At 65.5% G+C, this 114576-nt stretch carries 91 protein-coding genes and 1 pseudogene (2 of these 92 cut by a window edge); 50 read left to right on the forward strand and 42 right to left on the reverse strand.

The genetic code is table 11. From position 1 onward, the window contains the following. Nucleotides 1-49, reverse strand: the start of a protein-coding gene (locus tag AC2T4A_RS21645) for an NIPSNAP family protein (protein ID WP_416751078.1). Its footprint begins 260 nt before the window's first position; only the first 49 of its 309 coding nucleotides appear in the window; it begins with the start codon at nucleotides 47-49; its stop codon lies beyond the left edge, outside the window. Nucleotides 50-352: 303 nt separating this feature from the next. On the opposite strand from AC2T4A_RS21645, the gene AC2T4A_RS21650 reads away from it, so the two are divergent. Further along, entirely contained in the window at nucleotides 353-1045 is a 693-nt protein-coding gene (locus AC2T4A_RS21650) for an MgtC/SapB family protein (RefSeq protein ID WP_024765777.1), read from the forward strand. Between the two features lie 54 nt (nucleotides 1046-1099). On the opposite strand, the gene AC2T4A_RS21655 is transcribed toward AC2T4A_RS21650, so the two are convergent. Further along, the gene (locus AC2T4A_RS21655; protein WP_253449831.1) at nucleotides 1100-1444 is read right to left on the reverse strand and encodes a cupin domain-containing protein; all 345 of its coding nucleotides are present in this window, start codon (nucleotides 1442-1444) and stop codon (nucleotides 1100-1102) included. A gap of 243 nt (nucleotides 1445-1687) precedes the next feature. Here AC2T4A_RS21655 and AC2T4A_RS21660 point away from each other — a divergent pair, with 243 nt between their 5' ends. Next, on the forward strand, nucleotides 1688-3025 hold the full coding sequence (locus AC2T4A_RS21660; protein ID WP_486741753.1) for an OprD family porin: 1338 nt from the start codon (nucleotides 1688-1690) through the stop codon (nucleotides 3023-3025). Between the two features lie 1140 nt (nucleotides 3026-4165). On the opposite strand, the gene AC2T4A_RS21665 is transcribed toward AC2T4A_RS21660, so the two are convergent. The 3 genes from AC2T4A_RS21665 to AC2T4A_RS21675 all read right to left on the reverse strand — a co-directional run bounded on the left by AC2T4A_RS21665 (nucleotide 4166) and on the right by AC2T4A_RS21675 (nucleotide 9997). Then, the gene (locus AC2T4A_RS21665; RefSeq protein ID WP_486741754.1) at nucleotides 4166-7315 is read right to left on the reverse strand and encodes a CusA/CzcA family heavy metal efflux RND transporter; all 3150 of its coding nucleotides are present in this window, start codon (nucleotides 7313-7315) and stop codon (nucleotides 4166-4168) included. 12 nt (nucleotides 7316-7327) lie between these two features. Then, nucleotides 7328-8578, reverse strand: a complete 1251-nt coding sequence (locus AC2T4A_RS21670; RefSeq protein ID WP_486741755.1) for an efflux RND transporter periplasmic adaptor subunit — start codon at nucleotides 8576-8578, stop codon at nucleotides 7328-7330. A gap of 171 nt (nucleotides 8579-8749) precedes the next feature. After that, the gene (locus AC2T4A_RS21675; RefSeq protein WP_486741756.1) at nucleotides 8750-9997 is read right to left on the reverse strand and encodes a TolC family protein; all 1248 of its coding nucleotides are present in this window, start codon (nucleotides 9995-9997) and stop codon (nucleotides 8750-8752) included. Between the two features lie 401 nt (nucleotides 9998-10398). Here AC2T4A_RS21675 and AC2T4A_RS21680 point away from each other — a divergent pair, with 401 nt between their 5' ends. Together AC2T4A_RS21680 and AC2T4A_RS21685 are read left to right on the forward strand one after the other, a co-directional pair. After that, the gene (locus tag AC2T4A_RS21680) at nucleotides 10399-11073 is read left to right on the forward strand and encodes a heavy metal response regulator transcription factor (RefSeq protein WP_486741757.1); all 675 of its coding nucleotides are present in this window, start codon (nucleotides 10399-10401) and stop codon (nucleotides 11071-11073) included. Then, the gene (locus tag AC2T4A_RS21685; protein ID WP_486741758.1) at nucleotides 11070-12455 is read left to right on the forward strand and encodes a heavy metal sensor histidine kinase; all 1386 of its coding nucleotides are present in this window, start codon (nucleotides 11070-11072) and stop codon (nucleotides 12453-12455) included. Before AC2T4A_RS21680 ends, AC2T4A_RS21685 begins: the two co-directional genes overlap by 4 nt. Before the next feature lies 1 nt (nucleotide 12456). Here the strand turns inward: AC2T4A_RS21685 and AC2T4A_RS21690 are convergent, their stop codons facing one another. Then, nucleotides 12457-12792: a DUF2790 domain-containing protein gene (locus AC2T4A_RS21690; protein ID WP_416747284.1), complete on the reverse strand. Its 336-nt coding sequence runs from the start codon at nucleotides 12790-12792 to the stop codon at nucleotides 12457-12459. 316 nt (nucleotides 12793-13108) lie between these two features. Between AC2T4A_RS21690 and AC2T4A_RS21695 the strand changes: the two genes are divergently transcribed. After that, nucleotides 13109-13777, forward strand: coding sequence for a TIGR04211 family SH3 domain-containing protein (locus AC2T4A_RS21695; RefSeq protein ID WP_486741759.1), 669 nt, complete (start codon nucleotides 13109-13111; stop codon nucleotides 13775-13777). 98 nt (nucleotides 13778-13875) lie between these two features. On the opposite strand, the gene panB is transcribed toward AC2T4A_RS21695, so the two are convergent. Then, on the reverse strand, nucleotides 13876-14703 hold the full coding sequence (gene panB, locus AC2T4A_RS21700) for a 3-methyl-2-oxobutanoate hydroxymethyltransferase (protein WP_486741760.1): 828 nt from the start codon (nucleotides 14701-14703) through the stop codon (nucleotides 13876-13878). Between the two features lie 87 nt (nucleotides 14704-14790). On the opposite strand from panB, the gene AC2T4A_RS21705 reads away from it, so the two are divergent. The 3 genes from AC2T4A_RS21705 (at nucleotide 14791) to cobF (ending at nucleotide 19176) form a co-directional block, all read left to right on the forward strand. Then, the gene (locus AC2T4A_RS21705; RefSeq protein ID WP_416747278.1) at nucleotides 14791-15588 is read left to right on the forward strand and encodes an AraC family transcriptional regulator; all 798 of its coding nucleotides are present in this window, start codon (nucleotides 14791-14793) and stop codon (nucleotides 15586-15588) included. A gap of 283 nt (nucleotides 15589-15871) precedes the next feature. Beyond that, the gene (gene metE / locus AC2T4A_RS21710; RefSeq protein ID WP_486741761.1) at nucleotides 15872-18169 is read left to right on the forward strand and encodes a 5-methyltetrahydropteroyltriglutamate--homocysteine S-methyltransferase; all 2298 of its coding nucleotides are present in this window, start codon (nucleotides 15872-15874) and stop codon (nucleotides 18167-18169) included. A gap of 242 nt (nucleotides 18170-18411) precedes the next feature. After that, nucleotides 18412-19176, forward strand: a complete 765-nt coding sequence (gene cobF / locus AC2T4A_RS21715) for a precorrin-6A synthase (deacetylating) (RefSeq protein ID WP_486741762.1) — start codon at nucleotides 18412-18414, stop codon at nucleotides 19174-19176. Between the two features lie 9 nt (nucleotides 19177-19185). Here cobF and AC2T4A_RS21720 read toward each other — a convergent pair whose 3' ends face one another. Both AC2T4A_RS21720 and AC2T4A_RS21725 read right to left on the reverse strand, forming a co-directional pair. Next, nucleotides 19186-21549: a fimbria/pilus outer membrane usher protein gene (locus AC2T4A_RS21720; RefSeq protein ID WP_486741763.1), complete on the reverse strand. Its 2364-nt coding sequence runs from the start codon at nucleotides 21547-21549 to the stop codon at nucleotides 19186-19188. Nucleotides 21550-21624: 75 nt separating this feature from the next. Next, nucleotides 21625-22059: a DUF1090 domain-containing protein gene (locus AC2T4A_RS21725; RefSeq protein ID WP_486741764.1), complete on the reverse strand. Its 435-nt coding sequence runs from the start codon at nucleotides 22057-22059 to the stop codon at nucleotides 21625-21627. A 418-nt stretch (nucleotides 22060-22477) separates the two neighbouring features. Between AC2T4A_RS21725 and AC2T4A_RS21730 the strand changes: the two genes are divergently transcribed. From AC2T4A_RS21730 to AC2T4A_RS21740, 3 genes are all read left to right on the forward strand, one after another. Continuing rightward, on the forward strand, nucleotides 22478-23044 hold the full coding sequence (locus AC2T4A_RS21730) for a cysteine dioxygenase family protein (protein WP_486741765.1): 567 nt from the start codon (nucleotides 22478-22480) through the stop codon (nucleotides 23042-23044). Between the two features lie 118 nt (nucleotides 23045-23162). After that, nucleotides 23163-24305 carry an HD domain-containing phosphohydrolase gene (locus AC2T4A_RS21735; protein WP_478378055.1) on the forward strand — a complete coding sequence of 381 codons (1143 nt, stop codon included), beginning with the start codon at nucleotides 23163-23165 and terminating at the stop codon, nucleotides 24303-24305. A gap of 42 nt (nucleotides 24306-24347) precedes the next feature. Continuing rightward, nucleotides 24348-28313 (forward strand): response regulator, encoded by a 3966-nt coding sequence (locus AC2T4A_RS21740; RefSeq protein WP_486741766.1) that lies wholly within the window; start codon nucleotides 24348-24350, stop codon nucleotides 28311-28313. A gap of 214 nt (nucleotides 28314-28527) precedes the next feature. On the opposite strand, the gene AC2T4A_RS21745 is transcribed toward AC2T4A_RS21740, so the two are convergent. The 4 genes and pseudogenes from AC2T4A_RS21745 to AC2T4A_RS21760 form a co-directional block, all read right to left on the reverse strand. After that, nucleotides 28528-33522, reverse strand: a complete 4995-nt coding sequence (locus tag AC2T4A_RS21745) for a beta strand repeat-containing protein (RefSeq protein WP_486743709.1) — start codon at nucleotides 33520-33522, stop codon at nucleotides 28528-28530. 15 nt (nucleotides 33523-33537) lie between these two features. Beyond that, nucleotides 33538-34296 (reverse strand): annotated as a pseudogene (locus AC2T4A_RS21750) (ESPR-type extended signal peptide-containing protein); the annotation flags it as partial. A gap of 423 nt (nucleotides 34297-34719) precedes the next feature. After that, on the reverse strand, nucleotides 34720-35667 hold the full coding sequence (locus AC2T4A_RS21755) for a hypothetical protein (protein WP_486741767.1): 948 nt from the start codon (nucleotides 35665-35667) through the stop codon (nucleotides 34720-34722). A 251-nt stretch (nucleotides 35668-35918) separates the two neighbouring features. After that, nucleotides 35919-36695, reverse strand: a complete 777-nt coding sequence (locus AC2T4A_RS21760) for an IclR family transcriptional regulator (protein ID WP_416747258.1) — start codon at nucleotides 36693-36695, stop codon at nucleotides 35919-35921. A 177-nt stretch (nucleotides 36696-36872) separates the two neighbouring features. On the opposite strand from AC2T4A_RS21760, the gene AC2T4A_RS21765 reads away from it, so the two are divergent. The 4 genes from AC2T4A_RS21765 to AC2T4A_RS21780 all read left to right on the forward strand — a co-directional run bounded on the left by AC2T4A_RS21765 (nucleotide 36873) and on the right by AC2T4A_RS21780 (nucleotide 40419). Beyond that, nucleotides 36873-37631 (forward strand): ABC transporter substrate-binding protein, encoded by a 759-nt coding sequence (locus AC2T4A_RS21765; RefSeq protein WP_486741768.1) that lies wholly within the window; start codon nucleotides 36873-36875, stop codon nucleotides 37629-37631. 108 nt (nucleotides 37632-37739) lie between these two features. After that, complete coding sequence (locus tag AC2T4A_RS21770; RefSeq protein ID WP_138520933.1) at nucleotides 37740-38396, forward strand: amino acid ABC transporter permease; 657 nt, start codon at nucleotides 37740-37742, stop codon at nucleotides 38394-38396. After that, nucleotides 38393-39136 (forward strand): amino acid ABC transporter ATP-binding protein, encoded by a 744-nt coding sequence (locus AC2T4A_RS21775; RefSeq protein ID WP_416747255.1) that lies wholly within the window; start codon nucleotides 38393-38395, stop codon nucleotides 39134-39136. The genes AC2T4A_RS21770 and AC2T4A_RS21775 overlap by 4 nt, the downstream gene beginning before the upstream one ends. Continuing rightward, entirely contained in the window at nucleotides 39133-40419 is a 1287-nt protein-coding gene (locus AC2T4A_RS21780; RefSeq protein ID WP_486741769.1) for an NAD(P)/FAD-dependent oxidoreductase, read from the forward strand. The genes AC2T4A_RS21775 and AC2T4A_RS21780 overlap by 4 nt, the downstream gene beginning before the upstream one ends. A gap of 17 nt (nucleotides 40420-40436) precedes the next feature. On the opposite strand, the gene AC2T4A_RS21785 is transcribed toward AC2T4A_RS21780, so the two are convergent. Beyond that, nucleotides 40437-41210 (reverse strand): AraC family transcriptional regulator, encoded by a 774-nt coding sequence (locus AC2T4A_RS21785; protein ID WP_416747251.1) that lies wholly within the window; start codon nucleotides 41208-41210, stop codon nucleotides 40437-40439. A 221-nt stretch (nucleotides 41211-41431) separates the two neighbouring features. Here AC2T4A_RS21785 and AC2T4A_RS21790 point away from each other — a divergent pair, with 221 nt between their 5' ends. The 7 genes from AC2T4A_RS21790 to AC2T4A_RS21820 all read left to right on the forward strand — a co-directional run bounded on the left by AC2T4A_RS21790 (nucleotide 41432) and on the right by AC2T4A_RS21820 (nucleotide 51923). Beyond that, complete coding sequence (locus AC2T4A_RS21790; RefSeq protein WP_416747249.1) at nucleotides 41432-42526, forward strand: polyamine ABC transporter substrate-binding protein; 1095 nt, start codon at nucleotides 41432-41434, stop codon at nucleotides 42524-42526. Between the two features lie 209 nt (nucleotides 42527-42735). Further along, entirely contained in the window at nucleotides 42736-44094 is a 1359-nt protein-coding gene (locus AC2T4A_RS21795; RefSeq protein ID WP_045214542.1) for a glutamine synthetase family protein, read from the forward strand. Nucleotides 44095-44135: 41 nt separating this feature from the next. Further along, a complete protein-coding gene (locus AC2T4A_RS21800) occupies nucleotides 44136-45221 on the forward strand; it encodes a polyamine ABC transporter substrate-binding protein (protein WP_416747245.1) in 1086 nt (361 codons plus the stop codon). Between the two features lie 14 nt (nucleotides 45222-45235). Next, a complete protein-coding gene (locus tag AC2T4A_RS21805; protein ID WP_416747243.1) occupies nucleotides 45236-46531 on the forward strand; it encodes an NAD(P)/FAD-dependent oxidoreductase in 1296 nt (431 codons plus the stop codon). 271 nt (nucleotides 46532-46802) lie between these two features. Next, nucleotides 46803-47417, forward strand: coding sequence for a translesion DNA synthesis-associated protein ImuA (gene imuA / locus AC2T4A_RS21810; protein ID WP_416747241.1), 615 nt, complete (start codon nucleotides 46803-46805; stop codon nucleotides 47415-47417). Between the two features lie 7 nt (nucleotides 47418-47424). Then, nucleotides 47425-48834 carry a Y-family DNA polymerase gene (locus AC2T4A_RS21815; RefSeq protein WP_486741771.1) on the forward strand — a complete coding sequence of 470 codons (1410 nt, stop codon included), beginning with the start codon at nucleotides 47425-47427 and terminating at the stop codon, nucleotides 48832-48834. After that, the gene (locus tag AC2T4A_RS21820) at nucleotides 48831-51923 is read left to right on the forward strand and encodes an error-prone DNA polymerase (protein ID WP_486741772.1); all 3093 of its coding nucleotides are present in this window, start codon (nucleotides 48831-48833) and stop codon (nucleotides 51921-51923) included. The genes AC2T4A_RS21815 and AC2T4A_RS21820 overlap by 4 nt, the downstream gene beginning before the upstream one ends. Nucleotides 51924-52040: 117 nt before the next feature. On the opposite strand, the gene AC2T4A_RS21825 is transcribed toward AC2T4A_RS21820, so the two are convergent. Next, the gene (locus tag AC2T4A_RS21825) at nucleotides 52041-52415 is read right to left on the reverse strand and encodes a hypothetical protein (RefSeq protein ID WP_486741773.1); all 375 of its coding nucleotides are present in this window, start codon (nucleotides 52413-52415) and stop codon (nucleotides 52041-52043) included. Nucleotides 52416-52526: 111 nt separating this feature from the next. On the opposite strand from AC2T4A_RS21825, the gene AC2T4A_RS21830 reads away from it, so the two are divergent. Together AC2T4A_RS21830 and lysA are read left to right on the forward strand one after the other, a co-directional pair. Then, entirely contained in the window at nucleotides 52527-53462 is a 936-nt protein-coding gene (locus AC2T4A_RS21830) for a LysR family transcriptional regulator (protein ID WP_478379043.1), read from the forward strand. 79 nt (nucleotides 53463-53541) lie between these two features. Beyond that, nucleotides 53542-54786 carry a diaminopimelate decarboxylase gene (gene lysA / locus AC2T4A_RS21835; protein WP_486741774.1) on the forward strand — a complete coding sequence of 415 codons (1245 nt, stop codon included), beginning with the start codon at nucleotides 53542-53544 and terminating at the stop codon, nucleotides 54784-54786. Nucleotides 54787-54967: 181 nt separating this feature from the next. Here lysA and AC2T4A_RS21840 read toward each other — a convergent pair whose 3' ends face one another. After that, the gene (locus AC2T4A_RS21840; RefSeq protein ID WP_197698111.1) at nucleotides 54968-55405 is read right to left on the reverse strand and encodes an Lrp/AsnC family transcriptional regulator; all 438 of its coding nucleotides are present in this window, start codon (nucleotides 55403-55405) and stop codon (nucleotides 54968-54970) included. A gap of 227 nt (nucleotides 55406-55632) precedes the next feature. On the opposite strand from AC2T4A_RS21840, the gene AC2T4A_RS21845 reads away from it, so the two are divergent. Together AC2T4A_RS21845 and AC2T4A_RS21850 are read left to right on the forward strand one after the other, a co-directional pair. Beyond that, the gene (locus tag AC2T4A_RS21845) at nucleotides 55633-57315 is read left to right on the forward strand and encodes a flavin monoamine oxidase family protein (protein WP_486741775.1); all 1683 of its coding nucleotides are present in this window, start codon (nucleotides 55633-55635) and stop codon (nucleotides 57313-57315) included. Between the two features lie 92 nt (nucleotides 57316-57407). Then, a complete protein-coding gene (locus AC2T4A_RS21850) occupies nucleotides 57408-58193 on the forward strand; it encodes a carbon-nitrogen hydrolase family protein (protein ID WP_416747226.1) in 786 nt (261 codons plus the stop codon). Nucleotides 58194-58301: 108 nt separating this feature from the next. On the opposite strand, the gene AC2T4A_RS21855 is transcribed toward AC2T4A_RS21850, so the two are convergent. The 10 genes from AC2T4A_RS21855 to AC2T4A_RS21900 form a co-directional block, all read right to left on the reverse strand. After that, nucleotides 58302-58574, reverse strand: coding sequence for a cytochrome c3 family protein (locus AC2T4A_RS21855; protein ID WP_416747224.1), 273 nt, complete (start codon nucleotides 58572-58574; stop codon nucleotides 58302-58304). 95 nt (nucleotides 58575-58669) lie between these two features. Then, nucleotides 58670-59374, reverse strand: a complete 705-nt coding sequence (locus tag AC2T4A_RS21860; protein WP_416747222.1) for a ferric reductase-like transmembrane domain-containing protein — start codon at nucleotides 59372-59374, stop codon at nucleotides 58670-58672. Nucleotides 59375-59672: 298 nt separating this feature from the next. Continuing rightward, nucleotides 59673-60623, reverse strand: a complete 951-nt coding sequence (locus tag AC2T4A_RS21865) for a PDR/VanB family oxidoreductase (RefSeq protein WP_478379047.1) — start codon at nucleotides 60621-60623, stop codon at nucleotides 59673-59675. Between the two features lie 711 nt (nucleotides 60624-61334). After that, nucleotides 61335-62075 (reverse strand): SDR family NAD(P)-dependent oxidoreductase, encoded by a 741-nt coding sequence (locus AC2T4A_RS21870; protein ID WP_486741776.1) that lies wholly within the window; start codon nucleotides 62073-62075, stop codon nucleotides 61335-61337. A 10-nt stretch (nucleotides 62076-62085) separates the two neighbouring features. Further along, the gene (locus AC2T4A_RS21875; RefSeq protein WP_478379049.1) at nucleotides 62086-62583 is read right to left on the reverse strand and encodes an aromatic-ring-hydroxylating dioxygenase subunit beta; all 498 of its coding nucleotides are present in this window, start codon (nucleotides 62581-62583) and stop codon (nucleotides 62086-62088) included. Continuing rightward, nucleotides 62580-63863, reverse strand: a complete 1284-nt coding sequence (locus tag AC2T4A_RS21880) for an aromatic ring-hydroxylating oxygenase subunit alpha (RefSeq protein WP_486741777.1) — start codon at nucleotides 63861-63863, stop codon at nucleotides 62580-62582. Before AC2T4A_RS21880 ends, AC2T4A_RS21875 begins: the two co-directional genes overlap by 4 nt. A 10-nt stretch (nucleotides 63864-63873) precedes the next feature. After that, nucleotides 63874-65025 carry an amidase gene (locus AC2T4A_RS21885; protein WP_486741778.1) on the reverse strand — a complete coding sequence of 384 codons (1152 nt, stop codon included), beginning with the start codon at nucleotides 65023-65025 and terminating at the stop codon, nucleotides 63874-63876. Further along, entirely contained in the window at nucleotides 65022-65522 is a 501-nt protein-coding gene (locus tag AC2T4A_RS21890) for a nuclear transport factor 2 family protein (RefSeq protein WP_416747215.1), read from the reverse strand. The genes AC2T4A_RS21885 and AC2T4A_RS21890 overlap by 4 nt, the downstream gene beginning before the upstream one ends. A 3-nt stretch (nucleotides 65523-65525) precedes the next feature. Beyond that, nucleotides 65526-65897, reverse strand: a complete 372-nt coding sequence (locus AC2T4A_RS21895; RefSeq protein ID WP_017516776.1) for a hypothetical protein — start codon at nucleotides 65895-65897, stop codon at nucleotides 65526-65528. 37 nt (nucleotides 65898-65934) lie between these two features. Continuing rightward, entirely contained in the window at nucleotides 65935-67086 is a 1152-nt protein-coding gene (locus tag AC2T4A_RS21900) for an acyl-CoA dehydrogenase family protein (protein ID WP_486741779.1), read from the reverse strand. 227 nt (nucleotides 67087-67313) lie between these two features. Between AC2T4A_RS21900 and AC2T4A_RS21905 the strand changes: the two genes are divergently transcribed. Continuing rightward, on the forward strand, nucleotides 67314-68789 hold the full coding sequence (locus tag AC2T4A_RS21905; RefSeq protein ID WP_486741780.1) for a PAS domain-containing sensor histidine kinase: 1476 nt from the start codon (nucleotides 67314-67316) through the stop codon (nucleotides 68787-68789). 302 nt (nucleotides 68790-69091) lie between these two features. Here the strand turns inward: AC2T4A_RS21905 and fusA are convergent, their stop codons facing one another. Then, nucleotides 69092-71200, reverse strand: coding sequence for an elongation factor G (gene fusA, locus AC2T4A_RS21910; RefSeq protein ID WP_416747208.1), 2109 nt, complete (start codon nucleotides 71198-71200; stop codon nucleotides 69092-69094). A gap of 258 nt (nucleotides 71201-71458) precedes the next feature. On the opposite strand from fusA, the gene AC2T4A_RS21915 reads away from it, so the two are divergent. The 4 genes from AC2T4A_RS21915 to AC2T4A_RS21930 all read left to right on the forward strand — a co-directional run bounded on the left by AC2T4A_RS21915 (nucleotide 71459) and on the right by AC2T4A_RS21930 (nucleotide 76588). Continuing rightward, nucleotides 71459-71962, forward strand: a complete 504-nt coding sequence (locus AC2T4A_RS21915; protein ID WP_486741781.1) for a sigma-70 family RNA polymerase sigma factor — start codon at nucleotides 71459-71461, stop codon at nucleotides 71960-71962. Next, nucleotides 71962-72897, forward strand: coding sequence for a FecR domain-containing protein (locus tag AC2T4A_RS21920; RefSeq protein WP_486741783.1), 936 nt, complete (start codon nucleotides 71962-71964; stop codon nucleotides 72895-72897). The genes AC2T4A_RS21915 and AC2T4A_RS21920 overlap by 1 nt, the downstream gene beginning before the upstream one ends. Nucleotides 72898-73344: 447 nt before the next feature. Next, nucleotides 73345-75756, forward strand: a complete 2412-nt coding sequence (locus AC2T4A_RS21925; protein WP_486741784.1) for a TonB-dependent siderophore receptor — start codon at nucleotides 73345-73347, stop codon at nucleotides 75754-75756. Between the two features lie 172 nt (nucleotides 75757-75928). Further along, entirely contained in the window at nucleotides 75929-76588 is a 660-nt protein-coding gene (locus AC2T4A_RS21930) for a DsbA family oxidoreductase (RefSeq protein ID WP_416747200.1), read from the forward strand. Between the two features lie 541 nt (nucleotides 76589-77129). On the opposite strand, the gene AC2T4A_RS21935 is transcribed toward AC2T4A_RS21930, so the two are convergent. Continuing rightward, nucleotides 77130-77465 (reverse strand): ribonuclease E inhibitor RraB, encoded by a 336-nt coding sequence (locus tag AC2T4A_RS21935; protein ID WP_024762270.1) that lies wholly within the window; start codon nucleotides 77463-77465, stop codon nucleotides 77130-77132. 209 nt (nucleotides 77466-77674) lie between these two features. Between AC2T4A_RS21935 and ptrC the strand changes: the two genes are divergently transcribed. Continuing rightward, nucleotides 77675-77872, forward strand: coding sequence for a type III secretion system co-regulatory protein PtrC (gene ptrC / locus AC2T4A_RS21940; RefSeq protein WP_416747198.1), 198 nt, complete (start codon nucleotides 77675-77677; stop codon nucleotides 77870-77872). Between the two features lie 71 nt (nucleotides 77873-77943). On the opposite strand, the gene AC2T4A_RS21945 is transcribed toward ptrC, so the two are convergent. The 3 genes from AC2T4A_RS21945 to AC2T4A_RS21955 all read right to left on the reverse strand — a co-directional run bounded on the left by AC2T4A_RS21945 (nucleotide 77944) and on the right by AC2T4A_RS21955 (nucleotide 82141). Then, the gene (locus tag AC2T4A_RS21945; RefSeq protein ID WP_486741785.1) at nucleotides 77944-80187 is read right to left on the reverse strand and encodes a xanthine dehydrogenase family protein molybdopterin-binding subunit; all 2244 of its coding nucleotides are present in this window, start codon (nucleotides 80185-80187) and stop codon (nucleotides 77944-77946) included. A 12-nt stretch (nucleotides 80188-80199) separates the two neighbouring features. Then, nucleotides 80200-80658 carry a (2Fe-2S)-binding protein gene (locus AC2T4A_RS21950; RefSeq protein ID WP_236200031.1) on the reverse strand — a complete coding sequence of 153 codons (459 nt, stop codon included), beginning with the start codon at nucleotides 80656-80658 and terminating at the stop codon, nucleotides 80200-80202. 463 nt (nucleotides 80659-81121) lie between these two features. Then, a complete protein-coding gene (locus tag AC2T4A_RS21955) occupies nucleotides 81122-82141 on the reverse strand; it encodes a zinc-dependent alcohol dehydrogenase family protein (RefSeq protein WP_478379055.1) in 1020 nt (339 codons plus the stop codon). Between the two features lie 313 nt (nucleotides 82142-82454). Here AC2T4A_RS21955 and AC2T4A_RS21960 point away from each other — a divergent pair, with 313 nt between their 5' ends. From AC2T4A_RS21960 to AC2T4A_RS21980, 5 genes are all read left to right on the forward strand, one after another. Further along, nucleotides 82455-83369 (forward strand): LysR family transcriptional regulator, encoded by a 915-nt coding sequence (locus AC2T4A_RS21960; RefSeq protein WP_486741786.1) that lies wholly within the window; start codon nucleotides 82455-82457, stop codon nucleotides 83367-83369. Between the two features lie 342 nt (nucleotides 83370-83711). Then, complete coding sequence (mexE, locus tag AC2T4A_RS21965) at nucleotides 83712-84947, forward strand: multidrug efflux RND transporter periplasmic adaptor subunit MexE (protein ID WP_478379056.1); 1236 nt, start codon at nucleotides 83712-83714, stop codon at nucleotides 84945-84947. Nucleotides 84948-85071: 124 nt separating this feature from the next. Further along, on the forward strand, nucleotides 85072-88275 hold the full coding sequence (locus tag AC2T4A_RS21970; RefSeq protein WP_416747189.1) for an efflux RND transporter permease subunit: 3204 nt from the start codon (nucleotides 85072-85074) through the stop codon (nucleotides 88273-88275). A 5-nt stretch (nucleotides 88276-88280) separates the two neighbouring features. Beyond that, nucleotides 88281-89708, forward strand: a complete 1428-nt coding sequence (locus tag AC2T4A_RS21975) for an efflux transporter outer membrane subunit (protein ID WP_486743710.1) — start codon at nucleotides 88281-88283, stop codon at nucleotides 89706-89708. Between the two features lie 326 nt (nucleotides 89709-90034). Beyond that, a complete protein-coding gene (locus tag AC2T4A_RS21980) occupies nucleotides 90035-90235 on the forward strand; it encodes a hypothetical protein (protein WP_416747187.1) in 201 nt (66 codons plus the stop codon). 113 nt (nucleotides 90236-90348) lie between these two features. Here AC2T4A_RS21980 and AC2T4A_RS21985 read toward each other — a convergent pair whose 3' ends face one another. The 3 genes from AC2T4A_RS21985 to AC2T4A_RS21995 are packed head-to-tail and all read right to left on the reverse strand — an operon-like array spanning nucleotide 90349 to nucleotide 92670. Next, the gene (locus AC2T4A_RS21985; RefSeq protein WP_486743711.1) at nucleotides 90349-91545 is read right to left on the reverse strand and encodes a CynX/NimT family MFS transporter; all 1197 of its coding nucleotides are present in this window, start codon (nucleotides 91543-91545) and stop codon (nucleotides 90349-90351) included. 8 nt (nucleotides 91546-91553) lie between these two features. Then, on the reverse strand, nucleotides 91554-92009 hold the full coding sequence (locus tag AC2T4A_RS21990) for a nucleoside deaminase (protein WP_416747183.1): 456 nt from the start codon (nucleotides 92007-92009) through the stop codon (nucleotides 91554-91556). Nucleotides 92010-92034: 25 nt separating this feature from the next. After that, a complete protein-coding gene (locus AC2T4A_RS21995; protein WP_486741787.1) occupies nucleotides 92035-92670 on the reverse strand; it encodes an ankyrin repeat domain-containing protein in 636 nt (211 codons plus the stop codon). A gap of 123 nt (nucleotides 92671-92793) precedes the next feature. Between AC2T4A_RS21995 and AC2T4A_RS22000 the strand changes: the two genes are divergently transcribed. After that, nucleotides 92794-93657, forward strand: coding sequence for a LysR family transcriptional regulator (locus AC2T4A_RS22000; protein ID WP_486741788.1), 864 nt, complete (start codon nucleotides 92794-92796; stop codon nucleotides 93655-93657). Here AC2T4A_RS22000 and AC2T4A_RS22005 read toward each other — a convergent pair. Both AC2T4A_RS22005 and AC2T4A_RS22010 read right to left on the reverse strand, forming a co-directional pair. Then, complete coding sequence (locus AC2T4A_RS22005) at nucleotides 93644-95707, reverse strand: putative bifunctional diguanylate cyclase/phosphodiesterase (protein WP_416747177.1); 2064 nt, start codon at nucleotides 95705-95707, stop codon at nucleotides 93644-93646. The genes AC2T4A_RS22000 and AC2T4A_RS22005 overlap by 14 nt on opposite strands. A 75-nt stretch (nucleotides 95708-95782) precedes the next feature. Next, a complete protein-coding gene (locus tag AC2T4A_RS22010; protein WP_486741789.1) occupies nucleotides 95783-96856 on the reverse strand; it encodes a metallophosphoesterase in 1074 nt (357 codons plus the stop codon). A 117-nt stretch (nucleotides 96857-96973) separates the two neighbouring features. Here AC2T4A_RS22010 and AC2T4A_RS22015 point away from each other — a divergent pair, with 117 nt between their 5' ends. Both AC2T4A_RS22015 and AC2T4A_RS22020 read left to right on the forward strand, forming a co-directional pair. Beyond that, nucleotides 96974-98401, forward strand: coding sequence for an ArnT family glycosyltransferase (locus tag AC2T4A_RS22015; protein ID WP_486741790.1), 1428 nt, complete (start codon nucleotides 96974-96976; stop codon nucleotides 98399-98401). An 86-nt stretch (nucleotides 98402-98487) separates the two neighbouring features. Then, the gene (locus AC2T4A_RS22020; protein WP_478379062.1) at nucleotides 98488-99576 is read left to right on the forward strand and encodes an FUSC family protein; all 1089 of its coding nucleotides are present in this window, start codon (nucleotides 98488-98490) and stop codon (nucleotides 99574-99576) included. Between the two features lie 31 nt (nucleotides 99577-99607). On the opposite strand, the gene AC2T4A_RS22025 is transcribed toward AC2T4A_RS22020, so the two are convergent. Continuing rightward, nucleotides 99608-100381: a 3-oxoacyl-ACP reductase family protein gene (locus AC2T4A_RS22025; protein ID WP_416747168.1), complete on the reverse strand. Its 774-nt coding sequence runs from the start codon at nucleotides 100379-100381 to the stop codon at nucleotides 99608-99610. A 123-nt stretch (nucleotides 100382-100504) separates the two neighbouring features. Here AC2T4A_RS22025 and AC2T4A_RS22030 point away from each other — a divergent pair, with 123 nt between their 5' ends. Both AC2T4A_RS22030 and AC2T4A_RS22035 read left to right on the forward strand, forming a co-directional pair. Next, entirely contained in the window at nucleotides 100505-101428 is a 924-nt protein-coding gene (locus AC2T4A_RS22030; RefSeq protein WP_416747167.1) for a LysR family transcriptional regulator, read from the forward strand. 142 nt (nucleotides 101429-101570) lie between these two features. After that, on the forward strand, nucleotides 101571-101828 hold the full coding sequence (locus AC2T4A_RS22035) for a hypothetical protein (RefSeq protein ID WP_416747165.1): 258 nt from the start codon (nucleotides 101571-101573) through the stop codon (nucleotides 101826-101828). A gap of 62 nt (nucleotides 101829-101890) precedes the next feature. Here the strand turns inward: AC2T4A_RS22035 and AC2T4A_RS22040 are convergent, their stop codons facing one another. Continuing rightward, nucleotides 101891-102217 (reverse strand): I78 family peptidase inhibitor, encoded by a 327-nt coding sequence (locus AC2T4A_RS22040; RefSeq protein WP_486741791.1) that lies wholly within the window; start codon nucleotides 102215-102217, stop codon nucleotides 101891-101893. 227 nt (nucleotides 102218-102444) lie between these two features. Here AC2T4A_RS22040 and AC2T4A_RS22045 point away from each other — a divergent pair, with 227 nt between their 5' ends. Next, complete coding sequence (locus AC2T4A_RS22045) at nucleotides 102445-102831, forward strand: hypothetical protein (RefSeq protein WP_045207832.1); 387 nt, start codon at nucleotides 102445-102447, stop codon at nucleotides 102829-102831. 46 nt (nucleotides 102832-102877) lie between these two features. On the opposite strand, the gene AC2T4A_RS22050 is transcribed toward AC2T4A_RS22045, so the two are convergent. Beyond that, the gene (locus AC2T4A_RS22050; protein ID WP_486741792.1) at nucleotides 102878-103750 is read right to left on the reverse strand and encodes a LysR family transcriptional regulator; all 873 of its coding nucleotides are present in this window, start codon (nucleotides 103748-103750) and stop codon (nucleotides 102878-102880) included. A 108-nt stretch (nucleotides 103751-103858) separates the two neighbouring features. On the opposite strand from AC2T4A_RS22050, the gene AC2T4A_RS22055 reads away from it, so the two are divergent. The 7 genes from AC2T4A_RS22055 (at nucleotide 103859) to AC2T4A_RS22085 (ending at nucleotide 107763) form a co-directional block, all read left to right on the forward strand. Beyond that, nucleotides 103859-104617 (forward strand): CTP synthase C-terminal region-related (seleno)protein, encoded by a 759-nt coding sequence (locus tag AC2T4A_RS22055; RefSeq protein WP_486741793.1) that lies wholly within the window; start codon nucleotides 103859-103861, stop codon nucleotides 104615-104617. Beyond that, complete coding sequence (locus AC2T4A_RS22060) at nucleotides 104614-104937, forward strand: antibiotic biosynthesis monooxygenase family protein (protein WP_138522940.1); 324 nt, start codon at nucleotides 104614-104616, stop codon at nucleotides 104935-104937. The genes AC2T4A_RS22055 and AC2T4A_RS22060 overlap by 4 nt, the downstream gene beginning before the upstream one ends. A gap of 93 nt (nucleotides 104938-105030) precedes the next feature. After that, nucleotides 105031-105492 carry a hypothetical protein gene (locus AC2T4A_RS22065; protein WP_486741794.1) on the forward strand — a complete coding sequence of 154 codons (462 nt, stop codon included), beginning with the start codon at nucleotides 105031-105033 and terminating at the stop codon, nucleotides 105490-105492. A 19-nt stretch (nucleotides 105493-105511) separates the two neighbouring features. After that, nucleotides 105512-105937, forward strand: coding sequence for a VOC family protein (locus AC2T4A_RS22070; protein WP_416747156.1), 426 nt, complete (start codon nucleotides 105512-105514; stop codon nucleotides 105935-105937). Between the two features lie 366 nt (nucleotides 105938-106303). Then, a complete protein-coding gene (locus AC2T4A_RS22075) occupies nucleotides 106304-106732 on the forward strand; it encodes a C40 family peptidase (protein ID WP_486743712.1) in 429 nt (142 codons plus the stop codon). A 112-nt stretch (nucleotides 106733-106844) separates the two neighbouring features. Then, nucleotides 106845-107438, forward strand: coding sequence for a C40 family peptidase (locus AC2T4A_RS22080; protein WP_486741795.1), 594 nt, complete (start codon nucleotides 106845-106847; stop codon nucleotides 107436-107438). A gap of 31 nt (nucleotides 107439-107469) precedes the next feature. Continuing rightward, nucleotides 107470-107763, forward strand: coding sequence for a hypothetical protein (locus tag AC2T4A_RS22085; protein WP_416747152.1), 294 nt, complete (start codon nucleotides 107470-107472; stop codon nucleotides 107761-107763). Between the two features lie 6 nt (nucleotides 107764-107769). Here the strand turns inward: AC2T4A_RS22085 and AC2T4A_RS22090 are convergent, their stop codons facing one another. The 3 genes in view from AC2T4A_RS22090 to AC2T4A_RS22100 are tightly spaced (at most 26 nt apart) and all read right to left on the reverse strand, a layout consistent with a single transcriptional unit that may run on beyond the window. Continuing rightward, complete coding sequence (locus AC2T4A_RS22090; protein WP_416747334.1) at nucleotides 107770-109227, reverse strand: efflux transporter outer membrane subunit; 1458 nt, start codon at nucleotides 109225-109227, stop codon at nucleotides 107770-107772. Nucleotides 109228-109253: 26 nt separating this feature from the next. Beyond that, the gene (locus AC2T4A_RS22095; RefSeq protein ID WP_416747150.1) at nucleotides 109254-112370 is read right to left on the reverse strand and encodes a multidrug efflux RND transporter permease subunit; all 3117 of its coding nucleotides are present in this window, start codon (nucleotides 112368-112370) and stop codon (nucleotides 109254-109256) included. Beyond that, nucleotides 112370-114576 carry the 3' portion of an MdtB/MuxB family multidrug efflux RND transporter permease subunit gene (locus AC2T4A_RS22100; protein ID WP_486741796.1) on the reverse strand. It continues 916 nt past the right edge of the window, so 2207 of the gene's 3123 nt are visible here — the last part of the coding sequence; the start codon falls outside the window, past its right edge; the stop codon is at nucleotides 112370-112372. Before AC2T4A_RS22100 ends, AC2T4A_RS22095 begins: the two co-directional genes overlap by 1 nt.

The raw sequence follows: 114576 nt of genomic DNA on the forward strand, positions 1-114576 counted from the left end.
CCTTGAGCTTGTAGGGGTCCAGCACGTAGCGCAGGTAACAGGTGACCATCTTGCCAACTCTCTTCCGTTGAATGGGACGGCCACTCTACCTAGTCCTCGCGGGAACACCTACACGGCCTCCCCGGCATATGGCTCTTCGTAGGAGCGAGCTTGCTCGCGCAACAGACCTCCCGGCGACCTCATAGTCAAGCGGTTCGCGAGCAAGCTCGCTGCTACAGGTCACAGCCCACCTGTGACCTGTCAGCCCGTATCGCCCGCCAGCCCATTAGACTGGACGCACCTCCCTATTCACCAGGGGCACGATGCCCCTTTCCACGGGCGTCGGCACAAGACCGGCGCGGAGCACAACGGCATGTACTTCGACATCATTCTCGACCTTTTCGCGGCGCTCTGCTTCGGCGCGCTGATCGGCATGGAGCGCCAATGGCGCCAACGCTTTACGGGCGTGGCCACCCATGGGCTGGTGTCCCTCGGTGCGGCCACCTTCGCCACCCTGCCCTTCCTCATGGGCGCGGAGGACCAGGTGGTGCGCATGTCGGCCCAGGTGGTCACCGGCATCGGCTTCCTCGGCGCCGGTGTGATCATGCGCGACGGCCTCAGCGTGCGCGGCCTGAGCACCGCAGCCACGGTCTGGTGCACTGGCGCGGTGGGCGTGCTGGCAGGCAGTGGCTTCCTCGCGGCAGCGCTGGTCGCCACCCTGCTGATCGTGCTGTGCAACCTGACACTGCCCTCGGTGACACGCTGGATCCAGCGTCACGCGCCGATAGAGCCGAGCAGCGAGCGCTACTACACGGTCGAGGCCGTCACCGAGGCGCACCAGGAAGCCTTGGTGCGCTCAACCCTGCTGCGTCGCCTGAGCGCCAACGGCCTGGCCCTGCAAAGCCTGGAAAGCCACGCACGCAAGACCGGCGGTGAAGTGGAAGTGGCCGCGCTGGTCCTTGCGCCCAGCGACAAGGACAGCCTGCTGGAAGCCCTGGTCGGCGAGCTGGCATTGGCGCCCTACGTGTCGGCAGCCAGTTGGTCGGTCAGCGACGGGCCACAATGAACGCCACGCCATGAAAAAGGGAGCCCTCCGGCTCCCTTTTTCATGGCGCACACATCAGGCGAAAACGAAGTACTTGCGCACCGTCTCCACCACTTCCCAGGTGCCCTTCATGCCCGGCTCGATGACGAACACGTCGCCGGCGCGCAGGTGGATCGGCTGCTCGCCCTCGGGGGTGATGACGCAGTAGCCGTCGAGGAAGTGGCAGTACTCCCACTTCTCGTAATTCACCTCGAACTTGCCGGGGGTGCAGATCCACGTGCCCATGATCTTGCTGCCGTCCGCCGACAGGTAGGCGTTGAGGTTGACGGTGTGCGGGTCCCCGCCGATGCGCTGCCACTTGGTGGCGTCCAGCACGGGGGTCGGGCAGGTGTCGCGCAGGACGGTGATGAAGTCGGACATGTCAGCTCCAGGTCGTTTCAATGAGGTTTCGCCACCCTAGGCATCGGCCGGCCGCAGCGATTGCCTGGTTCCGACATCGGTTTGCCTGCCAGCGCTACCCCGCCACTGCCTGACAGATTTGTCATCCACCGCTCACCTCGTCGTTATCCGCGCTCCCACACGATGCCCGTGGCCCTCGCCACGCCTGGGCGAAAACAACAACAGCAGGCGGTAACCAGACCATCCTGCCCTTAGGAGCACATCATGTACCGACACACGTTCCCGCTGGCAGCTTCGCTGCTGGTACTGGGGGTCGCTTCGACGACCGTCCTCGCCGAAGGCAAGTCCGAAGAGAAGCAAGAAGGCTTCCTCGAAGGCGCCAGCCTGGAAATCCTCAACCGCAACCTCTACTTCAACCGCGACGCCCGCCACGGCCAGTCGATGCCACCGCGCGGCAACGGCTACTCGGAAGTCTGGGCCCACGGGATCATCGGCAAGTTCGAGTCCGGCTTCACCCAGGGTACGGTCGGCGTGGGCGTTGACGCCTTCGCCATGGTCGGCTTCCAGCTCGACACCGGCGACGGGCGCAACGGCGCCGGCAGTTCGGTGGACGTATTGCCCACCGACAGCGACGGCCGTACCGAGAGTGACTACGCCAAGGCCGGCGGCGCCGCCAAGGTGCGCCTGTGGGACACGGTGCTGAAGGTCGGCGACGTATTCCCGGAGACCCCTGTGGTGCACTACGGCGACTCGCGCCTGCTGCCGGAATCCTTCCGTGGCTTCACTCTGCAGAACACCAGCCTGGAAGGCCTGACGCTGCAAGGCGGCCGCCTGCACTCCATGAGCCAGCCGCAGTCACGCCAGATGGACGACGGTTTTGCCACCTTCTACGCAGGCCCGGTGGACTCGGCCTGGCTCGCCTATGGCGGCGGCGACTACAGCATCAACGACAACGCCAGCGTCAGTCTCTACAGCAGCCGCCTGAAGGACGCCTGGAACCAGTACTACTTCGGCACCGCACTGAACGTCCCGCTCAGCGAGGCCGTGGAGCTGTTCGGCGGCTTCAACTACTACAAGTCGCAGGATGAAGGGCGCGAGCTGCTCGGCGAGTTCAACACCAACATCTGGAGCGCCAGCGCCGGCGTGCACGTCGGCGCCCATCGCATCGCAGTCAGCCACCAGCGCAACAACGGCAACAACGACTTCGACTACCTGCGCCAGGCTGACTCGATCTATCTCGACAACTCCATCCAGTACAGCGACTTCAACTCACCGAAAGAGCGTTCCTGGATGGTCCGCTACGACCTCGACATGGCCACCTACGGCGTACCCGGCCTGAGCTTCATGACCCGTTACGCCCGCGGCTCCGACGCCGACTACTCCAACGCCAATGCCGTGTACATGCGCCGCGACGACAACGGCGACCCGCTCACTGACCAGAAGCGCTGGGAGCGCGATATCGAGGCCAAGTACGTGTTCCAGGAAGGCCAGCTCAAGGACCTGTCCCTGCGCGTACGCCAGGCGACGACCCGCGCCACCGCCTTCGAATCGGACCTGGACGAAGTGCGGCTGATCATCGAATACCCGCTGGCCGTGCTCTAAGGCCGGCGCCTGGGGGGATGACGAAATTGTCAGCTACGCCTCAGCCTCCCGTTAGGCGCCCCTGCGTATAACGGAAGGCATCACCGCCCCCAAGGCTACTGGTGATGATTTCCCCCGCAAGACTGCTCCGCTTCCTGGCGCTCCACGTGCCCCTTTGGAGGAAGAGGAACCCTCGGCGCCCGCAAGGGCGCCTTTTTTTGCGCGTCGAAAACTGGCCCTGGGACGGAACTGTAGGAGCGAGCTTGCTCGCGAACCGCACGCTACCGTCCTACCCGACGAGCACACCCGTTAGATGGCATGGTTTCAATGCGGCTGGCGACTCTGATCGCGGACGTAGTCCGCACCTGCGGGGCAGGCATCGGCGCCAGGCGATTCGCGAGCAAGCTCGCTCCTACGAAAAGCACGCGGGATTTCAAGCCGAACTGTAGGAGCGAGCTTGCTCGCGAACCGCACGCTACCGCCCTACCCGGCGAGCACACCTGTGGGATGGCGTGGTTTCAATGCGGCTGGCGGCTCTGATCGCGGACGTAGTCCGCACCTGCGGGGCAGGCACCGGCGCCGGGCGATTCGCGAGCAAGCTCGCTCCTACGAAAAGCACGCGGGATTTCAAGCCGAACTGTAGGAGCGAGCTTGCTCGCGAACCTAACGCTACCGTCCTACCCGACGAGCACACCCGTTAGATGGCATGGTTTCAATACGGCTCGCGGCTCTGATCGCGGACGTAGTCCGCACCTGCGGGGTAGGCACCGGCGCCGGGCGATTCGCGAGTAAGCTCGCTCCTACGAAAAGCACGCGGGATTTCAAGCCAGACTGTAGGAGCGAGCTTGCTCGCGAACCGCACGCTACCGTCCTACCCGACGAGCACACCCGTTAGATGGCATGGTTTCAATGCGGCTCGCGGCTCTGATCGCGGACGTAGTCCGCACCTGCGGGGCAGGCACCGGCGCCGGGCGATTCGCGAGCAAGCTCGCTCCTACTAGAAGCATTCGGCCGGCACCCACTCTTGAAGACTTCCCGTTCGTAGAGCGTATAACGCGCCAGCGTTATCCGCCGCAAAGCAATCGGCGGATAACCCGTTCCGGGTTATCCGCCTACATATCGGTTCTGTGGGTTGTGCTCTCGCCGGAGCGCCCCCAAGAGCTAGGCGCCCTGCCCCTCCTCATCCCGTCGATGCATCCACCGATACAACGCCGGCAGCACCAGCAGCGTCAGTGTGGTCGATGAGAGGATGCCGCCGATCACCACGGTCGCCAGCGGCCGCTGCACTTCCGCGCCAGTGCCGGTAGCCAGCGCCATGGGCACGAAGCCCAGCGAGGCCACCAGCGCGGTCATCAGTACCGGGCGCAAGCGGGTCAGCGCCCCCTCGCGGATCGCCTCGTCGAGGCCACGCCCCTCCTCCCGCAAGCTGCGGATGAACGAGATCATCACCAGGCCGTTGAGCACCGCCACCCCCGACAGCGCAATGAAACCGACGCCCGCGGAGATCGACAACGGGATATCGCGCAACCACAGCGCGACCACGCCGCCCGTGAGGGCGAAGGGAATCCCGGTGAACACCACCAGCCCATCGCGGACGTTGTTGAACATCATCAGCAGCAGGGTGAACACCAGCAGCAACGCCACCGGCACCACGACCTGCAAACGCTGGGCCGCCGACTGCAACTGCTCGAACTGGCCGCCCCAGGTGGTCCAGTAGCCGGCCTGCAGCTTCACCTGCTGCTCCATGCTGCCGCTGGCTTCGGATACGAACGAGCCGATATCCCGTCCGCGTACGTTCGCGCTCACCACCACCAGGCGCTTGCCGTTCTCGCGGCTGACCTGGTTCGGCCCCTGCACCAGCTCCAGGCGCGCCACCTCGCCCAGGGTGATGAAGCCGATGCGCGAGTCGGTGGCATTGGCCGGGGCCGGCACCGGGATCAGCATGCGCGACAGGGCGTCGATATCGCTGCGCAGGTTTTCCGGCAGGCGCACGATCAGGTCGAAGCGGCGGTCACCCTCGAACAGCGTGCCCGCCTCGCGGCCACCGATGGCCACGGCGACGTTGTCCTGGATGTCGCCGACATTCAGCCCGTAGCGCGCCGCGCGCTGGCGGTCGATGTTGACGGTGAGCACCGGCAGGCCGCTGGTCTGCTCGACCTTCACCTCGGACGAGCCCTGCACCTGGCGCAGCACGCCGGCGATCTGCTCGGCAGTCTGGTTGAGGACTTCCATGTCATCGCCGAAGACCTTCACCGCCACGTCACTGCGCACCCCGGAAATCAGCTCGTTGAAGCGCAGCTGGATCGGTTGCGACAGCTCGTAGGCGCTGCCCGGCACGCCATTGGCGGCCTCCTGGATTTCCGCTTCCAGCTGCGCGCGGCTCTTCTTCGGGTCGGGCCACTGGTCCTTGGGCTTGAGCATCACGTAGGCGTCGGAAATATTCGGCGGCATCGGATCGGAGGCGATCTCCGCGGTGCCGGTGCGGCTGAACATGCGCTGCACCTCGGGCACCTTCGCCAGTACCTGGCGCTCGAGCTTTTCCTGCATGGCCACCGATTGCGACAGGCTGGTCCCCGGCGTGCGCAGCGATTGCAGGGCGAAATCGCCCTCACCCAGGCTGGGCACGAACTCGCTGCCCATGCCCCTGGCAAGCACCCCCGAAAGCACTACCAGCACCGCAGCGCCGGCGAACACCAACGCGCGGCGCGCCATCACCCAATCCAGCACGGGCTCGTAGGCGCGGCGCGCACTGCGCATCAGCAGGTTCTCCTCTTCCTTGACCTTGCCGGTGATGAACAACGCAATGGCCGCCGGCACGAAGGTCACCGAGAGGATCATCGCCCCCAGCAGCGCCAGCACCACGGTGAAGGCCATGGGATGGAACATTTTCCCCTCGACGCCGGTGAGGGCGAAGATCGGCAGGTACACCACCATGATGATCAGTTGCCCGTAGATCAGCGCGCGGCGCGCTTCCTTCGAGGCGGCGAAGACCTCGTGCAGGCGTTCGCTGCGGGTCAGCATGCGACCATGGTGCTGCTGCGCATGGGCCAGGCGGCGGATGGCGTTTTCGACGATCACCACGGCGCCGTCGACGATGATGCCGAAGTCCAGCGCGCCGAGGCTCATCAGGTTGGCGCTGATGCGGTTGCTGAACATGCCGGTGAAGGTGAACAACATGGCCAGCGGGATCACCATGGCGGTGATCAGCGCCGCGCGGATGTTGCCCAGGAACAGGAAGAGCACCGCGATCACCAGGATCGCGCCCTCGGTAAGGTTGCGCTTGACCGTGGCGATGGCCTTGTCCACCAGTTGCGTGCGGTCGTAGACGGTCACCGCCTTGACCCCGGCCGGCAACGTGCGGTTGATCTCCGCCAGCTTCTCGGCGGCGGCCTTGGCGACGGTGCGACTGTTCTCGCCGATCAGCATGAACACCGTGCCGAGCACCACTTCGCGGCCATCCTCGGTGGCGGCGCCGGTGCGCAACTCACGACCGAGATCGACCTCAGCGACGTTGCGCAGGCGGATCGGCGTGCCGCCAATGTTGGCCACGACGATATTGGCGATGTCCTCCAGGCTGCCCACCTGCCCCGGCGCGCGCACCAGCAACTGTTCGCCATTGCGTTCGATGTAACCGGCGCCAACGTTGGCGTTGTTGCGCTCCAGCGCGGCGATCACATCGGCCAGCGTCAGCCGATAAGCCGCAAGACGACGGGTGTCCGGGGCCACCTGGAACTGCTTGGCGAAGCCGCCGATGGTGTTGACCTCCGCCACGCCGGGCACGTTGCGCAACTGCGGTTTGATCACCCAGTCCTGGATCACGCGCAGGTCGGTCGGCGTGTACTCGCTGCCGTCCTCCTTGCGCGCGCCCTGCTCGGCCTCGATGGTCCACAGGAAGATTTCTCCCAGCCCCGTGGAAATCGGCCCCATGGCCGACTCGACGCCCTCCGGCAATTGCTCACGGGCCTGCTGCAGGCGTTCGTTGACCAGTTGGCGAGCGAAGAACAGATCGGTGCCATCCTTGAAGATCACCGTCACCTGGGACAGCCCCGAGCGCGAGATCGAGCGAGTCTGCTGCAGGCCCGGCAAGCCTGCCATGGCGGTCTCCACCGGGTAGGTGATGCGCTGCTCGGTCTCCAGCGGGGTGAAGCCCGGTGCCGAGGTGTTCACCTGTACCTGCACGTTGGTGATGTCGGGCACCGCGTCGATGGGCAGTTTCTGGTAGCTGGCGATGCCCAGGCCGGCCATGCCGAGAACGGCGAGCAACACGAGATAGCGTTGCTCGATGGCGAAACGAATGATGCGTTCGAACATGCTCTCGCTCCGTCAGTGCGCGTGGGACGCCGAGCTCTTGCCCAGCTCCGACTTAAGGACGAAGCTGCCTTCGGCCGCCACCTGGTCGCCGACGGCGAGCCCCGCCAGCACCTCGACCTGACCTGCGCTGCGCGCGCCGAGATCGACTGGACGCGGGTCGAATCCTTCGGCGCTGCGCACGAAGACGCTGGGCTTGCCTTCCACCTCCTGGATCGCCTGCTCCGGCACCGCGACGGCCACCTGGCGAGAGGCGCTGCTCACCCGCACATTGACGAATAGACCAGGGCGCCAGGCGCCATCGGGGTTGGCCAGGGTGACGCGAGCCACCGCGCTACGGGTCTGCTCGCCGAGCAGGTTGCCGACATAGCTGACGCGGCCGTCGACCTGCATGCCGAGGTCCGCCGCCTCCACCCGCGCTGGCTTGCCCACCTGCACCCGCGCCAGGTCCTGCGGCGCCACGCTGAAACTGGCCCAGACCCGCGACAGGTCGGACAGCGTGAAGGCCGCCGTGGTCTCGCTGACCACCTCGCCGGGTACCAGGTGCTTCTCCACCACCACGCCGTCGAAGGGTGCGCGCAGCTCGTATCGATTGCCGCCAGCGCTGGCCGACACACCGCTGAGCGCGTTGGTTTTCTGCTGTGCGTTGGCCAGGGCGATGCGCGCTTCCTCCAGGTCCTGGCGCGCCTGCAGGTAGTCCTGTTCGGCGGAAATCTTCTCCTGCCACAGCTCCCGCTCGCGTTCGAAAGTCTTGCTCGCCAGGCTCACCCGGCGCTGGGCAGCGGCCAGCTCGCTGCGCAGTTCGGAGACCTGCTGGCTGGCGATCACCGCCAACAACTGGCCCTTCTTCACGCTCTGCCCGAGTTCCACCGCCACTGACTCCACCACGCCGGGCGTGCGCGGCACGACGTGCGCGGTGCGGTCCTGATCGAAGCCGATCTCGCCAGGCAGGCTGAAGGCTTCGTCCAGCGCCTGCGGGCCGGCGGTGGCCAGCCGGATGCCGGCGGCCTCGATCTGCGCAGGGCTCAGGTGCAGGCCTGCCTCCTCGGCTTCCGCATCCGTGGCGGCGTGATGTTCGTTGTCGGCATGGCTGGCGGCTTCGACGTGGCGCGTCGGCGCAGCGCCATTGTGGTGCTCACCGTCGGCATGGGTCGCGTCGTCGAGGTGACGGCCGCCAGCCTGTTCGCTGCCCATCCAGGCGTAGGCGCTGACGCCTAGAGCTGAGGCCAGCAGCACGGCGGCAGCGAGAGGGGTTTTCTTGATCATGGAAGCTCCAGGGAAGATCCGGCGATGCCGCGCCGAGGCGTGGGCAGCGCAAGGTGATGGAGGGTGCTGAAGAGGTCGTGGACGCACCAGTGCGTGGGCAGGCTCACGGTTGGCGCAGCGGCGGATGGCGTCAGGCTCACCAGCAGCAGGCCGAGCCAGGCGCGGCGGCGGTTAGCGGGCCGCGCCGACATCGCCGTAGACCCGCTCGATCCGCCCCCAAGCGTCGCTGACCTGGGCCAACGCCCGCAGGTACTGGTCGCGCGCGGTGATCAGGGTGCGCTGGGCGTCGAGCACTTCGAGGAAGCCGAACTTGCCCATCTCGAAGCCGCGCGTGGCGCTTTCCACGGCGGTCTGGGCGCTTGGCAGGATGGTCTGGCGGAAGGCATTCACCTCGCCCTGGGCAGTGCTCCACTGCTGCAGCGCCTGCTGGGTTTCCTGGCGCAGGCGCAGCTCGGTGGCGTTGCGCAGGTCGCGGGCCTGATCGGCGCGGCGCGACTCAGCGAGGATGTTGCCCTGATTGCGATCGAACAGCGGCAGCGGCAGGCTGAAACCGATCACCGCGATGCGGTCGCGATTGCCCTCCTCGATGGATTCCTGGCTGCCGAGGCTGACGTCGAGGTCGGGAATGCGCTGGGTTTTCGCCAGTCGCAGGGCGGCTTCGCCTTCCTCGATGCGGCTCTGCGCCAGGCGCATTTCCGCACTATCGCCGAGGCGGCTCAGCAGCTCATCGGGGCTGGGCAGCCCAGGCAACGGCTTGGCGCTGTCGCTACGCACGCCACTGAAGTCCGCTGACGCCAGCCCCATCAGCGTGGCCAGAGCCTGATTGGCGTCGGCCCGCTCGCGGCTAGCCCGATCCTGTTCCAGGCGTACCTCGGCCAGTTGCACCTGTGCGCGGTTGGCCTCCAGTGGCGCAGCCTTGCCGGCGCGCACGCGCCCCTCGGCGGCGACTACACCCCGTTGCGCCAGCTCGACCGACTGTTGAGCCAGACGCTCACGTTCCTGGGCGCGCAAGGCGCTGTAGAAAACCGCAATCACCTCACCGCGCAACTGGTTGCGCCGGGCTTCCAGGCTCAGTGCCGCCACGTCCTGGCCACGCTCGGCCAGCTCTACCCGCGCGCCGCGCTTGCCGCCCAGCTCCAGCGGCTGGCTGATGCCGAACGTGGTGGTGCGATTACGCGACTCGGTGCCCTCCTGCTCCCAGGACAGCGTCGGGTTGCGCAAGAGGCCAGCCTGTTCACGCAGGCCCTGGGCGATGCCGATTTCCCGGCCGCTGGCGGCCAGTTCGGGGTTACCGCTGGCGGCGGCCTGCAGGGCATCCTCGATGCCGATCTCGCGGGCCTGCGCCCCGCTTGGGAATTGCCAGAGCAGCAGCGCCAGCAGCGTTGCCGGGGCGGCGAAACCTGAACGTCTTGAAAGCACGGCGAACCTCGCACGGTGGAGTCAACTTCGACGGCATCCCGTCATTTCCACCGGCGAATCTAGAAGTGCCTCTCTAGCGACAAGGTGACCGGATAATTACAAACATGTAATTGGCCAATTGCCTGTTTCCCGTTGTATGTATTTAAAAAGGCCTCGCGCGTCTTCCAGGTAACTTCAGGAAACAATTAACGCTACCCAAGCGAACCTTCTGATTATCTGAAAACCCATTAAGACCAAGCATCTACGTAACTTCCCGATATTTTAACGGGGCCCCGGATGCGACATCACCAGCATTGACCCTGAAGTCGCTACAGCTTCTAGACTGCGCGCGTTTTTCGCAGGCCGCTGAACTTTCCCGCGCCTGCGGCACCACTCTTCACGTAATTACCGGGTAACTATCCATGAAAATCCTGCTCATCGAGGACGACCACAAGACGGCCGACTATCTGCAACAGGGGCTGAGCGAAAGCGGCTATGTCGTCGACCGCGCCGACAACGGCGTCGATGGCCTGCACCTGGCCCGGCAGTACGCCTATGACCTGGTCATTCTCGATGTGAACCTGCCGCAGATGGATGGCTGGGACGTGCTCGCCAGCCTGCGCCAGCACAGCGACATCCGCGTGATGATGCTCACCGCCCGCGGCCGCCTCACCGAGCGTGTGAAAGGCTTCGACCTGGGCGCCGACGACTACCTGCTCAAGCCCTTCGAGTTCCCCGAACTGCTGGCCCGCGTGCGCTCGCTGATGCGCCGCAGCGAACGCATCGACCAGCCCCGGGTGCTGGAAATCGGCGGGCTGGAACTGGACCCCGGCCGCCACCGCGCCTACCGCGACAGCCGGCGCATCGACCTGACCAGCAAGGAGTTCGCCCTGCTGCACCTGCTGATGAGCCGCAGCGGCGAAGTGCTCTCGCGCACGCAGATCATCTCGCTGGTCTGGGACATGAACTTCGACTGCGACACCAACGTCGTGGAAGTCACCGTTCGCCGATTGCGCGCCAAGATCGACGACCCCTTCGCCGACAAGCTGATCCACACCCTGCGCGGAGTCGGCTACGTGCTGGAGTCCCGCGCATGAAGCCGGCCAGCCTGTCACTGCGCGTCGGCCTGTGGGTCGGCGTGCTCGGTTCGGTGCTGACGCTCCTGCTGCTGACCCTCGCGTATCTCGCCCTCGATCACCAACTGGACCAGCGCGCCCACCGCGAGCTGGAGGACAAGCTCGGGCAACTGCGCCACGCGCTGGATGCCGACCCCGGCCTCGCCGCCTTGCCCCTGCGCGGCCATGCCCTGCAGGACCAGTTGATGGGCCACGATAATCTCAGCGCCGCGCTGCTCGATGAACAGCGCGGGCGCCCGGCGCTGTTCAGCAGCGGGCCGCATGCCGATCTGCCGATACTCGATGAGTTCGCCGGCAGCGGCCGCGCCTTCGGCTGGACCGCGCCGGACGGTCGTCGGCTGCTCACCGAGCGCAACCTGATCCGCCTGCGCGACGGCAATACCCTGCGAGTATTCCTGACGCTGGATCGCCGCGACGACGACGCACTGCTCGACGCCTTCCTGCGTTCGGCCTGGCTGGCGGTACCGCCGCTACTCTTGCTCATCGCCCTGGGCGCACGCCTGGTGGCCAAGCGCGGCCTGCTGCCCTTGCGGCAGTTCGGCCAGGTGGCCTCGCTGGTCACCACCCAGGACCTCAGCCATCGCATTCCACTGCAGGACCTGCCACGGGAACTGGGCAAGGCGGCACGGGCACTGAACCTGATGCTGCACCGGCTGGACGGCGGCGTGCAGCAGCTCACGCAGTTCTCCGACGACATCGCCCACGAACTGCGCTCGCCCATCGGCAACCTGCTGGGCAAGGCGCAGGTAACGCTGTCGCGGCCAAGGGAAAAGGAAGAGTACGAAGCGGTGCTGGCGGCGAGCACCGAAGAGCTGGAACGGGTCGGCCGGATCGTCAGCGACATGCTCTTTCTCGCCCAGGTCAGCCATCCACGCGCGCTGCTGCCGCAAGAGCCGGTGCGCCTGGAGGAAGAAGCGGCGAAGGTCGCCGAGCTGTTCGATTTCAGCGCCGAGGAGAAGGCACTGCGTATCGTCATCGAGGGGCATGGGCTGGTGGTGGGCGACCGTCTGATGGTCCAGCGCGCCATCTCCAACCTGCTGTCCAACGCCATCCGCCATACGCCCGAAGGCCAGTCCATCAAGGTGAGGATTCAGGACGACGGGGATGCAGTGACATTACAGGTGGAGAACCCCGGCGCCGGAATTGCCGCGGAGCACCTGCCGCACCTGTTCGAGCGTTTCTACCGGGTGGACAAGGGCCGCTCGCGAGCGCAGGGCGGCACGGGCCTGGGGCTGGCCATCGTGCGTTCGATCATGGAGTTGCACCTGGGCGCCGCCAGTGCGCAGAGCTCGGAGGAAGGGCCGACGCGCTTCCTCCTGAAGTTTCCAGCCTCGTCCGACTGAATCAGCGGGTCGTACGGCAGGCGACGCGCTCGGTGCGGTACTCGATGGCCTGCTCCTCGCCGAAGGAGTCCTTGTAGCGCAGCTGCACCGGCACCACACCGCAGTCGGCGCTCATCGGCGTCACCGCCACGACTTCGGCGATATCCAGGTTCATGCCATAGGTGTACTGCTTCGCCTCGGCGATCTGTGTCGGCGTGGGCGCGCTCTGGCGGGCCTGCATGACCTGCTGGCGGGCCTGCTCCATGCGGGCGAAGGTGATGTCGCCGCCACCGTCGGCCAGCGCCAGGGAGGATACGCCGGTCAGAACAGCGATCAGGAAGAAGCGGGAGAGTTTCATGGCAGTCACCTCTTGGGTGGTTGGAAGTAACCCCACCTTATGTGGCCGCCGCTAACGGGAAGCTGAGGCACGGATGACGATTCAGTTATCCGCACGAGCGCCATAGCCAGACTTTTCCCACCACTCATCCGTGCAATTTCCCACCGGTGAACTCTCGGCATCCGACAACTGTCTGTGTGCTGTCGGCCCACCGGGTGGGATTCCTGGCCATTGGCCACCCGGATAGTTCTGAACCCGTCGTTCCAAAGCAAGTCACCCGGCCGGCGATTTCGCTCCCGCAATGCGGGTCTCGTTTCAAGTCACGTGAAGATTGCCCATGTCCCTATCGCGTCGTATCCCCGCACGAGTTTCTCCCGCCCAGACCCGCGCTCTCGGTGCCTGCCTCTTCGCCGGCCTGCTGGCAGCCGGCGCCCCGGCCCAGGCCGAGGAGCCCGCCAGCAACGCGCGCTGGGTGAACGACAGTCTGAGCACCTACGTGCGCAGCGGCCCCACTGACGGTTACCGCATCGTCGGTACCCTCACCTCCGGGCAGAAGGTGCAGCTGATCAGCACCTCCGGCGACTACAGCCAGGTGCGCAGCGACAGCGGCAACAGCGTATGGATCGCCAGCAAGGACCTGCAGGACAAGCCCGGCCAGGCCGAACGCCTGCCGTCGCTGGAGCAGAAGGTCACCGAGCTGACCACCCAGTTGCAGACCATTGATGATTCCTGGAAGAACCGCGTGCAAGGCATGCAGGAAACCCTGGACGCGCGCAAGAAGCTCATCGATGAACTGCAGGCCGCCCGCAGCGCCCTGGACTCCGAGCTGAACCAGGCGCGCTCGCAACTGCGCGACACCCAGGCGCAATTGGGCGACGAGAACAAACAGGTACTGATGCGTTATATGGCCTACGGCGGCAGCATCGCCGGCGCCGGCCTGCTGGCCGGGCTGATCCTGCCGACCATGCTGCGCGTGCGGCGCAAGCGCAGCACCGAGTGGGTCTGACCTCGGCCGCCCGATCGCGGACAGAGTCCGCTCCTACACCTGGGCCAGCTTTCGTAGGAGCGGATTTCGTCCGCGGTGATCCAATCGCTGCGCCCCTCTCAACGGGTTAAATCCATCCCGAAGCAGTGCCGCGCCTGCGGAAACTCGCGCCCACGCACCTCGCTGGCAAAGCGTTCGGCCGCTGCCGAGATCAGCTCGTCCACCCGCACATATTGCTCGGCAAAACGCGGAATCTGCTCGCCGGAAAGCCCCAGCATGTCCTCGGTCACCAGCACCTGCCCGGCGCAGGCTGGCGAAGCGCCGATGCCGATCACCGGGATCTCCAGGCGCTCGCACACCTGGCGCGCCAGCGGCTCCAGCACGCCTTCGAGCACCACGCTGAAGGCACCAGCGGCTGCCACCGCATCGGCATCGCGCAGCACCTGGGCGATGCCGGCTTCCTCCTTGCCCTGCACCTTGAAGCCGCCGAGGGCGTTGACCTTCTGCGGCATCAGGCCGATATGCGCCATCACCGGAATGCCGCGCTCGACCAGGAAGGCGATGGTCTCGGCCATCTCCGCGCCACCTTCCAGCTTTACCGCCTGTGCGCCGCTTTCGGCGAGCACCCGCGCGGCGGCGAGGAACGCCTGCTGCGGCGCAGCCTGGTAGCTGGCGAAGGGCATGTCCACCACCACGCACGCCCGCTGCGAGCCACGAACCACCGCAGCGCCGTGGGCGATCATGGTGTCCAGGCTCACGGCCAGGGTATGCGGCATGCCGTAGAGCACCATGCCCAGTGAATCGCCAACCAGCAGTACATCCACGTGCGGGTCCAGCAGGCGCGCCATGGGCGCAGAATAGGCAGTCAGCACGACGAGGCTGCCGGCTTCCCGGCGTTGGCGGATGTCGAGGATGGACAGGCGTTGCTGCTGGCGATGGCTGCTCATGGGGTTCTCCTTTTCACGGGCTGCTATTGACCAGGGAAGACGCTACCATCGGCGCTTCGTGGCCCACTTCCGTGAGAGAGACAAGCTATGCCGTTGACGGGACAGGATCCTTTGGCACTTCCCGGCTTCGCCACACTTCCCCGGCCGGTCTGGCTGCGCGCTTTCGACATGCCATCCGGCCACAGCGTGGCGCCGCATACCCACCCCTGGGGGCAGCTGATGTATGCCGCCAGCGGAGTGCTGGAAGCCAGCACCGAACAACACGCCTGCCTCATCCCGCCGCGCCGCGCCATGTGGCTGCCTCCCGGGGTGTCCCACAGCGTGCGAGCGCGGACTGCCGTGGTGTTCCGCAGTTTCTACCTGGCCGCGGATATCGCTGCGGGACTCGGCCCTTGCCGTGTCGTGGAAGTCTCGTCACTGCTGGACAACCTCATCCAGCGCGCCAGCGAGTTCGCCAGCGACTATCCCGACGAAGGACCGGAAGCACGCTTGATGCAGGTGCTGGTGGATGAACTGCACAATGCGCCGAATTCCGGCCTTGACCTGCCACTGCCCCGTGATGCCCGGCTGCGGCGCGTCACCGACCATCTCCAGGAGCACCCCGGCGAACGATTGGGCATCGAGGACTGGGCACAGCGCGTCGGGGCCTCGCGGCGCACCCTGGCGCGGCTGTTTCGCGACGAGACCGGCCTGTCGTTCCGCGAGTGGCGCGAACGGGTTCGCCTGCTGGCGGCGCTGCCAAGGCTGGAGCGCGGCGAGTCGGTGACGTTGATCGCCGGCGAGCTGGGGTATGAATCGACCTCGGCGTTCATCGAGTTGTTTCAGCGCCAGCTGAAGACTTCCCCCGGAGCCCTGGCCCGGCAGATGCGGGCCGGCGGTGCGTAGCACCGACCTGCGTTCAGCCGCTAGCGCTGCGGTGGTCCGGGTTCGCGAGCAAGCTCGCTCCTACAGGTTTCGCCGTGCGCCGTTTCGCCAGCGTACAAGGGCAATGGGCCTTGATTAGCGGCATTTCTCGTAGGGCGCATAACGCGCCAGCGTATCCGCCGCTCGCCCTGAATCGCGGCATCAACATGAACATTTCTTATGTTCATCACAAGAACATTGAGTTTGTCTCATGAAGGCAACGCCGGGAGAATTTATCCATTGTTGATTCACTGGAGAGATTCACATGGCGCTGGCACACAACCTCGGCTTTCCCCGCATCGGCCGCGACCGCGAGCTGAAGAAGGCCCAGGAGGCCTTCTGGAAGGGTGAGTTGGACGAAGCCGGCCTGCGCGCCGTTGGCCGCGAGCTGCGCGCCGCCCATTGGCAGGTGCAGAAGAACGCCGGCATCGAGCTGCTGCCGGTCGGTGACTTCGCCTGGTACGACCAGGTGCTGACCCACTCGCTGACCTTCGGCGTGATTCCCGAGCGCTTCCGTATCCACGGCGACGCCAAACCGACCCTGCAGACCCTGTTCGCCATGGCGCGAGGCGTGAGTGCGGGTTGCTGCGGCGCTCATGCCCAAGAGATGACGAAGTGGTTTGACACCAACTACCACTACCTCGTCCCCGAGTTCAGCGCTGACCAGCAGTTCGAGCTGAGCTGGGAGCAACTGTTCGAGGAAGTGGAAGAGGCGCACGCGCTGGGTCACGCGGTAAAACCGGTAGTGATCGGCCCGCTGACGTACCTCTGGCTGGGCAAGACCAAAGGCAACGACTTCGACAAGCTCGACCTCGTGGAACGCCTGCTGCCGTTATACGGCCAGATATTCCGCCGCCTCGCCGCGCAGGGTGTGGAGTGGGTGCAGATCGACGAACCGATCCTTGCCCTCGACCTGCCGCAGGACTGGAAGAACGCCTTCGAGCGCACCTACAACCTGTTGCAGAGCGAGCCGTTGAAGAAGCTGGTGGCCACCTATTTTGGCGGCCTGGATGACAACCTGGGGCTGGCTGCCGGCCTGCCGGTAGACGGCCTGCACCTCGACCTGGTGCGCGCGCCGGAGCAGTTCCCGACTATCCTCGACCGCCTGCCGGCCTACAAGATTCTCTCCCTTGGCGTGGTCAACGGCCGCAACGTCTGGCGCTGCGACCTGGAGAAGAGCCTGGAAGTGCTGCGCCACGCCCATGACCGCGTGGGGGATCGTCTGTGGGTCGCGCCGTCCTGCTCGCTGCTGCATAGCCCGGTGGACCTGGAGCGCGAGGACCAGTTGGATGCCGAGTTGAAAAGCTGGCTGGCCTTCGCTGTGCAGAAGTGCGCCGAAGTCGCCCTGCTCACCCGCGCCGTCAACCAGCCCGAAGCCCCGGAAGTCCTGGCCGCACTGCAGCGCAGCCGCGCCGTGCAGGCCAGCCGCGCCGCCTCGCCGCGTATTCACAAACCGGAGGTGAAAGCCCGCCTGGCCGCCGTCAAGGCGCAGGACAGCCAGCGACATTCGCCCTTTGCCGCGCGTATCGTCAAACAGCGCGCCGGCCTGAACCTGCCGGACTTCCCCACCACCACCATCGGCTCCTTCCCGCAGACCTCCGCCATCCGTCTCGCACGGCAGGCGTTCAAGCAGGGCAAGCTCAACGTCGCTGATTACACCGAGGCCATGCACAGCGAAATCCGCCACGCCGTGGAGATCCAGGAGCATCTGGGCCTGGACGTACTGGTGCACGGCGAGGCCGAACGTAACGACATGGTTGAGTACTTCGCCGAGCAACTCGACGGCTACCTCTTCACCCGCTTTGGCTGGGTGCAGAGCTATGGCTCGCGCTGTGTGAAGCCAGCGGTGATCTTTGGCGACCTGAGCCGTCCGCAACCGATGACCGTGGACTGGATAAGGTACGCCCAGAGCCTTACCGCGAAGGTGATGAAGGGCATGCTGACCGGCCCGGTGACCATGCTGATGTGGTCCTTCCCGCGCGAGGACGTCTCCCGCGAGGTGCAGGCACGCCAACTGGCCCTGGCGATCCGCGACGAAGTGGTGGACCTGGAAGCCGCCGGCATCCGCATCGTGCAGATTGACGAAGCCGCCTTCCGCGAGGGCTTGCCGCTGCGCCGCAGCGACTGGGGCCGCTACCTGGACTGGGCCACCGAGGCCTTCCGACTGTGCGCCTCCGGCGTGCGCGACGAAACCCAGATTCATACCCACATGTGCTACAGCGAGTTCAACGACGTGATCGAATCCATCGCGGCGATGGACGCCGACGTCATCACCATCGAGACCTCGCGCTCGGACATGGAACTGCTGGAGGCCTTCGAGAAGTTCGAGTACCCCAACGAGATCGGCCCGGGCGTCTATGACATCCACTCGCCGCGCGTGCCGGGCAAGGACGAGATGGTCAAGCTGCTGCGCAAGGCGGCGCAGCGTATTCCCGCCGAGCGCCTGTGGGTCAACCCTGACTGTGGCTTGAAAACCCGCGCCTGGCCGGAGACGGAAGCAGCGCTGATAAACATGGTCGCGGCGGCCCGCGAGCTGCGCAAGGACGCGGCGTTGCTGGGCTGACCGGCGGGTTCCGCCGCGCCGAAGGTGAGCGATGCAAACCTCGTTGCGGCGATGAAACATCGCGGACAGAGGCCGCTCCTACGAATCCGATTTCGCGCGTAGGAGCGGACTCTGTCCACGATCGGCCTCAGCCCGCAGCGGACCATCGGCAATCTCCCGCAACGGCGCGTCGATCCGGCCGATGAGCGCGTCGCCGGACAGGCGTAGTCTTGAAGCCCAACGAACCGGATGCAGGACCAGACATGAAGCAGCTGCTCATCATCGGCATCGGCGCTGGCGACCCCGACTACCTCACCGTGCAGGCGATCAACGCGATGAACCGCGCGGATGTGTTCTTCCTCATGGACAAGGGCGCGAGCAAGGACAAGCTGCTCCAACTGCGCCGGGACATTCTCGAGCGCTACGTCACCCGTGGTGATTACCGCATCGTTGAAGCCGACAGCCCCGAACGCATCCGCGAAGGTGACTACGCCGGGCAGGTGCGTGACCTCAACCAGGCCAAGCAGCAGGTGCTCGAACGCCTGATCGCCGACGAACTGCAGGAGGGCCAGTGCGGCGCCTTCCTCGTCTGGGGCGACCCGTCGCTCTACGACAGTACCCTGCGCATCCTCGACGCCATCCTGAGCGAGGGCCGGGTGAACTTCGATCATCAGGTGATCCCTGGCATCACCAGCGTGCAGGCCCTCGCTGCGCGCCACCGGGTGCCGCTAAACGCCATCGGCCAGTCGGTGCTGATCACCACCGGTCGGCGTCTGGCTGAAGGTTTCCCGGATAACGCCGAGAGCGTCGTGGTGATGCTCGACGCCGAGGACACCTACCGCCAGCTGGACGACCCGGAGCTGGAAATCTACTGGGGCGCCTACGTCGGCACGCCGGACGAAATCCTGCGCAGCGGGCGGCTCACCGAGGTTGGCGAAGACATCCAACGCACCCGCCAGGCAGCCCGCGAGGCCAACGGCTGGGTCATGGATACCTACCTGCTGCGTCGCCCCGCTGCCGAGCACTGATGGCGCTGTTCAGCGCGAGCTGGAGAAGCTCCGGGTGGCCGTCGCGGCATTGACTGGGTGGGATGGCAAGCGGGTGAATACCAGGTCGCCCTTCACGGCATCCGACTGGGCCATCGATGTGCGCACAGAGCTATTCGCAGAGCTGTCGGCTGCGGGCAGCGGCAACGCCTGCGGAGCTGGCGCCGCCTCGCGCACAATTTCCGGCGCGGTAGTCGCCAGCATGCCGTCGCCGCGGCGGGCGGCCGGAAACCGAGTGAACACGATGGCGCCGGCGGTGGGCACCACTTCAGCCTCTGATTCGGCCAGGTGCGTATCGTCCGGCAGGCTGAAGGTACCCAGCGTCAGCCGATTGAGACGATAAGGCGTGAGGGTGGTGACGATCGCGTTGCCCCAGCGGTCGGTGGTGACTCCGTACTGGTTGTCGACCCCGATACCTGGGGAGTCCGCCACGTTGACGATCGCCACTGTCTCCCCCAGGCTCTGGCCCAGGGTGATACCGCCCGAATGCGCCACGACGCTCCCGGAAAGCTCACCGGTCTGCATGCGATACCCGTCCCCCCGCGAGTAACCGACGCGCAGTTCTCCCGCGTTGTATTGGTAATCCAGGCTCACGTCCTGGCCCTCCCCTGAGCGCTGGCTCTGGCTGGCACTGGCGTCATAGCTGAGGCTGAAGTCGGAAAACAGGATCCCGCTGACGCCAGCGCGACGGCTGCTGGAGTCGTTATGTGCCAGTGTCTCGTCGAGATTGAGCTTCATCCGCGGCACGCCCAACGCACCCAGGGGAATGCTGAAGGAGACGCCGAGCTGGCTCTGCGCCTGGTTGAACAGGCTGTCTGTGTATTCGGCATAAAGCGAAACATCCACGTCACCCCAGGTTGCGCTGTAGCCGAACTCGAGGGACGTCTCGCCCTTGTCCTTTCCTCGCATCGCCTCGCGCACCACCGTCAGGTAGAGGCTGTCCGATTCCGAGAAGTACTGGTTGTAGCTGGCCTCCAATCGGTACTTCTTCTCTGCATCGAACACTCCAATGAAGACACCCTCCTCCCAGTCCCACCAGTAGGTCTGCTGTTGCGACACCGTCTGGCCGAATGTGCGATAGCGCTGGTCGGGGTAATACTGCGCCAGCACATTCAGGGAGGATTCCAGGGTCGGGAATGCCTTGGCATAGCGCAGCCGTGCCATGCCGCCACGATCGTTTTCGGTTCGTCGCGGGTCCTCGGCGCTGGAGATGCTGTAGTCCACGGATAGCGTGCCCCACTCCCCCAAACTCCTGCCAATGCCCAGCGCAGCGCTGCGGTAGATGTCCGCCGCCAGGAAGCCGCCAAAGAGCGTGAGATTGCTCGGCAGGCCATACCCCACGCCGATCTGGTAGAAGGTCGGTTCCACCTGGTCGATGCCGTGGTAAGGACGAACCTTCCCCGCCGTCACGTCGTACTTCCATTGGCGGTCGTGCACCAGGTTCGGCATGACCGAATAAGGCACCCTGCGCACGCTCTCGGTGCCGTCGCTCTCCTTGATCGTGGTTTCAATGTCGCCGCTGGGATCGGGGGGATAGACATCCTTGAGCACAAAGGCTCCCGGTGAAACGAAGGTCTGATAGATCACCTCGCCGTTCTGGCGAACCTTCACTTCGGCATTGCTGTGCGCGTACCCCCTGATCCAGGGGAATGTGCCGCGCAATCTGTTCGGCAGCATGCGCTCATCCGAAGCCAGGCTGGCGCCGCGAAAGCGGATGCTGTTGAACAGCGTCGAGGCCGTCGCACCGTCGCCGATCGAGAGCTGGCTGCGCCAGTCGGGAATGTCCCGGTACGCCAACGCCCGTTCGGTGTACCACTGCGCCTTACCCCAGGTTTCCTGCTGATAGACCGGCTCATACCGCAAGCGCCAAGCGTCCAGGTTGACCCCCGTGTTCAAGTCGGCATACAGGCTTGCCTGCCGATCCGCGTCGGCATACTGGCTACCGCCATAACGGGCGTAGTTGAGGCGATAGTCAACGAATCCCGCCGTGACCCCGTTGTCCCAGCGACGCGTATCAGGCTCATTATCCCCATCTTCCACCTGCGAACCTGGCAGCGTTATCCTCAATAACTGCGTACTCTCGTCGTAGGACTTCCTTATATTGCGCCGCTGTAACGCCGGCGCCGTCAGGCAGCCGCCTTCGGTTAACTCCGCGCTTTTGGCACTTGCGTGCCTTACCTTCAACTGCCGCAATAAGTGCGGTGAAATACAGGCTTCCAGATCATTATCGAACTCGATATCCAGACGCCCCTTGTAAGTATCATTAACCATCACATGGGGCGCCTTCATATCGGCCCAGCACGAGCCGGACAAGCATGAAACAATGAATAACGATAACCGCGTGAAGTAATTCATTCACCAGTAACTTCACATCAAAGTCCAAGGAAAGAAAAAGGCGCCGAAGCGCCTTCTTCCCTATTGCAGGGCTGATTAACCGCGCAGTGCGGCCAACTCCGCCTGAGCCTGACGCAGCTCAGCGGTGATTTCCTTCACTTCAGCCTGTTTCTCCTGCAGCTTGCTCTGGTACTTGGCGACTTTCTTGGCGTCGCCCTTGGCCTGGGCCTCACGCAGGTCAGCCTGTACTTCGCGAACGTCGTCCTGCTTCTCGCGCAACTTGCTCTCGAGCTTGGAGACTTTCTTCTCGGCATCCTTGGCAACGCTGGCGTCGGTGCAGTGAGCATTCACTTCACTGAGCGCTCTTTTCAGGCCAGCAAGTTGGTTGGCATTGCCATACTTCTGTGCTTGCTGAATCTGATTTTCGATAGAAGCGCGTTTGGCTGAACAATCTGCCGATGCCACCGTGGTGAAACCTGCGCCCAGGGCGAGCACAAGCGGCAATGCAGCGAATTTAATCTTGTTCATCATGAATTCCTTTTATCAATCCTTAATTGAGCGGAAGTGGCCACTCCCACGAATATGTTAGGGACCTGGAATTTTATTGGTACCGCCCGAAAGCCAAATGCCTTATGGAAACACCCGTGGCACCCGTGGGAATTATCTCCATATCATCTTGTTACAAAGCTTCGCCTAATAATCCGCACTCCTTGCAACTTTCACTAAAACCATCTATCAAATTGCCCCCAAAATAAAAGGCCATTGGCCATCCAACCGGCAGAAGAACAATCAATTAATCGGTATTTCCCGCCAATACGGATTGGCCTGCGGGGCCTCAACCGGGAGACCTACCCGCTGCGGCGCGCGCCGAAGAACGCCTGAGCAGCCGGCGCAAAAGCGGCTAGAGTGATTTCGTTGTGTCGACAACACCCGCCGGAGCGCTCCGCTCATGCCCAACGCCACCCTCACCCGCTTCATCGAACACGCCACCCAGCTCAGCCGGCAGGAATCCGAACCTTGCCAGTGCGTGGCCTCGCTGGCGCCCTTCATGATGGAGCTGCTGACCCATGCCGGCGACTTCCTCGAAGCACAGCACTACCAGAGCGACCCGTTCCACTATGCGCGCAACCTGATCTACCAGGCGCCGGACGACAACCTGTCGCTCTACGCCCTGGTCTGGTCGCCGGGCCAGTGGACGCCGGTACACGACCACGGCAGCTGGGGCGTGGTGGGCATAGTCGAGGGCGTGCTGGAGGAACGCAGCTACGTGTGCCTGTCCGCCGACCGCAACCGCGACGAAGGCATCGAGCTGGTCAAGGGCGGCATGATCCTGCTGCCACCCGGCGCGGTCACCAGCTTCGTCCCCAATCCCGACCACATCCACGTCACCGGCGTCCCCGCCGACCGCCCGCGCGCGGTCAGCCTGCATCTCTATGGACGGATGATGAACAACTACCACATCTATGACTTCGAGGCCGGCACACGGCACTTCGTCGAGGTGGAGCACAACGGCTGAATTGCCGCCCGAGCCGGCCCCCCGAATGCTCCCAGGGGCTCGCTCGGCGCGGTCTATACTGGTTCCGGCGCGTGCGAAGGAAGTGCTGTGGCGCGCCCCCATCGGCGGAGGAAGGTCAATGAATGCACCTGGTCCCGTTGTTCGCCCGACGATTCTGATCGTCGACGATGCCCCCGAGAACCTGACGCTCCTCTCGGAGCTGCTCAAGCTGCTGTACCGCGTCAAGGCCGCACGCACCGGCGAAAAGGCATTGCAGATCGCCCAGTCCGATGAGCCGCCGGACCTCATCCTGCTGGACGTGATGATGCCCGGCATGGACGGCTTCGAGGTCTGCCGGCGCCTGCGCGGCGAGGCCCGTACGCGCCATATCCCGGTGATCTTCATCACCGCCCAGGGCGCGGCCGACGACGAGATTCGCGGCCTGGAACTGGGCGCAGTGGACTACCTGACCAAGCCGATCAACCCGCCGACCGTGCTGATGCGCGTGGACAACCAGTTGCGCATCAAGGCCGCCGCCGATTTCCTGCGCGACCAGAACGACTTCCTCGAACAGGAAGTGCAGCGCCGCACCCGCGAGCTGGCAGCCATCCAGGACGTCACCATCATCGCCATGGCCTCCCTGGCCGAAACCCGCGACAACGAAACCGGCAACCACATTCGCCGGACCCAGCACTATGTCCGCACCCTCGCCGAGCACCTGCAGCAGCACCCGCGTTTCGCCGCTGATCTTGATGAGGAAACCCGGCAACTGCTGTTCAAGTCCGCCCCGCTGCACGACATCGGCAAGGTCGGTATCCCGGACCATATCCTGCTCAAGCCGGGCCGGCTCACCACCGATGAATTCGAAGTCATGAAGACGCACACCACGCTCGGGCTCGATGCCCTGGAGAAGGCCGAAGAACGCCTTGGCATGGACGTGCCCTTCCTGCGTCTGGCCAAGCAGATCGCATACGGTCACCACGAAAAATGGGATGGTTCCGGCTACCCCCAGGGCCTGGCCGGCGACGCGATCCCGCTGTCGGCCCGGCTGATGGCGGTGGCCGATGTCTATGACGCGCTGATCAGCCGGCGTATCTACAAGAACGCCATGCCCCACGAGGCCGCCGTCGAGCACATTCGCAGCCAGCGCGGCCTGCATTTCGATCCGGACGTGGTGGATGCCTTCCTCACATTGCAGGACGAATTCCGTCGCATTGCCGAGCAGTTCGGTGACAAGGAAGCATCAGCGGACGCCGCCGTCATGCCGGGCCGACAGGCGTAAACTTCTCACAGCAGCAAGGCAGGTTCGCCAGGAGGCCGCTTGATGGTGACTCCACTCGGCTTTCTACAGCGACTGAAGCTCAGGACCCGGTTGGTGCTCGGGTTTGGCGGCATACTGCTGCTTGCCCTGTTCATGGGCTTGTACAGCCTGTACGTCCAGCGAGAGCAGACTCAGCGGATCACCCAGATCTATGAAAAGGAGATGCTCGGCCTCGCCCATATCGATGCCGCCCGGGTCGCGCTGGCCAGCCTCGGCAGAAGCGTTCGCCAGGCGGTACTCGCGGCGGACCCCGGCGCCAGGGAACAGGCATTGGAGCAACTCAAGGAAACCCAGGCGATTTTACGTGAGGAGATCGAACAGGCGCGCCCGCTCATCTATCGCACCCGCGCGCAGCAGGAGCTGATACGTTTCGAGGTCGCCTACGAGGAATACCAGGGCCAGATCGACCGGGTGCTGCAACTCAACGACCAACCTGCCAGCGCGGGCCGCTCCTCGGACCTGGCGGCGATTGCCCTGCTGTCGTCCACTGAGCTCCAGCGCCCTGCCGAGGTCGCCAACCTGGCCCTTTCCGAGGTCGGGCAAATCAAGCGCGCAGGCGCGGACCTGGAGGTCAATCGCGCCTCCGAGCACTTTCTACGCAGTGTCGAGCTGACCTTCTGGCTTCTTGCGCTATGCGTAGGCGGCGGGTTCCTCTTCGGCATTCTCATCAGCCTGTCCATTCGCCGCCCCGCGGAGAAGCTCAGGCACTCGGTCGACACGCTGAGCAAGGGCGAGCTGAACGTGATGGTGCCCTTCCAGGATTACCCCAATGAAATCGGCGAGATGGCGCGCGCGATCACCGCACTGCAGTCCGAAGCCCGCCAGATGGCGGACCAGCGCTGGGTAAAAACGCAGGTAGCAACACTCAGCACCGCCATGCAATCCGTCGCTGGATCCAGCGAGCTGGGCAACCGCACCCTGGAGACGCTCGCCCCGCCCCTGGCGCTGCGACGCGCCACCCTGCATGTTCACGATGAGAAGAGCGCCGAGCTGGTGTTGCTGGGCAACTACGCGCCGGGCCCGGACTCACCGGCGCGAGTGCCTATCGGCCAGGGTCTGATCGGTCAGTGCGCGAAGCAGCGTACGGCGATCCACCTGCTGTTGCCCGAACCTCAGGTGGAAGGCGAATGCTCCCCGCCGCGGGTGCTCGACCTGCAGCCGCTGATCCATGGCGACCGCCTGGTCGGCGTGCTGGCACTGGAGAGCTTGCAGGAATTCGGCTCGAGCCAGCTCGCCCTGCTCGATGAATTCGTCCCGCTGCTGGCCATGAACCTGGAAATCCTCGAACGCACGTCGCGCACCGAACAACTGCTCAAGGAAACCCGCACGCAGGCCGAACAGATGGAATGCCAGGCCTCGGCCCTGCTGGAAAGTGAAAGGCAGCTGCAATACATCCTCGATTGCAGTCCGGTCAGCGTCGCCATCTCCACGCACGGTCACCTGCACCTGGTCAACCCGGCGTTCGCCACCAGCTTCGGCCTCAGGGCCGGCGACGAGGCTGCCGGGCTGTACGTCGACGAGACGGAGCGAGATACCATCTGGAACGAGCTGGCAGCCGGCGCTCGAATGCTCGAGCGCGAGGTTCGCCTGTATGACAGCCAGGGCAACGTGCGCGACATTCTCGCCACGTACCTGCCGATGATCCACCAGGGCGAGCCCGCCATGCTTGCCTGGCTGTACGACATCACTGAACGCAAGCTGGTCGAGCAAGAGATGCGTCGCGCCAAAGAGCTGGCCGAGGAAGCGACCCGCGCCAAGAGCGAGTTCCTCGCCAACATGAGCCACGAGATTCGCACGCCGATGAACGTGATCATCGGCATGAGCAGCCTGGCCCTCAGAAGCGGGCTGGACGCGCGGCAGCACAACTACGTGCAGAAGGTGAACCGTTCCGCCGAGGGTTTGCTGGGCATCATCAACGATATCCTCGACTTCTCGAAGATCGAGGCCGGCATGATGAGCGTGGAGCATGTCGAGTTCCGCCTGGAAGACGTGCTCGAACAGTTTTCCGCGATGGTCGGGTTCAAGGCCGAGGAGCGATCCCTGGAACTGCTCTTCCAGCTCAGCCAGGACCTGCCGACCTCCCTGGTCGGCGACCCGTTGCGCCTGGGGCAGATCCTGCTGAACCTGGGCAACAACGCAGTGAAGTTCACCGAGCACGGGGAAATCGTCCTCGGTATCGAGCCGGTGACGCTCGGCTCTCAGGAAGCGGAGCTGCACTTCTGGCTGCGCGACACCGGCATCGGCATGACCGCCGAGCAGTGCGGACGCATGTTCCAGTCCTTCATCCAGGCTGATTCCTCCACTTCGCGCCGTTACGGCGGCACGGGGTTGGGGCTGTCGATCTCCAAGAGTCTGGTGGAGCTCATGGGCGGAAAGATCTGGGTGGACAGCGAACCGGGCAAGGGTTCGGTATTCCACTTCCACGCGCGCTTCGGCATCCCCTCCTCCGCTACCCCGCGGCGCATGCTGCGAGCGGACGAACTGCTCGACGTGCGCGCCCTGGTGGTTGACGACAACGCTTCGGCCCGCGAGATTCTCTCGGGCATGGCGCTGAGCTACGGGCTGGAAGTCGATGTCGCGCGCAATGGCGACGAAGCCCTCGAATGGATCAGCGAAGCCGAGCAGCGGCAGTTGCCATACCAGTTGATTCTGGTGGACTGGCAGATGCCGGGCATGGACGGCATCGAGGTAGTCGCGCGGCTCCACGACGGCCACTGCAAGGACGTGCCGGCGGTGATCATGGTCACCGCCTTCGGACGCGATGAGGCGCTGGATGCCGCCCAGCAGCGCGGCGTTGAGCTGGGCACGGTGCTGACCAAGCCGGTGACGCCCTCCACCCTGCTGGAGTCGATCAACATCGCCCTGGGCAAGGTGAGCGCCGTTGAGCCGCGTAGCCGCGAACGCCAGAGCGCCACCGACGAGGCCGTGGCCCGCATCGCCGGCAGCCGGGTGTTGCTGGTGGAAGACAACGAGCTGAACCAGGAGCTGGCGATGGAGCTGCTGGGCGACGTTGGCATCGAAATCGTGCTGGCCGGCAACGGCCAGGAAGCACTGGACCGGCTGGCCGTCGACAGGTGTTTCGACTGCGTGCTGATGGACTGCCAGATGCCCGTGCTCGACGGTTACGCGGCCACCCAGGCGCTGCGCCTGCGCCCGGAACTGACGCAGTTGCCGATCATCGCCATGACCGCCAACAACATGGCCGGGGACCGCGAACTGGCGCTGGCCGCCGGCATGAACGATCACATCGCCAAGCCCATCGACCCGCCCGCCATGTTCCTCACCCTGTCACGCTGGATCGAACCACGGCAGCGCCCGGCCACTGCAAGCGCGCCGCCGGCGGCAGCGGCTGCCAGCCAGTTCGACCTGCCTGGTATCGACAGCCGCGCCGGGCTGGCCACCTGTGCCGGCAAGGCGGCACTCTACGAACGACTACTGCAGCGTTTTCGCACCGGCTACCAGGACTTCATTGACCAGTTCCGCGTCGCGGCCCTGGCAGATGATCCGACAGCCCGCCAGCGCTTGGCGCACACCCTGCGGGGAGCAGCTGCCAACATCGGCGCCCTGGATCTGGCCGAGGCTGCCGCGGCGCTGGAAGACGCTTGCCGGAACTCCGCCTCGGAGGAAGTGATCTCGAATCTGCTACTCGACCTGCAAGTGCGGCTGGAGACCGTTCAAACAGGTCTGACATCGCTCTGCGCGGTGCAGCCGGTACCATCGGCCGCGGCCGACATGACGCAAGAACAGGCCGCCGCCGCTCTTCGGCAGCTACAGACCTTACTGGAAGCAAACGACACCAGTGCCGGCGACCTGATCAGCAAATTGCTCGGCTTCCATCAGGATCAGCCCTGCGCGGGCGCTCTGAGGGATATCGCCGCGGCCATTGATGGCTTCGACTACGAACTGGCTCTGGCGCGGTTGCATCGGCTCATCGACGAGGCGCCCGAACAACTGCAAACGAACGCGTGATCGGCCTCGCAAGGTTCCGATTGCCCGCACACGCGACGGCCGCCGGCGCCGGGCGGCAGCCTCGTGGCAACCAAAGGCGGGATCATGGACATTCACCTGTTCAAACGTCACCCACCCGCCAACAGCAGAAAGCCCCGCCGTCGGAGCCGACGGCGGGGCTTTCATTTGCGTACAGTCCAGACCACCGGTTGACGGTGGCCCAGTCTGCTCTGCGTTACCAGTTGTAGCCCAGGCCTGCACCTACCGAGAAGGAGTTCTGCGTATCGACGCTGCCCCCAAGCTTGGCGGTCCATTTGCCGTCGTTGGTGGTGTGCGAAACGCCGACCGACACCGCCGACTGGCCATTGAAGTTACCGATGCCCACCGACGTAGTGCTGCCACCGTTGACCATCGGTTGCGGCAAGCTGGCGATGGCGATGGCACCCGCGATACCGGCGCTCAGGCGATCGTCCTGCTCGTGCAGGTCTTTGCGCAGGGCGTTGTAGCGCGAGTCGGACTGGCTGGCGAAGTCGCTCAGGGCGTCGTTCATCTGACCCAGGTTCACTGCATCGGTGCGCTCGGTACCGGCGGCCACACTGGTGATCTGCCGCTCATTACCGGCGCTGCCCACTGCCACGGAGTTGTCGCGCGTAGCCACGGAGTCGGTTCCAATAGCCACCGAGTTCTTGCCTTTGGCGCGAGCACCGTTGCCCAGGGCCGTGCTGCTGGCGCCGGAGGACTCGGCGCCAGCACCGACCGCCACCGAGTCGGTGCCGGTCACCTTGGGCTTGCCGCGATGGGAGGTGTCGTTCACCTGCGCCATGCCGTCCGTGCCGTTCTGCAGGTTAGTCACGTTGTTCTCGACCGTGGTGACACGGGTCTTGACCTCGTTGACGTCGCCCGCCACGTTGCTGACGCTGCCGGCCAGGCCATCGACCTTGCCATCGGTATAAGACTTGGACTCGGCCACTGCGCCATCGAGCTGGCGCAGGTTGACTGCATCGTTGTCCGCCACGCCATCGGCCACGTTGCTGATGGTGCGCGTTTCACCGGTGGCTGCGTTGCCCACGGAAACGGTGCCCACGACATTGTCGTTGTTCGCGCCGGAGTATTTGCCGACATAGGGCGTTTCCGCACCACGCCCGGCATCGCTGGCGTTCTGGCCAAGCGCCACGTTGCCGTTGCCGGTCGCCTGCGCGTTGTCACCCAGCGCCACGGAACCACTGCCGCCCGCCTGGGCGCCGCCGCCAATGGCGACCGCATCCGCACCACTGGCCACCGAGTCGGCCTTGCCGGAGCTGGTGTGGAAGTACTTGATGCCACCGCCATTGACGATGTTGGTCACGCTGCCTTCCAGGTTGGTCACACGGCCATCGATGATCGACACCTGGTTGTTGGTGGCGAACAGTTGTGCGCCGGTCACGGCATCGGTGCTGTCCGCAGTCAGGGCGCCAGCCTTGACGTTGGTCAGTTGCACCGGAGTGCCGGCGTTGCCGAAGGTCACCTTGTCGTGGGCCGCCGAGTCGTACATCACCGCATCACCCATCACGCCGGTCATGCTGGTGATGGCGGTATTGATGGAGTTGATGTCAGTGGTGTTCTGAGTGGTGCGGCCATCCAGGTTGCTGATCGCATCACCGATGTTGCTGACGGTGGTGGTCGAACCATCCAGGTTGGTCACGGCGTAGCTCGGTGCGGAAATCGAGCCGTCGCTGTTGACGGTCGAACCGCCGCCCATGGCAGTGGCTACCGACTGGCTCACGCCGAACAACTGGCCGCCGTTGACCGCGTCTTTGCTACCGCTGGCCACGGTACCGTCGGCGACATTGATCAGCTTGCGCGCACCGGCGGTGCCGGCGAAGTCCACCGCCGCGCCATCGGTGTCCTTGCCCACGGTCAGGTTGGCGCCCGCGCCCGCCTGCTGGACCAGACCGACCGAGCCGTTGTTGATGTTGTTGGTGAGGCTGTTGATATCGGTGGTGTTCTGGCCAACCTGCTGGTTGGTCGCAAACAGCTGCGAGCCATTGACCGCATCGCTGCTGTCGGCACTCAGCGCGCCAGCCTTGACGTTGGTCAGTTGCACCGGCGTGCCGGCGTTGCCGAAGGTCACCTTGTCGTGGGCGGACGAGTCATAGGTCACCGCATCGGCCAACGTGCTGCCCATGTTGGTAACGGTGGTGTTCAAGCTGTTGATGTCGGTCGTGTTCTGAGTGGTACGGCCATCCAGGTTGCTGATCGCATCGCCCACGTTGTTGACGGTGGTGGTCGAGCCATCCAGGTTGGTCACGGCGTAGCTCGGTGCGGAGATCGAGCCATCGCTGTTGACGGTCGAACCGCCGCCCATGGCAGTGGCTACCGACTGGCTGACACCGAACAGTTGGCCACCGTTGACGGCGTCCTTGCTGCCGCTGGCGACGGTGCCGTCGGCGACATTGATCAGCTTGCGCGCACCGGCGGTGCCGGCGAAGTCCACCGCCGCGCCATCGGTGTCCTTGCCTACGGTCAGGTTTTCGCCCGCAGCGGACTGCTGGACCAGGCCGACCGAACCGTTGTTGATGTTGTTGGTGAGGCTGTTGATGTCGGTGGTGTTCTGGGAGGTGCGACCATCCAGGTTGCTGATCGCATCGCCCACGTTGTTGACGGTGCTGGTCGAGCCATCCAGGTTGGTCACGGCGTAGCTCGGTGCGGAGATCGAGCCATCGCTGTTGACGGTCGAACCGCCGCCCATGGCAGTGGCTACCGACTGGCTGACACCGAACAGTTGGCCACCGTTGACGGCGTCCTTGCTGCCGCTGGCGACAGTGCCGTCGGCGACATTGATCAGCTTGCGCGCACCGGCGGTGCCGGCGAAGTCCACCGCCGCGCCATCGGTGTCCTTGCCCACGGTCAGGTTGGCGCCTGCACCCGCCTGTTGCACCAGGCCCACGGTGCCGTTGTTGATGTTGGTGGTGAGGCTGCTGACGTCGCCTTCGACGTTGGTCACACGGCCGTCGAGATTGCTGATGTCACCTTCATTGGTGGTCACGCGCGAATCCAGCGAGCTGATATCGGCAGTGTTCTGCCCCACCTGCTGGTTGGTCGCGAACAGCTGCGAGCCATTGACCGCGTCGCTGCTGGCGGCACTCAGTTCACCCGCCTTGACGTTGGTCAGCTGAACCGGAGTACCGGCGTTGCCGAAGGTCACCTTGTCGTGGACGGACGAGTCGTAGGTCACCGCATCGGCCATCACACCACTCATGTTGCTGACGGTGGTGTTCAGGCTGTTGATGTCGGTGGTGTTCTGGGTAGTACGGCCATCCAGGTTGCCGATCGCATCGCCTACGTTGTTGGCGGTGCTGGTGGAGCCATCCAGGTTGGTCACGGCGTAGCTCGGCGCGGAGATCGAGCCGTCGCTGTTGACGGTCGAACCGCCGCCCATGGCAGTGGCCACCGACTGGCTGACACCGAACAGTTGGCCACCGTTGACGGCGTCCTTGCTGCCGCTGGCGACGGTGCCGTCGGCGACATTGATCAGCTTGCGCGCACCGGCGGTGCCGGCGAAGTCCACCGCCGCACCATCGGTGCTCTTGCCCACAGTCAGGTTGGCGCCCGCGCCAGCCTGTTGCACCAGGCCCACGCTGCCGTTGTTGATGTTGGTGGTGAGGTTGGTGATATCCGTGGTGTTCTGTACGGTGTGACCATCCAGCTTGGTGATTGCATCCCCGACGTTGTTGACGGTAGAGGTCGAGCCATCGGCATTGGTAACAGCGTAGGACGGCGCGCTGATCTGCCCGGTCGAAGCATCGAAGCTGGAGCCACCACCCAAGCTGCTGGCGGTGCTGCTGCCAACCTGGTTGACCTTGGCGTCCTCGGACTGCAACTGGCTCACGTTCACCGCGTCGGTCGCCGCAGAGCCGGCCGCAAGATTGGTCAGACGGCGTTCATTGTTCGCCGAGCCGATGGAGACTTCGCCCTTGGAAGCAGATGCGGTCCCCGACAAGGTGCCGCTACCCGGGTTGTAGCCTGCCGCAGCCAGGTTGGCGGTGGTGGTCGAGTTGGCACCCAGTGCGACCGAGTTCGAAGCCGATGCATTGGCGGAGTCCCCCAAGGCAACCGAGGAAGAGCCTGAGGTAGTCGCTTTCAAGCCAATCGCCGCGGAGTTGAATCCGGTGGAAGTGGCACCTTGTCCGACAGCCATCGTGTTGCGTGCGCCGCCACTGGTATCGGCAAACTCACCAATGGCGATGTTGGTGAAGTTGGCCTTGGCGCCCACACCAACTGCCAACGCTCCGGCACCAGAGGCCGCAGAATCCGAACCAATTGCAACGGAATCTACAACGCCTGATCCGTCCGGATTCAAGAAACTGTTGTATTGCGAGGCAACAGCCGCTGCCCTGGACCGCGCGCCGATTGCAATCGGGCCTGCAGTCGAATCACCGTTAGAGATGGCGGTCGCCCCGGCACCGACGGCAATACCTTTGCCAGTGGCAGCGGCATCGTCGGTGCCGTCATTCAGACCACCTGCCTTGAAGTAACGATTGGTGGTGGTGGCAAGATTGCTGACGGCGAACAACTGACCTCCGTTGACGGCGTCCTTGCTGCCGCTGGCAACAGTGCCATCAGCGACATTGATCAGCTTGCGCGCACCGGCGGTGCCGGCGAAGTCCACCGCTGCGCCATCGGTGCTCTTGCCGACGGTCAGGTTGGCGCCCACGCCAGCCTGCTGGACCAGACCGACAGACCCGTTGTTGATGCTGGTGGAGAGGTTGTTGATGTCCGTCGTGTTTTGAACAGTGCGACCGTCCAGCTTGGTAATCGCATCCCCCACGTTATTGACTGTGGAAGTCGAGCCGTCAGCATTGGTAACGCTATAGCTGGGTGAACCGACTTGCCCTGTCGAGGCATTGTAGGTAGAGCCACCGCCCAGAGCGCTGGCTGTGTCGTTACCGATCTGGTTGACCTTGGCATCTTCAGACTGCAGTTGGCTGACGTTGACCGCGTCGGTGGCCGCCGAGCCGGCAGCCAGGTTGGTCAGACGACGTTCGGCGCCAGCAGAGCCGATAGAGACTTCGCCATTGTTCGTTGACGCGGTCCCTGCCAGGGTGCCGCTGCCAGGGTTGTAGCCATCCGTTGTCAGGTCAGCCGTAGTCGTCGAATTGGCACCAAGGGCTACCGAATTCCTGGCGGTAGCTTTGGCGCCGGCACCTAGCGCCGAGGACGAGGTGACGCTAACGATTGCACCAGTGCCCAACGCTATAGTGTTTGCCCCGGAAGTATTTGCACCGCCGCCAATCGCAACTGAGTTGCTATTGTAGGTAGCGGCATTTTCCCCCAGGGTGATGGATTGCGTACCGAAGGTCTTCGCACCATAGCCAATGGCAATGGCACCCTCTGCGGTAATGGAAGGAGTACCGCCATTGTCCTGGACCGTGGCGTTCTTGCCGATCGCAATGGTTCCGTCGCCAATGTTCTGACTTTGAGCGTTGTTGCCGATGGCAATTGCACCATCGGTGGTCGTGCCTCTGGTGGTTTTGGCTCCGTTGCCAATGGCAATACCATTAGCACCCTGCGCGAGGGCAGCTGGGCCGACGGCGACACTGTCCGTTCCGGATGCAGTGGCGTCAGCCAGGATGGAGTTCACATAGAAGTACTTGCTACCGACTACAGCCTGAAGACCGGCACCCAGCAGGCGTGTTCCGGGCACTGCCCCGCCGCTGCCAGCCGTGCCATCGCTGACTGCCGAGCCCTGACCACTCACTGGTTCTCCAGCGGTACTCGCTGAGGGAGTCTCTGTCGGCGCACAGTTTCCGGAATTGCTTATGACTCCAGCTTCCGAGGCGTCGCAGTTGATCACCGTATCGGCGAACGCCGACTCGCTAGCAAGCCCGCCCGTGGCCCCCAGCAAAGCCGCGATAACCAGGCCCTTGATTGAGCGCGCCGATTTGACCCGGCCCTTGGCGTTTTCGGATGCAGCCACATAGGTGCCCGTCTTCTCACACCAGACGCTGCGATATACGAAATTCATGAAATGTCTCCAGTTAGCAGTTGGTAGCCGCTGTCAACCGAGACATCGCGAGCGTCTGGTGGGCGGGTGCGCAGATGCTAAGGAGCGAGGGACTTCAGAGAACTCAGGACCCCCTGAAGGCGGCGTAGGGTATTTCCTAATCCCGGAAAGCCCTGTCATCACCGATTTCGAACAATTGCTACCGGTGGGGATACGCGGCTGCTCTGTCTCCGGCGTGCGCGAGCGACATCTGCCAGAGCGCCGTCGCGAACGGAAAAAGATTGCATGAGCAGGCACGCAAACCGCGGGCTGGAGGAAGCGGGTGTGGGTATCGGTTGAAACGACGACAACTGGAGCGCCGCTCAGCTGGCAAGGCAGATAAATCGTACGCGTGGCGCTCGGGGAAGCGACGAAGCGGGCGGGGCGCGCGCCCGCCCGGGGACGTCAATGCGTGCTCTGGGGGCCAGCGGCTCCAGGGACGATGTAGGTCGCCTGGACCCGATAATCAGTCCCCTGGATCAGGCCACGGCCGAGCCAGAGCTGCCCGTCCTGCTCCAGCGTCATACCACCGAAGCTCGCCGCGCTGTAGCGGGCACCCTCGTCGCTATCGAAGCTCAGGTGGTAGGCATCCAGTTGGTTCAGGCGCATCGTCGCGCTGGCGGCCGGCAGATGCTGTTGCACCAGTCGGAGGTAGGACGGCGCCAGGGTAGCGAACAGCCGGCGGGCCTGGTCGCCATACTGCGCCACGCTCAGCCCCGGTTGTTCCGCCAGCCGCTGGGCTATATAGGCGAAGATATCCGCATCCGCGCGCGCCTGGGCCATGCGCAACGGCAGCAGGCGATTCAGCGCCTGGGGATCGAGCTCCCGCTCGTGCTCGGCCCTGGCGACGGCAGGGCTCTCGGCCTCACCCTTCTGCGTATGCTCCTTTGAGGTGTGCGCCTTGTCTTCCGCCGTCGAAGGGGTGGCCGCCTTGGGCTTGGTCACCACATCACGCATCAGCTCCTGGGGATTCACCGGCACCAGCGCGGCACTCGCCTGGTAGGCGGCGCAGGCGGTTGCCTGGGCTGCCCGGTCGCCATTCACCAGCAGGGCAAGGCCATCACCGCCCTGGCGCGGCATCTGTTCCGGAACGAAGCCCATCGAGGCGAGTTGGGCGCGGTTCTGTTCAGCACTCACCTGCCCCGCCGCCAGTAAACAAAGCTGGTTGACCAGCACCGGAACACGTTTGCCATTGAAGGTCGGCGACAGCGAACGGACCGCCTCCTTGATAATCGGCAGCGCGGGGGTGGAAACCCACCCTGCCTGGACCTGGGCCTTGGAGGGTTCGCCCTGGCCGCAACCGGCCAGGCCGGTGATTGCGCCGATCGCTACCACCAAAACACGGAGTTTCATTGTCACAGCCTCGAATCAGTGGGAAGTTTCCGCAGGCATGGCCTGCGACACCCGCCGAATTCTAGGGAGCGACGTTGGGGGTGGCGGTCGTCTTACTCCTAGGCTTCTGTCGGAAAAGTCCTATACGTAGGCAATCTGCATGGCCGATTTCGATGCTCGCGTCTTCGGAAGACAGACGTGCCTGAAGTCCGCTTCATCGCTGCCGCACTCACCTCCGATCCGCACTGACCGGCGACCGATCACTGCGGTTATCACAAAGTCCTGATCGAGGTGCTGATTGCCCGCGCGCACTCGATGGCCGCTGGCGCCAGGCGGCGTTCAGCGTCCTCGCGGGTCCAGCGGCTGGTGGGCGCCACCACGTGTACCGAAGCGACCGGGCGGCCCTGGCTGTTGCGTACCGGCGCGGCCACCGCCATGTCTCCCAGGAACAGTTCCTCGCTGTTGATCGCATAACCCTTGCGCCGAATTTCGGCAATCTCGCTGAGGATTTCCTCCAGCGAAGTGCGGGTGTACTGGGTGTGGCTGGACAGGTCGCTGTCCTGCAGCAACTCCAGCACCTCATCGTCGCTCAGCGCACTGAGGAAGGCGCGGCCCGAGGCAGTGCAGTACATGGGGATGCGGCTGCCGATAGGCAGGTGGATGGGGATGAACTTGGGCCCGACGAAACGCGCGACGTAGAGCATGTCGGTGCGTACTGGCTCAGTGAGGTTGGTGGTCTCGCCGGTGGTCTGGGCCAGCTCGGCGAGAAAGGGATTGGCGACGTCCACCAGGGTGTCGGCGGCGAGGTAGTTGTAGCCGATCTCCATCACCTGCGGGGTCAACTGGAAGCGCTTGGTCTGCGGGTGCTTGTTGACGTACCCCAGCGCTTCGAGCGTGTGGATCATGCGCTGCGCCGAACTTTTGGTGATGTCCGCGGCCTCGGCCACCTCCGCCAGGTTCATGGTGCGGTTGCGCGCATTGAAGGCGCGCAGCACCGCCAGGCCCTTTTCCAACGACTGGTTGAACAGGCTGTTTTCGTTGTCGCTCATGTCTCGTCCTTGCGAAGGATCAGGTTCTTGTTAGGCTTTAAATATCGATATTCGATATTTATAAATCTCTTTACGATTCTTGTAAATCATTTATATTGCGACCAACGCCTCCTGCCGATACTCGAGGCTATCCATAACGCATAAAGACAACAAACCGCGTCAAATGGGAGTTCATCAATGCATCCTCGCCTCCGCGTGTTTTCCTGCGCTATCGCGCTCGTCGCCAGCTGCGCCGCATCCCTGGCCATCCAGGCCGAACCGCTGAAGGTTGGCGCCACCGCCACCGGCGTTCCCTTCACCTTCCTCGACGTCAAGACCAACAGCATCCAGGGCATGATGGTCGACTCCGCCCAGGCCGTGGCCAAGGCCGGCGGCTTCGACGTGGAAATCGCCCAGACTACCTTCGCCGCCCTCATCCCCTCGCTCACCGCGAAGAAGATCGACCTGATCTCCGCCGCCATGCTGCGCACCCCCGAGCGGGAAAAAGTGGTGCAGTACTCCGACCCGGTGTTCGAGTACGGCGAAGGCCTGGTGGTGCGCGCCGACGACGACAAGGCCTACACCAGCATGGATGACTTCAAGGGCGAGATCGTTGGCGCCCAGGTTGGCACCATCTTCATCGACAAGCTCAACCAGCGTGGCATCTTCAAGGAGGTGCGCGGCTACGACTCCCTCGCCGACCTCACCCGCGACCTGGCCCTGGGGCGCATCAAGGCCGGCTTCGGCGACCACCCGATCCTCGCCTACCAGATGGCCAAGGGCAGCCTGAAGAAGGTGCGCCTGGTGGACAGCTACCAGCCGCAGATCAAGGGCGAGGTCTGCCTGATCCTGCGCCAGGGCGACCCAGCGCTGCTCGCCCAGGTGAACAAGGGCATCGCCAGCATCAAGGCCGACGGCACCCTGGCCGGCATCATCGGCAAGTGGCACCTGGACTGACGTCCGCCTGCTTCACGCCTTTCCCAAGCCTCACCCGCGCCTTTCGCCGGAGCCTCGCGCCCGGTGAAGGGTGACGGCCGCCCCTGATTTCCGCCCACGGATAAGCCCATGTTTTTCCAGAATGCCCTGGACTTCCTGCCCATTCTCCTGAATGGCGCGGTGGTCACCGTGCAAGTCACGATTGCCTCTTTCCTGCTCAGCTCACTCATCGGCCTGGCCTTCGCCCTGATGATGGTGTCGAAAGTCCGCGCCGTCGCGCTGTTCGGCATCTCCGTGGTCAACGTGATCCGCGGCCTGCCGATCATCGTGCAGCTGTTCTACATCTACTTCGTGCTGCCGGATTTCGGCGTGCAGCTCAGCGCCATGCAGGCCGGCATCATCGGCCTGGGTATCGCCTACTCGGCGTACCAGGCGGAGAACTTCCGCGCCGGCATCCAGGCCATCCAGCAGGGGCAGATCGAAGCGGCTGAGTCCCTCGGCATGCGCGGCCCCATGATCATGCGCCGGGTGGTCCTGCCGCAGGCCTTCCGCATCGCCCTGCCGCCCTACGGCAACACCCTGGTGATGATGCTCAAGGACTCCTCGCTGGTGTCCACCATCACCGTCGCCGAGATGACCCGCGCCGGCCAGCTGATCGCCTCCTCGACCTTCGAGAACATGACCGTCTACACCCTGGTCGCCCTGCTCTACCTGGCCCTCAGCCTGCCGCTGTCGTTCGCCCTGCGCCGCCTCGAAGCGCGCATCGCCACGAGGAAGAAAGCATGATCCGCATCCAGTCGCTGCACAAAAGCTACGGCAGCACCCGCGTCCTCGAAGGTATCGACCTGTCGGTCGAGAGCGGCCAGGTGGTGTGCCTGATCGGCCCGTCCGGCTCGGGCAAGTCCACCCTGCTGCGCTGCATCAACGGCCTGGAAACCTACGAGGGTGGCGACATCCTGGTCGGCCAGGAGCGCGTCGACCGCCACGCCAACTCCATCCACGAAATCCGCACCCAGGTGGCGATGGTGTTCCAGCGCTTCAACCTGTTCCCGCACCGCACCGCTTTGCAGAACGTCATGGAAGGCCCGGTGTACGTGAAGAAGGAACGCCCGGACCAGGCCCGTGAGCACGCTCGCGCGCTGCTGGAAAAAGTCGGCCTGAGCCACCGCATGGACGCTTACCCGGACGAGCTCTCCGGCGGCCAGCAACAGCGCGTTGCCATCGCCCGTGCGCTGGCCATGCGGCCCAAGGCGATTCTCTTCGACGAGCCGACCTCGGCGCTGGACCCGGAACTGGTGGGTGAAGTCCTGGCGGTGATGCGCAAGCTCGCCGACGAAGGCATGACCATGGTCGTGGTGACCCACGAGATGGGCTTCGCCCGCGAAGTGGCGGACAAGGTGTGCTTCCTCTATGGCGGCCGGATCGTCGAGGAAGGCGCGGCCAAGGATGTGCTCGGCGCGCCGAGCCAGCCGCGCACCCAGGAGTTCCTCCGCCGCCTGCTCAACACCGACGGAGGCCAGGCATGAGTGCCCACCCCCTGGCATTGCCGCCCTCGCTCTGGGCGGCCACCGCGAGCGCCAGCCCGGCCACACCGGCGCTGACTGAAGACAAACAGGTCGACGTCGCCATCGTCGGTGCCGGCTACACCGGGCTGGTCACCGCCCTGCACCTGGCCCGCCACGGCGTGCGCGTCTGCGTGCTGGATGCCGGCGAGCCGGGCTGGGGCGCCTCCGGGCGCAACGGCGGGCAGGTGATTCCCGGCCTCAAGCATGACCCCGATGACCTGCGCCGGATGTTCGGCGGCGACAAGGCCGAGCGCCTGATCGACGTCGCCGGCGGCGCTGCCGATGAAGTCTTCGAACTGATCCGCCGCTACGACATCGACTGCGAAGCCACTCGCAAGGGCTGGATTCAACCAGCTGCCTCGCCGGCCGCCCTGCGCGCCATCGAGAAACGCGCCGAGCAGTGGCGCCAGCTCGACGTCCCGGTGGAGATGCTCGACAAGAGCAGCGTCGCCCGGCGCATCGGCAGCGACGACTACCTCGGCGCCTGGGTCGACCCGCGCGCCGGCAGCGTGCAGCCACTGAGCTACGTGCGCGGCCTGGCGCGAGCAGCGCTGAGCGAAGGCGCGGACATCCACGGACACAACCGCGTGACCAACCTGCGCCGCCATGGCAGCGGCTGGCAGCTCACCACCGCCGCGGGGCACACGGTCACCGCCGAGCGGGTGATCCTCGCCACCAACGGCTACAGCGATGACCTCTGGCCGAAGCTGCGGCAGACGGTGATCGCCGCCAACAGCTTCATCGTTGCAACCAAACCCTTGCCGGAGCACCTGCGGCGCAGCGTACTGCCCGGTGGCGAGGTCTGCTCGGATGCGCGGAGGCTGCTGCTGTACTTCAAGCAGGACGCCCGTGGCCGGCTGCTGCTGGGCGGTCGCGGCCCGTTCGCCGAGCCGCGCTCACCCGGTGACTGGCTGCATCTCAAGCGCTCGCTGCTGGGGCTGTTCCCGCAGTTGGCGGAGGTCGAGTTCGAGTACCAGTGGAGTGGCCGCGTGGCGCTGACGCCGGACTTCATGCCACGCCTGCACGAACCGGCACCCAACCTCAGCATCCTGCTGGGCTACAACGGTCGGGGCATCGCCATGGCCTCGACCCTGGGCCGGCACCTGGCAGAGCGTTTGCTGGACCGCGAGAAGGACTTCCCCTTCCCGGTCACGCCGGTGCGGCCGATCCCCTTCCACGGGCTGCAACGCCTGTACCTGGGCGTAGGCATTGCCTGGTATCGACTGCTCGACGCGGTGCTCTGAGCGACACGCCCGGCCGCTCAGGCCGGGCGTCCTTCCTGTAGCGCCGCCAGGTACGCGCGCGGTGGCTGACCGGTGTGCTCGCGAAAGCAGCGGTAGAACACCGACAGCGAATTGAAGCCCACCGCGAACGCCAGTTCGTCGATGCGCGCCGTCGGTTCGTCCCGAAGACGCTCCAGCAGATGGCCGATACGCGCCTGGTTCAGGTAGCGATAGAAGCTCTGGCCGAGCACCTGGTTGAGCAGATAGGAAATCTGGTTGCGTGTGTAGCCGGTGGCCCGCGCCAGGCGCTCCAGGTCCATCTCCGGGTCGAGATAGGGATGGGCGCTGCCGAAGTAGGACTCGATATCCAGCAGCATCTTCCCCACCTGCGCGGAGTTCAGCCCCAGGCGGCGCTGGTCCTTGACGCCCTCCTCGCGCTGCTCGCGCACCGGCGTGGCGTACTCGTGGACGCGCCAGATCAGCCCGTCGCGCACGGTAATCGCTTCGCTGGCGCGGAACGACGCCAGCCGGCTGCTGCGCCGCAGCGTCAGGCGCGAGCGGTACTGAATGAAGGCGGTGTCACCATCGGCGCGAATCTGGTCGATGTGCTCGATATGGTGTTGCGGGCTGCGCGGCATGGCGGTGCGAATATAGCCGGGCAGCTCGCTGGCGGGGATTTCCAGGTCGTTGTAGAAGTCGCAGTACTGAACCTGCGGATGGAACATCGCCAGCACGCCCTCGACGTCGCGGTTCATCCAGCACTGGTGGTAGCGCGTGACCACTTCGCGGGTGCGCTCGGTTTCATCATTCATGGTTTTCCCTCCGCCTGGGCCCGCAGCGTAGGGCGCCGTCAGCGCGCTGCACAGTGTCGCGGGTCCGCAGGAGCATGACCGATTCCGCCCGTGCACGGAAGAACGACGCCAGACCGCGCCGCGCCTAGTTTTCGGCCAGGGCCGACAACAACAGAACAAGGCCCGATTCCCACCTGCCGATCGCATGGGCGCCGCGCTAGCCGACGCCCCCAGGAGTGAAGATGAACAAGCGTGCTTTGGGTTGTCTGGCCGGTCTGCTGGCCGGCGCCGCATTGCCGGTAATGGCGGCGCCGCAAGAGGTGCATTTCGCCAACTGGGCCGACTATATCGGGCCCACCGTGCTGGCGGACTTCCAGAAGGAAACCGGGATCAAGGTGGTGCTCGACGCCTTCGAGTCCGACGAAGTGCTGGAGGCCAAGCTGCTCACCGGGCATTCCGGCTTCGATGTGGTGGTGCCCTCGGCGGACTTCCTCGCCCGGCAGCTCAAGGCCGGCGTCTACCGCCCGCTGGATGACGCGCTGCTGCCCAACCGCAAGAACCTCAACTCCGACCTGCTGGCCCGCGTGGCCCAGTCCGACCCCGGCAACCGCTTCGCCGTCCCCTACCTGTGGGGTACCGTCGGCATCGGCTACAACCCGGCGAAAATCAAGGCGGCGCTGGGCGCCGACGCACCACTGGATTCCTGGGACCTGGTGTTCAAGCCGGAGAACCTCGCCAAGCTCAAGGGCTGCGGCGTGGCCTTCCTCGACTCGCCGGCGAAGATCCTGCCACTGGCCCTGCACTACCTGGGCAAGGACCCGAACAGCAACAACCCGGCGGACTACGAAGCCGGAACCAGGCTGCTGGAAAGCCTCAAGCCCTCGGTGACCTACTTCAGCTCCACCAAGTACATCGCCGACCTCGCCAACGGCAACGTCTGCATCGCCATCGGCTTCTCCGGCGACGTGTTGCAGGCGCAGAAAAGCGCCCAGGAAGCCGGCGGTTCGGTGCAGGTGGAGTACAGCGTGCCGAAGGAAGGCACCAACATCTGGTTCGACAACCTGGCCATTCCCAAGGACGCGCGCAATCCCGAGGGCGCCCATGCCTTCATCAACTACCTGATGCGCCCGGACGTGATCGCGAAAACCAGCGACTACCTGCACTACGCCAACGCCAACGTACCGGCCAAGGCGCTGATGGACGAGAAGGTCCGCGGCAACCCGGCGGTCTATCCGGACGCGCAACTGGTCAAGGGCATGTACGTCAGCCTGCCGCCGAGCCCCTCGATCCTGCGCCTGATCACCCGCGACTGGAGCCGGATCAAATCCGGCGTCTGATTCCCCAGACTCTCCACTCACACCGGCAGCCCCGGACACCCTCGGTGTCCGGGGCTGACTGCATTTCAGAAGGCAGCTTTTTCAAAGCGATTTCCAAGCCTTGCGCAAAGTGGATAGAACGCACTCGTGCCTCCAGCCGACACTAGCCTCGCCTGGCAGCACCCCCGCTGCATGTGCATTCACTACAAAACCAAAAAACCGAGGCTTGTATGACCACCCCCGCCGAGCAACTGGAGCAACGGCTGAAGCAACAGAAAATCACCGAAGTCGAATGCGTGGTGAGCGATCTCACCGGCATCGCCCGCGGCAAGATTTCCCCCACCAACAAGTTCCTCGGCGAGGGGGGCATGCGTCTCCCCGAAAGTGTTCTGTTGCAGACCGTCACCGGCGATTTCGTCGATGACGACGTCTATTACGACCTGCTCGACGAAGCGGACATCGACATGGTCTGCCGCCCCGACCCGGACGCCATCTTCCTGGTGCCCTGGGCGCTAGAGCCGACCGCGATGGTCATCCACGACACCTTCGACAAGGTCGGCAACCCCATCGAGCTGTCTCCGCGCAACGTCTTGAAGCGCGTGCTCAAGCTGTACGCCGACAAGGGCTGGAGCCCCGTCGTTGCGCCGGAAATGGAGTTCTACCTGACCAAGCGCAGCAGCGACCCGGACTTCCCGCTGGAAGCCCCCGTCGGCCGCTCCGGCCGCCCGGAAAGCGGTCGCCAGAGCTTCTCCATCGACGCCGCCAACGAATTCGACCCGCTGTTCGAAGACGTCTACGACTGGTGCGAACTGCAGGGCCTGGACCTGGACACGCTGATCCACGAGGACGGCCCGGCGCAGATGGAAATCAACTTCCGTCACGGCGACGCGCTGAGCCTGGCCGACCAGATCATCGTGTTCAAGCGCACCATGCGCGAAGCCGCGCTCAAGCATGACGTCAGCGCCACCTTCATGGCCAAGCCGATCACCGACGAGCCCGGCAGCGCCATGCACATTCACCAGAGCGTGCTGGACATTGCCACCGGCAAGAATATCTTCGCCGCCGAAGACGGCTCCATGAGCCAGCTGTTCCTGCACTACATCGGCGGCCTGCAGAAGTACATCCCGAAAGTGCTGCCGATGTTCGCGCCCAACGTGAACTCCTTCCGCCGCTTCCTGCCGGACACTTCCGCGCCGGTGAACGTCGAATGGGGCGAAGAAAACCGCACCGTGGGTCTGCGCGTCCCCGCCGCTCCGCCGATCGCCATGCGCGTGGAAAACCGCCTGCCGGGCGCGGACGCCAACCCCTACCTGGCGCTGGCCGCCAGCCTGCTCTGTGGCTACCTGGGCATGATCGAGCAGATCAACCCCAGCGCCGCCGTCCAGGGCCGCGCCTACGAGCGCCGCAACCTGCGTCTGCCGATCACCATCGAGGATGCGCTGCAGCAGATGGAAGACTGCGCCGTGCTCAAGGAATTCCTCGGCGAGAAGTTCGTGCAGGGTTACGTGGCGGTGAAGCGCACCGAGCACGAGAACTTCAAGCGGGTGATCAGTTCCTGGGAGCGCGAGTTCCTCCTGCTGAGCGTCTGATCCCTCTCAACCGACTTCACAACAACAATTCGGGAGTCCCCATGAGACTGCTGCGCACCCTTGCGCCCTTCGCCCTGGCCATGATGGCCTCGGCCGTGCACGCTGAACCGACGGTCAGCATCTACAACTGGACCGACTACATCGCTCCGGACACCCTCGCCGGTTTCCAGAAGACCACCGGGATCAAGCCGGTGTACGACGTCTTCGACTCCAACGAGACCCTGGAAGGCAAGCTGCTGGCGGGCCGCTCCGGTTACGACGTGGTGGTGCCATCCAACCACTTCCTGACCCGCCAGGTGCAGGCCGGCGTGTTCCTCGAACTCGACCGCAGCAAGCTGCCGAACTGGAAGCACCTGGACCCGACGCTGCTCAAGCTGCTGGAACAGAACGACCCGGGCAACAAGCATTCGGTGCCCTACCTGTGGGGCACCAACGGCATCGGCTACAACGTCGCCAAGGTCAAGCAGGTGCTGGGCGTCGACAAGATCGATTCGTGGTCCGTGCTGTTCGAGCCGGAGAACATCAAGAAGCTCAGCGCGTGCGGCGTGGCCTTCATGGACTCGCCCGACGAGATGATCCCCTCGGTGCTCAACTACCTGGGCCTGGACCCCAACAGCACCAACCCGGCGGACTACCCCAAGGCCGAGGCCAAGCTGGTGGCGGTGCGTCCGTACGTCACCTACTTCCACTCGTCCAAGTACATCTCGGACCTGGCCAACGGCAACATCTGCGTGGCCTTCGGCTACTCCGGCGACGTGTTCCAGGCGGCAGCGCGGGCCAAGGAAGCCAAGAACGGCATCGAGATCGCCTACAGCATTCCCAAGGAAGGCGCGAACCTGTGGTTCGACCTGATGGCGATCCCCTCGGATGCCGGCCATCCGGAACAGGCCCTGGCGTTCATCAACTACATCCTCGATCCGAAGGTGATCGCCGGCATCAGCGAGTACGTCGGCTACCCCAGCGCCAACGCTGACGCCAAGACCCTGCTGCCCGAGGAAATGCAGAACAACCCCGAGGTCTACCCGAGCCAGGCCGTGCTCGACAAGCTGTACATCGCCAAGGCGCCGCCGCCCAAGATCATGCGCCTGATGACCCGCAGCTGGAGCAAGATCAAGTTCAACCAATGAAACGAGACAGTCCCATGAAGCACACCGAGGAGCACGCCGCGTCCTATTACGCCGCGACCGCCCGCGACCGTCAGCATTACCCTTCCCTCACGGGGGATGTGCGGGCGGACGTCTGCGTGATCGGCGGCGGCTTCACCGGCGTGAACGCAGCCCTGGAGCTGGCCCGGCGTGGCCACTCCGTGGTGCTGCTGGAAGCCCGGCGCATCGGCTGGGGCGCCAGCGGGCGCAATGGCGGGCAGCTGATCCGTGGCATCGGCCACGACGTCAGCGGCTTCGCCAAGTACGTCGGCGAAGAAGGCGTGCAGTATCTAGAGCAGGCGGGTGTCGATTCGGTGGCCCTGGTCGCCGAACGCATCCGTGAGCTGGATATTGAGTGCGACCTGCGCTGGGGCTTCTGCGAGCTGGCCAATACCCCGGCGCAATACGCCGCCATGGTCCGCGAGCAGGAGTCGCTGAGCACCTCGGACTACCCGCACGAGACCCGGCTGGTGCCGCCGGAGCGCATGCGCGAAGTGGTCGCCAGCGACTGCTACGCCGGCGGACACGTCGACATGGGCTCGGGCCACCTGCACCCGCTCGACCTGGTGAAGGGCGAAGCCCGCGCGGCCAAGGCCTTCGGCGCGCAGATCTTCGAACAGAGCCCGGTGCTGCGTATCGAGCACGGTGCGACCGCTGTCGTGCACTGTGCGCAGGGCCGCGTACTGGCGAAGACCCTGGTGCTGGGCTGCAATGCGCACCTGGAGGAGCTGGAACCCAAGCTCACCGGCAAGGTGCTCCCCGCCGGCAGCTACGTGGTGGCCACCGAGCCGCTGTCCGAGGAACTGGCGGCACAGCTGATCCCGCAGAATATGGCGCTGTGCGACCAGAAAGTGGGACTGGACTACTACCGCCTGACGGCCGACCGCCGCCTGCTGTTCGGCGGCGCCTGTCACTACTCCGGGCGCGACCCGGCGGACATCGGCGCCTACATGCGGCCGAAGGTGCTCAAGGTGTTCCCGCAACTGGAACAGGTGAAGCTCGACTACCAGTGGGGTGGCATGATCGGCATCACCGCCAACCGCTTCCCCCAGGTCGGCCGGCTGAAGTCGCATCCCAATGTGTACTTCGCTCAGGGCTATTCCGGCCACGGGCTGAACGTCACGCACTGGTCGGCCAAGCTGCTCGCCGAGGCCATCCACCAGGGCGAGAGCAAGGGGCTGGACCTGTTCAGCGCCGTGCCCCACCTGACCTTCCCCGGCGGCAAGCTGCTGCGCTCGCCGCTGCTGGCGCTAGGCATGGCGTGGTATCGGGTGCGCGAGCTGATTGGCTGATCAATCGCGCTGCTATAAAGGAAAAGCCCCCGATTCGGGGGCTTTTCCTTTGATCTCTGCCGATCTCGGCCGTGGGATCGGATAATCGCGGACGGAGTCCGCTCTTACAGAAGACTCCAGACCAACCGCCATTGACGGCGCCTTTCCACCGGATAAACTGTATATCCATACAGCATTATTCGAGCTATCCCATGCCCTGCCACCCCATCCCCCTCCCCCGGCCCTGCCACCGGGCGCATGACTGTCGCCGCTTGCCGGCCGGGAGGCCGTGATGGGTAGCGTGGTCGCACTCGATACCCTGTTTCACCAGCGCCAGGTCTGGAAGGGCCAGCCCCAGGGGCTGCCACCCAGCCAGCAGCCCACCGGTCATGCATCGCTGGACGCAGCCCTGCCCAGCGGCGGCTGGCCGGAAGCGGCGCTCAGTGAAATTCTCCTGGCTGCCGAAGGCACCGGCGAACTGCAACTGGTCTGGCCGACCCTTGCGCGACTCAGCGCAGCAGGCGAGCGCATCGTGCTGGTCGCACCGCCCCATGTGCCCTATCCGGCCGCCTGGCAGGCCGCCGGCGTTGCTCTGAACCAGCTCGCCATCGTCCAGGCCAGTGGCCGTGATGCGCTCTGGGCCGCCGAACAGTGTCTGCGTTCGGGCAGCTGCGGCGCCGTACTGTGCTGGCCGCAGCAGGCCGACGACCGCGCCCTGCGTCGCTTGCAGGTAGCCGCCGAAACCGGGCAGACCCTGGCTATCGCCTACCGCTCGCAGCGTGAAGCGCTCAACCCGTCGCCCGCCGCGTTGCGCCTGGCGCTGGACGCCAACCCGGCGCAGTTGCGCGTACTCAAGTGCCGTGGCGGCCTGGCGCCGGCGCGGCCTATTCCGCTGCCCTGGCACTGAGGCCAGCATGCTCTGGGCCTGCATTCTCCTGCCGCAACTGGCGATGGACGGCGTGCTCCGTGGTCGTCCCGAGCCGGACGCCGCCCTGGCACTGCTCGCCGGGCCAACCCAACGCCGTGTGCTGCAGGCGGTGAACCCGGCGGCGCGGGCGCTGGGCCTCAAACCTGGCCAGTCGCTCACCGCCGCCCACGCACTGAGTCGCGATTTCGAAACCGCCGAGTACGACCTGCGTGAAGTGCAGCACGGGCAGAACCTGCTGGCTGCCTGGGCTTACGGATTCAGCTCGCAAGTCAGCCAGCATTACCCGCGCGCGCTGCTGCTGGAGGTGCAGTCCAGCCTGCAGCTGTTCGGCCCCTGGCCACGCTTCGAAGCTCGTCTGCGTGAGGAGCTGAACGGGCTGGGCTTCCGCCACCGCATCACCGCTGCGCCCAACCCGGCGGCCGCACGCATCCTCGCCAATGGCCACGACGGCCTGGCGATCCACGACAACGACCAGTTGCGCCAGTACCTGGGCAGGATGCCGCTGGAGCGCCTTGGCCTGGAGCGCGATGCCGCCACCTCGCTGAGCCGCATGGGCCTGCGCAACTTGCAGCAACTGCTCGCCCTGCCCCGCGAAAGCCTGGCCCGGCGCTTCCCACCACAGGTGCTGCGGCAGGTCGACACCTTGCTCGGCCAACGGCCGTTGGCCCTGGAGTTCTACCGGCCGCCAGATCGCTTCGAATCGCGCATCGAACTGAACTTCGACGTGGAATCCACCCAGGCACTGCTGTTCCCGCTGCGCCGCCTGACCGCCGATCTCGCCGCCTTCCTCGCCGGGCGCGACAGCGGCGTGCAGCGCTTCATCCTCCATCTGGAACACCACGAAGGCAGCGACACGCAGATGCCCGTCGGCCTGCTCAGCGCCGAGCGCGAGGCGGCCATGCTCTTCGAACTGAGTCGGGGTCGTCTGGAACAACTGCAATTGCGCGCCGCGGTTCACAGCGTGCGACTCATCGCCGACGACCTGCCGCCCTTCGTGCCGCAACACCGTGAGCTGTTCGACGACCGCCCGCAGCAATCGCAGCCCTGGGAACAACTGCGCGAGCGCCTGCGCGCGCGGCTCGGCGACGACGCCGTGCACAGTCTCGGTGCTCGCGCCGACCACCGTCCGGAGCGTGCCTGGCAGGAGCAGTCCACCCCGCACCCGCAAGTCGCCGACATTCCGCGCCCCGGCTGGCTGCTGGCGGAGCCCCAGCCACTACGCGAGTTCGCTCCGACCCTGCTGGCAGGCCCCGAGCGCATCGAATCCGGCTGGTGGGACGGCGAGGACATCCGCCGCGACTACTACCAGGTACGCACCCGCAGCGGCCAGCGCGCCTGGGTGTTCCGCCCGGTGGGCGACGATGGGCCACTGCTGCTGCACGGCTGGTTTGCATGAGCACGCCGGATCAAGGCATCGGCTACGCCGAGCTGCACTGCCTGTCCAACTTCAGCTTCCAGCGTGGGGCCTCCAGTGCCGACGAGCTGTTCGGGCGAGCGAAGAAGCTGGGCTACCGCTCCCTGGCGATCACCGACGAATGCAGCCTCGCCGGCATCGTCCGTGCCTGGCAGGCGGCGAAGGAACACGAGCTGCCGCTGATCACCGGCAGCGAACTGAGCCTCTCGCAAGGCCCGAAGCTGGTGCTGCTGGCCGAGAACCTCACGGGTTACGAGAACCTCTGTCGCCTCATCACCCACGCCCGCCGACGCGCCGAAAAGGGAAGCTATCGCCTGGTACGCTCGGACTTCGACGGCAATCTCGACCATCTGCTGGCGATCTGGCTGCCGCAAGACGACCAGGACGACGACGGCCTCTGGCTGCGCGAGCGCTTTCCTCAACGCCTCTGGCTGGGCGTCGAACTGCACAAGGGCCCGGACGACGCCGGCAGGCTGCGCGACCTGCAGAGCCAGGCTGCTCGCCTGGAGATTCCCGCCGTGGCCTGCGGCGACGTGCATATGCACATCCGCGGCCGCCGCGCCCTGCAGGACTGCATGACCGCCATCCGCCAGCACCTGCCGGTGCACGAGGCCGGTCAGTACCTGTATCCCAATGGCGAACGGCATCTGCGACCGAAAGAGGCGCTGGCGGCGATCTATCCAGCCGAACTGCTGGCGGAGACGGTGAAGATCGCCGAGCGTTGCACCTTCGATCTCGGTCAACTGGATTACCAATACCCCCGCGAGTTGGTGCCCGAAGGCCACACGCCCACCACCTGGCTGCGGGAAAAGACCGAGGAAGGCATCCTGCAACGCTGGAAAGACGGTGCCACCCCCGCCGTTCGCAAACGCGTCGAAGATGAACTGGCACTGATCGCCGAGCTGAAGTACGACAGCTACTTCCTTACGGTCTACGACATCGTCGCCTTCGCCCGCACACAGAGAATCCTCTGCCAGGGGCGTGGCTCGGCGGCCAACTCGGTGGTCTGCTTCGCCCTCGGCATTACCGAACTGGACCCGACCCGCGAGCACGTGCACCTGTTGTTCGAACGCTTCATCTCCCGCGAACGCAACGAGCCGCCGGATATCGACGTCGACTTCGAGCACGACCGCCGCGAGGAAGTCATCCAGTACGTGTTCCGTCGCTACGGCCGCACCCGCGCCGCCCTCACTGCCGTGGCCAGCACCTACCGCGGCGCCGGCGCGGTGCGCGATGTGGCCAAGGCGCTGGGATTACCGCCGGACCAGGTCGGCGCACTGGCCGACTGCTGCGGCGCCTGGAGCCGCGAGGCGCCGCACGCCGACCGCCTGCGCGAAGCCGGCTTCGACCCGGAGAGTCCGATCCTGCGCCGTGTGCTGGCCCTGACCGGGCAACTGGTCGGCTTCCCGCGACACCTGTCGCAGCACCCCGGCGGCTTCGTCATTTCCCAGCAGCCACTGGAAACCCTGGTGCCGGTGGAAAACGCGGCGATGCCCGAGCGCACCCTGATCCAGTGGGACAAGGACGACCTCGACGCCGTCGGCCTGCTCAAGGTCGACGTGCTCGCCCTGGGCATGCTCAGCGCCCTGCGCCGCTGTTTCGACCTGATCGAACGCTATCGCGGGGAACGCTACACCCTCGCCTCGCTACCGCAGGAGTGCAAGGAGACCTACGCCATGATCAGCCGTGCCGACACCGTGGGCGTGTTCCAGATCGAGTCACGCGCGCAGATGGCGATGCTGCCGCGCCTGCGGCCCGAGACTTTCTACGACCTGGTGATCGAGGTCGCCATCGTCCGCCCCGGCCCGATCCAGGGCGACATGGTCCATCCCTACCTGCGCCGGCGGAACAAGGAAGAGCCGGTCGTGTATCCCTCCAAGGAGCTGGAGCCGGTGTTCGAGCGCACCCTCGGCGTGCCGCTGTTCCAGGAACAGGTGATGCAACTGGCGATCATCGCCGCCGAATACACACCTGGCGAAGCCGACCAGTTGCGCCGCTCGATGGCCGCCTGGAAGCGCCACGGCGGGCTGGAACCGCATCGCAAGCTGCTTTCGGAGCGCATGCTGGCGAAGGATTACACCCAGGAATACATCGACCGCATCTTCGAGCAGATCAAGGGTTTCGGCAGCTACGGCTTCCCCGAATCCCACGCTGCCAGCTTCGCCCTGCTCACCTACGCCAGTTGCTGGCTGAAATGCCACGAACCGGCCGCCTTCACCTGCGCGCTGATCAACAGCTGGCCCATGGGTTTCTACAGCCCCGACCAGTTGCTGCAGGACGCTCGCCGCCATGGCCTGGCGATCCGTCCGGTGGACGTGCGCCACAGCCAGTGGGACTGCACCCTTGAGCCCATCGCCGAACGCCAGCCGGCCATCCGTCTCGGCCTGCGCATGGTGCGCGGGCTGCGCGAAGACGTCGCCACCCGCATCGCCCAGGCGCGCGGACAGCGCCCCTTCGCCGATGTCGCCGACCTCTGCCTGCGTGCCCATCTCGACGGTCGCGCCCGCGAACAGCTGGCCGACGCCGGCACCCTGCGCGGCCTCGCCGGCCACCGGCACAAGGCGCGCTGGGCGATTGCCGGGGTCGAGCCGCAGCTGCCGCTGTTCGCCGGGCAGGTCACCGAGGAAGCGCCGGTCAGCCTGCCGCTACCCAGCCGCGGCGAAGACCTGCTCACCGACTACGCGACCCTCGGCACCACCCTCGGCCCACACCCCATGACCCTGCTGCGCGGCGCCCTCAAGGCTCGGCGCTGCCGCAGTTCAAAAGAGTTGGCGACGCTGGAAGCCGACCGCCCGGTGCGCGTCGCCGGCCTGGTGGTGGGACGGCAACGGCCCGGCACGGCCAGCGGTGTCACCTTCGTCACCCTGGAAGACGAATTCGGCATGATCAACGTGATCGTCTGGCGCGACCTCGCCGAACAGCAGCGCCGCCCCTTCCTCAGCGCCCGCCTGATGCAGGTGGACGGCACCCTGGAAGCCAAGGACGGCGTGCGCCATGTAATCGCTGGAAGGCTGCTGGATCTGAGTGGATTGCTGGAGGGGCTGGATGTGCGGAGTCGGGATTTCCACTGATACGCGCTTTGCCGCGCCACACGGTTCGCGAGCAAGCTCGCTCCTACGAAAAGCGCTCGGTGCAAACCTGAGCCTGTAGGAGCGAGCTTGCTCGCGAACCCACCGTACAAAGCAAGTTCATCCACCCAGCAGGTAAAGGACCAGCTCAATCACCGACAACGAGAACAGGTACGGCCCGGTAAACCCCACCCAGACGAGCAGCGCAATGGGCGTATAGAGCAGCACCAGCAGCATGCGGGCGCTACGGCTGCGGAGCATCAGCCAGAATATCTGCCCCAGTGCGAACAACGCACTGCACACAAGGGCGGGATCGAAGATGGCATGGAACCGGCCGTAGTCGCTCAGCGCCGCGAAATTGCTGCCCAGTACCAGGAACATCGCCAGCGCCATTCCCGCGACGCCCAGCGCCAGGGCCAGTAGAGCCCCCATCAGTACCCGGCACGCCAGCCGGAAAAGTCCGGGTTCAACGGGCACGGATTGTTCGCGTTCCATCAGCCTTGTCGCTCCTTTGCATAACCGCCTGACACTACACAACCCCGGCCGATTTGCGAAAGACCGCGCGGACGCCTTACGCTGCCGCCATTCCTTTCTGCGGCCCCGAGCATGATCACCCTCCGCCACATCGAAGTCTTCCGCGCGGTCATGACCACCGGCAGCGTCACCCGCGCGGCGGCGTTCCTGCATACCAGCCAGCCCACGGTCAGCCGCGAGCTGGCGAGGCTGGAGCAACTGGTCGGCTTCGAGTTGTTCCTGCGCGAGCGCGGGCGGCTGGCGCCGACGGCGCGGGCGTTGATGCTGTTCGAGGAGGTGGAGCGCTCCTTCACCGGCCTGGACCGCATCGTCGCCTTCGCCGGGAGCCTGGGGCAGTTCGCCGAGGGCAAGTTCTCCATCGGCTGCCTGCCGGCGCTGTCCCAGGCACTGCTGCCGGAAGCCTGCAAGCGCTTCAGCCGGGAGAATCCGGCGATCAGCCTGGAAGTGGCGGCGCTGGAATCACCGCATCTGGAAGAGGCGCTCAGCGCCCAGCACCACGATATCGGCCTGATCGAAAACGACGACGCCCCGCGCGGCACCGAACTGCAGCCACTGCTGGCGGTGGACGAGGTGTGCATCCTCCCGGACGGCCATCCGCTGCTGGCCCGCGAGCACCTGGAAGCGGCGGACTTCGCCGGGCAGCCCTTTGTCAGCCTGGCCACCAGCGACCGCTATCGGCACCTGATCGACGCGGTATTCCTCGGCGCCGGCGTGCAGCGGCAGATGCAGGTGGAAACCCACAGCGCCGTCTCGGTGTGCAGCATGGTCCGCGCCGGCCTGGGCCTGGCCGTGGTCAACCCGATCACCGCGCTGATGTTCCAGGGCCAGGGCATCCAGCTGCGGCCGCTGGCCTTCTCACTGCCGTTCCAGGTGAGCGTGGCTAAACCCCTTTACCGCCCCGCTACACCACTGCGCGAGCGCTTCGTGGCGGCACTCCAGGCAGAAGCTGGCGTACTGGTACAGCGCCTGCGCGAAGCCGGCGTCGGCTGCACCCTATATCAAAATTGAATTGATCAGATAACAAGCGGCATTATTCAGCCATGCAAAGGCCCGGTAGACTAGCGCCATCTACCTTCGGAGCCCATTCATGACTTACCTCGCCCTGCCCCGCGCCGAACAGCTCGCCCTGCAATTCGGCACCCCGCTGTGGATCTACGACGCAGCCACCATCCGCGGCCAGATCGAGCGCCTGAAGAGCTTCGACATCATCCGCTTCGCCCAGAAGGCCTGCTCCAACCTGCACATCCTGCGCCTGATGCGCGAACAGGGCGTGAAGGTCGACGCCGTTTCCCAGGGCGAACTGCTGCGTGCCCTGGCTGCCGGCTACTCGTGCCGCAACGACGAATCCGAGATTGTATTCACCGCCGACCTGCTGGACCGCACCACCCTGGAAACCGTGGTCGAGCACGGCATCCCGGTGAACGCCGGCTCGATCGACATGCTCCGCCAGTTGGGCGAAGTCGCCCCTGGCCACCCGGTGTGGCTGCGCATCAACCCCGGCTTCGGCCACGGCCACAGCAACAAGACCAACACCGGCGGCGAGCACTCCAAGCATGGCATCTGGCACAGCGACCTGCGTGCCGCACTGGACGTGATCCGCGAGCGCGGCCTGCGCCTGGTCGGCCTGCACATGCACATCGGTTCGGGCGTCGACTACGGCCACCTGGCCCAGGTCGGCGAAGCCATGCTCGGCCTGGTACAACAGGTGAAGGATGCCGGCCACGACATCTCCGGCATCTCCGCCGGCGGCGGCCTGTCCATCCCCTACCGCGCCGGCGACCCGGAAGTGGACACCGCGCACTACTTCCAGCTGTGGGACAAGGCGCGCAAGGCCGCCGAGGCCGTGGTCGGCCACTCGCTGCACCTGGAGATCGAACCGGGCCGCTACCTGGTCGCCCAGTCCGGCTGCCTGCTCAGCGAAGTGCGCGCCACCAAGGACGCCGGCCGCAACCACTTCGTACTGGTGGACGCCGGCTTCAACGAGCTGATGCGCCCGTCCATGTACGGCAGCTACCACGGCATCCGCGTACTGGCCGGCGACGTGGCCAGCCGCGAGGTGATCGATACCGTGGTGGCCGGCCCGCTGTGCGAGTCCGGTGACGTGTTCACCCAGGGCGACGGCGGCGTGGTCATCCCCCGCGCCCTGCCGCGTGCCCAGGTCGGCGACCTGCTGCTGATCGAAGACACTGGCGCGTATGGCGCGTCCATGTCGTCGAACTACAACAGCCGCCCGCTGATCGCCGAAGTGCTGCTCGAAGGCGCCGAAGCCAAGCTGATCCGCCGCCGCCAGCGCGTGGAAGAGCTGCTGGCGCTGGAAGAAGAGCTGGGCTGATCGCCGGCTACTCTTCGTCGCAAGAGACGCCGGCCCTGCCGGCGGTTCGCGAGCGAGCTCGCTCCTACGAAGAGCACGCGGAGGCTGACTGTAGGAGCGAGCTTGCTCGCGAACCCGCCCCACGCTGGCACTGCCGGCGGAGGAGCGGGCAAGCTCCGCACCTACCCAGGCAACAACTCCCTCACCGATCGATACGCGTCGACAGAATGATCGACGACATCGTCCGCTCCACCCCATCCAGCGCGCCGATGCGATCCAGCACCGCATCCAGGTCGCGGATCGATAGCGCCTCGACGATCACGATCATGTCGAAGTTGCCGCTCACCGAATGCAGCGTCTTCACCTCGGCAATCTTCTCCAGCGCCTGTACCACCTGGTGCGACAGCTTGGGCAGCGCCGTCACCAGCACGTGGGCGCGCACCAGCGACTGCGCGTAGCTGTCCGACACCTTGATCGAATAGCCGCTGATGATCCCCTGCTGCTCCAGCCTTTCGATACGGCTCTGCACCGTGGAGCGCGACACCCCGAGCTTGCGCGCCAGCTCGGAAATCGACTCGCGGGCATTGGCACGCAACAGGTTCAGCAAGGCCGCATCGGCGTTTTTCGTCATATTGCTCATGGTATTGGTCAATTTGCCTGAAAGCTCTAGCCAATCTTGCAGATTGCCAGGTTCATTTCAACGACGAGCTTTGCAATAGTGATTACCAAGGCGAGCCCACCAGCTCGCCATTTCTTTGCCCGCGCGCCACTCATCGACTGGTTTCAGCGGGCGCTGCAATGCCTTGCCAAGCTGGTGATACAGGCCGGCGAGCCGCATAAGTCGAATAAGATTGAAGGGAGCCTTCCATGCACAAGAACCGCCACCCCCACACCCCCGGCAAGAAACCGGTGACCATCTTCGGCCCGGACTTCCCCTTCGCCTTCGACGACTGGATCGAACACCCCGCCGGCCTGGGCAGCATCCCCGCCGACAAGCACGGCCAGGAAGTGGCCATCGTCGGCGCCGGCATTTCCGGGCTGGTGGCGGCCTACGAGCTGATGAAGATGGGCTTGAAGCCCGTGGTCTACGAAGCCTCGAAGATGGGCGGCCGCCTGCGTTCGGAAACCTTCGAAGGCGCCGACGGCATCATCGCCGAGCTGGGCGGCATGCGCTTCCCGGTATCCAGCACTGCCTTCTACCACTACGTCGACAAGCTCGGCCTTGAAACCAAGCCCTTCCCCAACCCGCTGACCCCGGCCTCGGGCAGCACCGTGGTCGACCTGGAAGGCACCAGCCACTACGCCGAGAAGATAGCCGACCTGCCGGAAATCTTCCGTGAAGTGGCCCAGGCCTGGGCCGACGCGCTGGAGGACGGCGCACGCTTCTCCGAGATCCAGGACGCCATTCGCGAGCGCGACACGGTCAAGCTCAAGGCCCTGTGGGACGAGCTGGTACCCAAGTGGGACGACCGCACCTTCTATGACTTCGTCGCCACCTCCAAGGCCTTCTCGCGCCTGTCCTACCGCCACCGCGAAATCTTCGGCCAGGTCGGCTTCGGCACTGGCGGCTGGGACTCGGACTTCCCCAACTCCATGCTGGAAATCTTCCGCGTGGTGATGACCAACTGCGACGACCACCAGCACCTGGTCGTGGGCGGCGTCGAGCAGGTACCGCGCGGCATCTGGAGCCACGTGCCGGAAAACTGCGCGCACTGGCCGGCCGGCACTTCTCTCGCCTCCTTGCACAACGGCGCGCCGCGTCCGGGCGTGAAGAAGATCGCCCGCGCCGCCGACGGCACCTTCGCCGTCACCGACTACTGGGGCGATACCCGCCACTACGCAGCCGTCCTGGCAACCTGCCAGACCTGGCTGCTGACCACCCAGATCGAATGCGAGGAAGCGCTGTTCTCGCAGAAGATGTGGATGGCCCTGGACCGCACCCGCTACATGCAGTCGTCGAAGACCTTCGTGATGGTCGACCGGCCGTTCTGGAAGGACAAGGACCCGCAGACCGGCCGCGACGTGATGAGCATGACCCTCACCGATCGCCTCACCCGCGGCACCTACCTGTTCGACAACGGCGACGACAAGCCGGGGGTGATCTGCCTGTCCTACTCCTGGATGAGCGACGCCATGAAGATGCTCCCGCACCCGGTGGAGAAACGCGTGCAGCTGGCCCTCGACGCCCTGAAGAAGGTCTACCCGAAAGTCGACATCGCCGGGCACATCATCGGCAACCCGATCACCGTGTCCTGGGAGGCCGACCCGCACTTCCTCGGCGCCTTCAAGGGCGCACTGCCGGGCCACTACCGCTACAACCAGCGCATGTACGCGCACTTCATGCAGGACGACATGCCCGCCGAGCAGCGCGGCATCTTCATCGCCGGTGACGATGTGTCCTGGACCCCGGCCTGGGTGGAAGGCGCGGTGCAGACCTCGCTCAACGCCGTGTGGGGCATCATGAAGCACTTCGGTGGCGCCACCCATCCGCAGAACCCTGGCCCGGGCGATCGCTTCGCCGAACTGGGCCCGATGGAACTGCCGGACTGATTCATTCCACTCATTGAAGAGCGGCTCGCGCGGGGCCGGGAACGGGTGCACACTGCCTGGTCCCGGCCCTGCGCATTTCGAAGGAGAACACCATGTACCTCGCCCTCTACCAGTGCCCACCCGGCCCCGAGGACGTCGCCGGCAACCTGCAGCGCCTGGAGCAGGCCGCGCAGCAGGCGGTGCAGAACGGCGCGGACCTGCTGGTCCTGCCCGAGATGTTCCTCTCCGGCTACAACATCGGCGCCAAGCGTGTCGCGGAGCTGGCGGAAAGCTGTGACGGCCCGTCGGCCCGGCGCATCGCCGAGATTGCCCGCCAGCACAAGCTCGGCATCCTCTACGGCTACCCCGAGCGCGACGGTGACGCCATCTTCAATAGCGTGCAGCTGATCGACCGCCAGGGCGAGCGCCGCGCCAACTACCGCAAGACCCACCTCTACGGCGATCTCGACCGCAGCCAGTTCAGCGCCTCCGACGAGCCGCCGACGATCTTCGAGCTGGACGGCTGGAAGGTCGGTCTGCTGATCTGCTTCGACGTCGAGTTCCCCGAAAACGTGCGCAGCCTGGCGATGGCTGGCGCCGACCTGGTGCTGGTGCCCACCGCCAACATGCGCCCCTACGAATTCGTCGCCCAGGTACTGGTGCCCACCCGCGCCTACGAGAACCAGGTGTTCCTCGCCTATGCCAACTATGTCGGCAGCGAAGGCGAGATCGAGTACTGCGGGCTGAGCAGCATCGTCGCTCCGGATGGCCAGGTACTGACCAAGGCCAAGCACAGCGAGGAGCTACTGGTAGCCGAACTGGACCCGCAGCGCATCGCCCTGGCGCGCGAGGGGTACAGCTATGTGCACCTGCGGCGGCCGGTGCTCTATCGCAGCTGAAAAAAGCCCGGCACTCCGCCGGGCTTTGTTTTTTGTAGGAGCGAGCTTGCTCGCGAACAGTTTTGCCCGCAGCTTCGGCATCAGGCGGGTTCGCGAGCAAGCTCGCTCCTACAGGTTCGGCATTTCCCTAGTATTGCGGTGGCACGCCTGGCAGCTGCGCACCGGCCCGCTGGCATGGAAAGCCTGCAAGCGTTCGAGATGGCAGCTCTGGCAGAGCTGATGGAAATCCGCCTCGATACGCACGGCCAGCGCCGGGCTCTGCTTGTGGCAGAGAATGCAGGTGCGGTTGCCGGAAACCGAAGGCGACTGGTCCTTGTAGTCGTGGTGGCAGGTGATGCAGTTCACCGAAGCGTGCGGCTCATGAGGGAACACCAGCGGCATCAAAGGTCGCCTGCGTTGCCAATGATCGTGGACAAACCACGCCCCTGCCGACAGCGCGACGATCGCCGCAACGGAAAGGCCAATCCAGGCGCGCCTCACAGCGGCAGCTCCAGGTTCGCCAGCAGGCTGTAGAGGGCCGACAACCCGATGACCACGCCACTGGCCACCAGCGCGAGCCAGGTCGCGCGCTGCGCCGTATTTCGTTTGCGCCCATTGATGCCATTGGCTGGTTTAGGCAAGCGCGGCCACACAGCCACTGCCAGCATCAACGCCCCCAGCAGTATGCCCTTCCATACGCCCCCGCTGTAGTAACCCGCGCCGAGTATGTGCACGGCCATTAGCAACAGGGCAAAAAGACTGCCGCCGTAATGCCAGCGGCGGAACGAAGCCGCACCACTGCTCCAGCGTGAGCGCACACGACTCAAACTGGAAGCCGCCAGCACCAGCATCAAGACCGCCGAAGCCAGCCCGGCCAGCATATAACCGGGCGCGGACGGCAGCAGGTCCTCGATCAGCAGCGGCTCATCGATCAGCAGTACAACGATGTGCACCAGCAGCAGCGCGACAGCAGCAAAACCCAGGTCGCGATGCAGGCGCAGGAAAAACTTGCCTTCATACAACGGACGCGGCTGAGGCCGACCGCCGATGACGAACAGCAGCCCCAGCAGGCAGGCACCGAGCAGCCCGGCAGCGTTGGCGAAATCCCAGGCATAGCCGAGCCCCGGCATTGCGCCGAGCCCGAGCAGAATGGCGATCGGCAGCAGACAGCCAAGCGCCAGGCGCGCGATCAGCGCAGGCATGGGGGACTCCAGCGAGGGACTATCGCCGGAGGCTAGCAGTTGCCGGCAGCGCGCGAGTGTCGCTGCCTGCCAGACGAATTGCCCGCCGTGCCACCGCGCACCGCCCTGGTTTGTAGGAGCGAGCTTGCTCGCGAACGGAGTATCCCCATAGCACCCGCATCAAGCGGGTTCGCGAGCAAGCTCGCTCCTACATGATCCATGTCCGTAGGATGGGTGGAGCTTGCGATACCCATGCTGCTGGCGCGCAGATTGGTGGTTATCGCTTCGCTCCACACCATCATACGCAGAGCGATCTGCGTTACAGGTCGAGCACCAACCGCGCCGACTTCGCCCGCGAAACGCAGGCGCAGATCTGCTTGTTGGACGCCTTTTCCTTGTTCGACAGGCAGTTGTCGCGGTGCTCCGGCTCGCCCTCCAGTACTTCGACGATGCAGGTGCCGCAGATGCCTTCGCGGCACTCGGTGTCGATGTCGCAGCCGTGGGCCTGCAGCACGTCCACCAGCGTCGAATCCGCCGGTACGTGAAGCACCACGCCGGAGCTGGCCAGCTCCACGTCGAAGGAACCGGCCGGCGCCGCGTTGGCGGCCGGGTCGGCCTGGAAGTGCTCCAGATGGATGGCGTCTTCCGGGCGGCTGCGCGCGGCGATCTCCACCACCTTGTTCATGAACGGTGCCGGGCCGCAGGTGTAGACGTGGGCCTGCTTCGGTGCGCGTTCCAGGCACTCGCCCAGCACGCGGTCGAGGTCGGCAGGTTCGACACCGTAGTGCAGCTCCACCTTGCCGGCGAACGCCTCGCTGGCCAGCAGCTCGACGAAGGCCGCGTGCTCGGCGGAACGGGCAAAATAGTGCAGGCGATAGGGCTCGCCCTTGGCGTTCAGGCGGTAGGCCATGCTCAGCAGCGGCGTGACGCCGATACCGGCGGCGAACAGCACGTGCTCGCGGGCTTCCGCTGCCAGGCGGAACAGGTTGCGCGGCGCGCCAATGTCCAGCTCCATGCCTTCGCGCACTTCGTGCAGCGCACTGGAGCCGCCACGGGAGGCGCCTTCCTTCTTGATCGCCACCAGGTAGGCGGCGCGATCGTCCGGCGGGCTGCACAGCGAATACTGGCGCGTCACCCCGGTGGGCCCGGTGACATCGACGTGGGCGCCCGGCTCGTAGGCGTCGAACGGCTGGCCATCACAACGTACGAGACGCAGGGAACGGATGTCCTGCGCTTCCTCGACGATTCTCTCGATTCTGACCTTCATCATGGCGTTACCTGCAAGGCGTTGAGTGCGGGCTCTGTGGCCCCTTACCGGCCTCTTTGTTACGAGCGGACGGGTTTTCGGTTTGATGTCGGAGCGAGCCGGGGCTCACTCCTGAAATATCGGAGCGGGCAGCTTTGCCCTCTCCCTAACCCTCTCCCTGAAGGGAGAGGGGACCGTTCGGCACAGGGTGAATCCACAACGTCAGCCGGTACGGACAGCTCCCTCTCCCTACAGGGAGAGGGGACCATTCGGCACAGGATGAATCCACAACGTCAGCCGGTACGGACAGCTCCCTCCCCTGAAGGGAGAAGGGACCGTTCGGCACAAGGTGAATCCACAACGTCAGCCGGTACGGACAGCTCCCTCGCCCTTCAGGGAGAGGGGACCGTTCGGCACAGGGTGAATCCGCATTGTCAGCCGGTACGGACAGCTCCCTCTCCCTTCAGGGAGAGGGGACCGTTCGGCACAGGGTGAATCCGCATTGTCAGCCGGTACGGACAGCTCCCGCTCCCTTCAGGGAGAGGGGACCATTCGGCACAGGATGAATCCACAACGTCAGCCGGTACGGACAGCTCCCTCTCCCTTCAGGGAGAGGGGACCGTTCGGCACAGGGTGAATCCGCATTGTCAGCCGGTACGGACAGCTCCCTCTCCCTTCAGGGAGAGGGCTGGGGAGAGGGGCTCTCAAACACACCCCGTCCCCAAGGTTCAAATCTCAGCGCATGAACAACCCACCATTGATATCCCAGCAGGCGCCCGTCACCGACCCGGCGTTCTCCGCGCACAGCAGCAGCACGCTGTCGGCGATGAAGGTCGGGTCGCCCAGGCGGCCGGCGGGGATGGTCTTGAGGATCTGTTCCAGGCGCTCAGGCGCGACGCTCTCGTAGACCACCGGCAAGTCCAATGGCCCCGGCGAGATCGCGTTGACGGTCACGCCCTGCGCCGAGAGTTCGCGGGCGAACACCTTGGTCAGGGTCGCCACGCCGCCCTTGGCCGCGGCGTAGTGGCCGCCGGTGGCGGTGCCGCCGTTCTGCCCGGCCAGCGAGGCGATGTTGACGATGCGGCCGAAACCACGCGCCGCGAAGTGCATGCCGAACACCTGGCAGGCGACGAAGGTGCCGCGCAGGTTCACCGCCATGGAGGCGTCGAAGTCCTCCGGGCTGATGTCCATCAGCGCAGCCACCTTTGACATCCCGGCATTGTTCACCAGGATGTCGGTGCCGCCCCAGCGCTCGGCAATCACATCGCGGGCGCGTTCGAAGTCGGCTTTCTCCCGCGCATCCAGCTTCAAACCAAGGGCCGTGCGGCCCTCCGGGTCGAGTTCATCGGCCAGACGCTGCACTGCGTCCTCGTTCAGATCGGCCAGCGCCACGCGCAGGCCGGCAGCGTGCAGGCGGCGCGCGATGACTTCGCCGAGGCCGCGTGCGGCGCCGGTTACCAGGGCAACTCGTTGCATGGCGCAGCCCTCAGAGCAGGAAGCCGAGCGCGTTGAGCGCGTCTTCGGCGTTGATCAGGCGGATCACCTTGCGCTCCAGGCGGGCTTGCCCGTCGGTGAAGCGGATACGGTGGTTCAGGTCGGCAATGAAAGGAGTCGCGACACCGCGCTTGTAGGCGTAGAGCACCTGCGCCGAGTTCACCTCGACCACATCGCCCGCCGCTTCCACCAGGCTGAAGCGCGAAACCGTGCGCACGGTCTTCGCCGCATCCACCGCCGACGGCGAATGGCCGCCGGTGAGGCGTTCGATGCGCAGCGCACGCATGCGCGCGTCATCGAAGACGTAGTTCAGGCGCGCGGCGAAGTCATCGCCCTCGCCGTCGATCGGCACCACATAGATACCGTCCTCGCTCCACAGCTGCGACCACTGCGCGTAATCCTTGCGGTCCAGCAGTTCGGCTTCGCGCCAGACGAATTCGATGGCCTGGGCCAGCGGGCCGGAGAAGCCGTTCAGGGTGTCGTTGCTCATTGGCTCATCATCCTTTTCCACATCTGGTACGCCTCGCGCATGCCGCCTTCGTCGGTGGCGTGGGAGACCTTGTCACCGTTCCCGGCGACCACTTCGCGGTTCAGGCCGCGGTTGACCAGGATCGGTGCGTCTACGCCGGCGTAGGAGCCACGCTGCACGCGGTCCCAGGCTTCGGCATCGTCCGGGCTGCCGAAGCCGAACGGACCCTGGAAGTGCTCGTGGATACGCATGCGCTCGCGGTTGGCGATTTCCGGGCCGCCGTCCATGCCCAGGGCGACGTGGCGAATCTCGGTCTCGGTGACGGAGATCGGCCGCAGCACGCGGAAGAACGACATGGACATGGCCACGTTGGGGAACAGGTTGAGGTTGAAGCCGGCACCATGCAGCGAGCGGACGATGCGGCGCACCTGCTCCGGTGGCATGGTTTTCGACAATTCCTCGGTGACGTGGGCAAAGCGCTCCTGGAGCTGCTCGGTGCCATCGTCGTGGTCGAGGTCGACGTGCTCGGGAACCATCACCATCACGCTGTGGCCGTTGCCCAGGGCGTGAGTCACCGCCTGCTCGTCGCTCATGAACGAGAGCATCTCTTCGGTCTCTTCATCCACCGAGGACATGAACGACTTGTGCACGATGGGGAAGTGGTAGCCGTCGGTGGTATTTTCCAGCTGGATCTTCCAGTTGCCGCGGAAGGTGAACTTGTGTTCGCCCTGTGTCTTGATCGGGTAGCCGGCGCCCTGCTTCATGAACAGGTCCATCCAGTGCTTTGCCCCGCCGAGGAAGTCTTCCAGCGGCTCGATCTCGTCGTTGTAGGTGGCGAACACCATGCCGGCGTAGCTTTCCACGCGCAGGCTGGTCAGCGGCAGCTCGGACTTGTCGAGGATGTCCTCGTAGCCGTCCGGATACGGCAGCGCACGCAGCTTGCCGTCCAGCGCGTAGGACCAGCTGTGGTACGGGCAGGTGAAGCCGGTGGCGTTGCCCTTGTGCTTCTCGCAGACGGTGGCGCCACGGTGGCGGCAGCGGTTTTCCAGGACGTTGATGTTGCCCTTCTTGTCGCGCACCACGATCACCGGGCGGCGACCGACGCTGGTGGTCTTGAAGTCACCGGCGTTGCGCACTTCGCTTTCGTGGGCGACCCACACCCAGGTGCGGTAGAAGATCTTGTCCATCTCCGCTTCGAACAGCTGCGGGTCGTTGTACAGCGAAACATCGACGCGGTCGTCGCCGACCAGCTCTTCGACGCTGCGCGACCGGGCGATCAGCCGGTATTCGTGAGCGCTCATGCCCATCTCCTCATGCCGATTTCTTATGTTTTTGCGCAGGCCGCGTGGCGGCCAGGCTGTGTTCGAGTTGCGCGCCGAAGGCGCAGACGCGTTCGTCGTCGCCCTTGCGGCCGACGATCTGCAGGCCGACTTTCAGCCCGCCGCAATCCAGGTCTACCGGCACGGTCAGCGCCGGGTGTCCGCTGAGGTTGAAAGGCCGTACCAGGGGCGTCATGCCGGCCACCGACTTGCCGTTGCGCGCATCAGTGAGAAGCGGCGGCAGGTCGGGCATGGTCGGCAGCAGCAGGACTTCGAAGTCCTCCAGCGCGGCGTCGATAGCGCGGGTGAAGTGCTCGCGCACCTTCTCCGCCTCGGCGCGCTCGGCGTCGGTGGTGCGGCTGGCCAGCAGCAGGCGCTGCTCGACATCGGCGCCGATCAGGCCCTTGCCGGTCAGCGCCGCGTAGGCGGCCCAGTTCTCGTGATTGATCACCACCAGCCCGGCCTGGAAGGCCGCCTCGAACTCGCCGAGGAACAGGTGGCTTCGGCGCCAGCCGGCGCGGTCGGCGGCGGCGCCCAGGCAAGCTTGGATGTGCGGAGCCGACGGCACTTCGAGGAAGGCCACGCGGGCGCCCTCGCCTGGCAGCTGCACGTCACCGAAACCAGGGCAGATGACCTGCATGGCGGCGATCAGGTCGGCCATAGTGGCGGCAAACGGGCCGACGCAATCCAGGCTGCTCTGCGCCGGGTGCACGCCGTCGCGGCTGACTCGGCCAAAGGTCGGCTTCAACCCGGCAATGCCGCAGCAGGCCGCCGGCACACGGACCGAACCACCGGTATCGGTGCCCAGCGCGATATCCGCCAGCCCCGCCGCCACGGCGGACGCGGAACCGCTGGAGGAGCCGCCGGGCACGCGGTCCGGCGCCATCGGATTGATCGGCGTGCCGGTCCAGTCGTTGATGCCGGTGACGCCGAAGGCCAGTTCGTGAAGATTGGTCTTGCCGACGATCTGCCAGCCGGCGTTCAGCACGGCGTCGACCACGAAAGCGTTGCGTTCGGCGGGTGCGGCATCGGCCAGCGCGCGGGTGCCGCAACGGGTCGGATGGCCGGCGATGTCGATACTGTCCTTGACCGCAACGCGCTTGCCGTTGCCGCCCAGGAGAAATTCGCTGACAAAGGTGCTCATGCGCGATTCTCCTCGGCGCCGCTCAGCAAACGTTGCGACAGGCGCTGCGTGCGGAAGTGGCTGATCTGCCAGCGCCCGTCGATCTCGCGGAAATCGATGTCCAGGCGCGTGCCGAACAGCTCGGTGTGGCCCTCGGCGTAGGTCGAGAGCTGCTGCATGATCCATTGCCCGCGCGCGGTGCGGCCGTCGACACGGATCGACTCGCTGGTGAGGAAGTGCAGGTTCAGCGTGAAGTGCGGCGACGGCGGCAGATAGCCGAAGACGAACGCCGCAATCGCCTCGCGGCCCTGGTGATGGCCGAAGGTCTGCGCGGTGGAGGTGCCAATGCCCTCCCACACCGCGTCCTCGCTGAACAGCTCGGCCAGCTCACTCATCGCCACCGGCGCGTGCGGCACGTCGCAGAGGTCCATGTAGCGGGCCATCAACCGACGCACCTGGCTTTCCCCTTCAAGGGTCTCCAGGCGGCGGTTCAGCTCGGCCATGCTCAGGCTGCTCATGGCTCAGGTCCGCGCGGCTTCGGGAATGGTCAGCGGGCGGCCGATGCGGGCTTCGACCTTGGCGTACTTCCACAGGCTGTACTCGCCCACCGGGGTGGTGCGGAACAGGTTGCAGGCGTCGATCACGGTCTGGTGGCAATCGACGTCAGCCATGATGTAGACGGTCCACGGTGAGGTGGTGGACGGGCCGACCATCAGGCGGTCGTCGTCCAGCACGCCGAGCACGTTCATGCCCGGCAGCGCGCCGAGGTCGCTCATCATCTGCGAGAAGCCTTTCCACACGGTGATGCCTTCACCGGTGGGCAGGTCGAAGAACGGCTGGGCGATGCCGATGCAGAACAGTACGCGCAAGGGTTCGGTGGTCGGACGAGTCATGTTTCCGGGTCCTTTTTTGCTTTTGTATTCAGGAGAATCAGATGTATCCGGGGAACGGCGGCACATCGAGCAGCACCGCGCCGGCGCCGTCGTACATGCCATCGCTGAGGAAGGCGTGCTGGGTCACCACCATGGCGTCGCGCAAGTAGCGCTGCAGCGGGTGGTTGAGGTAGATAGCCGTGGTGCCGGCCAGGCTGTAGGCGCGGCGCACCACGTCAGCACCGGCGCGGGATACGTGCACGGCGGCCAGGCGCAGCTGGCTGACCTGCTCGGGCGTCACGACGTTGCCGGCAAGGATGGAGTCCCAGACGGTCTCGGTGGCGTCATAGAAGAAGCCGCGCGCGGCCTGCAATTCGGCCTCGGCCTTGCCGATCTCGATGCGCACATAGGCCCGATCGCCCAGCTTGGGCGCGCCGGTCACGCCGCTGGAAGACGCCATGCGGGTGATCTCGTCCAGCGCCGCGCGGGCCAGGCCGAGGTTGACCACGGCGAGCACCTGGGCGGCGTAGGCGATGGTCGGGTAGCGATACAGCGGCTCGTCGATGTTCGACTCGCCGCCACGAATGAAGGTCCAGTCGTCCGCGACGAAGGCGTTGTCCAGCTTCAGGTCGTGACTACCAGTGCCTTTCAGGCCGACCACATTCCAGTTCTCGACGATCTCCACGTCCCTGGCACGCAGCAGTGCAGTGCGCGGCTTGCCGCCCGGACCGCCGATACCGATGCCGACGCCAAGCACATCGGCACCCTTGCAGCCGCTGGCGAACTTCCAGGTACCGCTGACGCGCCAGCCACCTTCCACTTGCGTGGCCGGCTGGATCGGGAACAGGCCGCCGGCGAACACCAGGTCCGGGCCGTCGGCATAGAGTTCAGCGAGGGTGTGGCGCGGCAGTGCGGTGAGGTAGGTGCTGGCGCTGCCGAAGCTGGCCACCCAGCCGGCGGAGCCATCGGCTTCGGCGATGCGTTCGACCAGGCGCAGGAACTGCGCCGGCGGCAGCGCGTCGCCGCCGAAGCAGCGCGGGGTCGCGGCGCGGTAGATGCCCACATCGCGGAAGCGTTCGATCATGTCGCGGGGAACGTGGGAGCGGCTGTCGAACTCGTCGCGGCGTTGGCGGACTTCGTCGAGCACGCGCTGGAATTCGAGGGCACGGCCGTCCGCATCGAGCGGTTCGGCGAGGGCGGCACGCAGCATGGCGTCATCTCCGGTTGTTCTTGTAGGGCCGGCCCGTTCGATGCGGGTCGGTCGTCGTTGGGGCCAGTGTATGAACCGCCGTGCACGCCCAACTATTGGGGCGTGCAGCCCCGCGCCTAAGGAAATCCCCTAGTCGGCGGCGAGTTACTCCGCAGTCCCTTCGCGCTACGCTGCGCGGTATAAAGGCGCCACTGCCTACCCGTCCCTGCAATCGAGAGCGAGCTTCGATGTTCCAGCCCAAGCCCGACGACTTCCTCGCCCTGCTCCAGGCCATGCCGCTGTGCGTGATCCTTCACGATGCGCAGACCAAGGAAATCCTCTGGGCCAACAACGCCGCCCTGGCCGTGCTCGGCTTCACCCTGGAAGAGCTGGTGCCGCTCAAGGCCCCGGATATGACTGCCAAGGCGCCGCAGTACCGCCGTTCGGTCGGCCTGCGCTGGCTGGAAGGCGCCGCGCGCACCGGCCAGCGCACCATCGAATGGTGCTACCGCTCCAAGCAGGGCGTGGAAATCCTCTCCGAGGCTGTTGCCACCCGCGTGCACCTGCAGGAGCGCGACGTGCTGATGGTGCAGTTCCGCGATATTTCCAAGGAGAAGCAGGTCGAGCGAGACCTGCAGCGTTTCGAGAGCCGCCTGAAGGCCTTCATGCAGGACCTCGCCGAAGGCGTGGCGGTGCTCGACGGTGACGGCAACCTGCGCTTCCTCAGCGAGTCCGCCCTGCCCCTGCTCGGCGGCAGCCAGGACGACTGGATGGCGCACAACTTCCTCGGCCGCTGCGACAGCGCCACGCGCCCGCGCCTGGAACACCACCTGGCGATGCAGCCGCCCAGCCGCGAGCCGTACTCCGTCAGCTATCAGTTGCAGCGCCTGGATGGCGAATGGCGCTGGCACCACGCGACCTGCCGCTACATCGAGATCGAGGACGACCTGGTCGGCCACCTGCTGCTGTTCCGCGACGTCACCGAGCAGGTCCGCGCCGCCCAGGCGCAACGCCAGAGCGACCAGAAGCTGGAGTACCTGGCGCGCTACAACGCCATGGGCGAGATGGCCCTGGCGATTGCTCACGAACTCAGCCAGCCGCTGGCGGCCACGCGCAACTTCATCGAGGGCGCGCTGATCCGCCTGGACCGCGAACAGAAGGCCGAAGCCTCCGCCGCCTGGGGCCTGGACAGCGCCGTGCGGCAGATCGAACACGCCTCGCTGATCATCAAGAGCGTGCGCGAGTACGTGGTGAAGCTGGAGCAGGCCGAGCAGCGCATCGACCTCAACGAACTGCTCGGCGAGACGCTCTACTTCATCAGCCTCAAGGCCCAGCCAAGCAACGTGCGCGTGGTGCTGGAGCGCTGCGACGAACCGCTGTGGGTGAGCTGCGAGAAGGTGCTGGTCGGCCAGGTGATCCTCAACCTCGCCTTCAACGCCATCGAGGAGATGCTCAACCTCCCCGAGGAGCGCCGCCTGCTGCGCATCCGCACTTCGCGCGAGGGCGACAGCGCGCGCCTGTGCGTGCTCGATCAGGGCCCCGGCATTGATGCCGGGGCCAAGGAGCGCCTGTTCGATGGTTTCTTCACCTCCAAGGTGAGCGGCAACGGCATCGGCCTGGCGCTGTGCCAGAGCATCGTCTCGCGGCATCGCGGGGATATCTGGGCGGAGAACGTCGAGCCGTGCGGGGCGATGTTCTGTTTCGGGTTGCCGGTGGCGGAGTGATTGACCGCTAGCGCTTCACACCCCCGAAATCCAAGGGCCGGCAATCCCTGTAGGAGCGAGCTTGCTCGCGAACCATTCTGCCGGGAGCTTCGGAGCTGAGCGGTTCGCGAGCAAGCTCGCTCCTACAAAAAAGCAGAAGCAACGGCGCTCTCTGGCACCGTTGTGGGTTCAGGAGCGTAGGGCGCATAACCCGGAAAGGGTTATGCGCCCTACGAAGCGGAGCGGTTCGCGCGCAAGCTCGCTCCTACAAAAAGCAAAAGAAACGGCGCCCGCGGGCGCCGTTGTCGGCTCAGCCAGGAACCTCAGCCGTGGGCCTTCTTGATGATCGCCTCGGCAATGTTCGCCGGCGCCTCGGCGTACTTGGTGAACTCCATCGAATAGCTCGCCCGCCCTTGGGACATCGAGCGCACGTCCGTGGCATAGCCGAACATTTCGCCCAGCGGCACCTCGGCGCGGATGACCTTGCCCGCTGGCGTATCTTCCATGCCCTGGATCAGCCCGCGCCGGCGGTTGAGGTCGCCCATCACGTCGCCCATGTAGTCCTCCGGCGTCACCACCTCGACCTTCATCACCGGCTCCAGCAGCACCGCGCCGCCCTTCTGCGAAAGCTGCTTGGTGGCCATGGAGGCGGCGATCTTGAACGCCATCTCGCTGGAGTCGACGTCGTGGTAGGAACCGTCGAACACCGAGGCCTTCAGGCCGATCAGCGGGTAGCCGGCGAGCACGCCGTTCTGCATCTGCTCCTCGATGCCCTTCTGGATCGCCGGGATGAATTCGCGCGGGATCACCCCGCCAACCACCTCGTTGACGAACTCCAGCCCATCCTTGCCTTCATCGCCCGGCTCGAAGCGAATCCAGCAGTGACCGAACTGGCCACGGCCACCGGACTGGCGGACGAACTTGCCTTCGATCTCGCATTTCTTGCGGATCGCCTCGCGGTAGGCCACCTGCGGTTTGCCGATGTTGGCCTCGACGTTGAACTCGCGGCGCATGCGGTCGACGATGATGTCCAGGTGCAACTCGCCCATGCCGGAGATGATGGTCTGCCCGGTTTCCTCGTCGGTCTTGACGCGGAACGAGGGGTCTTCCTGGGCCAGCTTGGACAGGGCGATGCCCATCTTCTCCTGGTCGGCCTTGGTCTTGGGCTCAACGGCCACCGAGATCACCGGGTCGGGGAAGTCCATGCGCTCGAGGATGATCGGCTTGTCGATTGAGCACAGGGTGTCGCCGGTGGTGACGTCCTTCATGCCGATCAGCGCGGCGATATCGCCGGCGCGCACTTCCTTGATTTCCTCGCGCTGGTTGGCGTGCATCTGCACCATCCGGCCGACCCGCTCCTTCTTGATCTTCACCGAGTTGAGCACTGCGTCGCCGCTGCTCAGTACGCCGGAATAGACGCGGGCGAAGGTCAGGGTACCGACGAAGGGGTCGGTGGCGATCTTGAAGGCCAGCGCGGAGAACGGTTCGCTGTCGTCGGCGTGGCGCTCCAGGTGCTTCTCTTCGTCGTCCGGGTCGGTGCCGTTGATCGCGGGGATTTCCGTGGGCGCCGGCAGGTAGTCGATCACCGCGTCGAGCACCAGCGGCACGCCCTTGTTCTTGAACGATGAGCCCAGCACCGCCGGGACGATCTCGTTGGCCAGGGTGCGCTGGCGCAAGCCGGCCTTGATCTCCTCGATGGTCAGTTCCTGGCCTTCGAGGTACTTGTTCATCAGGTCATCGTTGGCTTCCGCCGCAGCCTCGACCATGTGCGCGCGCCACTCGTCCGCCAGCGCCTGCAGCTCCGCCGGGATGGGCTCCTCGGTGTAGCTGGTGCCCTGGTCGGCATCGTTCCAGACGATGGCCTTCATCTTCACCAGGTCGATCTGCCCGGAGAAGGTTTCTTCCGAGCCGATGGCCAGCTGGATCGGCACCGGGGTGTGGCCCAGGCGCTGCTTGATCTGTGCCACCACACGGAGGAAGTCGGCGCCCTGGCGGTCCATCTTGTTGACGTAGGCCAGGCGCGGCACGTGGTACTTGTTGGCCTGGCGCCAGACCGTCTCGGACTGCGGCTCGACGCCGTCGGCGCCGCTGAACACCACCACTGCGCCATCGAGCACACGCAGGGAGCGCTCCACCTCGATGGTGAAATCGACGTGGCCGGGAGTGTCGATGATGTTGAAGCGGTACTTGTTGGGATACTGCTTGGACGAGCCCTGCCAGAACGCCGTGGTAGCCGCCGAGGTGATGGTGATGCCGCGCTCCTGTTCCTGCACCATCCAGTCCATGGTCGCCGCGCCGTCGTGCACCTCGCCCATCTTGTGGTTCACACCGGTGTAGAAAAGGATGCGCTCGGTCGTCGTGGTCTTGCCGGCGTCGACGTGGGCGACGATGCCGATATTGCGGTAAAGCTCGATGGGCGTGGTGCGAGCCATGGTGTGCTCCGTATCTGCTGGGTGACTGCCGGGCCTGCTGCTGCGGGTCCGTTGCCTGCGCGGGACGGCGAGAGGAAGTGCAGCGTCAGAAATTTCTGAGTGCAACAGGCTCAAGGTAGCGCGTCTTCGTGGCAATTCCAGTGCAGCAGGGGCGCGGATGTCGCAGTCCGACCGGCTGCGTCGCTCCGGCATTGCGCTGCACGATGGGAAAACCCTAAAATGATAGGCATTCTCAAATGAAAATCTGACGCACGCACTGTGGCCCTCGTCGAAACCCCGTCCCCGCAGCATCTGCACACTCTCTACAACGAGCACAACGGCTGGCTCCAGCAGTGGCTGCGCGGCAGGCTGGGTAACGCCTGGGATGCCGCCGACCTCGCCCATGACACCTTCCTGCGCCTGCTGCGGCGGCCGCTGGAAGACCTCGGCGAGCGTCCACGTGCCCTCCTCACCCATATTGCCAAGGGCTTGCTGGTGGATCGCTGGCGGCGCCAGGAGATAGAGCGCGCCTACCTGGACAGCGTCGCCGCACTGCCCGAGGAACTGGCGCCCGGCCCGGAGACCCGCGAGCTGATCCTCGAGGCGCTGGAGCGCATCGACGCCGCCCTGAGCGAGCTGCCGGCGCTGACCCGCGAGGCCTTTCTGCTGTCGCAACTGGATGGCCTGACCTACCCGGTGATCGCCGAGCGCCTAGGCGTTTCCCTGGCCAGCGTGAAGCGCTACATGCGCGCCGGTTTTGTCGCCTGCCTGAGCGTCGCCTGATGCGCGAACAACCGCTGGACCCCGGCATCCTCGGCGAAGCCGCCGACTGGCTGGTGCGCCTGAATGAGCACCCGGCCAGCAATGCCGACCTGCAGGCCATCGAACAATGGCGCGCGCGCAGCGCCCAGCATGCCGAAGCCTGGCGCCGCGCCGAAGCCCTGCTGGGCCTGCGCCAGCTGCCGCCGGGGCTCGGCCGGCAAAGTCTGCAACGCACGGGCCTGAGCCGCCGGCAGATGCTCAACCGCCTGGGCGTGCTGATGGCCGTGGCACCAGCCGCCTGGCTGGCAGCGCGGCAGATGCCTTGGGCGGAGTGGAACGCCGACCTGCGCACTGCCGTCGGCGAGCGCAAGCACCTGCGCCTGCCCGATGGCAGCCAGCTGACCCTGAATACCGACAGCGCGGTGAACGTGGCCTTCAACGCCCGCGAGCGGCGCCTGAGCCTGCTCGAAGGCGAAATCCTCGTCGACGCCCTGGCCGACCCACGTCCCTTCCTCGTCGACAGCCGCCACGGCCTGCTGCGCACCTCCGCCGCGCGCTTCAGCCTGCGTGACCTGGGCGATGCGTGCCGGGTCGCGGTGCTCGACAAGGAAGTGAGCGTCGAACTGCCTGGCTATGCGAGCCAGACGGTCGGCTCCGGCCAGCAACTGGTGTTCGGCGCGCAGGGCTTCCAGCCGCTGCAGACGGCGGACGCCAACGCCAGCGCCTGGGAAAACGGCATGCTGCTGGCCCAGGGTATGCGCCTGGACGATCTGCTGGGTGAGTTGGGGCGCTACCGCAGCGGCTTCCTGCGCTGCGACCCGCGCCTGGCAAACCTGTGCGTGACCGGGGCGATTCCCCTGGGCGATAGCGACGCCGGGCTGGCGCTGTTGGCGGACATGCTGCCGGTGAAGCTGCGGCGGATGACGCGGTATTGGGTCACCGTGGAGCCGGCGTGAATGGCCAGCACCCGCGTGGGGCGCAAAACCTGGAACAGGTTATGCCCCGCTGCCACGACGGCGGATAACGCTGGTGCATTATGCGCCCTACCAACGGCTACCCCTGTGCCCGCGCTTCCCCCTCACCCCAGCCCTCTCCCTCAGGGAGAGGGGGCCGTTCGGTGCAGGATAAGACCCGCTGCATCAGCCGGCACGATCTGCTCCCTCTCCCCCTGGGAGAGGGCTGGGGTGAGGGCACGCCCCACTCCGAATATCCGGTCATCTGTAGGAGCGAGCTTGCTCGCGAACAGACTCTCCGGCCGCACTGGCGTTGGGCGGTTCGCGAGCAAGCTCGCTCCTACAACATAAGCCCAACACTCTGAAATTTTTTCGCCCACCCCCTGACACCTTTTTCGATCTCGCCCGGTGAAGAGGCAGAACCCCTCCATTCGCCGACAGGAACACTCCATGCTCCTCCGCTCCCGACTTCGCCCCCACTCCCTCGCCCTGGCCGTCGGCCTGGCACTGACTGGCGGTGCGGTGCTGCCAACCCTGGCCGCCGAAGCCGCCAGCCAGCAGCGCCAGTACGACATCGCCCCCGGCCCGCTGGGCGAGGTGCTGGCGCGCTTTGCGGCCCAGGCCGGCGTGCCGCTGGCCTTCGAAGCGCAGGCGCTGAATCGCCAGCAGAGCGCGGGTCTCAACGGCAGCTTCGCGCCGGAACAGGGCCTGGAGCACCTGCTGCAGGGCAGCGGCTACCGCCTGGTACGCAAGAACAGCGGCTATGGCGTAGAGGCCACCCCCGATGACAGCGGCGCCCTGGAGATGGACGCCACCACCGTCAGCGGCGCGGCGCGGCAGCCTGGCGACCTGCCACCCGCCTACGCCGGCGGCCAGGTCGCCCGTGGCGCGCAACTGGGCATGCTGGGCAACCAGGACATCCAGGACGTGCCCTTCAGCTTCGCCAGCTACACCGCCAAGACCATCCAGGACTCCCAGGCCCAGACAGTCGGCGACGTGCTGCTCAACGACGCCTCGGTGCGCCAGGGCAACGGCTATGGCAACTTCTCGCAGATCTTCGTCATCCGCGGCCTGCCGCTGAGCACCGACGACGTCTCGCTCAATGGCCTGTACGGCGTCACCCCGCGGCAAATCATCGGCACCGAGTCGCTGGAGCGCGTCGAGCTGTTCAAGGGTCCCAACGCCTTCATCAACGGCGTGACACCCAGCGGTTCCGGCATCGGCGGCGCGGTCAACCTGCAGACCAAGCGCGCCGAGGACACTCCCACCCGCAGCGTGACCCTGGGCTACGGCAGCGACAACCAGATCGGCGAGCATCTGGACCTGGGCCAGCGCTTCGGCGAGGACAACCGCTTCGGCGCGCGGGTCAACCTCGCCCAGCGCGAGGGCGAGACCGGCGTCGACGACGAGAACCAGCGCTACAAGCTGGCCACCGTCAACCTCGACTACCGTGGCGAACGCCTGCGCCTGAACACCGACTTCGGCTACCAGAAGCAGCGCATCAACCAGGGCCGCCCGGTGGTCTACGTCGGCACCGGTGTCACCAGCATCCCTCACGCGCCGGACGCCGACGACAACTACGCGCAGTCCTGGAGCTATTCGCAGCTCGAAGACACCTTCGGCATGTTCCGCGCCGAGTACGACCTCAACGACAACTGGACTGCCTACCTCTCCGGCGGCGCCAAGCACACCCGCGAGAACGGCTCCTACTCGGCCCTGACCCTCAGCGACAACAACGGCGCCGCAGGCGGCGGCATGATGGACGCCACCCACGACGAGGACAACAAGAGCGCCATGGCGGGCCTGAACGGCCACTTCGCCACCGGGCCGGTCACCCACCAGATGAACCTCAGCGTCGCCGGCATCTGGGCCGAACAACGCAGCGCCTACACCATGATCACCAAGCGCTACCCCACCGACATCTATAACCCGGTGCAGACGCCCAAGCCGGCGCCCACCCTGACCGGCGGCGACTACAGCGACCCGGGTATCGTCGGCAAGACACTGAACAAGAGCCTGGCCGCCGCCGATACCCTGGGCTTCCTCGATGACCGTGTGCTGCTGACCGTCGGCGTGCGCCGGCAGAGCATCGGCACCGACGGCTGGAACTACGTCGGCAAGCGCACCGCCAGCTACGACGAGTCGATCACCACGCCGGTCTACGGCCTGGTGGTGAAGCCCACCGAGTACCTGTCGCTCTACGCCAACCGCATCGAAGGCCTGGCCGCAGGGCCGACCGCCCCCAGCAGCGCTGCGAACTTCGGCGAAGTCTTCGCGCCGAACCGCTCCAAGCAGGTGGAAGTGGGCGCCAAGCTGGACTTCGGCAGCTACGGCGGCAACCTGGCCTTCTATCGCATCGAGCAACCCTTCAGCACCACTGACCCGGATTCGAAGATCTTCAGCGTCGACGGCGAGCAGGAAAACCGCGGCGTCGAGCTGAACGTCTTCGGCGAGCCGGTCGACGGCCTGCGCCTGCTGGCGGGCGGCACCTGGATCGACACCGAGCTGAAGAACACCGCCGGCGGCAAGACCGACGGTAACCGCGCCGTGGGCGTGCCGACCTTCCAGTACAACCTGGGCGCCGACTGGGATGTTCCGGGCATCCAGGGTGCAGCCATCAACGGCCGCGTGCTGCGCACCGGCGGCCAGTACCTGGACGCCGCCAACGACCTGAGCATCCCCGCCTGGACCCGCTTCGACCTCGGCGCCCGCTACGCCTTCAAGGTGGATGAGCGTGACGTGACCCTGCGCGCCAACCTGGAGAACGTCGCCAACAAGTCCTACTGGGCCTCCACCATCGGTGGCTATCTGACCCAGGGCGATCCGCGCACCCTGAAGCTATCGATGACCGTGGACTTCTGACCCTCTTCGCGACACGGACGTCGCCCCTATTCCAGGCCCGCCGCCAGCGCTTCAGCCCTGAAGCGCTGGCAACCGGCAAGCCTGTCGAAGCACTCCCGGCCGTCTCGTGACTGGATCGAATCCCCCTTCCGGGTCCATGCTAGTTGCTCGCCCATTTGCCGGAGTTCGCCCCATGAGCGACGCCATCACCATCGATTTCGTCTCCGACGTGGTCTGCCCCTGGTGTGCCATCGGCCTCAACGGCCTGCTGGAGGCCATGCGCCGGGTCGACGGCGAACTGACCGTGGAGCTGCGCATCAAGCCCTTCGAGCTCAATGCCGACATGCCCGCCGAAGGGGAAGACCTGGTGGAGCACCTGCAACGCAAGTACGGCAGCAGCGCCGAGGACATTGCCCGCAACCAGGAGCACCTGCGCGCCATGGGCGAGGAAGTCGGCGTGCACTTCGACCTGAAGAAGCGCAGCCGCATCTACAACACCTTCGACGCCCATCGCCTGCTGCACTGGGCGGCGGAATCGCACCGCGACGTAGCCCTCAAGCAGGCGCTGCTGCACGCCTACTTCGGCGAAGGGCGCGACCCGAGCGACCCGGAAGTGCTGCTGGAAGTGGCCATCAGCGTAGGCCTGGACGCCGTGCGCGCACGGGAGATTCTCGACAGCGACGCTTATGGCGACGAAGTGGTGGCCGAGGAAGATTTCTACACCAGCCATGGCATCCGCGCGGTGCCGGCGGTGATCCTCAACGGCCGCCAGCTGATCTCCGGGGCGCAGAGCACCGACTACTACGAGCAGGCGCTGCGCCAGGTGGCGCGCCATGCGCCGTTGCCGGAGTGACGTGTCCGGCGTCATGGCAAAGGCCCGCATCGCGCGGGCCTTTGGCACTTCGTAGGACCGAGGGGGACGCCTAGTCCTTGCTCGCGAATCCGCCCAACGCTGTTACTGCCGGGAAAGCCTGTTCGCGAGCAAGCTCGCTCCTACAGCATGGGTGCTCATTACATGCGGGAAGATTTGTTCTCGGGGCCAAACCCTCTCCCCCGCCCTCTCCCTGAAGGGAGAGGGAGCAACCCGTGCCGGCTGATACCAAAACCTCAGGACGTAGGGCGGATAACGCTGACGGGTTATACGTGGTGCAAGGGTGCTCATTACATGGGGGAAGATTTGTTCTCGGGGCCAACCCTCTCCCCCGCCCTCTCCCTGAAGGGAGAGGGAGCAACCCGTGCCGGCTGATACCAAAGCCTCAGCCGGCACAACCCAGTCCCCTCTCCCTTCAGGGAGAGGGTGAGGGAGAGGGGCTCCACAGGGGGTACGGAACTCGATGACTGACACATAGAAAAACGGCGCCCGAAGGCGCCGTTTTTCATGCAGCATCAGCCGATCAGAGCGCCGACCAGCCGTCCATCTGACCACCCAGGTCAGCGGAGTGCTCGGACAGCAGCGCCGCATAGCCGCTGATGTGCTCGTGGCTGAGCTCCATCACCGGATAGGCCAGGACCTGCCAGGGCAGCTTGTCATTGCCGTCATACTCGGAGTACGCCACTTTCTGCCCGTTCTGCAGCAGCATGATGGCGAAGTCCAGGGCGGACTGCTCGTCCGGGAAGATCACCGCGAACTCCACCTCATGCTCGAGGGAGAGGTCTTCGCCGTCTTCCTGCAGGGCCCACAGGGCATCGCCGATTTCGTCTTCCGGGAAAAGCTGCTTGTCGCGGCTCATGTCACTGCTCCAATTCGATTTACAAAGTGCCCGATGTGGGCACGCCCGCGCAGGATACCCGTCCTGCATGACAGATGCCGGAAAATCTCGCCGGCACCATCGCCTTTCGTGATGTTCACCATCACGGCGTTTCACTTCCACCCTTGCCGGTGCGGCGCGACGATGCATCCATCGGGCCTGTGCCCTCCCACAACATCGAGCCTGCGACCATGCACAGCACTGACGAGGCGTACCGCATCACCTACATCACCCTGGACGAACTCCAACTGCATTTCGAGACGGAAGTCGCCGTTACCGATGCAGAAGGCAGCGTCGCCCTGCACCGCGCCGCCACGCTGCCCGAAGAACGCCGGGTACTGCGCGAGCTGATCTGCGAGGCTCACGAACAGCAGGCCCTGGTCGCCTGACTTCAGGAAAGCTTAGACCCTGAAAGGCAAATGCCCCGCTCATGCGGGGCATTTGTGTCACTGGGCGGAACTCAGGCCTGTAACTGATTGCCGATCGGCAGGGTGCGGATGCGCTTGCCGGTCGCCGCGAACAGCGCATTGGCCAGCGCCGGCGCCAGCGGCGGAACACCCGGCTCACCGACACCAGTCGGCGGCTCGGCCGACGGCACAATATGCACCTCCACCACCGGCATCTCGTTGATGCGCAGGACCTGGAAGTCGTGGAAGTTGGACTGGTCGACCTTGCCGTCGGTCAGGGTGATGGCGCTGTGCAGCGCCGCCGACAGTGCGAAGCCGATACCGCCTTCCATCTGCGCCTTGATCACGTCCGGGTTGATCGCCAGGCCGCAATCCACCGCGCAGACCACGCGATCCACCTTGAAGCTCTTGTCCGCCTTGTAAGTCACTTCCACCACCTGGGCAACGAAGCTGCCGAAGGACTCGTGCACGGCTATCCCGCGCCCGCGCTGCTCGCCCTCCTTGCCCTTCTCCAGCGGCGCCAGCCAGTTCGCCCGCTGCGCTACCAGTTCCAGCGCGCCGCGATGACGCGGGTGCTTCTCCAGCAGCTTGCGGCGGAACTCGTACGGGTCCTGCTTGGCGGCAATGGCCGCCTCGTCAATCAACGTCTCGGTAGAGAACGCCGTGTGGGTGTGGCCCACCGACCGCCACCACTGAGTCGGCACCGTCACATTGTCCGCCAGCGCCTGCTCGACGCGCAGGTTGGGCACGGCGTAGGGCAGATCGGCGGCGCCTTCCACGGCGATCTTGTCGACGCCGTCCTTGACCATGAACTTCTCGAACGGCGTGCCGACGATGAAGGACTGCCCCACCAGCCGCTGCTCCCAGCCCACCAGGTTGCCCTGGGCGTCCACCGCCAACCGCGCGCGATGGAGGAAGGCCGGGCGATAGTAGCCCGCACGGGTGTCGTCCTCGCGGGTCCAGACCATCTTGATCGGTACCTTCACGCCCAGCTCGCGGGCGGCCTTGGCAATGGCGACCGCCTCAAGCACGTAGTCCGAGTGCGGGTTGGCGCGGCGGCCGAAGCTGCCACCGGCATACAGCTGGGTAATGGTGACCTGCTCGGGCTGCATGCCCAGCAATTGCGCCACCGACATCTGGTCGCCGGTCTGCCATTGCTCGCCGTTCCAGATCTGGCAGCCGTCTTCCTTGAGGAAAACCACGCAGTTCAGTGGCTCCATGGCGGCATGGGCGAGATACGGGAACTGGTATTCCGCTTCGATCAGGTGAGCCGGCTTCTCCAACGCCTTGGCGACATCGCCATCGTTGCGCGCCACCAGGCCCGGCTTGCTGGCCATGTCGCGGTACTGGGCGAAGATCTCCTTGCTACCCATCTTGAAGGCCTTGCTCTCGTCCCATTCGACCTGCAAAGCATCGCGGCCCTGGCGCGCCGCCCAGGTGTTCTTCGCCAGCACGGCGACGCCAGCGAAACGCCGATCGCTGCCGGGGAACTGCACCACATCCACCACACCCGGCACGGCCTTGGCCTTGCTCGCATCGACTTTCGCCGGCACGCCGCCGAAGCGCGGCGGGTGGGCGACCACCGCCACCAACATGTCCGGCAGGTGCACGTCCTGGGTGAACTGCGCGGTGCCGTCAGTCTTGGAAGGGCTGTCCTTGCGCGGCAACTGCACCTGGCCGATCAGCTTGAAGTCCTTCGGGTCCTTCAGTTTTACGTCCGCCGGCACCGGCTGCTTCGCCGCTGCCTCGGCCAGTTCTCCGAAGCTCGCCTTGTGCCCGGATGGGCCGTGGCTGACCACGCCGCTCTGCACCTGAATCTGCTCGGCAGGCACTTTCCACTGCTCCGCCGCCGCGCCGACCAGCATGGCGCGAGCGCTGGCGCCGGCCTTGCGCATCTGCTCGAAGGAGTTGGCCATGGCGTTGCTGCCGCCGGTGCCCTGCAGGTTGCCGAAGGCCAGGTTGGCGTAGCGCTTGGCATCTGCCGGTGCGCCTTCGACCTGCACGTGGCTCCAGTCGGCGTCCAGCTCCTCGGCGACCAGGGTGGCCAGGCCGGTGTAGCTGCCCTGGCCCATTTCCACGTGCTTGGCGATCACGGTGACAGTGCCGTCCGGGGCGATACGGACGAAAGCGTTGGGCTCAAAATCGCTGGCGGCCTGGGCGTCACCCAGCTTGCCCAGCAGCGGCGCGAAGTAGATGCCCAGCGCAAGGCCGCCGGCGCCACGCAGGAAGCTGCGGCGGCTGACGTTGAGGATGCTGCCGGGCTGCGCCGGCTGTTCGTCGGTACGAGGTTCGAGCATGATTTCTTATCCTCAGGCCAGGGTCTGGGCGGCGTCATGGATAGCCGCGCGGATCCGCGCATAGGTGGCGCAGCGGCAGATGTTGCCGCTCATGGCGGCGTCGATGTCGGCGTCGCTGGGCTTTTTGTTCGAGGCCAGCAGCGCGGTGGCCGACATGATCTGCCCGGACTGGCAGTAGCCGCACTGCACCACGTCGAGCTTGCGCCAGGCGTCCTGCACGGCCTTGCCGGCGGCCTGCTCAGCCACCGCTTCGATGGTGGTGATCTTCTTGCCGGCCACCGCCGCCAGCGGGGTGACGCAGGAGCGCGTCGGCTGGCCGTCGATGTGCACGGTGCAGGCGCCGCACAGCGCCATGCCACAGCCGTATTTGGTGCCGGTCAGGCCGGCGACGTCACGGATGGCCCAGAGCAGCGGCATTTCGCCGGGGGCGTCGAGTTCGTGGTCCTTGCCGTTCAGGTTCACGGTAATCATCAGGGAGTTCACCTCTTCATGCGGGTGATGGAATGGAGGCGAAGCGCAACGGCTCCGACACGCAATGGGTTCAGCCTAGGCGCAGGGGCCGACAGGTGCCGCGACAATACGCGAGGAAAGCGCCGAGCGGTTTGCCTGGTTCTCTTCAGGCTTGCCTGATACTGCGGGGGATGTAGCGGCGTATAGATAGCTCTATTTCGAAGCTTTGCGGCCGACGAGCGCAGCTACGGCCCAATTCGGAAATGCCACTGATGCTCCAGCCATCCCACAAACCGGTGAGCCAGGAACGCCCCTGACGATTGGATGTAGGAGCGAGCTTGCTCGCGAACCCGCTTGACGCCAATGCGGCCGGATACATGGATCGCGAGCAAGCTCGCTCCTACAGGGATGCCCGGAAATACTGCGCGCATGAAAAAGCCACTCCGAAGAGTGGCTTTCTGAGGCTACCGAACGAAGAGTCCGATCACTCCGGCATCTTCATCACCACACGGCCGCCGCCCGGGCAGGTTTCCATGTAGTAGTTGGCATCGCGGTACTGGGCGAAGTCGAACACCCGGTCGATGCTCGGCTTGAGCAACTGGTCGGCGGTCATCTGGTTGATCGCGGTCAGCGCCCGTTGTACGGCTTCGTCGTTACGGGTCAGACCAATCTCCGGTTGCCCGGTGAAGTCCAGCACGCAGTGACGGTAGAACTGCAGGTGCTTCTTGAACGCCGCGCAGGCCGGGAAGGCTGCGTCGTTGCCGCCATTGATGCCATACAGGATCAGCTTGCCGCGCTGGGCAGCGACGTCACCCAACAGTTTCATCTGCGGGCCGGCGCACTGGTCGAGGACGATCTCCACGCCCTCACCCTTGGTGAAGCGCTCGACTTCCAGCACCAGGTCCTGCTCCTCGGTGTAGATGATCTTGTCCGCACCCAGGCCCTTCAGAAACTCACGAGTCTCCTCATGGCTGGTGGTGGCGATCACCTGGGCGCCCAGCGCCTTGGCCAACTGCACCGCTTGCGGAGCCAGGCAATGGCCGGCCTCGGTGATCAGCACGCGCTGGCCCGGCTTGATCTGCGCCAGTTCCACCAGCGCAAAGTACGAATACATCAAACCGGTGTAGTGCACCGCCGCCTCGACCGGGGTCAGGACATCCGGATAGCGGGTCAGCGAAGTGCGCGGCAGGATGACGTGGTCACCCCAGGCCGGGTAGAGGTTCGGCGAGTTCGCCGGGAAGCTGGCCACCGCCACGCCGGGCTCGAGGTCTTCAACGCCCTCGCCCACGGCTTCGACGATGCCGGAGAGTTCATAACCGATACCCGCCGGCAGCTTGGCCTGATCCGGGGCGAGGTTCTGCCGCCAGAGTACGTCGCGCCAACTGACGCCCAACGCCTGGGTGCGGATCAGTACTTCACCCGGCCCCGGTTGCGGGGTCGGCATCTCCTCGATCTTCAGGACCGAGGCGTCACCGAACTGGTGGAAACGGATCATGCGGGACATCACATACCTCGCCTTAGTAGTGCTCATAGCCACGGACTCTATCCGGGCTTTAGGGGTGACGCCACCGTTCACCATTGATAATTGACATAAACGGCGATGATTCGGCCCGCGCTGCAAGCCTTGTCCGGCGCGGCTGCAAGGCTCTGCGACGGGGTTGTCCACGGGGCCGTGGTGGCTCTGCTCCTACAGAGTCAGACCACACTGCCGGGGCGAGATTCTCATTAAAAAAGTGGAAATTGATCAAGGACTTATCTGACAGACTTGACTCAGGACACGCTCGGCCTCACTTTTCCCCCATCGCCAGGGAGTCCCCATGAACCGCAACGACCTACGCAAGGTTGATCTCAACCTGTTGATCGTTTTCGAGACGCTGATGCATGAGCGCAGCGTGACCCGCGCCGCGGAGAAGCTGTTCCTCGGCCAGCCGGCGATCAGTGCGGCCCTGGCGCGCCTGCGCGGTCTGTTCGACGATCCGCTGTTCGTGCGCACCGGGCGCAGCATGGAACCCACTGCGCGGGCGCAGGAAATCTTCGGCCACCTCTCGCCGGCGCTGGACGCCATCTCCACCGCCCTGAGCCGCGCCGCCGACTTCGACCCGGCCACCAGCAAGGCAGTGTTCCGCATCGGCCTGTCCGATGACGTGGAGTTCGGCCTGCTGCCGCCGCTGCTGCGCCGCCTGCGCTCCGAGGCGCCGGGCATCACCCTCGTGGTGCGTCGCGCCAACTACCTGCTGATGCCGCAACTGCTGTCGTCCGGGGAAATCTCCGTGGGCGTGAGCTACACCGACGAGCTGCCGGCCAACGCCAAGCGCAAGACCCTGCGCCGCAGCACCTGGAAGATCCTGCGCGCCGACTCGATCCCCGGCGCGCTGACCCTCGATGACTACTGCGCGCGCCCGCACGCGCTGGTGTCCTACGCCGGCGACCTGGACGGCTTCGTCGACCAGACCCTCGCCGAGATGGACCGCAAGCGCCAGGTGGTGCTGGCGGTGCCGCAGTTCGTCGGCCTCGCCCAGTTGCTCGCCGGCACCGACATCATCGCCACCGTGCCCGAGTATGTGGCCCTGGCGCTCACCGCCGCTGGCGGCCTGCGCGCCGAGGAGCCGCCCTTCCCCACCCGCCTGGCCGAGCTCTCCATGGTCTGGCGCGGCGCCCAGGACCAGGACCCGGCCGAGCGCTGGCTGCGTTCGCGGATCACCATGTTCGTGGGCGATCCGGACAGCCTCTGAACCCGCTCGCGCCGTAGGGCGTACAACCGTTCGCGGTTGTACGCCGATACACCTGACACCGCCCTACGCAACCTGACCTTGCAGGAGCGAGCTTGCTCGCGAACCCGCATGGCACAGTGCATCGGGTGGAAAAGCTTCGCGAGCAAGCTCGCTCCTACCAAGAGCCTTGCCGGGCAATGTCCGCGCCCACTCCTTCTATCTATTCCTGCGCATAGTGCAAAAGCATTTATCACTGCGCGTGATAATCAAAATCTGCTCGTTCGATTAGTTCCAGCGCCCCCGCGAACGCAGACTCCGCTCCATTAGAAATCCATAAACCAATTAGAACGCCGGAGTCTTTCCATGGAGCGAAATCTGAACACCTTGCGTATTCCGTTGGCGTTGGCCGCTGTGCTGGTTCTCAGCGCCTGCGGCAAAGGCCAGGACGCGGCACAGAACATGGCCGCGCCGAAGGTCAGCGTGGCGGACGTCATCGAACAGCCGATCAACGAATGGGACGAATTCACTGGTCGCCTGGAGGCTCCGGAATCCGTTGAACTGCGCCCGCGCGTCTCGGGCTATATCGATCGCGTCGCCTTCCGTGAAGGCGCGCTGGTGAAGAAAGGCGACCTGCTGTTCCAGATCGACCCGCGGCCGTTCCAGGCCGAAGTCCATCGTCTGGAAGCCCAGCTGCAACAGGCTCGCGCCAACCAAACCCGTACCGTCAACGAAGCGTCCCGCGGTGATCGCCTGCGCGCCACCAACGCCATTTCCGCGGAACTTGCCGACGCCCGCACGGCCGCCGCCACCGAGGCGAAAGCCGTGGTCGCCGCGACCCAGGCGGAACTGGACAACGCCCGCCTGAACCTGTCGTTCACCCAGATCACCGCGCCCATCGACGGCCGCGTCTCGCGCGCCGAAGTCACCGCCGGCAACCTGGTGAACAGTGGCCAGAGCGTGCTGACCACCCTGGTCTCCACCGACAAGGTCTACGCCTACTTCGACGCCGACGAGCGCGTCTATCTGAAGTACGTCGACCTCGCCCGCAAGGGTGGCCCGGACGCCCGCGGCACCAGCCCGGTGTACCTGGGCCTGACCGGCGAAGACGGCTTCCCCCACCAGGGCCGCCTGGACTTCCTCGACAACCAGGTCAACCCCAAGACCGGCACCATCCGTGGCCGCGCCGTGTTCGATAACGACGCCAACCAGTTCACCCCCGGCCTGTATGCCCGCATCAAGCTGGTCGGCAGCGGCACCTACCCCGCCGCGCTGATCAAGGACGAAGCGGTCGGCACCGACCTGGGCAAGAAGTTCGTGCTGGTGCTCGACAAGGACAGCAAGGTGCAATACCGCGGCATCGAACTGGGCCCGAAACTCGAAGGCCTGCGCATCGTCCGCAGCGGTCTGGTGAAGGGTGATCGCATCGTGGTCAACGGCCTGCAACGGGTTCGCCCCGGTGCCCAGGTCGACGCCCAGGGTGTCGAGATGGCCAGCCAGTCGACCCTCGCCAACCTTGAAAGCCAGCGTCGTGCGCTGGAGAGCTTCGAGGCGCCGAAGGTGGCCGAGAAATCCGCCAAGCCGGGCGCGCCGCGCGGCTGAGCACTCTCCGACTGAACCACCCCCTGTCTTAAACGATTGATGTACCGGGCCCTGTCCCACCAGGGCCTTGGGTGACCTTTGTCCCGGGTTTGGCGAACCGCAGCGTTCGCGACAGGAACCAGCCATGAACTTTTCGCAATTCTTCATCCAGCGGCCGATCTTCGCCGCCGTGCTTTCGCTGATCATCCTGATCGGCGGGGCCATCTCGCTGTTCCAGCTACCGATCAGCGAATACCCCGAAGTGGTGCCGCCCACCGTGGTGGTGCGCGCCAACTTCCCCGGCGCCAACCCCAAGGTGATCGGCGAGACCGTCGCCGCGCCGCTGGAACAGGCCATCACCGGCGTCGAGAACATGCTCTACATGTCCTCGCAGTCCACCGCCGACGGCAAGATGACCCTGACCATCACCTTCGCCCTGGGCACCGACCTGGACAACGCGCAGGTGCAGGTGCAGAACCGCGTCACCCGTACGCAGCCCAAGCTGCCCGAGGAAGTCACCCGTATCGGCATCACCGTCGACAAGGCCTCGCCCGACCTGACCATGGTCGTGCACCTGACCTCGCCGGATAACCGCTACGACATGCTCTACCTGTCCAACTACGCCATCCTCAACATCAAGGACGAGCTGGCGCGCCTGGACGGTGTGGGCGACGTGCAGCTGTTCGGCATGGGCGACTACTCGCTGCGCGTGTGGCTCGACCCGAACAAGGTCGCCTCGCGCAACCTGACCGCCACTGACGTGGTCGCCGCGATCCGCGAGCAGAACCGCCAGGTCGCCGCCGGCGCCCTGGGCGCACCGCCCTCGCCGAGCGACACCAGCTTCCAGCTGTCGATCAACACCCAGGGTCGCCTGGTCACCGAGGAAGAGTTCGAGAACATCATCATCCGCAGCGGCCCGGACGGCGAGATCACCCGCCTGAAGGACATCGCCCGCGTCGAACTCGGCTCCAGCCAGTACGCCCTGCGCTCGCTGCTGGACAACCAGCCGGCGGTCGCCATCCCGATCTTCCAGCGTCCCGGCTCCAACGCCATCGCCATCTCCAACCTGGTGCGCGAGAAGATGGCCGAGCTGAAGAAGGACTTCCCCCAGGGCGTGGACTATTCCATCGTCTATGACCCGACCATCTTCGTGCGCGGCTCCATCGAAGCGGTGGTGCACACCCTGTTCGAAGCCCTGATCCTGGTGGTGCTGGTGGTCGTGCTGTTCCTGCAGACCTGGCGCGCCTCGATCATCCCGCTGGCCGCCGTACCGGTGTCGCTGATCGGCACCTTCGCGGTGATGCACGCCTTCGGCTTCTCGCTCAACGCGTTGTCGCTGTTCGGCCTGGTACTGGCCATCGGTATCGTGGTGGACGATGCCATCGTGGTGGTGGAGAACGTCGAGCGGAACATCGGGCTGGGGCTCACCCCCGTCGAGGCGACCAAGCGCGCCATGAAGGAAGTGACCGGGCCGATCATCGCCACTGCGCTGGTGCTGTGCGCCGTGTTCATCCCGACCGCGTTCATCTCCGGCCTCACCGGGCAGTTCTACCGGCAGTTCGCGCTGACCATCGCGATATCGACGGTGATCTCCGCGTTCAACTCGCTGACCCTGTCGCCGGCGCTATCCGCCGTGCTGCTCAAGGGGCACCACGAGCCGAAGGATCGCTTCTCGGTGATCCTCGACAAGCTGCTGGGCAGCTGGCTGTTCCGTCCGTTCAACCGCTTCTTCGACCGCGCCAGCCATGGCTACGTTGGCACCGTCACCCGCGTGCTGCGCGGCAGCTCCATCGCGCTGCTGCTGTATGCGGGGCTGATCGGCCTGACCTACCTGGGCTTCTCCAGCACCCCGACCGGCTTCGTGCCGCAACAGGACAAGCAATACCTGGTGGCCTTCGCGCAACTGCCCGACGCCGCCACGCTGGACCGCACCGAAGCCGTGATCAAGCGCATGTCGGAAATCGCCGGCAAGCACCCGGGCATCGAGCACACCGTGTCGTTCCCGGGCCTGTCGATCAACGGTTTCACCAACAGCCCCAACAGCGGCATCGTCTTCACCCCGCTGAAAGACTTCAGCGAGCGTAAAGGCCCGGGCATGTCGGCCAACGAGATCGCCGCCGAGCTGAACAAGCAGTTCGCCGACATCCAGGACGCCTACATCGCGATCTTCCCGCCGCCGCCGGTACAGGGGCTGGGCACCATCGGCGGCTTCCGCCTGCAGATCGAAGACCGCGGCAACGCCGGTTACGAGGAGCTCTACGCACAGACCCAGAACATCCTCAACAAGGCCCGCGCGCTGCCGGAGCTCAACCCCATGTCGGTGTTCACCAGCTACCAGGTGAACGTGCCGCAGGTGGATGCTGCCATCGACCGCGAAAAGGCCAAGACCCACGGCGTGGCGATCAGCGACATCTTCGACACCCTGCAGGTCTACCTGGGCTCGCTGTACGCGAACGACTTCAACCGCTTCGGCCGCACCTACCAGGTGAACGTCCAGGGCGAGCAGCAGTTCCGTCTCGAACCTGAGCAGATCGGCCAGCTGAAAGTGCGCAACAACCTGGGTGAAATGGTCCCGCTGGCCACCTTCATCAAGATCAGCGACACCTCCGGCCCCGACCGCGTGATGCACTACAACGGCTTCATCACCGCCGAGATCAACGGCGCCGCCGCACCGGGCTACAGCTCCGGCCAGGCCGAAGCCGCCATCGAGCGCCTGCTCAAGCAGGAACTGCCCAATGGCATGACCTACGAATGGACCGAGCTGACCTACCAGCAGATCCTCGCCGGCAACTCCGCGATCTACGTGTTCCCGCTCTGCGTGCTGCTCGCCTTCCTGGTGCTGGCCGCGCTGTACGAGAGCTGGGGCCTGCCGCTGGCGGTGATCCTGATCGTGCCGATGACCCTGCTGTCGGCCATTGCGGGCGTGATCCTGTCCGGTGGCGACAACAACATCTTCACCCAGATCGGCCTGATCGTACTGGTGGGCCTGGCGTGCAAGAACGCGATCCTGATCGTCGAGTTCGCCAAGGACAAACAGGACGAAGGCATGGACCGCCTGAGTGCGGTACTGGAAGCCTGCCGCCTGCGTCTGCGGCCAATCCTGATGACTTCCATCGCCTTCATCATGGGCGTGGTGCCCCTGGTGCTGTCGTCCGGTGCCGGCGCCGAAATGCGCCATGCCATGGGTGTCGCGGTGTTCTCCGGGATGCTCGGCGTGACCTTCTTCGGCCTGCTGCTGACCCCGGTCTTCTATGTGCTGATCCGCCGCTTCATGGAAGCCCGTGAAGCGAAGAAGCAGGCGCGTGCTGCCCTGAGCCACACGAACCATAACGAGGCCCATCAGGCATGAGCGTCATGACCATCAATGCTGTGAGCAAGAGTGCCGTGAAACTGTTCGTCCCCTCCCTGCTCGCGCTGGCCCTCAGCGCGTGCATGGTCGGCCCCGACTACCAGAAGCCGGACACCGCGCCGGCGCAACTGGACAGCAACGCCCAGGTACAGAACTACGACCGCAGCCGTTACGAAGACGCCTGGTGGAAACAGTTCGACGACCCCGTGCTGACCCAGCTGGTGGAGCAATCGCTCAAGGAGAACCGCGAGCTGCGCGTGGCCTATGCCCGCGTGCTGGCTTCGCGGGCGGTCCGCGATGATGTGGCCAATGACCGTTTCCCCACGGTCACCAGCCGTGCCGAAGGCCAGGTCGGCAAGGGCCAGGTGCCCGGCCAGACCGAGGACCGGGTCAACCAGGAGCGCTACGACCTGGGCCTGGACATGATCTGGGAAGTCGACCTGTTCGGCCGTGTGCGCCGTCAGCTGGAGTCCAGCGACGCGCTGAGTGAAGCCACCGTGGCCGACCTGCAGCAGTTGCAGGTCAGCCTGATCGCCGAACTGGCCGATGCCTACGGGCAGCTGCGCGGCGCACAACTGCGCGAAAGCATCGCCAGGAGCAACCTGGAGAACCAGCGCGAATCCCGTGACCTGACCATCCAGCTGCGTGACGCCGGTGTCGGCAACGAGCTGGACGTGCAGCGCGCCGAAGCCCGCCTGGCCGCCACGGAAGCCAGCGTGCCGCAACTGCAGGCCGAGGAAGTGCGCCAGCGCAACCGCATCGCCACCCTCCTCGGCCAGCGCCCGGACGCGCTCTCCGTGGACTTGTCGCCGAAGAAACTTCCGGCCATCGCCAAGGCGTTGCCCATCGGCGATCCGGGTGAGCTGCTGCGTCGCCGGCCGGACGTGGCCTCCGCCGAACGCCGCCTGGCGGCCGCCACGGCGGACGTCGGTGTGGCCACCGCCGACCTGTTCCCGAAAGTCAGCCTCGGCGGCTTCCTCGGCTACACCGCCGGCCGTGGCTCGCAGATCGGCTCATCCGCCGCCAGCGCCTGGGGCGTCGCCCCGAGCATCACCTGGGCAGCCTTCGACCTGGGCAGCGTGCGGGCCCGCCTGCGCGCCTCCAAGGCTGATGCCGACGGCGCCCTGGCGACCTACGAGCAACAGGTCCTGCTGGCCCTGGAGGAGTCGTCGAACGCCTTCAGCGACTACGGCAAGCGCCAGCAGCGCCTGGTGTCGCTGGTGCGTCAGTCCGAAGCCAGCCGCAATGCCGCGCAACAGGCCGGCCTGCAGTACCGCGAAGGCACCGTGGACTTCCTCAACCTGCTGGACGCCGAACGCGAGCAACTCGCCGCCGAGGACGCCCAGGCCCTGGCGGAAGTCGACGTGTATCGCGGCATCGTGGCGATCTACAAGGCCCTTGGCGGCGGCTGGCAGCCGACACCGGCGGCCTGATCGGTCCTCCCCGGTCGAGAATCTCTCGACCGTTCTGGCCCTGCGGTCTGACGCTCCGGACCGCGGGGCTTTTTTATGCCCGCCGAACCAGCAGACACACCGGCATCGGTGCCGCTCAACGCGGCGCAGGAACAGGTCGAGGAGTCGGCGGATATTGCGGTGTGCAACCCACCCTCGATGGCAAAGGCAGGCTCTCACCGGAGGCCCGAGCTTGGGCTGAGTGTCCGAGGTCGCTATGATCCGACTCGAGTTGCCAGGGATCAAAGGAGTTCGGTCCTACTCTGGCCTAGACTTTCCATATCGGATATTTCAGACAAGGACTTGCCGTGGACGCCACTGCTCATTTCATCCCACTGGACCCCACGTCCCTCTTCATCACCCTCGGCATCATCGTCTTCGGCATGTTCATGCTGGGCATTGGCTTCACCATCCGTCATCGCCCGGTGGGCGTGTTCCTGATGTGGGTCGGCACGCTGAGCATGCTGTCGATCATCGCCTACCGCATCTATGTCGCCACCTCGGTCTAGCCGCGGCGCGCGCCTGAAAGCGATCGCGGACGAAGTCCGCTCCTACGAGAGGTGAATATCTGCGTAGGAGCGGACTTCGTCCGCGATAGATATCCGCAAACGCCAATCCCCCGCTACCGCTGCATCGCCCGCGCATAGCCTTTGGGCGAGAAGCGCAGGGTCACGCCCAGCATCAGCACCACTGAAATGGCCAACAGAATCCACGACGCCTGGAAGCTGCCGGTGCTGTCGCGCAGAGCACCGGTGACGTAGGGCACGATGCCGGTGACGATGAAACCGATGCCCTGCACGAAGGCCGCCAAACGCCCGGCCGCACCGGCATCGGCGAGGTGATCCAGGGTCAGGGTCAGGCTCAGGGCGAAACAGGCGCCCAGGCCGTAGCCGATCAGCGCCACCCAGATACCCGGCAGGTGCAACGGCGCGCAGATCAGCCCGACGAAGCCGGCAAGCTGGATCAGCAGGCACAGGCACAGCCAGCCGCGGCGATCCAGCGAACGGCGGATCAGCAGTGGGATGGTCAGCGCAGCGATCACCTGGAAGATGGTCATCAGGCCGATCAGTTGGCCACTGGCCTGGGCTGTCCAGCCGAGCTGGCGGTAGTACACCGGCAGCCAGGCCACCATGCTCGTGTAGCCGCCATTGATCAGGCCGAAGTACAAGGCCAGCAGCCAGGCGCGGCGGCTGCCGAAATAGTGCTGTGCCTTCTGTCGTGGCGGCGCGGCCACCGGCACTTCTCGCGGACGTGCGACCGTCCAGAGCAGCAGGCCGACAACCGCCAGCAGCAGCCAGGCGCCGAGGCCGTCCTGCCAGCGCTGGAAGTGCTCCGACACCACCGGCGCCAACACGGCCGCACTACCGCCACCGGCCATCAGCGATGCCGAGTACAGGCCCATGGCCGACGGCACCTTGTGCGGGAACCAGCGCTTGATCACCCCCGGCACGAACGCCTGGATGACCGCCACGCCACAGCCCGCCAATACCGCGCTGGCGATCAGGGCGAAGCCGCTGTCCAGCAACAGCCGCCAGAAGCATGCAGCGCCGATGGCCAGCAGGCCAAATACCATGCCCCGGCTCTCGCCCAGGCGCGGGCCGACCCACGGCAGGCCCAGGGCGAACAGGCCCATGCACAGCACCGGCAGCACCGTCAGCATCGACAGGCCCTGGAAGCCCAGGCCGGTGGCGTCGTGGATATCGGCCAGCAGCGGGCCGATGGAAGTGAGGATCGGCCGCAGGTTGATGCCCAGCGCGACGATCACCAGCAGTCCGATCCAGCCGGCGTGACTGCCGCTCTCCTCGACCGGCATGGCCATGCCCCTGCTCACGAGCGATGCTCCTGCCAATGCTGGTACAACCCCTCTTCACCATCGGGGCGCAACGGGCGCAGCGGCACCGCCTGCCACTGCGGCGGCTGGGTCATCTGCTGGTAGACAGCGGCGGTGGACAGCCCGAACGGCTCGCCATCGTCGTTGGAGTAGGCGAAGTACGCGCCCTCCACGCCACACAGGTGCATGGCGGCCAGGCACATCGGGCACGGATGGCCGCTGGCATAGATCACGCAGCCATCCAGGCGCGACAGGCCCAGCACCGCCGAGGCACGGCGAATCGCCAGCAGCTCGGCGTGGGCAGTGGGGTCAAAATCCACGTGGATGGAATTGGCGGCGCGGGCAATCACCCGGCCGTCCTTGACCAGCACGGCGCCGAACGGGCGGCCGCCGGCCTCGATGTTGTCGCGGGCCAGTTGCAGGGCCTCGCGCATAAAGACTTCGTGTGACATGGCAGTTTCCAGCAAAACAGTCGGATCAATGCGCGCCGGCGACTTCCAGCATCCTGGCGATGGTGGTCTGGTTGCGCTGGCGGGCGTGTTGCAGCGGCGTGACGCCGTCGTTGTCGGCCAGGTTCAGGTTCGCCCCGGCTTCTATGAGTTGTTTCACGATGGCCTGGTGGCGCGGGCCGCCGTCGCTGAGCAGGATGGCTTCGAGCAGCCCCGTCCAGCCCAGCTTGTTGACGTGATCGGGATCGACGCCAGCCTTGAGCAGCGTCGCCACCACGTCCACGTGGCCACGCTCGCACGCCGGGATCAGCGCCGTACCGCCATAGCGGTTGGTGCTGCGCAGATCGGCGCCATGGACCAGAGTCAGCTGGAGGATTTCCAGGCGCCCCGACGCCCCGGCCAGCAGGTAGGCGCTGTCGTGGATGCGGTTCTGCCGGTTGACGTCGGCACCAGCGGCAACCAGCAGCCGGGCGATTTCCACACGGTTCTGCGCGGTGGCCAGCAGCAGCGGCGTATTGCCCTGCCCGTCGGTCACATCCACCGGCACGCCGCGCTTGAGCAGCGCCGCGACCTCGGCTTCATCACCTTCGCTGGCGGCAGCCAGCAGTGCTTCTGCGGCGGCACGGCTGTGCACGTCCTCAGTCTGAACGGTCGGCATATCCATGGGCGCTCCCCCGTGATGGCTGTCGTGCCTCGAATCACGCTCAATCAATGAGCCGATGCAGTATGACGGAGGGATGTTCTATGCTGAAATTAAATAGAAACATGACTTTCAGTGGGAATCGCAATGCTTGACCCCAACCTGCTGCGCAGCTTCGTAATGGTCGTGGACGCCGGCAACTTCACCCGCGCCGCCGAGTTGCTGCATCTCACCCAGTCCACGGTCAGCCAGCAGATCCTGCGCCTGGAACAGAGCCTGGACTGCCGTCTGCTGGACCGCAGCCAACGCCAGGTGCTGCCCACCGAACAGGGCGAGCGGTTGCTGGGCTATGCGCGGCGCATTCTCGAACTGGGCTCGGAAGCGCGCGAGGCGCTGAGCAGCGAGCACAGTGAGGGCGTGCTGCGCCTCGGGATGCCGGAGGACTTTGCCGGCGAACGGATGATGCCGCTGCTCGCGGCCTTCAGCGCCGAGCGCCCGCGGCTGCGCCTGGAAGTCTCCAGCGGCCTCAGCCAGGAACTGCTGCGCCAGTACCGCAGCGGCGAGCTGGACCTGGCGCTGGTCAAGCAATGGGGCGCGGACAGCGACTGCCTCGCCCACTGGCCCGAACCCCTGGCCTGGCAGGACAGCGCCACCACCCCCGCCGCCATGCGCGACCCGCTGCCGCTGGTGGTGTTCCCGCTGGGCGCGCTGTATCGCCAGGAGATGATCCACGCCCTGGAAGCCAGCGGCCGGCGCTGGCGCATCAGCTACAGCAGCGCCAGCCTGGCGAGCCTTTCGGCGGCGGTGGCGGCCGGCATGGGTGTCAGCCTGCTGCCCCTGCGCGGCTGTCACGAAGGGCACCGCGTGCTGAGCGCCGAGGATGGCTTCGCGCCTATCGAGGGACTGGAGCTGGCACTCTACGCACGCCCCGAACTGGGCAGCGCCGGGCGCAGCCTGTGCGAGCAGTTACGTGAACTCTGCTCCCAGCTGGCCGCGATTACGCCGGCGTAGAAAGGCGCTCGAGGAATTGCTCGGCCGGCACCGGCTTGCCGAGCAGGAAGCCCTGCAGCGAGTCGCAACCCAGGCGGGTGAGGAAATTCTGCTGGCCGGAGGTTTCCACCCCTTCGGCGACGATGCGCAGGTCCAACGCCTGGCCCAGGGCAACGATGGCCGAGACGATGGCAGCGTCGTCGCTGTCCTGCTCCAGGTCGCGGACGAAGCCACGGTCGATCTTCAGCTCGTTGGCCGGCAGGCGCTTGAGGTACAGCAAGCTGGAGTAGCCGGTGCCGAAGTCATCGATGGACAGGTCCACGCCCATGTCCGACAGCTTGCCGAGAATCTCCAGGCTGGAATCGGCGTCGCGCATGGCGGTGGTTTCGGTGATCTCCAGGGTCAGGCAGCGCGCCGGCAGCTGATGGCGCTGCAACGCATCGGCCACCGACTGCACCAGGGCTGCATGGCAGAACTGCAGTGCCGACAGGTTCACCGCCACACGCCAGCTCTCGTGGCCCTGCAGGTACCACTCGCGCATCTGCCGGCAGGCCTCGTCCAGCACCCAGTCACCGATGGGGATGATCAGGCCGGTGCGCTCAGCGAGCGCAATGAAGGTGTCGGGCATCAGCAGGCCGCGTTGCGGGTGCTGCCAGCGCAACAACGCCTCGGCGCCAATGGGCTCACCGCTGGCGGCGAACTTGGGCTGGTAGTGCAGGATGAATTCGCGGCGATCGAGGGCTGCGCGCAGGTCGTGCAGCAACTGCAGGTGATTGCGCGCGTTGGTGTTCATCGACTGTTCGAAGAAGCTGTAGCCGTTCTTGCCGTTGCCCTTGGCGTGGTACATCGCCGCGTCGGCGTTGCGCAGCAGTTCGTGCTGGCTGGCGCCGTCGCCAGGATAGACCACGATGCCGACGCTGGCGGCAATGCGCAGCTCCTGCCCGGCTACCTGGAACGGTTGGGCCAGCAGGCTGATCTGCTGCCCGGCGACGGTTACTGCATCCTCGGCTTCGGCCAGTTCGGCGAGCACCACGAACTCGTCGCCGCCGATGCGCGCCACCGTGTCTTCGCTGCGCAGGCTGTCGCGCAGGCGCTGGGCCACGGCCTTGAGCAGCAGGTCGCCGACGTGGTGGCCAAAGGCATCGTTGACCGGCTTGAAGCCGTCGAGGTCGAGGAACATCAGCGCGAAATGCCCGCCGCCGCGCTGCACCTTGCCGATCATCTGCTCGATGCGGTCTTCCAGCAGGATGCGGTTGGGCAGGCGCGTGAGGTTATCGTGCAGGGCGAGCTGGGTCAGCTCCTGGTTGGCCAGGGCCAGTGACGAGGTGAGCTGAGCCGTGCGCGACTCCAGGCGTGCATCAAGCACCGAAGTGAGCAACGCAATACCGATCACGGCCAGGGTAACAATGATGATCAGCAGCGCCAGCCAGTCGCTGTTCAGTCCACTGGGGGATGCGCCGCAGAAGCTGCCCTCGGGGAAGCGCGCGGCGGCCATGCCGGTGTAGTGCATGCCGACGATGGCCACGCCCATGACCAGCGCCGCGCCAGCACGGGCCAGGCGTACGTAGGGCGTGTTCTGCCGCAGCCTGAAGGCGATCCACAGCGCGGCGCCGGAAGCCGCCACGGCAATCAGCAAGGAGAGCCCGAACAGCGTCGGGTCGTAATCGATGCCCGGCTGCATCAGCATCGCGTACATGCCCAGGTAGTGCATGCAGCTGATTCCGGCGCCCATGGCCAGCGCGCCGCAGACCAGTTGCCAGAGCGGCAGGCGGTCCTGGCTGACCAACGCCAGGGCGAAGCCCGAACTGAGCACGGCGATAGCCAGCGACAGCAGCGTCAGGGTGAGGTCGTAACCCAGCGGGATGGGCAGGCTGAAGGCGAGCATGCCAATGAAGTGCATCGACCACACACCAATGCCCATGGCCACCCCGCCTCCACCGATCCACAGCAGCACCGGCCAACCACGGGTAGTGGCGATGCGCCCGGCAAGATCCAGCGCGGTGTAGGACGCCAGCATGGCGACGCACAGCGAAATCAGGACCAGGGCGGGATCGTAACTACCGGTAAGCATGGGGGTTCTCGGATAGGCTCACGCGGTCCCTGCGCGCAAAAGTGCGGGATTCTAACGAAAACCCCCAGGGCACAACTACTGGCCAGTGGCCCTGTTCGTCGCCAACTGGGCACCATCGTTCTGCTTCAGGCAACCCTGCGCCATCCACGGGCAGGCCCGAGCCCAGAGGAAGCCCTGCTCGCGGTTCCCCTGCGGGTCGTAGTAAGCCAGTTGCAGGCGATCCGCGCTGAAGGCCAACCGCGCAAAGCCGTGCTGTTCGGCGGCGAACAGCGTGCCTTCAGCCGGCGCGCCGGGCCTGATCCCGTCGAGAGTCTGGCCGCCACCACCGGAGACCAGCCAGGCCGGCTCACCGGGGCGGACTATCACTTCCTGGTTGTGCTCGTGGCCGGACAGGTAGAGGTCCACGCCACTGCGCTGCATCGCCGGCAGCAGTTGCTGCAGCAACTCGCTGTCATCGCCATGCTTGCCGCCACTGCTGCGGATAGCGTGGTGCGCCACTACCATCTTCCACAGCGGTGCGGAGCCCGGCCGGGAGAACTCCCGCTGCAGGAAGGCTGCCTGGCGCTGACGGCCGGCGGCATCTTCATTGGTGTCCAGGAAGGCCACGCGCAACAGCGGGCGCCCGTCCACCTCACCGAAGTCGCGGGTATAGAAAGGCGCCGGCATCTGCCAGCGACCGGAGCCCACGCGCCGGCTGGCGTAGTCCAGTTCGACGGCAGCGGAAGCCGGGTAGTCGTGATTACCCAGCACCGCATAGAAGGGCACATGGCTGAGCCAGCGCCCGTGGTAGACGCGCTCGAACTTGAGCTGCCAGGCCGGGTCATCGACGCCGCTCAAGGTCTTGCCATAGAAGTTGTCGCCCAGCAGCAGGACCATGTTCACCCCGCCTTCGCTTTCCGCGACGCGCTCCATGCCCTCCGCCACACGCCATTGCTGCAGGTCGCCACTGCCCTGGTCGCCCAGCGCCAGCAGGATGACCTGCGAGGGATTCTGGCCTTGCAAGGGCGTGTACGGCGGTGGCGGAACCAGCACCATGAAACCGGCCAGGCAGCCGGCCACCACGATCAGCACGACCAGCGCCAGCAACAGATAGCGACGGCGAAGGCGACGCGGGAAGGCAACTTGGGAATCAGGCAGGCGAGCGGACATGGCGACCCCCAGGGGAGTACCGGGCGAGGGTCGCAGTGAAGCATCGCGAAGGTTAATTTCGCGTTAACTAAATGTCGCCTATACATGCAGAGACTCCTGACCAGCCGCGGATTTCCCATGCCCCAGCGCCGCCACCTTCTTGTCCTGCTCGTGCTGGGCGGCCTGCTGTTCTTCTGCGCGTTGGGTAATCACCAGTTGCAGGGTTCCACCGAGCCTCGGGTGGCGGGCATCGCGATGGAAATGCACCTCGACCGGGACTGGGTGACGCCGCGCCTGAACGGCCAGCCGTTCCTGGAGAAGCCGCCACTGAGCCTGTGGCTGGACGTCGCTGCCATCCGCCTGTTCGGCCCGACCACACTGGCCGTGCGGCTGGCCTCGGCATTCGCCGGGATGCTCTGTGTACTGCTGCTTTATGGCGTGCTCCGGCGCATCGGCCGGCCCGCGACGCTGGCGCTGCTGGCCTCAATCATGCTGATGACCCTGGCGAGCTTCTGGGCCAATGCCCGTCAGGTGGGCGAAGACGCCCTGCTCACGCTGGGCGTGACCCTGGCGCTGCTGTCCTTCCTGCAGGCCTGGCTCAAGCCGCCGGGGCGCATCGAGCACTGGCTGGCGTTCGCCGCGGGGATCGCCATCTCCACCCTGAGCAAGGGCGTGCTGGGGCTGGCACTGCCGGCAGTAGTGATCTTCGCCTGCCTGCTGTGGGACAGCCTGGCGCGGCGCCGGCTGGAAATCTCCGCCTGGCTGCGCCCCCTGCTGTGGACACTGCCGGGCCTGGTGCCGCTGCTGATCTGGCTGCTGTTCCTCTACCGCGACGGTGGCAGCGCGGCGCTGGAGGAAATCCTCTGGACCAACAGCATCGGCCGCTTCAACGGCTCGTTCAGCGAAGCCGGGCACTTCGAGCCCTTCTACTACTACCTGGTGCGTCTGCCGCAGGCGTTCCTGCCGTGGAACATCCTGCTTTACCTGGGGCTCTGGCACTGGCGCAAACGCCTGGCGCAGTACCGCTACCTGCTGTTCTTCTGCCTGTGGCTGGCGGCACAGTTCGCCCTGCTCACCCTCGCTTCCAGCAAGCGCATGGTCTACCTGATGGCACTGGCACCGGCGGCAGCGGTGATCGCCGCCGAGTATGGCCACGTTCTGCTGTTGCGCTGGCATGCCCGTGCTTCGCGCCGGGTACGCGGTGCCGCTCTGTTCCTGGCGCTGCTGGTACCCGCCTGTTACCTGGGATATGCCATCTGGATCGAACCCCGCGCCGATCAGCAGGACTCCTTCCTCCCGCTGACCGAACGGATTCGCCAGCACCAGATGGCCGGGCGCCAGGTGGCGCTGTTCCAGCCCAGCGAGCGCCTCGCCGGCGCCAGCGTTTTCTATAGCCGCAGCCTGTTGCCGGCGCTGCAGACTACTGAGGAGCTGACGAACTTCCTCAGCCAGCCAGACGAACATATCGCGCTGCTGGAAAGCGAGACGGTGCCGCAAGCGCCGCTGAGCGTGCTGCAGCACTTCCGCGTCGGCGAGCGCGACTACTACTTCGTCGGCCAGCAGTAACCAGGAGATTGACTCAAGGCCGCCCCTGCCAGCCGGGAGCGACTAACCTTGCTGCATCGCCACCGCCCGCACAGGAGCCGCTTCCCTTGGCGAAGCAACCCTCGATCCTCACCCTGCCGTTCCGCCGCCTGGCCAATCCCTATACCCGCTATCGCTATGCCGCCTGGATTCATTGCGTGCGCGTCGGCCTCGCGTTGCTCGCCTCGATGCTGCTGACCAGCGCGCTCAAGCTGCCCCACGGTCTCTGGGCCTCGGTCACGGTACTGGTGGTGATGGGCGGGCTGGTGCACCAGGGGACTATTCGCGGCAAGTCCTACGAGCGGGTGCTCGGCACGCTGGTCGGCGCGCTGCTGGGGCTCTGCGTGATCGCCGTCTATGACCGGACGCGTTCACTCACCCTCACCTACCTGGTGATGTCGGTGCTGGGCGCAGCCTCGGCCTTCTTCGCGATTCGTCGGCCCGGCTACGTGGCGTTGCTGGCAGGGATCACCATGTGCATTGTCGCCGGCCCCGGCGAGACCGGTTTCACCGAGGGATTGTGGCGTTCGGCGAACGTGCTGATCGGCGTCGCGGTGGCGCTGCTGTTCTCGCAGATCTACCCGCTGCGGGCGGTCTACGTCTGGCGCTACCTGCTCTCGGACAACCTTCGGGCCTGCGCGCGGATGTATGGGCAACTATCGTCCAATCACGACTTCACCCCGGAGCACTTCGCCCGCCAACTGGAAGAGCTGGACCATCGCCTGGTGGCGTCCCGGGCGCATCTTGGGCCGGTATCGAAGGAAACGGCGATGCCCTTGCGCGAGCTGGAGATCATCCAGCGCATCCACCGCGCGATCATGGGCACCCTGGAGTCGCTGATCGCCTCGCGGCAGTTCGCCGCCCAGGCCGGGGAGATAGAACCGGTGCCGGCCAGCCTCGATACGCACCGGCAGATCATCGGCCGCCTGCTGCTGCAATCGGCCCATGCCCTGAAATTCAGTCGCACCAGCAAGCTGGTACAGGCCTGCCAGGGGCTGGAGAGCCTGCCGGCTCGGCCGCACAACCTGACCGACTCGTTCGAGAAGCAGGGGTTCTACTGGCTCACCCTGCGCCTCTACGAGCAGGTGGAGATGCTCTCGGCAAAACTCGCCGGCACCTCCGCACACTGGAATATTCAGAGTCGCGACCGGGCCTGAGCCCGGTCGCGCTGCAGTTATCAGGACCCGATCAGGCCCCGAAGCCGCCGTCGATGGTCAGGCTGGCGCCGGTAATGTAGCCGGCTTCCGGACCAGCAAGGTAGGCGACGAAGGCGGCGATTTCTTCCGCGCGGCCATAACGGCCGACCGCCATCAGTTCCATCAGGGATTCCGCGAAGTCGCTGTCAGCCGGGTTCATGTCGGTGTCCACCGGGCCAGGCTGCACATTGTTCACGGTGATGCCGCGCGGGCCGAGATCGCGGGCCAGGCCCTTGGTCAGGCCGACGATCGCCGACTTGCTCATGGCGTAGACCGCGCCGCCGCCGAAGGGCATGCGGTCGGCGTTGGTGCTGCCGATGGTGATGATGCGCCCACCCTGCCCCATGTGCCGCGCGGCAGCCTGGGTGGCGACGAAGACGCTGCGCACGTTCACTGCCAGGGTGCGGTCGAGGTCTTCCAGGCTGAACTCTTCCACCGGAGCGATAGCCAGTACGCCGGCGTTGTTCACCAGGATATCGATGCCGCCCAGGCGCTGAGCGGCAGTATCGATGGCCTGTTGCACCGAAGCTGCGTCAGCGCTGTCGGCTTTGAGCGCCAGGGCGCGGCCGCCGGCGGCTTCGATGCTGGCGGCGAGGTCTTCAGCCTTCTGCGCCGAGCTGACGTAGGTGAAGGCCACGGCGGCACCTTCGTGGGCCAGGCGTTGCACGATGGCGGCGCCAATGCCGCGGGAGCCGCCTTGGACGAAAGCGACTTTGCCGGCGAGCGGCTTGGAGGTGGAGGGCGAGGTGGTTTGCGTGGTGGTCATTTCGTATCTCCAGGAATCTGGTGGGGGAGTAAGTTCGACGGGGCCAGTTTCGCGCTCGCACTCCTGACCCGGTAGCCAGTAATCGCTATATTCAGTCGATACCAAACGTCCGGAATACCACCCATGGAAAGCCTGATCAGTATCGAATGCTTCGTCCGCAGCGCCGAGGCCGGCAGCTTCGCCGCCGCCGCGCGGCGTCTGGGCCTGACACCAGCGGCGGTGAGCAAGAATGTCGCCCGCCTGGAAAACAACCTGGGCGTGCGGCTGTTCCAGCGTAGTACCCGCAGCCTGACCCTGACCGAATCCGGCGAGCGATTTCTCGACGAGGCCAGCGGCGGCCTGGCCAGCCTGCAGAGCGCCATCGCCAACCTGGCCAGCGCCGACGGCCAGCCCAGCGGCATGTTGAAGGTGAGCATGGGGCTGGTATTCGGCCGCGACTACATCCTGCCGCTGCTGGGAGAATTCCTCGGGCGCTACCCGGCGATCCGCCCGGACTGGCACTTCGACAACCGCCAGGTCGACCTCATCGCCGAAGGCTTCGACGCGGCCATCGGCGGCGGCTTCGAGCTGCCGCCCGGCGTGGTGGCGCGCAAGCTGAGCCCGGCGCACCTGGTGCTGCTGGCGTCACCTGCCTACCTGGAGGGGCGCCCGGCGATCCGCTATCCGTCGGACCTGCCCAGCCACGATGGCATCCGCATCCGTTCGCCGCAGACCGGCCGTGTGCGGCCCTGGCCGCTGACCAACCGCCAGCAGGCCCAGGCGCCGATCGCGCTGAAGGAGCGCATGACCTTCAGCGACCCGGAAGCCGCCTGCGTCGCCGCACTCATGGGCCTGGGCGTGACCCTGGTGAGCATGCAGCACGCCGTACCCTACCTCGACAGCGGGCGGCTGGTGCGCGTGTTGCCGGAGTGGTACGTGGACGCCGGCAACACCGCGCTCTACTACACCGCGCAGAAATTGCTGCCGGCCAAGACGCGGGTATTCGTCGATTACGTCATCGAGCACTTTCGCAGCCAGGGCCTGGAGCGCAAGTTCAGTGCGATCTGACCAGCGACACGGCAGAGCGGGCTTTTCCTGACTAGCGTCAGAAATGAAATGAATTTGCGGGGTAAATGCTTGTCGATTGTTAGCAAGCTAACGTAATTTCGAATTTCTTCGATTCGGCATTCGAGATGCAAGGAGAACCTGCATGAAAAAGTACGCCCTGCTCCTGGCCATGGTGTTTTCCGTACCGGCTTTCGCTGACAGCGCGCTGTGCGACGGCAACCTGCAGCAGATCAACGACTTCCTCAAGACCGCCAGCAAGAACGCGACCGGCGTGAAGGTCAACGCGGTCCACGAGTACGTCGCCAAGGCCGAGGAAGCCAAGAAGGCCGGCAATTACGAGGAATGCGTCAACCAGTCGAGCCAGGCACTGCGCGTGATCAAGAAGCCCGCCAACCGCTGATCGCTGTCAGACATGAAAAGCCCCGCCTAGGCGGGGCTTTTTCATGGACAGCTGGCCACGCTTCAGCCGCAGGAAACCTGCTTCACCACCTGGCTGTCATCGACATCGATGTTCAGGCGCTGCGAGTTGTACTCCATGGTCACCGGCTGGTGTGGGGTGAGTACGCGGGCGACGCTGGCGCCGGCGTCGCGGCGGGCTTCCTCGGTGAGCGTCGGGGTAACGACCTTGCCGACGATCGACTGCACCGCTTTAGCGTTGCAGGTGCCGGTCATGGCCGACGAGTCGCCCGTAGCCGGCTGCGCAGCATCGGACGAGGAGTCCTTGGAACTGCAACCGGCGAGCGCGGCGACAGCGAGAAGCGACAAGAGAGTCACTCGGTTGAAGGGCATGGAAGGTCTCCCTGGTTCTTCATGGAAAAAAACGCGAAAGGCGCCACCTTACCAGCCCGAGGGCTGCGGCGGCGCGATGGATATATTGCAGGCTGATACATGCAATGCCCGTCGCAGAGCCGCACGGCGCCATTTACACAACCTTTACACCGGCGGCGTTACGATTCTTTCAAGGCCGATGTCTCATAGATACCTGGTTCCTCGCCGGGTTCCTCAGGAGGTGCATCATGCTTCACCGTCTCCCCCAGATCGCCCTGCTCTGCGCCGGCCTTGCCCTCGCCGGCCAGGCTGCGGCCAACAGCAACACCGATGCTGCCGCGATCGGCGCGGTGGTCGGCGCCGTTGTCGGGGGTGCAGTGGTCGCCGGCTCGCAGCCCGCACCGGCGCCCTATTACGCTCCGCCGCCCCCGGTGGCCTATTACCCGCCGCAACCGGTCTACTACCAGCCGGCGCCGGTCTACCAGCCCGTGTATCAACCGGTGTACCAGCCGGTCTACCGCCCGGTCGTGGTGGTGCCTGGCCCGCGTTACTACGGCCCGCCGCGCTACTACGGTCCGCCGCGTTATTACGGACCCGGCTACTACGGCCCTCCGGGGCACTACCGTCACTGGTAGAGCCGCTACAGAGCAAAGACCCCGCCTCCGGGCGGGGTCTTTTCATTCAGGCCGGCAAACGAATACTCCCGGCCAGTTCCTCGAACAGCGTTACCACCGCCCGCAGCGCCCGGCAGTCCGGCCGGGTCAGCAACCAGAGATGGATGCTGCAGCCGGGCAGTTCCGGCTCCAGCACCTGCAAGCCGTCGTCCGGACGCAGCAGGAACGCCGGCAGCGCCGCCAAGCCCAGGCCTGCGCGGCACAGGTCCAGCACCGACAGCATGCTGTTGCAGCGGTAGGCCGGCAGCACCGAGGGGTAAGCCTGGCGACGCCAGGCAACGCTGGAGTGATCGGGGAGAAAGTCATCCGGGGCGATCCAGCTCATGTCCTGCCAGGGGCGTTCGCCCTGCTCGGCCAGATAATCGCGATGGGCACAGAGGACGTAGTGCACCTCGCCCAGCTTGCGTCCCACCAGATGCTCGGGCGGCGCATTGGTCAGGCGCAGGGCGATGTCGGCGTCGCGGCGGCTGAGGTTGGCGAAGGCGTTGGAAGTGGTCAGTTCCAGGTTGAGCGCCGGGTAGCGCTTCATGAAGCGCGCCAGAGCCGGCAGCAGCAGCCCCTGCAGGACGGTATCGGAACAGGTCAGCCGCACGGTTCCGCTGAGCACATCGTGGCCCTGTTCCAGGCCCAGGCGCGCCGCCTCCAGCGCCTGCTCGGCGAGTTCGGCCTGGGTCGCCAGCTGCTGCGCGGTGGCAGTGGCCAGGTAGCCATTGCGGCCCTTCTCGAACAGCGCAGTGCCCAGCGCCTTTTCCAGACGGCGCACGGCACGGAATACGGTGGAGACGTCTACCTCGAGCAATTCAGAGGCCCGGGCAAGGCTGCCACCACGCACCAGCGCCAGCACCAGGGCGAGATCGGCGTATTCGAGACGGTATTGCATCGACGCACTCCAAGGTTGCGCAACCGCCCATTTTCGATTGCGCCTGCGCAACTATAAATTGCTGCCCATGGGCCCGCCAATGGGCCACGACGCCTGGGGGAACAAAGGATGGGAAAACGTCGTAAAGCACTGCGGATCGGCCTGATCGGCGACCGCGACAGCCGCGTCACCGCCCATTGGGCGATTCCCCTGGCCCTGCAGCAATCGCTGCTGCCACATTCGGGCACCCTGCGTGTGGATTGGCTGGACACCCCGCGCCTCGCCCAGGGCCTGGACCTTGAGCCGTATTCCGGCTTCTGGTGCATCCCCGGCAGTCCCTACCTGAACACCGACGGCGCGCTGCGGGCGATCACCTTCGCCCGCGAAAACCAGGTGCCCTTCCTCGGCACCTGCGGTGGATTCCAGCATGCGCTATTGGAGCGCGCCCGCAACGTCCTCGGCTGGAGCGACGCGGCCCATGCCGAGATGGCCCCGGGGGCAGCGCGTGCGGTAGTCCATGCCCTGCCCTGTTCACTGGTGGAAGTCAGCGAGACCATTCGCCTCATGCCCGGCTCGAACCTGGCCGCGATCTACGGCCTGGCGGAGATTCGTGAAGGTTACCGCTGCAGCTACGGGGTGAACCCGGAGTTCCAGGACATCCTCTTCGGCGGCTCGCTCCGCGCCTGCGCCCGCGGCGAAGACGACAGCATCCGGGCACTGGAAGCCACCGACCATCCCTTCTTCATCGCCACCCTGTTCCAACCCGAACGCAAGGCACTGGCCGGCATCGCCGTGCCGCTGGCCGAAGCGCTCCTGTCCGCTGCATTCCGCCATCAGTCCAGCCGCCAATCCAGTCAAGAGCCCAGCCACATCAGGAGCCCCGCATGATCGCCAGCACACCGCAACCGCCCTATTACGCCGTGACCTTCACCTCCTATCGCACCGAACTGGACGAAGGCTATGGCGCCACCGCCGAGCGCATGCTGGAACTGGCCGCGCAGCAGGACGGTTTCCTCGGCGTCGAATCTGCCCGCGGCGCCGACGGTCTGGGCATCACCGTGTCTTACTGGCGCGACGAAGCCGCCATCCGCCAGTGGAAGCAGCAGGCCGAGCACCGCATGGCCCAGCAGGCCGGCCGGCGCGACTGGTACAGCGCTTTCCGCGTGCGCATCAGCCGGGTCGAGCGCGAATACGGTTTCGAACGCTGAGCGACCCCTTCTGGCCCAGACACGACATGCCGGGTTCGATGCCCGACGCACATCGTCTAGGCTGGTCCCCATTGAGCAAAGGGGGACCGACGCATGCACCGACAAGCCAGTGAACTGCAGGCCGCCTACCTGGGCGAAGTCCGCGGTGAAAACTTCTTCCTCGGCCTGGCCGAGCAACTGCCGGAGGGGGCGTCCTCGATGCTCCTGCTGGCGCGACTGGAACGCCAGACCGGCCTGCGCATGGCGCGGCTGCTGCAGCGTCACGGCCTGCCGCTGGGCGACACCGCCCACGCCGCCGCCCAGGGCCGCCAACGCGCCGCCGATTGGCGCGGGCTCGACTGGCCGCAGACCCTGGCAAAACTCGAAGTGCTGGTGGAGCCTTACGTCCAGCGCTACGACAGCCTGGCCATAGAGGGCGACGACGATGACCGGGACATTCTCGACGACCTTGCCGAGCACGAACATGCGCTGCTGGAGTTCACTCGCCTCGCCCGCGAAGGCCAGATGAACGCAGCCAAGGCCACCATCAGCCGCCTGCTGGCTGTAGCGGCCTGAACCTGACGGGAGCACGTCCATGGCGTTATCACCTTTTCACCTGGCGATCCCGGTCTACGATCTGGCGCTGGCCCGGCATTTCTACGGCGAGGTATTCGGCCTTGCCGAGGGCCGCAGCAGCGCCCAGTGGGTGGACTTCGACTTCTTCGGCCACCAGCTGGTGATCCATGAGCACCCGCGCACGGCAAGCCAGGAAGCGGCACACACCAATGCCGTGGACGGTCACGACGTGCCGGTACCGCACTTCGGCGTGGTATTGCCCTGGGAAGACTGGGAGCGCCTGGCGCAAAGGCTGCGGGAGCGTGGCACGCAGTTCGTCATCGAACCCCACGTGCGCTTCCAGGGCCAGGTGGGCGAACAGGCCACGTTGTTCCTCTTCGACCCCTGCGGCAATGCCCTGGAGTTCAAGGCATTCAAGGACATCGGCCAGCTCTTTGCTCGCTGAATGGCGACCGATCATCCACCCTGGAATCTACCTTCAAATCTACTGGAAATTTCCTACATAGAATTTTCCTAGCCATTCCTAGGATGGCGCCCGTCTCCACCGTTCACCCTGAGGTGACTCGACGTGCGCCCACTCCGCTGGCTTCCTCTGTATCTGCTCTGCACCTTCGGAGCGCCGCTTGCCTTCGCCGATGATTTCGAGGCGCCTGGCTGGCGTCGTCTCGATGCCTCCCCCATCGACCGGACCTTCGCCCCTGCAGGCCAGCCGGCATACCGAGGGCAGCAGCCCGACGCAAGCCTCCATCTGCGAGGCGGCGGGCCTGCTACATCATCCCGGGCCGAAACGGGTACGCGATCCGCCATGTTCATGACCTCCTCGAGGTACGAGAAGGGCAGCAGGAATTTCAGCCCGGTGGACACCTCGCGCATCGTCGAGCGAGCCCACCAACTGATCGGCACGCCCTACCGCTGGGGCGGCCAAAGCGAAGAGTCCGGCTTCGACTGCAGCGGCCTGCTGGTCTACCTGTACGGCACCATCGCCAACCGCAAGCTGCCGCGCACCACGGCATCCATGGTCGCGCAGAAACGCAACACCGTGGACCAGGACGAACTGCAACCCGGTGATGCGGTGTTCTTCAACCATGACGGCCGCGGCAGGACCAGCCATGTCGGCCTGTACATAGGCGACGGGCGCTTCATTCACGCGCCGCGCACCGGCAAGACCATTCGCATCGACTCCCTGGACAACAGCTATTGGCAACGCCGCTACACGACGGCCCGACGCTTCAGCGGCTGAATTTCGATCAGAAAATACCTACAGGCATTCGGATTCTTGCCACGTTCCCGCTTACGAGGAGGTTTCTAAGATAGCGCCCCGTTCAGCCAGTTAGTCACACGATGTACCCGATATGCGTTCCCTCACCTTGCTGAGCACTGCCCTGTTGCTTGCTCTTTCGCTCCCGGTCGCTGAGGCGCGGGAGTCCAAGAGCCCTCCGCTCCACAAGACCACATCGAGCCTGTCGCGCACGTCCCACGCCAAGCCCTTCAATCACAACAACGTTCGCCCGCACCACACATCGAAGCAGCCGTCGCCGGCTGGTCTGCACAGGCCCCAGACGATTGCCAGCACCCGCGTGGTCGCCCGCGCCCGGCAACTGATCGGCATTCCCTATCGACGGGGCGGCACTTCAGTGGACGATGGCTTCGATTGCAGCGGGCTGCTGGTCTACCTGTTCCGCACCGAGGCGGGCATGAAACTGCCTCGCACCACAGCCGAGATGATCGAAGGCGAAAGCAAGCGCATTGGCCGTGGCGAGCTCAAACCGGGCGATGCGGTGTTCTTCAACCACAACGGCCGCGGCAATGTCAGCCATGTCGGGCTGTACATCGGCAACAACCGGTTCATTCACGCCCCCAGCTCCGGCGAGCGCATCCGCATGGACTCGCTGGACGACCACTATTGGGAACGCAGCTACACCACCGCCCGCCGTTTCAACGGCTGACCTCTTACTCCCTGTAACCGGACCCCTGACAATGCCCAGCCTGCTGGTCGAGATAGTGCGCTACACGGAAGAGTGCTTCCCCGGTTGGGCCGAGTGCCGCCTGATCGATGTCGGTGGGCGCGACTGGCGCTTCCTCAAGCCGCGCGCGCGCCTGCGCACCGACAGCCAGGATGATCGCCTGCCCGCCATCGGGCGCATCGACTGCGAAGTGCTCGAGCGTCAGGGCGGCGCCGTGCTGGTCAGCACCGCGCAGCCTCGCGGCATCAAGTCACTGGACGGTGAGTACCGTTTCCGGATTCCCCTGAGCGCCCTGATCGAGGACTGACCATCGTCAGTCCCGCTTCGCCTGCCCTTCCTCGGCGATCTTCGCCGCATCCCAACCGCCGCCCAGCGCGGCGATCAGTTGCACGCTGGCAGTCAGACGACTGCCCGTCAGGGTCAGCAACGTGCGCTCGTTGGACAGCGCGCTGGTCTGGGTGGTGACCACGTTGCTGTAGTCGATGGTACCGGCCTTGTATTGGTTGGTGGTCAGGCGCAGCGCCTCGCGGGCGGAATCCAGCGCTTCCTGTTGCACGCCGCTCTCCTCTTCCAGCACCTTGAGCTGGACCATGTAGTCCTCGACTTCGCGGAAACTGTCCAGCACGGTCTGCCGGTAACTGGCCACGGTCTGGTCGTAGCTCGCCTCGGCCTGCTCCACCTGGGAGGCGATCAGCCCGCCATCGAACAGCGTCATGGCGAATTGCGGGCCGATGGACCAGTAGCGGTTGGGTGTCTCGATCCAGTTCTGGAAGCTGCCGCTGCGATAGCCACCGGCGGCGGTGAGGGTCAGGTCGGGGAACCAGGCGGCCTTGGCCACGCCGATCTTGGCGTTGGCGGAAATCACCTGGCGCTCGGCGGAAGCCACGTCCGGGCGGCGCTGCAACATCTCCGACGGCAGCAGCGCCGGCACTGCCGGCAGGTTCGGCACGCCGTCCACGACAGCCAGGGAGAACTGCGCCGGCGGGACGCCGACCAGCACCGCGATGGCGTGCTCAAGCTGCGCACGCTGGTACTTCAGGTCGATGGCCTGGGCCTCGGTGCTCTTGAGCTGGGTGCGTGCCTGGGCGACATCGGCCTTGGTGACGATGCCGGCGTTGTACTGGTTCTCGGTGAGCTTGAGCGAGCGCTGGTAGGCCGTGACCGTGTCGTTGAGCAGCTTGATCTGCTGGTCCATCACCCGCAGCTGCAGGTAGTTCTGGGTCAGCTGGGACTGCAGGGAAAGACGCGAGTTGGCCAGATCCGCGGCACTGGCGTCCATGCTGGCGTTATCGGCCTCCAGCTGGCGGCGCAGCTTGCCCCACAGGTCCAGTTCCCAACTCACGCCGAGGCTCGCCGAATAGCTGTTGCTGATCGAACTGCTGCCGCCGCCACTGCTGACGGTGGAGCCGTCAGGCAGGCGCACGCTGCCGCCGCTACCGGTGCCTTGCCCGGAGCGGGTCTTGCCGACGTCGGCGCTGATGGTGGGGAAGAACGAGGAGCGCGCGCCCTTGGCCAGCGCCTGGGCCTGGCGGTAGGACGCAACCGACTGCGCCAGGGTCTGGTTGGCAGCAACCAGGCGGGTCTGCAGGTCGTTCAGCGTGGCGTCGCCATACAGCTCCCACCAGGCACCGTGGTTGAAGCCGTCCTGCGGCTTCGCCAGTTGCCAGCCCTCGCCCTCCTTGAAGCTGGCGGGCACCGTCAGCTCGGGACGCTGGTAGTCCGGGCCGATGGCGCAACCGGCCAGGGCCACGGCCAGCGCCAGGGCCGCCATTGGAGAAAGCAGTGAACGGGAGCGAATCATACGGGTGTCTCCAGGGCGCCGTCGGTGCGCACGCCGCGCTTCTTGTTGACCCAATGGCGCAGGCGGTCGAGGTAGAGGTAGACGACAGGGGTGGTGTACAGGGTCAGCAACTGGCTGCCGATCAGGCCGCCGACGATGGTCATCCCTAGGGGGCGACGCAGCGCGGCATCGCCACCGATACCAAAGATCAGCGGCAGCGCGCCGAGGATGGCGGCCAGGGTGGTCATCATGATCGGCCGGAAACGCTTCATCGCTGCTTCGAGGATCGCGTCGCGCGGCGACAGGCCGAGGGTACGCTCGGCGTCGAGGGCGAAGTCGATCATCATGATGGCGTTCTTCTTCACGATGCCGATCAGCAGGATTACGCCAATCAACGCGATCAGCGACAGCTCGGTACGGAACAGCATCAGCGTGAGCAGCGCACCGACGCCCGCCGAGGGCAGCGTCGAGAGAATGGTCAGCGGGTGCACGTAACTCTCGTAGAGGATGCCCAGCACGATGTAGACCGACACCAGCGCCAGCAGGATCAGCCAGGGCATGTCGTTCTGCGTGTCCTGTACTGCGCCGGCGTTGCCTTCGAAGGTGGCCTGGATTTCCATCGGCAGGTGGATGGGTTCCACCGCCGCCAGGATCGCATCGCGCGCCGGGCCGATCTGCGCGCCCTGGGCCAGGTTGAAGGAGAAGGTGGTCGCGGCAAACTGGCCCTGGTGGTTGACCTCCAGTGGTGCGCGGCTGGGCTCGATGTGGGTGAAGGCCGACAGCGGGATGCGCTCGCCTTCGCTGTTGATCACGTAGACCTGGCGCAGCTCCTCGGGGGTTTCCTGGTACGGTTGGGCGACTTCCATCACCACGTGGTACTGGTTCAGCGGGTTGAAGATGGTCGAGACCTGGCGCTGGCCGTAGGAGTTGTTCAGCACCGCGTCCACCTCGGCGACGTTCACACCCAGGCTGGCCGCGCGGTCGCGGTCGATCACCAGGCGGCTCTGCACGCCCTTGTCCTGGGCGTCACTGTTCACGTCGACGATCTGCGGCACCTTGTTCATCGCCGCCTCGACCTTGGGCGCCCATTCGCGCAGCAGGTTGAGGTCGTCACTGCGCAGGGTGAAGTCGTACTGCGCATTACCCTGGCGCCCGCCGATGCGCACGTCCTGGCCGGCGACCAGGAACAGGTTGGCACCGGGAACTTCCGCCAGCTTCTTGCGCAGGCGGTTGACGATGGCTTCGGCGGAATCGCGCTCGGTGATGTCCTTCAGAGTGACGAAGAAGGAGCCGGTGTTGCTCGACTGCCACTTGCCGCCGCCGACGAAGCCCACCACGTTTTCCACGCCCGGGTCCTCGGAGAGTATCTTGCGGAACTGCGCCATCTTCTTGTCCAGCGCCTGGAACGAAATGCTCTGGTCGGCCACCGCGAAGCCGCGCAGGCGCCCGGAATCCTGCTGCGGCAGGAAGCCCTTGGGCACCACCACGAACAGGTACAGGTTCAGCGCGATGCAACCGAGCATGATCACCACCATCAGCCGCGAGTGCTCCAGCGCCCAGCTCAGGCTGGCGCGGTAACGCTGCATGAAGGCGACGAAGTAGCGGTTGCTCTGGCGCTCCACCGAGGCTTTCTTCGGCCCCCGCTCCATGGGCTTGAGCAGGCGCGCGCAGAGCATCGGTGTCAGCGTCAGCGACACCACCAGCGACACCAGGATGGCCGCCGCCAGGGTTACCGAGAATTCACGGAACAGCCGTCCGGTGATGCCGCCCATGAGCAGCAGCGGGATGAATACCGCTACCAGCGACAGGGTCATCGACAGCACGGTGAAACTCACCTCTCTAGCCCCGCGAATGGCGGCCTGGATCGGCGGATCGCCCTCCTCGATGCGCCGGGCGATGTTCTCCACCACGACGATGGCGTCGTCCACCACGAAGCCGGTGGCGATGATCAGCGCCATCAGTGACAGGTTGTTCAGCGAGAAGCCGCACAGGTACATGACCGCGAAGGTGCCCACCAGCGAAACCGGCACCGCGAGGCTGGGGATCAGCGTGGCGCGGCCGTTGCGCAGGAACAGGTAGACCACCAGGATCACCAGCACCACGGAGATGATCAGGGTCAGCTCGGCCTCTTCCAGCGAGGAGCGGATCGACGGGCTGCGGTCGTCCATCACCGATAGTTTCACCTGCGGGCCGAGCACGTCCTGGATGATCGGCAACTGCTCGTGGATGGCGTCGGTGGCTTCGATGATGTTGGCGCCGGGCTGGCGGGTGATGATCAGCAGCACCGCCGGCAGGTCGTCGGAGAAGCCGGCGTTGCGCACGTCTTCCACCGAGTCGGTGACTGTGGCGACGTCCTTCAGGCGCACCGCCGCGCCGGTCTCGGCGTTGTAGTGGACGATCAGCGGGGCGTACTCGCTGGCCTTGCGCAGTTGGTCGTTGGAGTCCACTTGCCAATGGCGCTCACCGAACTCCAGCGAACCCTTGGGCCCATCGGCATTGGTGTTGTTGATGGCGGTGCGCACGGTATCCAGGGAGATGCCGTAGTGGCTGAGCTGGTCGGGGTTCACGTCGACGCGCACTGCTGGCAGCGAGGATCCGCCGATGCTTACCTGTCCCACTCCCTTCACCTGCGCCAGCTTGGGCGAGACGATGGTCGAGGCCAGGTCGTACATCTCGCCGCGGGTGTAGGTGTCCGAGGTGAGCGTGAGGATCATGATCGGCATGTCCGACGGATTCGCCTTGCGATACGTCGGGTTGTTCGGCATGCCGGTGGGCAGCAGACTCATCGCCGCGTTGATCGCCGACTGCACCTCGCGGGCGGCGCCGTCGATGTCCTTGGAGAGGTCGAACTGCACGATGATGGTGGTGTTGCCCAGGGAGCTGCTGGAGGTCATGTCGGTGACCCCGGCGATGCGCCCGAGCGAGCGCTCCAGCGGCGTCGCCACCGTGGACGCCATGGTCTCCGGGCTGGCGCCAGGCAGCGAGGCCTGTACCAGGATGGTCGGGAAATCGACGTTGGGCAGAGGCGCCACCGGCAGCAGGCTGAACGACAGCGCACCGGCCAGCATCAGCGCCAGGGTCAGCAGGCAGGTGGCGACCGGGCGCAGGATGAACAGGCGAGACAAGCCGCCCATCAGCCGCGCTCCGCCGGGTCAATGCTGTTCACGTCCAGGCCGTGACGCTGCCGCCAGTTGGCCCAGCGCGTGGCGAGGCGGTCGAAGTACAGGTAGATCACCGGCGTGGTGAACAGGGTGAGCAACTGGCTGACCAGCAGGCCGCCGACCATGGTGACGCCCAGCGGCTGGCGCAGCTCGGCGCCGGCGCCGCCGGCGAGCATCAGTGGCAGCGCGCCGAGCAGCGCGGCCATGGTGGTCATCAGGATCGGCCGGAAGCGCAGCAGGCACGCCTGGTAGATCGCCTCATGGGGCGGCTTGCCCTCGTTGCGTTCGGCGTCCAGGGCGAAGTCGATCATCATGATCGCGTTCTTCTTCACGATGCCGATCAGCAGGATGATGCCGATGATCGCCACGATGCCGATGTCCTGCCCCGAGAGCATCAGCGCGAGCAGCGCGCCCACGCCCGCCGAGGGCAGCGTCGAGAGGATGGTCACCGGGTGGATGAAGCTCTCGTAGAGGATGCCGAGCACGATGTACATGGTGACGATGGATGCCAGCACCAGCAGCAGGGTGTTGGACAGCGAGGCCTCGAATGCCTGCGCCGCACCGCGGAAGCTGCCCTGCAGGCTGACGGGCATTTCCATCTGCGCCTCGACGTCGCGGATCGCCTGCACCGCCTCGCCCAGGGCAACGCCCTTGGCCAGGTTGAAGGAGATGGTCGCGGCCGGGAACTGGGCGATGTGGTTGACCGCCAGCAGGGTGTGGCGCTCCTCCACCCTGGCCAGGCTCGACAGGCGCACCTGGGTGCCGTCGCTGGCCGGCACGTAGAGGTTTTCCAGCGACTGCGGGCCGATCTGGAATTCCGGCGCCACTTCCAGCACCACGCGGTACTGCGTGGCCTGGGTGAAGATGGTGGAAATCAGCCGCTGGCCGAAGGCGTTGTACAGCACGCTGTCGATGTTCGACAGGCTCACGCCCAGGCGCGAAGCGGTGTCACGGTCGATGTTGATGTAAGCCTGCAGCCCCTTGTCCTGCCAGTCGGTGGCTACATCGGCCAGCTCCGGCAATTGCTGCAGGCGGTCCACCAGGCGCGGGACCCAGTCGGCGAGGACGTCCGGGTCGGCATCCTGCAGGGTGAACTGGTATTGGGTGCGGGCGATGCGGTCTTCGATGGTCAGGTCCTGCACCGGCTGCATGTACAGCTTGATGCCGGCGATCTGGTCCAACTCCGGCTGCAGGCGATGGATCACCTCGCTGGCGGTGACGTCGCGGTCTGCGTGGGGCTTGAGGTTGATCAGCAGGCGCCCGGTGTTGAGCGTCGCGTTGGTGCCATCGACGCCAATGAACGAGGACAGGCTTTCCACCGCCGGGTCCTGCAGCACGATCTTCGCCAGGTCCTGCTGGCGGCTCGCCATGGCCTGGAAGGAAATCGACTGCGGCGCCTCGGCGATGCCCTGGATCACCCCGGTGTCCTGCACCGGGAAGAAGCCCTTGGGCATGAAGATGTACAGCAGCGCGGTGAGCACCACGGTACCGATGGCCACCAGCAGGGTCAGCGGCTGGTGACGCAGGACCACGCGCAGGGCAGCGGCGTAGCGCTCGATCATGTTGTCGATGAAGCGCCCGGCGGCGCGGGCGAAGCGCCCTTCCTTCTCCGGCTCGACATGGCGCAGCAGCTTGGCGCTGAGCATCGGTGTCAGGGTCAGGGAAACGAAGCCGGAAATCAGGATCGCCACCGCCAGGGTGATGGCGAATTCGCGGAACAACCGCCCCGCGACGTCGCCCATGAACAGCAGCGGGATCAGCACGGCGATCAGCGAGAAGGTCAGCGAGATGATGGTGAAGCCAATCTGTTTAGACCCCTTGAGCGCGGCCTCCAGCGGCGGATCACCCTTCTCCAGGTAGCGCGCGATGTTCTCCACCATGACGATGGCGTCGTCCACCACGAAGCCGGTGGCGATGGTCAGCGCCATCAGCGTCAGGTTGTTGATCGAGAACCCGGCCAGGTACATCACGCCGAAGGTGCCGATCAGCGATAGCGGCACGGCGAAGCTGGGGATCAGCGTGGCGGAGATATTGCGCAGGAACAGGAAGGTGACCATCACCACCAGGCAGACGGCGAGGAACAGCTCGAACTGCACGTCCGCCACCGAGGCGCGGATGGTCGTGGTGCGGTCGGTGAGCACCGTCACTTCGAGACTGCCCGGCAGGGTCGCCTGCAACT

Source organism: Pseudomonas sp. PVC-3-1, assembly GCF_057444315.1.

Excerpts from the sequence above, each read along its gene's own strand:
- AC2T4A_RS21815 (WP_486741771.1), top strand. The coding sequence starts at position 47,425 with ATGCTCTGGGCCTGCATTCTCCTGCCGCAACTGGCGATGGACGGCGTG.
- AC2T4A_RS21805 (WP_416747243.1), top strand. The coding sequence starts at position 45,236 with ATGAAGCACACCGAGGAGCACGCCGCGTCCTATTACGCCGCGACCGCC.
- AC2T4A_RS21920 (WP_486741783.1), top strand. The coding sequence starts at position 71,962 with ATGCGCGAACAACCGCTGGACCCCGGCATCCTCGGCGAAGCCGCCGAC.
- AC2T4A_RS21650 (WP_024765777.1), top strand. The coding sequence starts at position 353 with ATGTACTTCGACATCATTCTCGACCTTTTCGCGGCGCTCTGCTTCGGC.
- AC2T4A_RS21790 (WP_416747249.1), top strand. The coding sequence starts at position 41,432 with ATGAACAAGCGTGCTTTGGGTTGTCTGGCCGGTCTGCTGGCCGGCGCC.
- AC2T4A_RS21900 (WP_486741779.1), bottom strand. The coding sequence starts at position 67,086 with ATGCTGCGTGCCGCCCTCGCCGAACCGCTCGATGCGGACGGCCGTGCC.
- AC2T4A_RS21860 (WP_416747222.1), bottom strand. The coding sequence starts at position 59,374 with ATGCCTGCGCTGATCGCGCGCCTGGCGCTTGGCTGTCTGCTGCCGATC.
- imuA (WP_416747241.1), top strand. The coding sequence starts at position 46,803 with ATGGGTAGCGTGGTCGCACTCGATACCCTGTTTCACCAGCGCCAGGTC.
- AC2T4A_RS21995 (WP_486741787.1), bottom strand. The coding sequence starts at position 92,670 with ATGGATATGCCGACCGTTCAGACTGAGGACGTGCACAGCCGTGCCGCC.
- AC2T4A_RS22090 (WP_416747334.1), bottom strand. The coding sequence starts at position 109,227 with ATGGCGGCCCTGGCGCTGGCCGTGGCCCTGGCCGGTTGCGCCATCGGC.
- AC2T4A_RS22010 (WP_486741789.1), bottom strand. The coding sequence starts at position 96,856 with ATGTCCGCTCGCCTGCCTGATTCCCAAGTTGCCTTCCCGCGTCGCCTT.
- AC2T4A_RS21730 (WP_486741765.1), top strand. The coding sequence starts at position 22,478 with ATGCCCAACGCCACCCTCACCCGCTTCATCGAACACGCCACCCAGCTC.
- AC2T4A_RS22030 (WP_416747167.1), top strand. The coding sequence starts at position 100,505 with ATGGAAAGCCTGATCAGTATCGAATGCTTCGTCCGCAGCGCCGAGGCC.
- AC2T4A_RS21820 (WP_486741772.1), top strand. The coding sequence starts at position 48,831 with ATGAGCACGCCGGATCAAGGCATCGGCTACGCCGAGCTGCACTGCCTG.
- AC2T4A_RS22095 (WP_416747150.1), bottom strand. The coding sequence starts at position 112,370 with ATGGGCGGCTTGTCTCGCCTGTTCATCCTGCGCCCGGTCGCCACCTGC.
- AC2T4A_RS22045 (WP_045207832.1), top strand. The coding sequence starts at position 102,445 with ATGCTTCACCGTCTCCCCCAGATCGCCCTGCTCTGCGCCGGCCTTGCC.
- AC2T4A_RS21685 (WP_486741758.1), top strand. The coding sequence starts at position 11,070 with ATGAAGCCGGCCAGCCTGTCACTGCGCGTCGGCCTGTGGGTCGGCGTG.
- AC2T4A_RS22065 (WP_486741794.1), top strand. The coding sequence starts at position 105,031 with ATGCACCGACAAGCCAGTGAACTGCAGGCCGCCTACCTGGGCGAAGTC.
- AC2T4A_RS22085 (WP_416747152.1), top strand. The coding sequence starts at position 107,470 with ATGCCCAGCCTGCTGGTCGAGATAGTGCGCTACACGGAAGAGTGCTTC.
- AC2T4A_RS21660 (WP_486741753.1), top strand. The coding sequence starts at position 1,688 with ATGTACCGACACACGTTCCCGCTGGCAGCTTCGCTGCTGGTACTGGGG.
- AC2T4A_RS22015 (WP_486741790.1), top strand. The coding sequence starts at position 96,974 with ATGCCCCAGCGCCGCCACCTTCTTGTCCTGCTCGTGCTGGGCGGCCTG.
- ptrC (WP_416747198.1), top strand. The coding sequence starts at position 77,675 with ATGCACAGCACTGACGAGGCGTACCGCATCACCTACATCACCCTGGAC.
- AC2T4A_RS21765 (WP_486741768.1), top strand. The coding sequence starts at position 36,873 with ATGCATCCTCGCCTCCGCGTGTTTTCCTGCGCTATCGCGCTCGTCGCC.
- AC2T4A_RS22040 (WP_486741791.1), bottom strand. The coding sequence starts at position 102,217 with ATGCCCTTCAACCGAGTGACTCTCTTGTCGCTTCTCGCTGTCGCCGCG.
- mexE (WP_478379056.1), top strand. The coding sequence starts at position 83,712 with ATGGAGCGAAATCTGAACACCTTGCGTATTCCGTTGGCGTTGGCCGCT.
- fusA (WP_416747208.1), bottom strand. The coding sequence starts at position 71,200 with ATGGCTCGCACCACGCCCATCGAGCTTTACCGCAATATCGGCATCGTC.
- AC2T4A_RS22050 (WP_486741792.1), bottom strand. The coding sequence starts at position 103,750 with ATGCAATACCGTCTCGAATACGCCGATCTCGCCCTGGTGCTGGCGCTG.
- AC2T4A_RS21740 (WP_486741766.1), top strand. The coding sequence starts at position 24,348 with ATGGTGACTCCACTCGGCTTTCTACAGCGACTGAAGCTCAGGACCCGG.
- AC2T4A_RS21800 (WP_416747245.1), top strand. The coding sequence starts at position 44,136 with ATGAGACTGCTGCGCACCCTTGCGCCCTTCGCCCTGGCCATGATGGCC.
- AC2T4A_RS21985 (WP_486743711.1), bottom strand. The coding sequence starts at position 91,545 with ATGGCCATGCCGGTCGAGGAGAGCGGCAGTCACGCCGGCTGGATCGGA.
- AC2T4A_RS21945 (WP_486741785.1), bottom strand. The coding sequence starts at position 80,187 with ATGCTCGAACCTCGTACCGACGAACAGCCGGCGCAGCCCGGCAGCATC.
- AC2T4A_RS21735 (WP_478378055.1), top strand. The coding sequence starts at position 23,163 with ATGAATGCACCTGGTCCCGTTGTTCGCCCGACGATTCTGATCGTCGAC.
- AC2T4A_RS21825 (WP_486741773.1), bottom strand. The coding sequence starts at position 52,415 with ATGGAACGCGAACAATCCGTGCCCGTTGAACCCGGACTTTTCCGGCTG.
- cobF (WP_486741762.1), top strand. The coding sequence starts at position 18,412 with ATGAAGCAGCTGCTCATCATCGGCATCGGCGCTGGCGACCCCGACTAC.
- AC2T4A_RS21720 (WP_486741763.1), bottom strand. The coding sequence starts at position 21,549 with ATGAATTACTTCACGCGGTTATCGTTATTCATTGTTTCATGCTTGTCC.
- AC2T4A_RS22075 (WP_486743712.1), top strand. The coding sequence starts at position 106,304 with ATGACCTCCTCGAGGTACGAGAAGGGCAGCAGGAATTTCAGCCCGGTG.
- AC2T4A_RS21680 (WP_486741757.1), top strand. The coding sequence starts at position 10,399 with ATGAAAATCCTGCTCATCGAGGACGACCACAAGACGGCCGACTATCTG.
- AC2T4A_RS21875 (WP_478379049.1), bottom strand. The coding sequence starts at position 62,583 with ATGAGCAACGACACCCTGAACGGCTTCTCCGGCCCGCTGGCCCAGGCC.
- AC2T4A_RS21890 (WP_416747215.1), bottom strand. The coding sequence starts at position 65,522 with ATGAGCAGCCTGAGCATGGCCGAGCTGAACCGCCGCCTGGAGACCCTT.
- AC2T4A_RS22055 (WP_486741793.1), top strand. The coding sequence starts at position 103,859 with ATGGGAAAACGTCGTAAAGCACTGCGGATCGGCCTGATCGGCGACCGC.
- AC2T4A_RS21670 (WP_486741755.1), bottom strand. The coding sequence starts at position 8,578 with ATGATCAAGAAAACCCCTCTCGCTGCCGCCGTGCTGCTGGCCTCAGCT.
- AC2T4A_RS21850 (WP_416747226.1), top strand. The coding sequence starts at position 57,408 with ATGTACCTCGCCCTCTACCAGTGCCCACCCGGCCCCGAGGACGTCGCC.
- AC2T4A_RS21760 (WP_416747258.1), bottom strand. The coding sequence starts at position 36,695 with ATGAGCGACAACGAAAACAGCCTGTTCAACCAGTCGTTGGAAAAGGGC.
- metE (WP_486741761.1), top strand. The coding sequence starts at position 15,872 with ATGGCGCTGGCACACAACCTCGGCTTTCCCCGCATCGGCCGCGACCGC.
- AC2T4A_RS22005 (WP_416747177.1), bottom strand. The coding sequence starts at position 95,707 with ATGCTTACCGGTAGTTACGATCCCGCCCTGGTCCTGATTTCGCTGTGC.
- AC2T4A_RS21840 (WP_197698111.1), bottom strand. The coding sequence starts at position 55,405 with ATGAGCAATATGACGAAAAACGCCGATGCGGCCTTGCTGAACCTGTTG.
- AC2T4A_RS21990 (WP_416747183.1), bottom strand. The coding sequence starts at position 92,009 with ATGTCACACGAAGTCTTTATGCGCGAGGCCCTGCAACTGGCCCGCGAC.
- AC2T4A_RS21935 (WP_024762270.1), bottom strand. The coding sequence starts at position 77,465 with ATGAGCCGCGACAAGCAGCTTTTCCCGGAAGACGAAATCGGCGATGCC.
- AC2T4A_RS22060 (WP_138522940.1), top strand. The coding sequence starts at position 104,614 with ATGATCGCCAGCACACCGCAACCGCCCTATTACGCCGTGACCTTCACC.
- AC2T4A_RS21830 (WP_478379043.1), top strand. The coding sequence starts at position 52,527 with ATGATCACCCTCCGCCACATCGAAGTCTTCCGCGCGGTCATGACCACC.
- AC2T4A_RS21775 (WP_416747255.1), top strand. The coding sequence starts at position 38,393 with ATGATCCGCATCCAGTCGCTGCACAAAAGCTACGGCAGCACCCGCGTC.
- AC2T4A_RS21665 (WP_486741754.1), bottom strand. The coding sequence starts at position 7,315 with ATGTTCGAACGCATCATTCGTTTCGCCATCGAGCAACGCTATCTCGTG.
- AC2T4A_RS21795 (WP_045214542.1), top strand. The coding sequence starts at position 42,736 with ATGACCACCCCCGCCGAGCAACTGGAGCAACGGCTGAAGCAACAGAAA.
- AC2T4A_RS21855 (WP_416747224.1), bottom strand. The coding sequence starts at position 58,574 with ATGCCGCTGGTGTTCCCTCATGAGCCGCACGCTTCGGTGAACTGCATC.
- AC2T4A_RS21695 (WP_486741759.1), top strand. The coding sequence starts at position 13,109 with ATGTCCCTATCGCGTCGTATCCCCGCACGAGTTTCTCCCGCCCAGACC.
- AC2T4A_RS21725 (WP_486741764.1), bottom strand. The coding sequence starts at position 22,059 with ATGATGAACAAGATTAAATTCGCTGCATTGCCGCTTGTGCTCGCCCTG.
- lysA (WP_486741774.1), top strand. The coding sequence starts at position 53,542 with ATGACTTACCTCGCCCTGCCCCGCGCCGAACAGCTCGCCCTGCAATTC.
- AC2T4A_RS21970 (WP_416747189.1), top strand. The coding sequence starts at position 85,072 with ATGAACTTTTCGCAATTCTTCATCCAGCGGCCGATCTTCGCCGCCGTG.
- AC2T4A_RS21705 (WP_416747278.1), top strand. The coding sequence starts at position 14,791 with ATGCCGTTGACGGGACAGGATCCTTTGGCACTTCCCGGCTTCGCCACA.
- AC2T4A_RS21770 (WP_138520933.1), top strand. The coding sequence starts at position 37,740 with ATGTTTTTCCAGAATGCCCTGGACTTCCTGCCCATTCTCCTGAATGGC.
- AC2T4A_RS21845 (WP_486741775.1), top strand. The coding sequence starts at position 55,633 with ATGCACAAGAACCGCCACCCCCACACCCCCGGCAAGAAACCGGTGACC.
- AC2T4A_RS21955 (WP_478379055.1), bottom strand. The coding sequence starts at position 82,141 with ATGTCCCGCATGATCCGTTTCCACCAGTTCGGTGACGCCTCGGTCCTG.
- AC2T4A_RS21865 (WP_478379047.1), bottom strand. The coding sequence starts at position 60,623 with ATGATGAAGGTCAGAATCGAGAGAATCGTCGAGGAAGCGCAGGACATC.
- AC2T4A_RS22025 (WP_416747168.1), bottom strand. The coding sequence starts at position 100,381 with ATGACCACCACGCAAACCACCTCGCCCTCCACCTCCAAGCCGCTCGCC.
- AC2T4A_RS21960 (WP_486741786.1), top strand. The coding sequence starts at position 82,455 with ATGAACCGCAACGACCTACGCAAGGTTGATCTCAACCTGTTGATCGTT.
- AC2T4A_RS21780 (WP_486741769.1), top strand. The coding sequence starts at position 39,133 with ATGAGTGCCCACCCCCTGGCATTGCCGCCCTCGCTCTGGGCGGCCACC.
- AC2T4A_RS21975 (WP_486743710.1), top strand. The coding sequence starts at position 88,281 with ATGACCATCAATGCTGTGAGCAAGAGTGCCGTGAAACTGTTCGTCCCC.
- AC2T4A_RS21895 (WP_017516776.1), bottom strand. The coding sequence starts at position 65,897 with ATGACTCGTCCGACCACCGAACCCTTGCGCGTACTGTTCTGCATCGGC.
- AC2T4A_RS22000 (WP_486741788.1), top strand. The coding sequence starts at position 92,794 with ATGCTTGACCCCAACCTGCTGCGCAGCTTCGTAATGGTCGTGGACGCC.
- AC2T4A_RS22080 (WP_486741795.1), top strand. The coding sequence starts at position 106,845 with ATGCGTTCCCTCACCTTGCTGAGCACTGCCCTGTTGCTTGCTCTTTCG.
- AC2T4A_RS21930 (WP_416747200.1), top strand. The coding sequence starts at position 75,929 with ATGAGCGACGCCATCACCATCGATTTCGTCTCCGACGTGGTCTGCCCC.
- panB (WP_486741760.1), bottom strand. The coding sequence starts at position 14,703 with ATGAGCAGCCATCGCCAGCAGCAACGCCTGTCCATCCTCGACATCCGC.
- AC2T4A_RS22035 (WP_416747165.1), top strand. The coding sequence starts at position 101,571 with ATGAAAAAGTACGCCCTGCTCCTGGCCATGGTGTTTTCCGTACCGGCT.
- AC2T4A_RS21655 (WP_253449831.1), bottom strand. The coding sequence starts at position 1,444 with ATGTCCGACTTCATCACCGTCCTGCGCGACACCTGCCCGACCCCCGTG.
- AC2T4A_RS21785 (WP_416747251.1), bottom strand. The coding sequence starts at position 41,210 with ATGAATGATGAAACCGAGCGCACCCGCGAAGTGGTCACGCGCTACCAC.
- AC2T4A_RS21755 (WP_486741767.1), bottom strand. The coding sequence starts at position 35,667 with ATGAAACTCCGTGTTTTGGTGGTAGCGATCGGCGCAATCACCGGCCTG.
- AC2T4A_RS21870 (WP_486741776.1), bottom strand. The coding sequence starts at position 62,075 with ATGCAACGAGTTGCCCTGGTAACCGGCGCCGCACGCGGCCTCGGCGAA.
- AC2T4A_RS21905 (WP_486741780.1), top strand. The coding sequence starts at position 67,314 with ATGTTCCAGCCCAAGCCCGACGACTTCCTCGCCCTGCTCCAGGCCATG.
- AC2T4A_RS21880 (WP_486741777.1), bottom strand. The coding sequence starts at position 63,863 with ATGAGCGCTCACGAATACCGGCTGATCGCCCGGTCGCGCAGCGTCGAA.
- AC2T4A_RS21690 (WP_416747284.1), bottom strand. The coding sequence starts at position 12,792 with ATGAAACTCTCCCGCTTCTTCCTGATCGCTGTTCTGACCGGCGTATCC.
- AC2T4A_RS22070 (WP_416747156.1), top strand. The coding sequence starts at position 105,512 with ATGGCGTTATCACCTTTTCACCTGGCGATCCCGGTCTACGATCTGGCG.
- AC2T4A_RS21925 (WP_486741784.1), top strand. The coding sequence starts at position 73,345 with ATGCTCCTCCGCTCCCGACTTCGCCCCCACTCCCTCGCCCTGGCCGTC.
- AC2T4A_RS21950 (WP_236200031.1), bottom strand. The coding sequence starts at position 80,658 with ATGATTACCGTGAACCTGAACGGCAAGGACCACGAACTCGACGCCCCC.
- AC2T4A_RS21885 (WP_486741778.1), bottom strand. The coding sequence starts at position 65,025 with ATGAGCACCTTTGTCAGCGAATTTCTCCTGGGCGGCAACGGCAAGCGC.